The organism is Halobaculum saliterrae, assembly GCF_009831625.1.
Taxonomy (GTDB): Archaea; Halobacteriota; Halobacteria; order Halobacteriales; family Haloferacaceae; genus Halobaculum; species Halobaculum saliterrae.
The window spans coordinates 115344-230134 of sequence record NZ_WUUS01000003.1 but is presented as its reverse complement, the minus strand read 5'-3'; the positions used below and the strand labels follow the sequence as shown (position 1 = coordinate 230134).

Below are 114791 nucleotides of genomic sequence, written 5' to 3'. Positions count from 1 at the left end.
ACCGGGAGGCGCTCGCGCAGGCGGCCCAGCAGTTGCTCAACCTCGAGGGGATCACCACCTCCGCCGTCTTCGGTATCGTCGACGACACCATCACCCTGGCGGCGCGCTCGAAGGACATCCGGATCAACATCGGAAACGTCCTTCGCGACGGCTTCTCCGACGTCGGCGAGGCGGTCGGCCACGCGAAACAGGGCACCGCCGAGATCCCCCTCGGACTGTTCACGGGGATCGAGACGACCGAGTCGAACCGCGACACGCTGCTCGCGCTCTCGGAGGAGGCAGTCCGGAAGAAGCTGTTCGACGCGATGGGGGTCGAGAGCGGGTCCGGATCGAGCGAGTCGTCCAACGGCACGTAGCGACCCGACCCGACCGCAGACAGTTCGAGCCGCCACCGTTCTCGCCGTCCCCGCCGTCCCTCGGACATCGTTCAGTCGATCGACTACACGCCAGTGGTCCATCGACGGTCCGTCGGCGATCGATCCCGCCGTCGCCGGTGGCGGCAGAAGTGATTTATACGGTGTGTCACATAGTACCACATGAGAGGTGGTCGCCATCGAACGAGGACACACGAACGGTTCGAGCGTGACGGCGACGACCGGCCGAAAACCGGACCCGCGGGTCCGACCCCGCAGCACAGCCCGCCCGGCGAACAGGTAGCCGGGTCGGAACCACCGCACAGCCGATCGATCACAGTACGGGCGACTCACCGGTATCGTGGACCCGACCACCGCGGCACCGTGTCGCGGTCCCCCGCGTTCTCGACGGACCCTGCCGACAGCGCCGTCGCCGTGGCGAGCGAGCGCGGTCGATCACCGCTCAGGCGATGTCCCTGCTCGTGTCGACGGAGACGCCGTCGGTGAGTTTCAGCTTCAGGGGTTCATCGAGCGCGGTGCCTCCGCGGACCTTCGTGACGTACAGTCGGTTCTCGATCGACAGCGTGGTCGTCCGCACGTCCAGCACCCAGACGCCGTCGACCCGAGCGAGCGCTCGCGTCCGGCCGGCCGGGTCGGTCGCCGGCTCCGGACAGTGGAGGAAGCCCGCGGCGTCGGCGTCGCCGACGGCGGTCTCGGCCGCCTCGAGTATCCGACGGAGGTCGTCCGGCGCCAACTCCTCGAGCCCGAGCGTCGGGGTCACGACGAGCGTCCCGCCGTCCGGCAGCGCGGCGAACGTCTCCGCGGGAGCCGCCGCCAGCGACGCCGGGTCGCGCTCGACCACTGCCGCCCCGTCGGGATAGCGCTCGGCGACCGCCGAGGCTGGACGGTTCAGCGAGACGACGAGGGTGTCGCTCGGATCGGCGGCCGCCTCGAGGAGGAGCTCGGCGCTCGATCCCACCGGGGCGACCAACGCGGTCAGCGACCCGACGGGGACCCCGCCGCCGAGGCGTCGGTCGAGCGCGTCGATCCCGGTGGCGTGCACCTACGCGACCGCCTCCTCGCTCGTCTCGTCCTTGAGGCGCTCGATGGTGTCGTTGATGAGGATCACGTCGCCGACGGCGCGCACCCAGCGATACGGGATCATCACGCCCTTCCCGGACTCGACCCGGCTCGCGAACAGTTCGTCGCTGAGCTGTACCAGCGCGAGTCCGGTGACCGCCTGCGCGTCCAGGTCGAGGCGGACGTCCTCGACTTCCCCCACGAACACGCCGTTGTTGGAGTAGACCTCCCTCCCCACGAGAGACGTGATCTCCTGCGGCGCCGCGTCTGCGTTCATGTCCCGGGAATCGGTGGGGCGGGTCTTAAAATCGTTCCTCGCGGGGTTACACACGTCAGACACAGGGCGGACGCCTCCGACGGGAGAGAACTCACGCCCGGTGGACGGTGGGGCTGAGGCCCCGTGGATGGCGAGAACTGGCCCCCATGGACGGTGGGACGGACGTCGCCCGCGATACCGGCCCGACCCGGTCCGACGACTACCCGTCGGCGGGCGCGATCGCCTCGATCGGGTGCTCGGCGGGCGACCCGAGCAGGGCGTCCAGTTGTTCGCCGCAGGAGGTGCCGGAGGCGAGCACGCGGTCGGCGTCGCCGAACTGCTCGACGAGCGGCTCGCCCACGTCCATCGACAGCTCGTAGTACTGGGACTTGTAGCCGAAGCTCCCCGCCATGCCGCAACACTCCGTCTCTGAGGTCGTCACCTCGTAGCCGAGCCGCTCCAGCACGGCGACCGTGTGTGCCTCCAGATCCAGCGTCCGCTGCTGGCAGTGAGCGTGGTACGCCACGGGCTCGCCGTCGCCCGCCGCCAGCCCCCCGGGGTCCGCGCCGTTCTCCAGCAGGCCGAACACGTACTCCAGCACCTCGTAGCACCCGTCGGCGACCCGTTCGGCGTCGTCAGCGGGGAGGAGGCGCTCGTACTCGCGCTCGAACGCCGCCAGGTCGCTTGGTTCGATCACGACCACGTCGCGGCCGGCGTCGATCTCCGGCAGGAGCGCGTCGCGACAGCGCTCGGCCTTCTCGCGGGCCGTCTCGACCATCCCCTGCGACAGCGGCGCGCGCCCGCTCGCGGCCGCCGCGGACTCGGGAACGCGTACCCGAACGCCGAGCGCTTCGAGCGTTCTGACGGCGGCCCTCCCGCGGTCGACGGCGACGTGGTTCGTGTACACGTCGGGGTAGACGACGGCCTCCCGGCGCGCCATCGACTCGCTCACGCGGGGGCCGCCCCGCGCCGCGAACCAGTCGACGAGCGTCTCGCGCTCGAACGTCGGCAGGTCGCGCTCGGGGGCGATCCCGAGCCAGCGATCCATCGCCGCGCGGACCGGGCCGAGGCCCGCCCCCCAGTTCGACAGCGGCGCCGTCGCGCTCCCCAGCCTCGCCAGCGTCTCGAAGTTCCCGAACAGGCGCTTCGTGGGGTCGAGTCCCGCGGGCTCCTCGTCGGGCGTCAACCCGTCGACGAGGAAGTCGAGGTCTCCCGGGTCGCCGGAGCGGTTGATGCGGTCGCGGACGACGGTGTTGATCCACGGGATGTCGATCTCCACGGGACATGCCGGAACACAGCGCGAACAGCCCGTGCAGAGGTCGTTGAACTCGGCGGCCGTGTCGAGTCCCTCGATGCCGGCCTCCCAGCCGGTCGCGATGCCGCCGGAGTACGTCTCCCCGCCGAAGGCGTGGCCGCCGACGGACTGGAAGTTGCCGCAGGAGTTCGAACACGCGCCACAGCGGATGCAGTACAGCGTCTCGCGGAGGTCGTCGTCCTCGCGCATGTCGAGCCGGCCGTTGTCGACGAGCACGAGGTGGAACTCCCGGTCCGGGTGGGGCTCGGTCGCGCCGTCGCCGGCGACCCTTCCGGGATCGGCCACCGCGGAGTCCGGATCCGAGAAGTCGACCGGCGGCGACGCCACCGGCGGCGTGAACAGCGACACGTACGAGGTGATGTCCTGCCCCGTCCCGGATCGGGCGATCAGCTCGACGAACGGCGCGAGGTCCTCGATCGTCGGGATCACCTTCTCCACGCCGGAGACGGCGACGTGGGTGTCGGGGACGACCGCGGTTTTGCGGGCGTTGCCCTCGCTGGTCACGAGCGCCATCGTCCCGGAGTCGGCGGTCAGGAAGTTCGCGCCCGTGACGCCCACGTCCGCCTCGCGAACGTCTTCGAGCAGTTTCTCGCGGGCGAACGCGGTGAGCTCCTCGGCCGTCTCGAGCGGTTCCTCGGGGTCGAACCGCTCGTTGAACAGCTCCGCGATCCCCTCGCGGGACTTGTGGATCGCGGGGCCGATGATGTGGCTCGGGTCCTCCTCCGCCAACTGGATCACCCACTCCCCGAGGTCCGTCTCGGTGACGCGGGCGCCGTCGGCCTCCAGCGCCTCGTTCAGGTCCAGCTCCTCGGTCGTCATCGACTTGCTCTTGACGACGTTGCCGCCGTCGACCACCTCCCGGACGTACTCGTTGGCGTCCGCGGCGTCGTCGGCGACGTACAGGTGACCGCCGCGCGCCTCTACCGACTCGCGGAGGTCGTCGATCAGCTCGGGGAGCCGCTCGATGGCGTCCTCCTTGATCGCCCGGGCCTCCGACTTCAGCGACTCGTAGTCCCCGAGCTCCCCGGTCGACTCGTACCGCCCGCGGTTGAACCCGCGGGTGTTCTCGGCGACGGCGTCGCCCTCGGTGTCGAGCAGGTGGCGGATCCGTGCGGCCGTCTCGGCGCGGGAGTCGGACTTACTCATCGGTCGCACCCCCCGTCGCGGGGTCGCCGTCGCCGGCGACGGACTCGCCACCCCCCGCCGACTCCACCAGAACGACGTCCACCTCGCGCGGGCCGTGCGCGCCGATCACCAGTTCGCCCATGTCGGCGGTCGCGGAGGGGCCGGTCGCGAGCACCGCGCTCGCACCGTCGCGCAGGCGGTCCCCCAGCCGGCCGATCGCCTCGCGCATCCCGGGCACCACGTCCTCGGTACGCACCACCACGACGTGGCGCTCGGGGAACAGCGAGACCGCCTCGCTTCCCGCGGCGTCCGACTCCAGCACGACGGTCCCGTAGTCGGCGACGGCGAGCGATCCCGCCGTGACGCCCGTCGCCGCCGCGTCGAGATCGGCCGGAGTCGGGTCCGTGCCGACCGTGTCGGGGAGGTCGATCCCCCACGCGTCCGGGAGCGGAACGCCCACGGCGGGCGCGTCGACGAGATCTGCGATCGTCGACGTGGCCTCGTCGGGCGCGACGCGGTGGACGCTCGCGTGGTGGCGCTCGACGGCGTCGACGAACGTCGAGAGTGTGTCTGCGGTCATAGCAGGGCGTTGTGAACGCCGGTGCTTGTGTGTTGCGTTGGCACGGACCGAGCGAGCGAGATCGAACTGTCCGCGGTCGAACTGTCCGCGGACGGACGGTCGCCGCCGCGACCACCGCGCCGCGCGCCGATCGCTTCCCCGCGGGCTTATGTGACTCCCACGCACACCTTCGTCCATCCGATGTCTTCCGATCTCCCGTCCCCGCCCGACGGCGGGCCGGACCTGAGCGACGCGGACTACGACTACGCCTCCGAGGACGTGGCCCGACCCGGGCTCGTCGCCGACCTGGAGGGCCTCGTCGAGGGCGACGTTCGCTTCGACACCTACTCCCGACAGCTGTACGCGACCGACGCGTCGGCGTATCAACAGACGCCCATCGGCGTGGTCCTTCCGCGCTCCACCGACGACGTCGCCGCGGTGATGGAGTACTGCGCGGAGCGGGAGATCCCCGTGCTCCCGCGCGGGGGCGGCACGTCGCTGGCGGGGCAGACAGTGAACGAGGCGGTCGTCCTCGACTTCACGCGGTACATGGACGGGATCCGCGACCTCGACCCCGGCGCGCGCGAGGCGACCGTCGACGCCGGCTGCATCGTCGAGGAGCTCAACGAGGCCGCGGGCCCCCACGGTCTGAAGTTCGCGCCGGACCCGGCGTGGCGCGACAAGTCCGCGATCGGCGGGGCGATCGGCAACAACTCCACCGGGTCGCACTCGCTGAAGTACGGCAAGGCCGACGCGTACGTCGAGTCCTGCGAGGTCGTCCTCGCGGACGGGTCCGTCGAGACGTTCGGCGAGGTCGAGGTGGCGACGATGCGCGAGGAGGCCGACCCCGAGGGGGAACTGCTCGAACGGATCTACGCGGAACTCGTCCGGGTCATCGACGAGGAGGGCGACGAGGTGACCGCGCGCTACCCGGACATGAAGCGCAACGTCTCCGGGTACAACCTCGACGTGCTCGTCGAGGAGGCGCGGGGCGAGTGGGCCGGCGACGCGCCGGAGGCCGGCGGCGGCACCGGCGAGGCGGGGACGGTGAACCTCGCGCGGCTCATGTGTGGGAGCGAGGGGACGCTCGGGATCGTCACCGAGGCGACCGTCTCGCTGGTCGACGTGCCCGAGACGAAGGCGGTCGCGATGCTCACCTACGACTCGCTGCTCGACGCGATGGCGGACGTGGCCCGGATCCTCGAACACGACCCCGCCGCCGTCGAGGTGATGGACGACACCTTCCTCGACCTCGCCCGCGAGACGGCGGAGTTCGGCGACGTGGTCGGGCTGTTGCCCGAGGGTACCGACTCGACGCTGCTCGTGGAGTTCTACGCCGAGAGCGACGAAGAGGGGCGACAGAAGGTCGCCGATCTGGTCGCCGATCGCTGTCCCGGAAGCGACACCGAAGTCGCCGCAACTGCCGACGGCGTCGACGCGGGCGACGAGGTGTTCGCCACGCACGCGCTGGAGGCGCACGACCCCGAGCGGCGCGCGACGTTCTGGAAGATGCGCAAGGCGGGGATGCCGATCCTCCTCAGCCGGACCTCCGACGCCAAGCACATCTCGTTCATCGAGGACTGCGCGGTGCCGCCGGAGCACCTCGCGGAGTACGCCGCCGACTTCCAGGCGCTGCTGGAGGAGGTCGGGACGTTCGCGTCCTTCTACGCCCACGCCGGTCCCGGGGTGCTCCACATCCGACCGCTCGTCGACACGAAGACCGTCGACGGCCTCGACCAGTTCGAGCGCATCGCCGACGGCGCCTCGGATCTCGTCGTGAAGTACGGCGGCAGCGTCTCCGGGGAGCACGGGGACGGCCGCGCCAGAACTCAGTGGAACCGGAAGCTGTACGGCGACGACCTCTGGTCGACCTTCCGGGACCTCAAGACCGCGTTCGACCCCGACTGGCTGTTGAACCCCGGAAACGTCTGCGGCGACCACAGCCTCACCGAGCACCTCCGGTTCGACCCGGAGTACGCCTTCGACGCCGGCTTCGAGCCGGAATTGAACTGGGACAACGAGAACGGCTTCCAGGGGATGGCGGAGCTGTGTCACGGCTGCGGCGGCTGTCGCGGCGAGCAGTCGACGACCGGCGGCGTGATGTGTCCCACCTTCCGCGCGGCCGACGAGGAGATCCAGAGCACTCGCGGCCGGGCGAACCTCCTCAGGGGGGCGATGTCGGGCGACCTGCCCGCGGACCCGTTCTCCGAGGAGTTCACGAGCGAGGTGATGGACCTGTGCGTCGGCTGCAAGGGCTGCAAGCGGAACTGCCCCAGCGGCGTCGACATGGCGAAGCTGAAGGCGGAGGTCGTGCACGAGCGTCACGAGCGCGAGGGAGCGAGCCTCCGCGACCGGCTGTTCGCGAACGTCAACCTCGTCTCGCGGGTCGGCTCGGCGCTCGCGCCCGTGTCGAACTGGGCGACGAGGCTCCCCGGTTCGGGGTTCCTCGGGGAGAAACTGCTCGGCATCGCCGCCGAGCGCGACCTCCCACGGTTCCATCGGACGACGCTGCGCGAGTGGTACGACGACCGCGGCGGTCCCGCGGTCGCCGAGGCCGAGGCAGAGCGCGTCGCCGTGCTCGTTCCCGACACGTACACCAACTACAACCACCCCGACGCCGGGAAGGCGGCGGTCCGGATGTTGGAGGCGGCGGGCGTGCGCGTCGAACTCGCGGACGTGGAGGACACCGGCCGGCCGGCACACAGCATGGGCTTCCTCGACGCGGCCCGAGAGCGAACCGCCGCGGCGGTCGAGGACCTCGCGCCCCGCATCGCGGACGGGCGCGACGTGGTCGTCGTCGAACCAAGCGAGGCGGTGATGCTCCAGTCGGATCTGCTCGACCTCCACGACTCGGCGGCCGCCGAGACGGTCGCCGCCAACAGCTACGGCGTGCTGGAGTACGTCGACGCCTTCCGTCTCGACGAGGGGATGGAGCTCGACGGCTCCGGGTCGCTCACGTACCACGGGCACTGCCATCAGAAGGCGACGAAGAAGGACCACCACGCGGTCGGCGTGCTCCGTCGCGCCGGCTACGAGGTCGACCCGCTGGACTCCACGTGTTGCGGGATGGCCGGCAGCTTCGGCTACGAGGCGGAACACCACTCGATGAGCGAATCGATCGCGTCGATCCTGTTCGACCAGGTCGACGACAGCCCCGGCGAGACGGTCACCGCGCCGGGCGCCTCGTGCCGGACGCAACTCGCGGAGCGCGACGGCGCCGACGGCGATCCGCCGCACCCCGTCGAGAAGGTGGCCGAGGCGCTCCGCTGAGTCCCGGCCGGGGTGACGCGCCCGAGTCGGGCCGTCGCCGCGATACCGTTATCAGGGGTCGACCCAAGCCGACGGTATGAACCGACGCATCGCCCTCCCGCTGTTCGGCTTTCTCACCGTCCTCGCCGCGCTGTACGTCACGGGGGCGCTCGACGGCGTCCCGTTCGCGGACCGCGCCGTGGGGTTCCTCCTCGGGCTGTTCGCGGTGCTCGCGATGGTCGCGGGTTACTCGTTCGGGCGCGAATACCGCGGCGACGACGAGGAAACGGCGGAGTGAGAGGGGATCCCCCACGGAGTACGGCGGCTCACGGCGTCGACGGGACACCGCGACTCGCTCAGAATCGGTTCGGGAAGACGCGGCCGTCGACGACGACCGTGCCGTCGCCCTCGACTGCGACCTCGTGGTCGCCGACGGGGAACTCCAGCCGCCAGTCGGTCCCGTCGTGGCGCGCGAGCGACGCGAGCGCGTCGGCGTCGACAGCCCGCTGAAGGGTCGCGTTCAGTTTCAGCGGGTCGACGTCGTCCACCGCCGCGACTGCACCGACGACCGCCGAGATGGGGGAGTCGTCCACGATCGCGTCGGCAGAGGGTTCGTCGGCGGGCGTCGGGTCGGTCGCCCCGGTGGCATCGGTTCGCGCGTCCTCGAGCAGTGGTGTCCGTCTCATTGTGGGGTCGTGGTCGGGATCGCCTGCGAGGGATGCGTGGCGGGTGGACTGTCCACCGTGCCCCGGATCCGCCCCGGACGATCCCGTTGAGACAATTCGTTGACTTGTGTGTACAAAAACATGCGTCAGACGTTCGCATGACGATGCGGAAGGGAAGCCGAGGAGCCGACCCTCACACCGGTCGTCGTCGCGGGCTACAACCCGTCGAGCACCCGTCCGAACGCCTCGAGCGCCGCCTCGCAGTCGTCGGGCGCCCGGCCCAGCGAGACGCGGACCCCCTCGCGCATCCCGAAGAACCGGCCGGGGACGACGAGGACGCCGGCGTCCCACGCGGCCTCGCTCACCGCGTCGCCGTCGGCGCGTTCGTGTTCCAGATACGCGAAGGGCGACCCGGGCTCGACGGACCCGCCGAGGTCGTCGCGGTCCGCGAGGAACCCGGCGAGCAGCTCGTGGTTCCGGCGGCAGTGGTCGCGGGCGTCGGCGACGAGGTCGTCGAGGTCGGCGAACAGGCGCCGCGCGAGCGCGACGCTCGGCGCGGCGAGCGCGGGAACGTGGTGCTCCACCAGCCGCGCGCGCTCGATGAACGCCTCGGGGCCGGTTATCCAGCCGACGCGGAGCCCGCCCAGTCCGTGGAACTTCGTGAGCGACCCGACGGTGACTGTCGCCGGCAACCCGGCGCCCGTCGGCCCGCCGAAGGCGTCGCCGGGGGCGTCGTCACTGCCGCGTACGTCGCCGCCAACGATCGCATCGTTGCCGCCAGTCCCGCCCGTGTACGGCGCGTACACCTCGTCGACGAGCAGGTAACCGCCGTGGTCGGCCGCGACCTCGGCCGTCGCCGCGAGGGTCGCGCGGTCGACCAGGGCGCCCGTCGGGTTGTGCCGATTCGTCACCGTGACGTGTGCGAGCGGTCCCGCGAGGTCGCGAGCGGCCGTCGCGACACGTTCGGGGTCGAGGCCGTGTTCGGGACCGGGCCGGCGGAAGCGCGCGACTCGGGTGCCGACGCCGCGCGGCGTCTCGACCAACGGCTCGTAGCCGGGCATCTCGACCAGCGCACACGGCCGTGGTCCGTTGCCCCCGACGGCGTCGGCGGGGGTCTGGCCGTCGTCGCGGGGCGCATCGTCGTGGTGCTCCCGGGCGAGTGCCGCGGCCGCGGCGCACGCGAGGAAGCCGCCGTGGGTCGCGCCGGCGGTGAGCAGCACGTTGGCCTCGCCGACGCCGTACTCGTCGGCGACGTCCTCGCGCAGCGATCGGCCGTCGCTCGGCGCGGAGCGCCCGCGGAGTCGGGGCGGTACGGGGTCGTCGGGGTCGCCGTCGGGCGGCCGCCGGAGATCGCTGGAGCCGAGGTCGTGCTCGGCGGCGGCCGGACGCCCCTCGATCCACTGCAGGTACGCGAGCGGCGGGAACATACCGCCGGGTTCGGGGCCGCGCCCAAAAGCGCTCCGTCAGCGCGCGTTCGGTTCGCACGACTCCCGAGCCCCGTCGTCCCCTCGGATCTCGTCGTACGCCGTCGACACCGCCGCCTCCGCGGCGGCGACCCCGTCGAACCGCGCGAGGTGGGACGTGCAGTCGCAGTCGGAGGCGCCGAATCCGTCGACCGGGTCGCCGTCGGCGGCCGCCGCCGCGAGCGTCCGCGCGATGCGGCACTCCTCGTCGCGGCCGCCGCCGAGGCGCTCGACGGTCGACAGCGACACGTCTCGGTGGCCGCCCAGGTAGTCGACGTGCCAGTGACGGACGTCGTGCTCGCCGGCGGCGACCCGACGGTGGCGATCGATCCGCGAGAACCCGCCGGAGCCGAGCGCGCTGCCTGTGTAGGCGTACCCGCCCGCCGGGACCTTGTGGACGTCGAGCGCGCCCACCTCGACGACGATCGGCTCCGGAACCGCGAACACCAGCGTGTAGGTGCCCGCGTCGCTCATCGGTTCTCTCCGCAGTCCTCGTCGGGACCGCTGCCCTCGGTCCCGTCGCGGTCGCCGCCGGCCTCGTCGAGCGTGACCTGCACGGAGTCGCTGCGCTCGTGTTCGAGCAGCCGTCGCTTGAGTTCGGGCCCGCCCTCCGCCGAGAAGCCGCCGAGCCCCTCGGCGGCGACGACGCGGTGACACGGGACGATCAGTGGGACCGGGTTGCGGCCGCAGGCGGCGCCGACCGACTGGGGCGCGCTGTCGAGGTCCTCGGCGATGTCGCCGTAGGTCCGCGTCTCGCCGTACGGGATCGTCGCCATCGCGCCCATCACCCGGCCGGTGAAGCCGTCGGGATATCGGACGGAGAGATCGAAGGCGGTCCGGCTTCCTTCGCGGTACTCGCGCGCCTGCCGCCGGATCTCGTCGGCCGCGGCGTCGACGGACGACGCGTCGAGCGTGAGCCGCCCGCCGGGAACCGCGAGCGTCACCGGGTCGTCGTAGGCCGCTCGCTTCGCCGTCGGGTCCATACCGGCCGTGACGGGGGAGCCGTATTCAACCCGGCGGCGATCGGGCACGACCACCGGCGGATCGTCGGCGTCGGACGGGACCGATGCGGTTTTTGACCGAGGCGGTCGTACCGCGACGTATGCGCCATCCGGCCGACAGGCTCGCCGCGCTTCCGGACGGGAAGTTCGCCGCCTTTGCCGAGCGGTTGGGAGGGATCTGGCCGGAGTTCGAGGCGGCCGCCTCCCCCGCGACCCCCGACGGAACCGTCGAGGTGTCGCTCACCCGCGACCGGCCGGAGGGCCCGCCCGAACGGGCCGTCGTCAGCCTCCGCCGCGAGCCCGTGACCGCCGCCGACGTGGACGAGTTCGCGGCGTTCGCGGACGAGCGGGACCTCACCTTTGCGGTGCTCGCGACGGTCGACGAGGTCGACCCGGACGCGACCCGACGCGCTCGCGCCGGGCCGGTCGACGTGTACGACGGCGTCGGGCTCGTCTCGCTGGCCCGCGACGCCGACGTCACGCTTCCGGCGGCGGACGGCGACGACCGCGAGCACGAGTGACCCGAGCGACCGCTGCCGAACCGCGGATCGACCGCAACCGGTAAGCACGCCAGTCCCCACGCACGATCACCGTGGACGACACCGTCGAGTGGCTCCGCTCTCGGCCCTACTACGAGGGACAGATCGCCGACCGGCGGACCCTTCCCGGTCGCGAGGCGTCCCTCGCCGACGTGGACCTGGAGCCGCGGCTCGCGAGCGCGCTCGCCGACGAGGGGATCGAGTCGCTGTACGAGCATCAGGCGCGCGCCGTCGAGGCGGTTCGCGACGGCGACGACGTGGTGCTCGCGACGCGCACCGCCAGCGGCAAGTCGCTCGCGTACACCGTCCCCGCCTTCGAGCGCGCGATGGACCACGGCGGCCGGACGCTGTATCTCGCGCCGCAGAACGCGCTCATCGCCGATCAGGCGGAGACCCTCTCGGATCTGGCACACGGACTCGGCTTCGGCTCCCGCGTCTCCGTCGACCAGTACACCGGCCGCCTGTCGAAGTCGGAGAAGCGCGACGTGCGTGACCGCCAGCCGACCGTGCTCCTCTCGAACCCCGACATGCTCCACTACGGGCTGCTCCCGTGGGCGTACAAGCACTGGGAGTGGTTCTTCGGGTCGCTGGAGACGGTCGTCATCGACGAGGTGCACGGCTATCGCGGCGTCTTCGGGAGCCACGTTTCGCTCGTGCTGCGCCGGCTGAACCGGATCTGCGAGCGGTACGGAGCCGACCCGCAGTTCGTCTGCTGTTCGGCGACCATCGGCAACCCCGTCGAGCACGCCGCGCGCGTGACGGCCCGGCCCGAGTCGACCTTCACGCTCGTCGACGAGGACGCCTCCGCTCGCGGGCCGCGCCACTGGCTGCTGTGGAACCCGCCGGAGTACGAGGGCCGGCAGGCCGACCAGCAGTCCGGGCGGCGACGGTCGAGCCACACCGAGACGAAGCGGATCTTCTGTGACCTCGTACAGGAGGGGTACCAGACGCTCGTGTTCACGCGGGCGCGCCAGACCGCCGAGCGGTACGCGAGCGACTCCGCGAAGGAACTTCGACAGCGCGGTGAACACGGGATCGCGGGACGGATCGAGGCGTACCAGGCGAGCCTGACGGACGATCGCCGCCGAGAGATCGAGGCCGGACTCCACTCGGGGGACGTGGCCGGCGTGTGGTCGACCAACGCGCTCGAACTCGGCGTCGACGTGGGCGGCCTCGACGCGGTGATCCTCGACGGCTACCCCGGCACCCGGATGTCGGCGTTCCAGCAGGCGGGTCGCGCCGGCCGGGGCACCGACGACGCGCTCGTCGTCATGGTCGGCGGCGAGGACCAACTCGATCAGTACCTCATGGCGAACCCGGACGACCTGTTCGAGGGCGACCCCGAGCGCGCGATGGTGGACCCCGAGAACGGCGAGTTGCAGCCGGGGCACGTCGCCAGCGCGGCCGACGAGAACTGGCTCCGCCCCGAGGACGAGTCCCACTTCGGCGACGGCTTCGCCTCGGTGGTCGAGTCGCTGGAGGAGGACGGCACGCTCGAACGGATGGACACCTCCCGCGGCGTTCGCTGGACGTACGACGGCCCGGGGAGCGCCCAGCACTCGATGAGCCTCCGGACGATCGACGACCGCGAGGTCGACCTCATGGACGCTCGCAACGACGACGTGATCGCGTCGCTGTCGTTCGCGGACGCCCTGCGCGACGCGCATCCGGGCGCGGTCTACCACCACCAGGGCCAGACGTACGAGGTGGACGAGCTGGACCTCGACCGCGACGTGGCCCGCCTGCGACCGACGTGGGCGGACTACTACACCCGGGTGCTGACCGACAAGGACGTGACCGTCAACGAAGACCTGCGGTCGCGACCGCTCGACGCGCGCGATGACACCGAGATCCGGTTCGCCGACGTGACCGTCACCGAGCAGATCACGGGGTTCGAGCGCAAGGACGGCACCACGGGCGAGACGATCGGATCGGAGGCGCTGGACCTCCCGGAGACGACGCTGCGGACGCGGGCGCTGTACTACACGGTCCCGGCGGACGTGGAGGGGGAGATGCGGAAGCTGGCGGCCGAGGCCGGACGGGGCGACGCGGGCTTCAACGGCGGCATCCACGCCGCCGAGCACGGCTCCATCTCGCTCATGCCGCTCGACCTCCTGTGTGACCGCGCGGACATCGGCGGCGTCTCGACCCCGTTTCACCCGCACACCGAGCAGTCGACCGTGTTCATCTACGACGGTCACCCCGGCGGCGTGGGCCTGACGCGCGAGTCGTACCGCGACGCCGACCGCCTGCTCGCGCGCACGGCCCGGCTGATCGCCGGCTGCGACTGCGCCGACGGCTGTCCCGCGTGCGTCCAGTCGCCCCACTGCGGCAACGCGAACGAACCGCTCTCGAAGCCGGAGGCGGTCGTCCTGCTGAACGCCCTCGCCGGAACCGACGAGCCGGTCCCCGGTTCGGCCGTCGAGGCGAGGGCGGACGAGGGAGCCACCGAGGGGGGCTGACGCCGCCTCGCGGGCGACCCCCGTTCGGCCCGAATCGCCGGGGTTCAGACTGTACAACGACAGTTGTACCAGACGTTCATTCATAGCGGAGTAAATATCGACAAGTCTTAAGTACTCGCTATGGGTATCGTGAGGTGACTCCACGCACGGAGGAACGATGATGAAGGACACGGAACTCAACCGACGAGACGTACTGAAGAGCGCGGGCGCCCTCGGGGCGGCCGGCATGGCCGGACTGGCGGGCTGTTCCGGTATGGGCGGCGGCGGCGGGGGCGGCGGCCCCGTCGAGGTGCTCCACGGGTGGACCGGCGGCGACGGCGCGACGGCCGCCGAGGCGCTCGAGGAGGCGTTCAACGAGGAGTATCCGGACACGGAACTGGACATGAACCCCATCGGCGGGGGCGGCAACCAGAACCTCGACGCGGTCGTCGCCAACCGGCTGCAGAACGACAACCCGCCGAGCTCGTTCGCGAACTGGCCGGGCCCCAACCTCGCCCGCTACGAGGGCGTGCTCGGCGACATCTCCGACCTCTGGGAGGAGACGGGCTTCACCGACAGTCACGTGCAGGAGGCCGTCGACCTGCACCAGTACAACGGCGCGTTCCGCGCCGTCCCGCTGGGCTCGCACCGCCTGAACTGCCTGTTCTACAACACCTCGGTCGTCGAGGAGGCGGGCGTCGACCCCGACTCGCTGAACAGCGTCTCGGCGCTCGTCGACGCGCTGGAGACGGTCGCCAGCGAGACGGACAAGATCCCGATGACCCACGGCGCGAGCGGCACGTGGACGACGACGCAGCTGTTCGGCGTCACGCTGCTGGGCTCGGCCGGCTACGACGAGTACATGAACTTCGTCGAGGGCAACCCCTCGGAGGACGCCGTCCGGAGCGCCTTCGAGTCGCTCGCGACGATCCTCGAGAACTACATCAACGACGACGCCGCCTCGATCGGGCTGACGGAGTCGAACCAGAACATCATCGAGGGCGAGGCCGCGTTCATCCACCAGGGTAACTGGGCGGCGGGCGCGTACCGAAACGCGGAGGACTTCGAGTACGGGGAGGACTGGGGCTTCAAGACGTTCCCCGGCACCGAGGGCATGTACACCCTCCACTTCGACTCGTTCCTCTACCCGTCGAACAACCCGAGTCCCGAGAGCACGCGAACGTGGCTGGAGTTCGTCGGCGGCGAGGCCGCGCAGGTCGCGTTCAACCAGTACAAGGGCTCGATCCCGACCCGGACGGACGTCGACATGTCCGAGTTCGGGCCGTACCTGCAGGAGACCGCAGAGGACTTCGCGGACGCGGACGAGCGCCCGCCGAACATCCAGCACGGTCTGGGCATCACGGCCGACCAGCGGTCCTCGCTGAACGACGTGATCTCCAGCGAGTTCTCCGGGCCGTACAACGTCGACGCCGCCACGCAGGGCTTCGTCGACGCCGTCTCCAACTGACCGCGTCCCCATGCGCGACATTCTTTCGAGCGTTCGACAACGACTCCGGCGCGTCGCCCGCGCGACCCGGACGAGTGGCGACGCGGGCCACGGCGGCGAGGACGGCACCGAGGCGAACGGCGACGACCCCGCCCTCGACGACGGCGCGGTCGTGACTGACGGCGGGACCACCGCCGGCAGCGACGGGTTCGTCGACCGACTCAACGACCGCTTCGGCGACGACTTCACCGAGTCGGCACCGTTCTGGCTGCCGCCGTTCCTGCTCGTCGGGCTGTTCGTCTACGGCGCCATCGCGTGGAACTTCGTCATCTCGCTGACCGACTATCAGGGGTTCATCGGCCCGGACTACTCGGACCTCGACTTCGAGATGTACGTCCGGGCGATCAACGACTCGGCGGTCATCGACGCGACGGTCAACACGTTCCTGTTGGTCGTCGCCTTCACCGCCGTCGCCCTGGGCTTCGGGCTGTTGCTCGCCATCCTCATCGACCGGAACATCCGGTTCGAGAACACGTTCCGGACGATCTATCTGCTGCCGATGAGCCTCTCGTTCGTCGTGACCGCGCAGTTCTGGCTGTGGATGTACAACTACAACAACGGCGTCGTCAACATCGTCCTCGGCACGGTCGGGATCGGCCCGATCAGCTGGATCGGGAACTCCTCGATCGTCCTGTGGGCCGTGGTGTTCGCGCTCGTGTGGCAGTTCTCCGGGTACACGATGGTCGTGTACCTCGCGGGACTGCGGGCCATCCCGACCGAGCACTACGAGGCCGCCCGCGTCGACGGCGCGTCGACGCTGAAGATGTACTGGCGGGTCATCCTCCCGCAGCTCAAGGGGTCGACGATCAGCGCCGCCATCGTCCTGATGGTGTTCGCGCTGAAGGCGTTCGACTTCCTGTACTCGCTGGTCAGCGGCTACCGACCGCCCAACGGGGCGGACATCCTCGCGACCAAGATGGTGCGTGAGGCGTACAGCACGAACAACTGGGCGTACGCGTCGGCGATCGCGATCATCCTGTTCCTGATGGCGCTGTCGATCATCGGCCCGTACCTCTACTACGAGTACAAGCAGGGGAACCTATGAGCGACGCACGACACGACGAATCCGATCCGACGGACTCGGCCGGCGGAACCGACGGCCTCGCCGATCGGCTCCGTGACGACCTCGCGGGGCTCGACGGCTACCGCGTCGCGCTGTACGCCACGATCCTGACGATGACCGTCTTCTTCCTGACGCCCATCGAGTCGGGACTGGTCACCGCGTTCAAGACGAACCCCGAGGGGATCAGCTCGACGCTCCCGTTCGCGCCGCCGCCGCCGCAGTTCTTCACGCTGGAGAAGTGGCAGACCGCGATGGCGGCACTGGGACGCGGCATGGTCAACAGCGCGCTGTACGCGGTGCCCGCGACCATCCTCTCGGCCCTGCTCGGGAGCTTCGCCGCCTACGGCCTGACGCAGGCCGACTGGCGAGCTCGGTACAAGGCGCCGGTGTTGACCATGCTCGTCGCCGGGATCTTCATCCCGTATCAGGCGGTGCTCGTGCCCCTCTCGCAGTTCTGGGGCGCGATGCCGCTGCAGGAACTGCTCACGCCGCTGTGGGTGCTGGGCGTGCCGGAGGCGTACACCGGGCTGGTCGAGCTGACGATCACCCACGTCGCGTACGGCATCCCGATCTGCATGGTGCTGTTCCGGTCGTACTACCGGAACGTGAGCGAGGAGATGATCGAGGCGGCACGACTCGACGGCGCGACGTTCCGCCGGGTGTACCGCCGGATCGTCTTCCCGATCTCGACGCCGATGTTCGCGGTCGTGCTCATCTACCAGTTCACGCAGATCTGGAACGACCTCCTGTTCGCGCTCATCCTCGTGTCCACCGAGTCGAGCCCGGCCGCCCCGGTCGTGCTCATCCTCGCCGGCCTCGGGGAGTCGATGGAGGGACAGGACTTCGCGCTCCGGATGGCCGGGGCGTTCATCGCCGCGCTGCCGACGCTCATCGTGTACATCATGTTCGGCGAGGAGTTCGCCGAGGGGGTGGCCACGTGAAGTGCGAGGCCGACCGCAGGGAGGCCTCGGATACGCGACCGGCGCGAGTCGCGAGCGCACACGGCGAGCCGACCGCAACACCGACGGCGTGTGCCGTCGGATCGACCGATCACGACCGATCACGACCGACCCGCGCCCGCGGGTCACACGGGGGACTCTGACCATGGCACGACTCGAACTCGACGACGTACGGAAGGTGTTCACTGACGACGACGGCTCCGACATCGTCGCCGTCGACGACGTGACGGTCGACATCGAGGACGGGGACTTCCTCGTCCTCGTCGGGCCGTCGGGCTGCGGGAAGTCGACGACGCTGCGGATGGTCGCCGGGCTGGAGACGGTCACCGACGGGGACATCCGCCTCGGCGGCCGGTCCATCGTGGGCCAGAAGCCGCAGGACCGGGACATCGCGATGGTGTTCCAGTCGTACGCGCTGTACCCGCACATGACCACCCGGGAGAACATGTCCTTCGGGCTGGAGGAGTCCACGGACATGGCGGACGCCGAGATCGACGAGCGCGTCGAGAACGCGGCCGACCTGCTCGACATCCCGGAACTGCTCGACCGCAAGCCGTCGGAGCTGTCCGGCGGGCAACAGCAGCGCGTGGCGCTCGGGCGGGCGATCGTTCGCGAGCCCGAGGTGTTCCTGATGGACGAGCCGCTGTCGAACCTCGACGCCAAGCTCCGCTCGCAGATGCGCACGGAGCTGCAGCGCATCCAGGAGGACCTCGGCACGACGACCGTCTACGTCACGCACGACCAGACGGAGGCGATGACGATGGGCGACCGGATCGCGATCCTCGACGGCGGCGAGCTCCAGCAGGTCGGGACGCCGCTGGAGTGTTACCACCGTCCGGCGAACCACTTCGTCGCGGGGTTCATCGGCGAGCCGGCGATGAACTTCTTCGATGCGACCGTGGAGGGCGACCGGCTGGTCACGGACCGCTTCGAGTACCCGCTGACGGCCGACATGCGCGAGGCTGTCGAGGGCGCCGACGGCGTGACCCTCGGCGTCCGTCCGGAGGACATCGAGGTCACCGCCGACGGCCCCGCGAGCGACGACGACGAGTTCGACACGGTGGTCGACGTCGTCGAGCCGATGGGCAACGAGAACGCCGTCTATCTGGGCTTCGAGGCCGACTCGAGGGACACGTTCGTCGCGACAGTCGGCGGCATGCGCCGCATCGACGCCGGCGAGTCCGTCGTCGCGCGGTTCCCGTCGGACGCGGTCCACCTGTTCGACGCCGCCAGCGGCGACGCCTTGCACAACCGCTCGCTGGAGGACGCCGCCGACACTGAGCCGCGGATCTGACGGTCGGCCGCCGCTCGTTCTCACCGCGTCCGTCGGCGCCGGTCGGCGGCGAGCTTCCGGCGACGCGGGCGTTATCCCCGTCGGTCGACTCGGTGTCGCCATGGAGGCGACAAGTCGATGACCGACTCCGACGGATCCAACCGCGCCGGGCCGATCGCCGGCGGACAGGTTCGCCACGGAACGGGCGTGAACTCGACGCGCGCGTTCCCCACGGAGACACACCCGTCCCACCGCGACCCGTTCGTCCTGTTCGAGCGGTTCTACATCGACCCCGACACGGGGTTCCCCATGCATCCCCACCGCGGGTTCGAGATCGTCTCGTACATGCTCGACGGGGGGATGGAACACGAGGACTCCCTAGGCGTGTCACACACCGCCCGGGAGGGCGACGCGATGCGGATCACGACCGGCGGCGGCATCCGCCACTCGGAGTTCCCCGCCGACGGGGCCGCCTGCAACGGGCTCCAGCTGTGGGTGAACCTCCCACGCGATCGCAAGGAGGTCGAGGCCGACTACGCGGACGCCGCGGCCGCGGACCTCCCGACCGCGACCGAGGACGGCGCGACCGTGACGACCGTCGTCGGCGACGGCTCCCCGCTGGAACTCCACACGTCGATGGAGTATCTCGACGCCCGGATCGACGACTCGTGGACGTGGACGGTCCCCGACGGCTGGGCCGGCTTCGCCTTCGGCGTCGCGGGCGCCGGAACCGCCGACGGAGACCGGATTGGGGCGGGCGACGTACTCCCGGTCGAGGGCGGCCGATCGGTCGAGTTCGCTCCCGACGACGATCCGGATTCCGGGAGGGACAGCGACGGCGGCCGGTTCCGCGTGGTCTGTGTCGCCGGCGAGCCCCACGACGAGCCGATCCGCCAGCGCGGCCCGTACGTGCTATAGGCGGCTCGCGCGTCCTGTCGGTATGGCTACGTAAAGCGGATTCAGGGAACGCTCTTTTGCCGGAGGGCCGTACGGTGGAACGCACATGAGCGACTACGAACTCGATCCGCTGCCGTACGACTACGACGCACTCGAACCGCACATTTCCGAGCAGGTGCTGACGTGGCATCACGACACCCATCACCAGGGCTACGTCAACGGCTGGAACTCGGCTGAGGAGACCCTCGAAGAGAATCGCGAGAACGGCGAGTTCGGCTCCTCGCCGGGCGCGATTCGCAATGTCACGCACAACTCGTCGGGACACATCCTGCACGACCTGTTCTGGCAGAACATGAGCCCCGAGGGCGGCGACGAGCCGTCGGGCGCGCTCGCCGACCGCATCGCCGAGGACTTCGGCTCCTACGAGGCGTGGAAGGGCGAGTTCGAGGCGGCCGCCGGCAACGCCAGCGGCTGGGCGCTGCTCGTGTACGACACGTTCTCGAACCAACTCCGCAACGTCGTGGTCGACAAGCACGACCAGGGCGCGATCTGGGGCGGCCACCCGATCCTCGCGCTGGACGTGTGGGAGCACTCCTACTACTACGACTACGGCCCCGCCCGCGGCGACTTCGTCAGCGCGTTCTTCGAAGTCGTCGACTGGGACGAGCCCTCGACGCGCTACGAACAGGCCGTCGAACTCTTCGAGTAAGCCGGCGCCGACGAACGGGTCCGGAGGGACCCGAGCGTAACACCCGATTTCTTTCGACGCCCCGTCCGACAGCCGCGGCGCCGGGCGACCCGTCACGCCGGTCCAGAACGCACGCGACGTTCGCGGACGGGGTTCCCCGACACCCACAGTTAGGGCGCTCGCGACCCACACGGACCCCATGGAACTCGCAGATGGCGTGTACGCGCTGGAGTTGACGATGGAGCGGGAGGAGGGAACGGCCGCGTTCCACCCCGTGGCCGTCGAGACGCCGCGGGGGCCGCTGCTCGTCGACGTCGGGCTTCCGGGGCAGACCGACCAGTTGGCGTCGGCGCTGGCGGAGCACGGCCTCGACCTGGCGGACGTTCGTGCGGTCGTCCTCACGCACCACGACGGCGACCACGCAGGCTGTCTCGCGTCGGCGTGTGAGCGCGCGGACGACCCCGTCGTGTACGCACACGAGGCGGCGGCGCCGTACGTCGACGGCCGGGAGTTCCCGATCAAGAGCGACCCCGACGGCGACCGCTACGAGCCGGTTCCGATCGACGTGGAGCTACAGGACGGCGTGACGTTCCGGACGAAGGCCGGGCCGATGCGGGCGGTGTTCACGCCCGGCCACGCGCCCGGTCATCTGGCGTTCCACCTCCCCGAGGCCGAAGTGCTGCTCGCGGCCGACGCGCTCCGCGGCGAGAACGGCGAGTTGGTCGGTCCCGCGGAGCACTTCACGCCCGACATGGCCGAGGCGACCCGGTCGGTCGGACGGCTCGCGGAGTTGGAGACGGCGGTGCGAACGACCCACTGCTATCACGGCGGCACCGTCGACGCCGGGACCCCGGAGATCGAATCGATACACGAGTCGTTGGCGGCCGAGCACTCGAGGTAGCGCCGCGGTCGCGAACGGACCGCACCGCGGGGGTTCCGCCACCAGACGATTCATGTCGCCACCGACCGAGGCGCCGATCGATGGAACACATCGACATCGACGAGGTCGAGACCGGCGGCTTCGGCAGGGACGTGGAGATGCGGCCCCTCACCGACGCGCTCGGCACCGAGGACATGGCGATCAACCACTACCGGCTCGATCCGGGCGAGGGGTTCTCCGGCGGGCTGCACGCCCATCTCGACCAGGAGGAGGTGTTCGTGATCCTCTCGGGGACCGCGACGTTCGAGACCGAGGACGACGCCGTCGAGGTCGGCGCGGGCGAGGCGATCCGGTTCGCGCCCGGCGAGTACCAGACCGGAAGCAACGATGGCGAGGAGCCCGTCGAGGCGCTCGCGCTCGGCGCGCCGGCCGACTCGACGGAGGTGCGCGTCCCGACCGAGTGCCGCGACTGTGGACACGACGCGCTCGCGGCGGTTCCGGGGGACGACGGCATGGAGTTCGTCTGCCCCGAGTGCGGAACCGAGGCGGACCTCCCGACGTAACCGCAGACGATCGCCACCGTTCGCGACCGTTCGCCATCGTGGCCGTTGGCGGCCGTTCCGGACCCGTCGCGCTTTACCGAGGCCGCGAACTACGGACCCGTATGCCGATCGAGAAATCGGAGTTCCCCGGACTGTACCCGTGTGACTTCTACACCCCCGCGGAGCTGTTCGAGCCGGACCGGATGTACACCGTCTACGAGACCGCGCGGCTCCTGCAGGGGCTGGAGCCGGACGCCGAGATCGACGAGGGAACGGAGGGAGTGTTGCTCGACTGGGCGATCCCGTGGATCATGATGAACTCGGAGGAGCTCGTGGTCGCGGAGCCGCGCGGGGACGACGAGCCCGGCTACTACGGCCTGCGACGCCCGGAGGACCTCGACGGCGCCGGCGACTCGGCCGACAGCGACTCGGCCGACGCTGACGGCCCCGGGCACCCGGACGACGCGCCCGCGGACGGAGCGTGAAGCTCCTCGTCGCCGGGGGCGACCCTGTCGATGCGGGGAAGACGACGTTCGCGGTCGGGCTGGCCGCGCGACTCCGCGCCGACGGCTCGCGACCCACCGTGTTCAAGCCCCGCGCCGGCAACGACCGCTGGTTCGACCACGACGACGTGCGCCGAGCGGCGGGCGACGGCCGGCTCTACGGGAAGGACATCGACCGACTGCTCCGGGCGGCCGGCGGCGACGCGACCCACGAGCGACGGAACCCGATCCACCGCCTCTGGGGGCCGACGCCGGGCGAGACCGGGCTGCTCGGCGAGTCCGACCGGACGTTTCTCGTCGACCGCGTCCGGACGACCGACGGCGACGAGTGGGTGGTGAACGGAACGACCGAGATCCCCGACGCGCTCCGCGACGACCTCCCGCTGGTGGAGGCCCGCCGCGTCGACTCGGTGCGGGCGTTCAACGAAGCGATGCGCGAGCTCCACCTGCCCGCGCTCGATCGTCTCGCGGAGGACGTTCGGGCTGCCGGGGGGTCTGGGGTGGCGCTCGTGGAGTCGTACGGCGACGTGGCGATGCCGCTTCGCGAGGTCGGGTTCGACGCGGTCGCGGTCGTCGACCCCGGCCGATGTCGCGTGTACGACGGCGACCGTTGGGCGCTCGCGCGCGAGACCGCGACCGGCGACCGCGACGAGGGGACGCTGGAGGTCCACGTCGACCGCGTGACCGGGATGCTCGATCCGCTCTCGACACGCGACCTTCGCCCGCTGACCGGCGAGGAACGGGACGACCCCGACGTCGTCGCGTCGGCGTACTCGGCGGCGTACGACGAGTTGCTGGCGGCGGCGCAGGATCGGTAGCGCGCGACGTACCAGTCGGCGGCGCGGGCCGGCGACGGCTGCGCTATGCCGGACCTTTCCGTCGCTGTCGCCGCCCCGCTACCGCGTTCGCGCCGCTCGCCCGGCGAGTTCCACGTGATCGAACGGCGAGTCAAGCACGCTCGGCCCGTGGCCGACGTGGAGCTCCCGGAGGCCGTCGCCGTCGACGCGGTCGCGAACGCGGTCGATACTGCGGACCAACGCGTCGCGGTCGCCCTCCTCCAGGTCCGTCCGCCCGAAGCCGCCGTTCTGGAAGATCAGGTCGCCCGCGAACAGTACGCCCGCGTCCTCCTCGTACAGGCAGAGGTGGTCGTTCTTGTGGCCGGGCGTGTGCAGCGCCTCGTAGCTGCCGAGGCCCAGTTCGACCGTCTCGCCGTCGGAGATCTCGTTGTCGACCGAGGCCTGACTCGTGTCGAAGCCCCACGTCTCGACGCCGAAGGCGTCGCACACGGCCTCGACGTTGCCGACGTGGTCGTGGTGGGTGTGGGTGAGGACGACCGCGTCGAGGTCGTCGACGCGCTCGCGAACGAGCGGGATGACGTCGAAGTTCGAGCCGGTGTCGACGAGGACGCGGCGGCCCGCGTCGTCGTCGGCTCGCGCGGGCGTGTCAGCGCTCGCGGGACCGGAGACGAGGAACGCGTTGCTCGTGAACGCCTCCACGCCGGCGGCGAGGTTGTGGATCATGGAGTCGGATTGGGAGCCACGGGCCTTGGGGGTTCCCGTCGCGGCCGACCGGTCGGGTCCGGGTTCGGTAGGTCTATGACGGACGCCCCGCCCTTCTCGCGTATGCAGCAGTACCTCTCGACCGTGGAGGACGTGCTCCGGGACGGCGCCTACAAGCCGAACCGGACCGGCGTCGACACGCTCTCGTCCTTCTCGGCGCACTACGAGGCCGACCTCGCGGACGGCTTCCCCCTGCTCACGACGAAGGACCTGTCGGGCTTCCGTTGGAACTCGCTGATCCACGAACTGCTCTGGTATCTCTCGGGCGAGGAGCACGTTCGCGACCTCAGCGAGAAGACCGGGATCTGGGACGCGTGGGCCGACGAGGAGGGGCGCCTCGACACCGCCTACGGTCGGTTCTGGCGACGCTACCCCGTTCCCGAGGAGGGGCTGGAGGGCGAGACGTGGCCCGACGAGACCCACCGGTGGATGAACGACGACGAGCGAACCTTCGACCAGCTCGCGTACGTCCTCGACACCCTCCGGGAGAACCCGAACTCCCGGCGGATCGTCGTGAACGCGTGGCACCCCGCGAACGCGACCGTCTCGACGCTCCCGCCGTGTCACTACACGTTCGTGTTCAACGTCCAGGGGGACCGGCTGAACCTCCATCTCACGCAGCGCTCGGGCGATCTGGCGCTCGGGATCCCGTTCAACATCGCCGCCTACTCGATCCTGCTGACCGCCGTCGCCCAGCGCACGGGCTTCGAGCCCGGAACGTTCGCCCACAGCGTCGTCGACGCCCACGTCTACTGCGGCACCGGCGAGCGCGGCGACTGGTACGGACAGAACCGGGAGGAGTTCGCGGAGCGCGTCGCCGCCGCTGAGTCGAGCGATGAGTATCGCGAACTGGCCGACTGGGTCGAGGACGCCGCGCCGGCGGAGGCCGACGGCGACGAGAAGAAGGACCACGTGCCGGGCCTGCTGCGGCAGTTGGGCCGCGAACCGCGCGAGAAGCCGACGCTGCGCGTCGCGGACAAGCCCCTCGACGAGCTGACGTTCGACGACATCGAACTCCTCGACTACGATCCCGCGCCGGGCATCGAGTTCGCGGTCGCCGAGTGATGCACGACGGCGACACGTCCCCGCGGAGCGACGGCGACGCTGACGGCGATAGCGACGGGAACACGAGAGCCCGCGTCTCGCTCGTCGCCGCCGTCGCCGCCAACGGCGTCATCGGCGCCGACGGCGGGATGCCGTGGCACTTCCCGGCCGACATGCGTCACTTCAAGGAGACCACGACCGGCCACCCGGTGATCATGGGACGCCGGACGTACGAGTCGATCGCGAGCGACATCGGCGGGCCGCTCCCGAACAGAACGAACGTCGTTCTCTCGCGGTCGAGCCCGGACCTCCCCGACGAGGTGATCGTCGCCGAGTCCATCGAGGAGGCGCTCGCGGCCGCCCGCGGCGACGCCGCCGAGCGGGGCGTCGACACGGTCTACGTCGCCGGGGGCGGCGCCGTCTACGAGCAGTTCCTCTCGCTGGCGGACGAACTGGTGTTGACGGAGGTCCACGGCGCGTACGAGGGCGACACCACGTTTCCCGAGTTCGACCCCGACGAGTGGCGCGAGGTCGAGCGCGACGGGCGCGACGACTTCGACTTCGTCGTCTACGAGCGCGCTCGGTAGGCCGGTACGCGGCCGGTTCGCGCTCATCCCGCCGGATCCTCTCGGCCGCTCCAGAACGCCTTTCGACGTGCCACCCCACGTGTCGGGTATGCCCACCCGCGGTCTCGCCGCGCTCGCGTGTTGCATCCTGCTCGTGGTCGCGGGCTGTGCCGCCGAGCCGGCCGGCCCGTCGACGGCCGCGACCGCCGACGCCACGGAGACGGCTCCCCCCGGTTCGGGCGGAACGCCGGTAACCGCCGCCCCGCCGGCTGACGGACCTCGCGTGACGGTCGTCGAGATCGTCGACGGCGACACGTTCCGGTTCGAGTACGAGAACGGGACGACGGACACCGCCCGCCTCCTCGGCGTCGACACGCCGGAGGTGTACGGCGAGAACTCCCCGGACGAGTTCGAGGGCGTTCCGGACACGGACGCCGGCCGGTCGTGTCTGCGCGAGTACGGCGACCGCGCCAGCGCGTACGCGAGGAACCGACTCCTCGGCCAGGAGGTGACGCTCGCGTTCGACGCGAACGAGCCCCGCCGCGGGTACTACGACCGACTGCTCGTGTACGTTCACGACGACGGCGGCTCGTTCAACTACGCGCTGATCGACCGGGGCCTCGCCCGCGTGTACGACTCCTCGTTCGAGCGCGGCGACACGTTCTACGCCGCGGAGGAGCGAGCGATGCAGGCGGGACGAGGACTGTGGTCCTGCCGCGACGGCACGCCGGCGCCGCCGGGCGAGGACGAGACGACCGCCACCGCGACGGTGACCGCCACGCGGACCGGCGACGGCGTCGTCGTCTCGCGGATCCACGCCGACGCCGAGGGCGCCGACGGAGAGAACCTCAACGACGAGTACGTCGTGCTCACGAACCGCGGCGACGAGGCGGTCGACCTCGCGGGATGGACGCTGTCGGACGAGGCGGGCTTCACCTACGAGTTCCCGGAGGGGACGACGATCGCGGCGGGCGCCACCCTCACGCTCCACGTGGGCAGCGGTGAGGACACCGAGACCGACCTGTACTGGGGGCGGAGTCGACCGACGCTGAACAACGACGGCGAGACGGTGACCCTGCGCGACGCGAGCGGGGCCCTCGTCGCGGAGCGGTCGACCTGAGGCGTATAGCCGACCCGAGGCGGACGCGACAGACCTGAAGCGACCGCGCACGCCGACACGGTTATCAGACGGACGGGGATCGTTCACTCGTGCCACACCTTCGATTCGATCTCTCCGTCGCCGTCACCGACGACGAGCGCGCGTCGTTTGCCGACTGGGTCGCCGAGACGTACGCCGAGGTCATGGACACCGGAACCGACCACGTGGGCGTGTCGGTCGTCGAGAGCGACCCGCAGTTGGCCGGTGCCGACCCCGGCGACCCGATCGCGCTCGTGAACGCTGACGTGCGGGTCGGGCGGACCGTGGAGCAGCGTCACGCGCTCGCCCGCCGTCTCACCGACGAACTCGGCGACCGGTTCGGCGTCCCGGAACGAACGGTGTACGTCGTCTTCACGGAACACGAGGGAGTCGACTTCGTCCTCGGCGGGGAGCCGCTCGACGACTGGGACGCCGGCGAGGGCGACGGCGGGGACTGAGCGATACCGGGGAGTCAGGGCTTCCGCAACACCGCCTCGTAGTGGTGGTCGTTCGTGTACCGCACCTCGGCGACCGACCACTCCGAGCCCACGCACGCCTCCCGGAGCACGTCGGGCGCGAACGGTCGGAAGAGCAGCGTGTCGCCCACGTCGCCCTCGTACTCGAAGTGCATCACGCGGTAGCCCAAGCCCGGCGTGGGGTCGGGCCGCCATCCGAGGAGGTCGCGGACGCCGTCTGCGTCGGGGTCGTAGTTGTCGAGCACGGCGACGGCGTCGTCGGTCGTGACGTGGGCAAGGTCGGACAGGAACTCGCGCAGTCGGTGTGGCGGTCGCGCCAGTCCGAGTTGGGTGCCGTGGGCGTACACCGCCCGGAAGCGGTCCCGTTGGAACGACTCGCGCAGGGCGAACATGTCGCCCCGAACCGCCGACGCGACGCCGCGCTCGCGCATCGTCGCGACGAGGTGGTCGGACGGTTCCATCCCCACCACCTCGCCGTCGTACCGCTCCTGAAACCGGAGCGCGTCGCGTCCGGCTCCCGCGCCGAGGTCGAGCAGCGGCGCCGTCAGCCCGTCGGTGTCGAGCGTCTCGTACGCCGACTCGTCGCGCTCGGCGAAGTAGAACCGCTCGATCGGATGTTCGAGGCGCTCGTCGCCGTCGACACACCACAATGGCTCCGTCCGCTCGTCGTTCGCGAAGTCGCGGATCGCCCGGCCGAAGGGATCCGGTCCGTCGGTGGGGGCGTCGTCTGCCTCGGAGTCGGCGGTCGACATATCGGTCCCGACGAGAGTCATCAGGAAAACGATGTGTGAGATCCGGTACCGCGATCCACATCGGGTGGCCATCCGGGGTGCGTGATCAGGGGTGGAGGAACCGGCAAGGATGGCGGCTACCACACCGACTACCGACGCGGCCGGCAGTCGGGAGGTATGTCACAACTGCTCCCCGACGAGGCCGCGGACCGACTCGTCTCGACGTGCCGGACCACCGTCGGCGACAACGCGCGCTCGGTGACGTACTTCTCGCGCACCGACCACGAGCAGCTGTACCTGCGCGACGACCTCGAACAGGACGCCGACCTGATGGCGTTCATCGGCACCGAACGGCAGGACTTCTCGATGGCCAGCGACGGCTACTCCGGCACGGAGTTGGGCGGGTACCGCTACACACTGCGGGTGTTCGAGAACGGCTACGCCGTCCGCATCGACGGGCGCGACAAGGGCGTGCTCGTCACCAGCGACGGGATGGAACTGCGGGACTTCAACCACCTCGCCAGCGCCGTCTCCGCGACCCTCGAGGAGTGGCAGGGCGAGGACTGATCGACGGTCCGAAGACGTTTCCGAAGCGGGTCCCTGCAGCGGGTATGGTCCTCCCGCTGGAGATGGGCTGGCGACACCTCCTGTTCGAGAACTGGCCGGTCGATCCGGACGTGATGGACGCGCACCTGCCGGACGGGCTGCGACCGGACACCTACGACGGCTCCGCGTGGCTGTCCGTCGTTCCGTTCACGAACGTCGCCGTCCGGCCGAGGGGGGCGCCGGAGGCGTTCGGTATCCGGCTCCCGGAGTTGAACGTCCGGACGTACGTCACCCGCGACGGCGTCCCGAGCGTCTACTTCTTCAGCCTCGACGCACAGGGCGTCGCGAGCGTCGTCGGCGCACGCGTGTTCCACCACCTCCCGTACTACTACGCCCGCATCTCTCTGCAGTCGGACGGGCGCGGCGGCGTCCGCTTCCGAAGCCGCCGACTCCACCCCGGTTCGCGCCCGGCGCGCTACGAGGCGACGTACCGACCGACGGGCGAGCCGTTTCGCGCCCCCGAGGACCCCATGGCCGAGTTCCTCGTCGAGCGCTATCGGTTCTACACGGAGGCGCAGGACGGGTCGATCCGCTACACGGACGTGGAGCACGAGCCGTGGACGCTGTCCCCCGCCGAGGTCGAGGTGCAGACGAACACCCTCCTGAAGTCGCACGGTTTCGCCGAACCGGACGCCGACCCGGTGTACCACTACAGCCCCGGGCTCGACGTGGTCGCCTCGCGGAGCAAGCGGTTATAGGCCGGGGGCGGCGGGCGAGGGCGATCCCCGGCGACCGCGCTACTCCCAGAAGCTCTTGGTCCGCGCGTACTGGCGCTCCTGCTTGAGGATGTCGCGGTAGAAGTCGTCCTCGTCCTCCCGAAGCTTCCCGATGATCCGCGCGGCGTTGTGCGGCCCCACCCCCCGAGCAGCCAGCGCGATCACCGCCTGTTTGCCGTGCGCCTGGACGAGGTTCGCCGAGCGGTTCGCCTTCCGGGTGAGCTCACGCTGTTCCTCGTCCTTCTCGCTCGCCTGCACGGCCTGGACGACCTCGTCGGCCCACGGGTTCAGCGCCGCGATGCGGGTGGATCCGCACTCCGGACACTCCGGGCTGTCGCGGACGCGCCGCACCTTCGTCCGCTGGTTCCACTCGCCGCAGTGGACGCACAGCTGGATCACGTGGTCGTCCATGATCCGGTCGCGGATCGTCTCGATCACGGAGGCGTCGGCGTTCTCGGGGACGAGGAACTCCCGGCCCGACGAGCGCCCGGCGGTCCCCAGCGGCGTGCGCTCGCGGGCGGCGACGACCTCGACCTCGCCGGCGTGGATCGCGTCCAGCAGCTCGGCCGTCTCCTCGACGGCGAGTTCCGTGTGGAACACCTCCCGCACCGCCTCGTCGAACACCGGCGTGTCCTCCAGCGCCGTCATGAGCCGGTCGCCGCCGAAGCGCTCGTTCCCCTGATAGCGCTTCAGGGCGCCGAACTTCGCGGCGACGTGCGCGAGGGTGAACTTCAGCGTGTCCGAGTGCTTGAGCGCCAGTTCCAGCAGCGCCTCGACGTGTCCGGGGTCGGTCTCCTCCAGCACCTCGATGACGGTGCCGGGAGTGACCCCGTTGGGCACCTCCAGTTCGACGCGATATGGATCGGCCTCCATTCCGACCGAGGAACCGGTTCGTTGGCCGATGAGCGCGGAGAGCAGTCGCCCGAGCGTGCGGTTCACCTCGTGCCCGAAGGCGGCGTTGACGGCGATTGAACGGCCCCTTCCCTCGACGACGATCCGGTCGTCCGTCGGCATCGGGTGGCCCGCCTCGACGTGTCCTCCGACCGTGTCGAGGCCCACCTGTATCGTTTCGGCCTCCGCGGGGTACCGCCCGGCGAACTCGCGGGCGACCGCGTCCGCGTCGGCGCCGCCGGCGAACTGTGGCTCGGCGACGCCGCGCATCTCTCCCACCTCCGCGGCGACGGCGCGGGGGACCGGGATCTCCTGCCCGGTCCAGGAGGGCACCTCGCCGGCGGGGTCCTCGATGGGCGTGACGTTCACCTCCGACTCCTCCTCGTCGATGTCGTTGATGCGCCACAGCTCCCCGCGCTGGATGAACGCCTCGCCCGGTTGGGCGAAGTTGACGACGAACCGCTCGTCGAGGGTGCCGATCTGTCGCCGAGAGGAGATGTCGTACACGTCGTACGTCTCCTCGTCGGGGATCATCGAGAGGTTCCGGTAGTAGTACTGCCACGTGCCGCCCGACGTCTCCAGCACGTCGCGCTCCTCGTCGATCCACAGCAGGCGGTTGCCCGACAGCTCCCGGGCGACCTCGCGGAACGTCTCCTCGGGGAGGTCGCGGAAGGGGTACGCCCGCGTGATCAGCTCGTACGCCTCGCGGGCGTCGACCTCGCCCATGTCCATCAGGAGGCCGACGATCTGGTTGGCGAGCGTGTCGAGGCTGCCGTGGTGGATGCCCGACTCCTCCACGTCGCCCTCGACGGCCCGCCGGGCGATCGCCAGCGCCTCCATCGTGTCGTCGGGGCTGTCCGTGACGACGGTGCCGTGGCTCACCTCGTCGCGTCGGTGACCCGCGCGGCCGACGCGCTGGAGCAGGCGCGCGACCTCGCGGGGGGAGTTGTACTGGACGACGTGATCCACCCGCCCCACGTCGATCCCTAGCTCCATCGAGGAGGTGCAGACGAGCCCCGCGATCTCGCCTGACTTGAACCCGTCCTCGACCTCGATGCGGGCGTCCTTCGAGAGCGACCCGTGGTGGACGCCGATCGGCTCGCCGAGCGTCTTGAAGCGCGACCCCAGCGCCTCCGCTGTCTGCCGGGTGTTGACGAAGATCAGGACCGACTCGTTCCCGCGTACGATGTCGCGGATCAGTCGGACGTGGCTGGCGATGTCGGGGTCGGTCGCCAGTTTCCCGGCGAGGCGTTCGTCCTCCGCGGTCACCTCGGGGGAGACGACGTCGAACTCGACCTCGCTCCCCACGTCCACCTCGACTATCTCACAGCCCCTGTCGCCGGTGAGGAACTTCCCCACCTCCTCGGGGTCGCCGACAGTCGCGGAGAGGCCGACGCGCTGGAAGTCGCCGGCGAGGCGCCGGACGCGCTCCAGTCCGACGGTCAGCTGGGCGCCGCGTTTCGAGGCCGCCAACTCGTGGACCTCGTCGACGACGACGTGGTTCACGTCCGAGAGGGCCGCCCGGAGCTTCTCGCCGGTCAGCATCGCCTGCAGCGTCTCCGGCGTCGTCACCAGCACGTCCGGCGGGTCGTTCGCCTGCTTGCTTCGCTGGTAGTCGCTGGTGTCGCCGTGGCGGACCTGCACGTCGAGGTCGAGGTACTCGCCCCACCACTCCAGCCGCTCGCGCATGTCGCGATTGAGCGCCCGCAGCGGCGTCACGTACAGCGCACCCAGTCCCTCCGGACGGGTCTCCGCGAGCGCCGAGAACACCGGCAACATCGCCGTCTCCGTCTTCCCGGTCCCCGTGGGGGCGATGACGAGCGCGTCGTCGCCGTCGGCTATCGGCGGGATCGCCCGTCGCTGGGGCGCCGTCGGCGTGGTGAAGCCGCGCTCGGAGAGGGCCGCCCGAACCTCGCCGCCGAGCGACGCGAAGGCGTCCATCCCCGTCGCCCCCGACGTTTCACTCATCGACGCGGATAGCGCCGCGAGCCGGTTAAGCGTCGCGCTCCCGGCGTTCGGGGGCCGCCTCGGTGCCGCTCCCGTCGACCCGATTCACTCCCGGCTGATGGCGATGTTCCGGACGGTGCCGTCGCACTCCGGACACGTCCCCGGGTGACTCTCCGCTCGGGTCCGCGTGCCGCAGCCGAGGCACTCGAACACGCCCTCCGACGCGTCGTACGGGTCGATGTCTATCGTCGGCATATGCTAACTGTTGACACGAGTCGAGATAAGCCTTATCTGCATATTCAGTCCATCGATCCTAGGTATACAAGGACAGCCGGTGAACGATCGTCGAAGTGATAGCTACAGAAGTTCCTCTTCGACAAGCTCGACGGCGTTGCGCACGGCGCCGACGGACGTGAGATAGCCGGCGCCGACCCCCGCCTTCGACGCCCTCGCGGCCGCGCCGGTGATCACGGTCGGCCCCAACTGGGCCACGGCGCCGTCGCCGATGGAGACGAGCCAGCCGGGCACCTCGAAGCGGTACGTCGTCAGCCGCGGCGAGAACTCGTCGGGATCGGCCGAGCGTTCGTAGTCGACCAGCCGGCCGACGTTCTCGGCGACGGTCTTCGCCTCCCGGACGGCCGCGGATGCGGAGGCCGGGACCGGCTCGCCGTCGGCGTCGACGGCGCGGGCGGCGTCGCCCAGCGCGAACGTGCGGTCGGTCAGGCGGAGGTCGGCGCGGACGACCGGACGGTCGCCGTCGACCGCCTCGTCGCCGGCGATGCCGCCGGTCCAGACGAGCTGGTCGTAGCGGAGGTCCCCGGCGTCGGTGGCGATCCGGTCCTCGGACACCCGCCCGACGGAGGTTCCCGTCTCGATGTCGACGCCGCGGTCCTCCAGCTGCTCGCGGACTGCCCGGCTGAAGTTCGGGGGGAAGTTCGGGGCGACCTCGTCCAACTGCTCGACCAGCGCGATCTCCACGTCCCCGGGCACCTCGGCGCCCTCCTCGCGAGCCAGCGCGGCGAGTTCGCCGGCGACCTGCACGCCCGACAGGCCGGCGCCGCCGACCACGACGCGGCCGCCGTCGTCGACGACCTCGAGGAACCGCTCCCGGATCGACGCGGCGTCGTCGAGCGACTTCAACGGCGTCGCGTGCTCACGCAGTCCCTCGATCCCGTAGTACGCGGTCTCCGAGCCGAGACACACCGCGCCGTAGTCCCACTCGATCACGTCGCCGTCGGCCAACTCGGCGCGGCCGGCTTCGGCGTCGACATCGACCACACTGTCGACGACCAGCTCCGCCCGGTCGAGCAGATCCTCGAGGGGAACCGTGATCGCTTCCGCGACCGCCGGCCTGCGGATCGCGCGGTGGGTCTCGTGGACGAGCACGTGGTCCGCGCTCTCGTTGACGAGCGTGATGTCGACCTCGCGCGGGAGTCGGGATTCGAGTCTTCGGGTCAGGGCGACGCCGGCGTAGCCGGCGCCGAGAACGACGACATGCATTCGAGTGGGCTACGGCCGCCGCGGGTAAGGGCGTGACGGCGCCGTAGCCCGTCGAGCCGTCCGAACGTTCAAGTACTGAACCGGGACCAGCACTCCCGTGACGTGACGACGATCCGCGAGCGTCGAGCGGGTGTGCGGCGCACTGCTCGCGGGATCCGGAGCGTTCGGGCGGTCGGTGACGCTCCGGGACGCAGCCGCGCCGCCTGTCAGCCACGGGCGTAGTCACGGCTCCGCGTCAGTCAGACCCGCGCCCGCTCGTGCGTCCCGACGCGACGTTTCCGATCGGAACGGCGTTCCCGAATCAGAACAGCGCCTTCGACTCGCCGAGCACGCGTGCCGGACCGCCGACCTCCCAGACGTCGGTCTCGACGCCGACCTCGGCGATCCGCTCCTCGACGCGCTCGGCGTGTTCGGCGGGCGTGTTGACGTAGACGCTCGCGCCGGTGTCCGTCGAGAAGTACACCGGGACGCCCTCCTCCTCGCGGAGCTCTCGGACGGTGTTGAACACGGCGATCGTCTCGGGCTGCCAGTACACCCAGCCCGCGGGGCCGGTCATCGTCGTCGCCGTCAGCGACAGCGAGTCGTGCTCGGCGATCTCGAAGATCCCCGAGAACTCCCCCGCGCGGAGCCGGTCGCGCATCTGTTGCAGCTGCTCGTGGACGTGGGCCATCCGCGCGTCGAACATGTGGCTCGCCTCGGCCTCGCGGTGGGCCTCCTCGGTCTCCTTGTACGAGGGAACGAGCGCCGTCACCACGCGCAGGTCCTCCTCGGGGTCGAAGCCGTCCGGACCGACGCCCACGTCGAGGCGCTCGGCGCGACAGTCCTCGTCGTTCATCCCGGCGTACAGCACGGAGTAGGCGCCGGTGACCGCGCGGGCGGCGGACGAGGAGCCGCGGCGCGCGACCGTCGATATCTCGGGGCGGGTCATGTCGAGGCCGGCGGCCTCCACGAGCGACGTCGCCAGCGCCGCGAATCCCGAGGAGGAGGAGCCGAACCCGACGTTCGACGGGAAGGAGTTCTCCGATTCGACGCGGACGCCCGCGTCGAGGTCGGCCAGTTCGCGGACGTGATCGGCGACCATCTCGATCCGCTCGGCGCCGCGGCCGTCGACGATCTCGCCGTCGATCCGGTACTCGTCGTCGTCCGGCGACGCGTCCGGCTCCCACTCGACGGTCGTCGTCGTCCGGGACGGGGCCGTACAGAGGCTGATCGAGTCGTGGTACGGGAGGCGACGCTCGGCGTCGCGCATCCCGTGGTACTTCACGAGGCCCTGAATGGGGTGGGCGGTCGCGGTGGCCTTCATACCCGCCGAACGGGCGGGGTGGTGGTTAGTCGTTCCGAATAGTCGTGTCCGCCGGCTCATCGGCGTCGGCCCGAGCAGCGTCGCCGAACGTGTCGTCGCGACCCGTCTCCACCCCACGAACGACGAACCGGGCGCCGGCCGCGTCGCCGTCGATCGTCACCGTCCAGCCGTGGGCCTCCGCGACCGAGCGAACGATGGCGAGCCCCAGTCCCGTACCGTCGGCGCCGCTCGTGCCGGGTTCGAACGCGCCGGCGGCGATGTCGTCGGGCACCCCGGGGCCGTCGTCGGCGATCGCGAACCGGCCGTCGCCGGCGTCGACGGTGACCGTCACCGTCGACCCGCCGTGTTCGATCGCGTTTCGAAAGAGGTTCTCGAACAGCCTCGCGAGCCGGCCACGGTCGGCCACGACGGCGTGGCCGTCCGGAACCGAGACGCGAAGCGTCGCGTCGGCGGTGTCCACGTGCTCCCAGGCCGTTCGAGCGGCCTCGGCGAGCGGGACGCGCACGGGGTCCACGTCGTCCTCGGTGCGCGCCAGCGCGAGCAGGTCGTCGATGATCGCGTCCATTCGGTCGTGGGCCCGCTCGACCCGGTCGAACTGCTCGGGTTCGCCCGACTCGCGAGCCAGGTCCAGAAACCCCCCCGCCACGTTCAGCGGGTTTCTGAGGTCGTGGCTCACGACGCCGGCGAACCGGTCGAGCTCCTCGTTGCGTCGGCGAAGCGCCTCCTCCCGCCGGCGTCGTTCCGTCACGTCCCTGAAGAGGTAGACGAACGCGATCGCGTCCCCCGCGGTGTCCGTCAGCGTCGACCGACGGACGTCGAAGGTCCGCGTCTCACCGTCGCGGTCGACATCGACCGTCCCACAGTCGTGTTCGTCGTCCGTCGACTCGCGGTTCTCGCGGTCGAGATGGTCGGCGATGGCCGCCGGAACGACGGCGTCCAGCGGTCGGCCGACCGCGGGCGTCTCCCGGAAGAACGGCGCCATCGTGGCGTTGTGGTCGATGACGCGATCGTCCTCGTCGAGAACGAGTACGCCGTCGTCGAGGTGGTCCAGCACCTCCCCGCGGACTACGGGTGCGGCGTCGAGCACCCGGGATCGGTACAGGCCGACGGCGCCGAGTGCCCCCGCCGGAGCGGTCACGAGCACGGTCGGGTCGATCGGAGTGGTCACGATCCCCGCCACCGCGACGGCGTTGGCCGCCCAGGGGACGATCGCGAACCCGACCAGCAGCAGCGCCTGCCGCCGGAACAGCCGTCGCGTCCGCAACGCCTGTCGGATCACGAGCGCCGTCCCGGTCCCCATGAGCACGTACGCGTACGAGATGGTCGCCCAGTACAGGGGCCCGGTCCCCACGTTGGTGCTCGGAACGCCGCCGCTCACGGCGTAGGACCCGCCGACGTAGAACAGGTCGTGTAGCGGGATCGTCGCGACGGTGATCAACACCGTGCCGGCGACGGTCGCGAGCCCGACCCGGAGGCGCCGACTGCTGAACCGTTCCAGGCCCGCGTACTCGAGCGCGAACAGCAGCCAGGCGGGCGGGATCGCGACGTACCCGACGTAGCGGATCTGTTGCCACCGCAGCAACTCCGTGAACCCGTCCGCGGTGAGGGCGCCGAGAGTGGTGAGCGCCAACCACGACGACGCGAGCATGAGCAGCGTCAACGGGCGACCGCCGCGGGCGTCGCGATGGCGCCACGCGACTCCGGCCGTCCACAGCGAGAGGGCCGCGGCCGACAGGAGCGCGACAGCCAACGCCGCGGGCGGCGTCATAGTTCAGTCCGTATCGAGACGATATCGACTAAAACGTATCGCACGGAGGCGTCCCGACGTCAGTCGTACTCGTAGAAGCCCTTCCCGGTCTTCTTGCCCAGGTCGCCGGCGGCGACCTTCCGCTTGAGGAGGTACGCCGGCTTGTAGCGATCGCCCAGCTCCTCGTGGAGCGTCTCGCTGGCGTCGAGGCAGATGTCGAGGCCGATATGGTCGGCCAGTTCGAGCGGGCCCATCGGGACGTTCGTGCCGAGCTTCATCCCCTTGTCCATGTCCTCCTTGGAGGCGACACCCTCGTCGTACGCGCGGATCCCCTCGTTGATCCACGGCATCAGCACCCGGTTGGTGACGAAGCCGGGCTTGTCGTCGCTCTCCCACGTCTCCTTGCCGAGGTCCTCGGCGAACGCGTGTGCGAGGTCCGTCACATCCGGGGCAGTCTTCTCGCCAGTGACGACCTCGACGCCGGTCATGATCGGGACGGGGTTCATGAAGTGGAGGCCGACGACGAGCTCCTCGCGGTCGATCGCGGAGGCGATCGTCGTGATCGACAGCGTCGAGGTGTTCGTCGCGAGCACGACATCGTCGTCGGTCACGTCCTCCAGGTCCTCGAAGACGTCCTGCTTCACCTCCATGTCCTCCAGGGCCGCCTCGACGACGAGGTCGGCGTCCGCGAGGTCGCCGATGTCGGTCGTTCCCGTGATACGGTCCTCGATAGCGTCGGGCGACTCGTCGAGGTCGTCCTTCGCGTCGAGCCGGGACAGCGAGGAGTCGATCGCCTCCAGTCCGTTGTCGACGAACCGTCGTTCGATGTCCCGCATCACCACGTCGTAGCCGGCGGTCGCGGCGACCTGTGCGATGCCGTTGCCCATCGTGCCCGCGCCGACGACGCCCACCGTCCGGATGTCGGAGAGTCCGCGCATGGACGGAGGTGTCCCGCCGGCGACCGTAAGCCTAGCGGAGCGGCAGCGATCGGTGCGGGGCGGAGCGACGCCGGAGTTATCCGCCCGTGAGAACCCGCGCAGAAGGATTAAACCGTCCGGGTCCGACGCACCCCACAGGTGAACAGGAGTGGGGGATGAGAACGTCAGGGAGCTGAAGTTTGTGGGGCCGGCGACGGCGGCCGTCCTCGCGGACGCGTCGTTCGGGGCGGCCGACGTTCGAGACAAGGCCGTGTCCTACCGGATGCTGGTCGACGCCGGGGTGAACCCGGGCGTCGCCGCACGCATCCGGCGCGAGCACTCGCTGGCCTGGTCGTTCGAGTCGGAGGGGGATGACCTCGCCCGCCGGTCGAGTCAGATCCGCGGGCTCGGCGACGCGGAGCGTGCGTGGGTCGCCGCGTCCTCTGGCGACTGGCAGGCCGACGACGCCGACCGACCGGACGGGGACGAGGAACGAGACGGCGCCGATCGGGACGGGTCCGACGGCACCGGTGACGAAGTCGCGGAGGAGGGCGGCGACGACGCGGCCGCCGAACGAGCGTGGGTCGCCGCGTCCGCCGGCGGCGACACCTCGGGGACGAAGACCGACGGCTCGGGCGACCCCGTCGCCGCGGAGTCCGCGTGGCGCGAGCGCTCCCCTCCGACCCCGGTCGGGGACGTGGAGGGAGTGAGCGAGGAGGACGCCGCCGACCTCGCGGAGGCGGGCATCACCTCCGCCCGAACGCTCGCGGTCGCCGACCCCGAGGAGATCGCCGAGGCGCTCGGCCGCGACGCCGCGCGGGTGGCCGAACTCCGCGACGCTGCCGACGAACACGTCGACTGACCGATCGAAGGCGCTACTCGCGGTCGAGTAAATATCATTCCACCGACACCATTCGATTTATGCGCGATGGCGTTGCCACAATAGACATATGATCCCCGACGCGGACGAGGCGATCACCCGGGACGGCAAGGCGCTCATTCTCGCGTACGACCACGGCATCGAGCACGGGCCCGTGGACTTCGAGCCGAATCCGGAGACGGCCGACCCGGAGCGGGTGTTCGATCTCGCGACCCACGACGCGGTGACCGCCCTTGCGGTCGGAAAGGGCGTCGCGGAGGCGTACTACCCGAGCTACGACGACGACGTGTCGCTGTTGGCGAAGCTCAACGGCACGTCCAACCTCTGGATGGGCGAGCCCGACTCGGCGGTGAACTGGTCGGTCGAGTACGCCGCCGAGCTGGGCGCGGACGCGATCGGGTTCACGCTGTACGGCGGCTCGAACAACGAGGTGGAGATGGCGGAGGAGTTCCGCGACGCACAGGAGGCGGCCCGCGAGCACGACATGGGTGTCGTCATGTGGTCGTACCCGCGCGGGCAGGGACTGAAGAACGACACCAGCCCGGGAACGATCGCGTACGCGACGCGCCTCGGCCTCGAACTCGGCGCCGACATCGCGAAGGTGAAGTACCCCGGTTCGCCCGAGGCGATGGCCGAGGCCGCGCGGATGGCCGGCCCGGCGAAGGTGGTGATGTCCGGCGGATCCAAGGCCGACGACCGCGCGTTCCTCGAGACGGTCGCCAGCGCGATCGAGGGCGGTGCGAACGGGCTGGCCGTCGGCCGCAACGTCTTCCAGCGGGAGAACCCCGTGGAGATCCTCGACGCGCTGGAGGCGGTCATCTTCGAGGAGGCGTCGGTCGAGGAGGCGCTCGAACACACCTCGACCCCGGCCGTCGCCGACGACTGATGGACGACCCCGACAGCGGGAGCGGTCACGGTTCCGGGGCCGACTCGGACACCGGCGTCGGCGCCGCCGACGAGCCCGTCGCCGTCGCGGAGGCGGTGCTGGACGCCGCCGCCGCCGCGGCTCCGGAGATCCGCGCTGGACTCCCGGGACGGCGCCGCTACCTCGACGACGAGAACCCCTCCGGCGAGGACGTGCTGGCGGCCGACGTGTACGCCGACGAGCTGCTGGAGGAACGGTTGGGCGACGTCGACGGCGTCGGCACCTACGCCAGCGAGGAGCGCGAGGCGACCGTCGACACCGGCGACGGCGCCGTGTCCGTCGCGGTGGACCCGCTCGACGGCTCCTCGAACCTGGAGTCGAACAACCCGATGGGCACCATCGTCGCGGCGTACGACGCTCCGCTCCCCGCCTCGGGACGGGACCTCGTCGCCGCGGGGTTCGTCCTGTACGGGCCGGTCACGACGATGGTCGCGGGCGTCGGCGCCCCCGACGGGACGGCCATCCACGAATACCTCGTCACCGAGGGGGGCGACCGCGAGGACCTGGGTCGGATCGCGCTCCCGGACGACCCGACGGTGTACGGCTTCGGCGGACGGGTCCCCGACTGGCCCGACGACTTCGCCGCGTACGTCGACGAGATCGAGGACGAACTGAAGCTGCGCTACGGCGGCGCGATGATCGCGGACGTGAGTCAGGTGCTCTCCTACGGCGGCGTGTTCGCCTACCCCGCCCTCGAGTCGGCGCCCGACGGGAAGCTCCGCCTCCAGTTCGAGGGGAACCCCGTCGCGTACCTCGTTGAGGGCGCGGGCGGGCGTTCCTCCGACGGCGCGCGGTCGCTGCTGGACGTCGAGGCGATCGGGATCCACCAGCGCGTGCCCGTCCACGTGGGGAGCCCCGAGCTGATCGATCGCCTCGAAGCGGCGCTCGACGGCGTTCGGAACCGATAGACCCACACGTCGTGCGCCCGGAAGCCGGACAATGAGAGATCGCTACAAGGCGCTCATGTTGCGCAGCTTCAAGGACGCGATGGACATCGTCGACGAGTACAACGGCTGGGCCGACGAGGCGTTCGACGACTCCTCGCCGGTGCCGCCGCAGGCGGTGCCGCAGGTGGCGATGATGCTGTATCAGAGCCGGGTGATGGACGGGTGGGGCGGCGAGGGCGGGTTCGACGTGCCGGAGTTCGACGACAAGATGTTCGACTAGCGAGGCCGACCGAAGGGAGGCCTCGGCTCACGGCGGAGAGGTCTGTGGGCCGAGCCGCCCGGTAGAGTAGCGATGCGCGGGGGAGCGAACGAAGTGGGCGAGTGAGGCGACGATACCACGGCGGCGAGCTTGCGGGCGAGCCGCCCGGCACGTGTTACTGCCGACCGGGGCATCGATCTATCGCGTTCGGAGTCGACCCGGCCGAGTCGCTCGATTAATGCGGCTTAATTCGGTCCCAGCGCCACCAATCCGCGTTGAGCGCTGTCCCCGTTGAAGGGGACGAGGCCGTTCGCGACGACCACGATGAACCTCGAACGAGTCGGCCTGATCGCGACCGTCGCGAGCCTGCTCGCGGCGGCCGCCGCGCTGGCGTTTCCCGGCGTGGTGGGACTGCCGGTCGACGCACGGTCGCTGCTGGCGGCGACACTGTGGGGAACAACCATCCTGTTCGCCGGGACGGCGCTCCTGTGGGTCGTCCTGACGTACGCCGTCGGCGCGGGGTACGAGGAGCCGGACCCGGTGCACGGCGGAGACGACGTACAGGTTCGGATCATGACCATCGACGCGGCGGAGGTGGTCCGTCGGACGGTCGAGTCGCTCCCCGACGAACTGGACGACGTGCGCGTCATCGCGGAGGCGGACATCGACGTGCCGGGCGCGACGGTCCACGTCGTACCCGACGAGTTCGAGGCCGAGGCCGTCCGGAAGGGCCGCGCGCTGGAGTGGGCGCGGAGACACGTCGACTGCGACCGCGAGTTCGTCCTCTATCTCGACGAGGACAGTCACATGGCGGAGTTCGAGGGACTCCCGGACGCCGACGTGGTCCAGCTTCGCGAGGAGCCGCGTCGCACCGGCTCGGTCCTCTCGTACCTCGCGGACGTGTACCGGATGGGCGTCCAGGTCGAGCAGCGGGCGTTCGCGCGGCTCTCGATCCCGCTGTTCGCGTGGGGCGGGGGCATCGCCGTCCGACGGGAGGTCGAGGACGCGGTGACGTGGAACCGCGAGACGCTCGTCGAGGACACCGCGTTCGTCTGGCGAGCGGCCGAGCGGTTCGACCTCGACTTCGAACTGTCGGAGGTGGTCGTGCGCAACGAGGCGCCGCCGTCGCTGTACGAGATCACCCAGCAGCGCCGCCGGTGGACCGCGGGGAACCTCCGGGCGGCGAAGATGCTGCCCGCCCGCTACCGACTGCTCACTCGTCTGCGAAACTACGCGTGGGCGCTGTCGCCGGTGGTGACGCTGGTGGCGATCCCGCTGTCGATCGTCGGCGTCTCGGTGGTGTTCGGCGGCCTGTTCCTCGCCGCGTCGCTGACGCTGGCGGCGTTCACGGCGTTCTGGTTCCTCCGCGGGGTCGCGCACTACGGTCGCGAGACGGCGGGGTGGGCCCTCGCGGTGCCGCTCGCACCCGTCGTCACCGTGGTGCATTCGCTGGGGACGGTCGCCGGCGTGCTCAACCCGCCCGAGGAGTTCCGCGTGACCGAAAAGAGCGGGAAGTGATCAGCGTCGGCCCGATCACCCCCCGCTCGGTGGCGACGCCGCCCGGTCGTCGCTAGTCGTCGCTCGCGGCCACGTCGGCCTCGACGGTGCCGACGCGTCGCTCGAAGAAGTCGTCGAGCAGTTCGAGGCTCCTGAGCTTGTCGTCGATGTCCGAGGAGCCGTGTCCCTCCTCGCCGAGTTCCTCGTACTCGTAGCCGTCGCCCTCATCGTAGCCCGCGTCGTCGAGCGCGTCCCGGAAGATCCGCGCCTGCGAGACGGGCACCCGACGGTCGTTGACGCCGTGAACGATGAGCAGTGGGGCGTCGAGGTTGTCGGCGTAGGTGACTGGAGAGCGCTCCTCGTACAGCGCCTCGTTCTCGTCGGGTTCGCCGAGGTACTTCACCATCAGCTCCGAGCGGAAGTGCGGCATGGTGTTCTCGGCCATGTCGAACAGGTCCGAGACGCCGACCCACGCGACCCCGGCGTCGTAGAGGTCGGGGAACTGGACGAGCTGCCAGTAGGCGGAGTAGCCGCCGTAGGAGCCGCCGAAGACGACGACGCGGTCGTCGTCGAGCCAGTCGTACTCCGCGAGGACGTGCTCGGCCGCGGTGGCGACGTCGCCCTGTTCGGCGCCGCCCCAGTCGTCGTACAGCTCCTCGACGAACTCGCGACCGCGCCCGGTGGAGCCGCGGTAGTTCACCTGCAGGACCGAGAAGCCGCGCGAGAGCAGGAACTGCGTGCGGTAACTGAACGAGAGGGTGTCGCGGGCGCGCGGGCCGCCGTGGGGATTGACGACCAACGGCGACGGTCGCTCGCCGGAGTCGTAGAGGATCGCGCCGATCTCCAACTCCTCGTAGGGGTCGTGGTCGACGGCACGCTGGGGCGTTTCGGGCACGCCGTCCGACTCGAACGTGAAGTACTCCGCGTCGGCGAAGTCGTCGTGTGAAAACGGCCCGTACTCCGCATTCAGAACGGTCTCGTACTCGTCGCTCGCGAGGTCGTAGGCGAGCAGTTCGGGGCGGCGCGTCGGCGTCGTGTGCTGGACGAGCACGCGGCCGTCGTCCAGGGGAGTGTCGTCCGCCAGCGACGCGACGCCGCCGGGGAGGTCGAGTTCGCGACCCTCGCCGGTCTCGGCGTCGTAGACGACGGGAACGGCCTCGGCGTCACGCGAGCGCGTCGCGAGGAACCGGTCGCCGTCCGGGAGGAAGAACGCGGGCGTCTCCTCGTACTCGCCGTCGCCGTACCACGTCACGTCGTCGGCCTGGAGGTCGTAGACGCCACAGCGCCCCTTGTCCGGCGTGTTGTCCGAGACGAGCAGCGCGTCGCCGTCTGGGTGCCAGTCCGCGGGGGCGGATTCCGCGCCGGTCTCGCCGACCTCGATGTTCCGGGCGTTCGAGCCGTCGATATCGGCGACGAACACGTCCGCGTTGTCGTAGTCCTCGGAGGTGTTGGTCATGAACGCGAACCGGTCACCCTCGGGCGACAGTTCCGCCGTCCAGACGGCGCGATCGTAGTCGGTGAGCTTCGTCGTCTCGCCCGAAGGGAGGTCGTGACGGTAGACGTTCATCTGGCCGTCGGCGTTCGAGCCGACCAGCAGCGTCTCGCCGTCGTCGCCGACCGACTGGAGCGCAACCTGCCCGTCCATCTCGACGACCGGCTCGGCGTTCCCGTCGCGGTCGATGGCGTGGACGTCGTTTTGCTCGTTGCCGGCCTCGTCGAGGTGGAAGAAGACGCGCTCGCCGGCGGCGTCCCACGCGAAGCCGTGGCGGGCGTCCTTCGGGACCTGCCCGTCGGACCACTGCTCGAGGTCGCCGGTGTCGGGATCGAGGAGGTACAGTTGGTTGCGGCCGTCGATGTCGTAGTACAGCGCCACCTCGTCGCCGTCGGGGGCCGGCGCGGGGTGGGCCATCGTCGGCAGCTCTGCGAGGGACCGGAGGGTATCGTCGTGATCGTCGCTCACGCCTGATCGTTCGGCGCGGTCGACTTGAGTCTATCCAGATCGACCGTGTGGAAAGACGGTTGACAGGCGATCGCGGACGGCCGACTCGCGCCGCCGTCCATGGAAAACTCTTTCCGCAATTCTTGCGCACACCACCGTATGAAAGTCCACGTGGGCGCGGCTGCAACCGAGGAGGAGGCCGGCGCCATCGCCTCGGCGCTGGCCGAGCACTTCGGCGTCGACATCGAGGTGTACGCCGGCGACGACGCCGACGAGCCGATCGCGGTCGCCGAGCCCCCCGAGATCGAGTACCCGCTGGACGACGATCTGGGACCGACCGACCGCGAGGCCGCCCTCCGCGCCGAGATCGACGACATCCTGCAGGGGGGACCGGAGAAGTACAAGCAACGTCTCCCCGACCAGGGGAAGCTGTTCGTCCGCGACCGCCTCGACCTGTGGTTCGGGGAGAGCGGGGAGGGCGGCGTCGGCGACGCCGACCGCGAGGACGCCGCCGACGGCGTGAAGTTCGAGGACGGCAAGTTCGCCCACTTCGACGCGTGGCACGGGAACTCCCCCGACGTCGAGGAGTCCGACGAGGGGAATCGCCTCCCCGCCGACGGGCTCCTCACCGGCGCCGCGACCTTCGAGGGCCGCGACCTCCACTTCATGGCGAACGACTTCACGGTGAAGGCGGGGTCGATGGCCGGAAAGGGCGTCGAGAAGTTCCTGCGGATGCAACAGCGCGCGCTGAAGAACGGCAAGCCCGTCCTCTACCTGATGGACTCCTCGGGCGGCCGGATCGACCAGCAGACGGGCTTCTTCGCCAACCGCGAGGGGATCGGGAAGTACTACTACAACCACTCGATGCTCTCCGGGCGGGTCCCGCAGATCTGCGTGCTCTACGGCCCCTGTATCGCCGGCGCCGCCTACACCCCCGTCTTCGCCGACTTCACCGTCATGGTCGAGGGGATGTCCGCGATGGCGATCGCGTCGCCGCGGATGGTGAAGATGGTCACCGGCGAGGAGATCGAGATGGACGACCTCGGCGGCCCCGACGTGCACGCGAAGTACTCCGGCAGCGCGGACCTCGTCGCCGAGGACGAACAGCACGCCCGCGAACTGGTCGCGGATCTCGTCACGTACCTCCCGGACAAGGCCGGCGAGAAGCCCCCGCGAAGCGATCCGAAGCCGCCGACGTACTCCCCCGAGGGCATCGACGAGCTGATCCCCGAGGCGCCCAACCGCCCGTACGACGTGCACGACCTGCTCGACCGGATCTGCGACGCGGAGTCCGTCTTCGAGCTGAAGCCCGAGTACGGGAAGGAGATCGTCACCGCGTTCGCCCGCATCGACGGCAAGCCCGTCGGTGTCGTCGCGAATCAACCGACCGAGCGCTCGGGCGCCATCTTCCCCGGCGCCGCCGAGAAGGCCGCCGAGTTCATCTGGACGTGCGACGCCTACGAGATCCCCCTGCTGTACCTCTGTGACACGCCCGGGTTCATGGCGGGATCGCAGGTGGAGAAGGACGCCATCCTCGAGAAGGGGAAGAAGTTCATCTACGCGACCTCCTCGGCGACGGTGCCCAAGCAGACCGTCGTCGTCCGCAAGGCGTACGGCGCGGGCATCTACGCGATGGGGGGCCCGGCCTACGAACCGGAGTCCGTCATCGGGCTCCCGTCCGGCGAGATCGGGATCATGGGCCCCGAAGCGGCGATCAACGCCGTCTACGCGAATAAACTCGCGGAGATCGACGACCCCGAGGAGCGTGCGGAACGCGAGGACGAACTCCGCGAGGAGTACCGCCGCGACATCGACATCCATCGGATGGCCAGCGAGGTCGTCATCGACGAGATCGTTCCTCCGTCGGATCTGCGCGAGGAACTCGTCCAACGGTTCGACTTCTACGAGGACATCGAGAAGTCGATCCCGGACAAGAAGCACGGCACGGTGCTCTGATCGGGTTTATACGAGATGACGGGACCAGCCCGCCCGTGACCTGACGACCGACCGGACGACGGCCAGCGGGTGCGCGATGCCCCGTCGTCCGACGCCGCCGCATCGCCTGTTCGCCCCACGCCCTCTCGGACTTCGTCACGACGTAGTGCCACGGATCGTCACCGAAGCGACGAGGATCACCGGTCGAGCGCCGCGTGGAGCAGCCGAAGCTCCTCGCGGACCGCCCGCCACGAGTCGATCGACCCCGGGATCGACTCGCCGTCGTCGCCGCCGGCGTCCCGGGCCTCCCGGGCGTCGCGGGCGTGCTCGTCGACGAGCGACCGTACCGCCTGCGGGTCGTCGACGCGGCGGAAGGAGACGCCGTCGGCCGCCGTCTCCAGCGTCACGGTGCCGTAGCCGAACAGCGAGCCCGTGACGGACTGCTCGTACGCGGAGTTCTCGACCGTCGAGAGCCGCGCACGTCGCACCCGCCGCCCGACGACGCCGGTCCTGACCGACGCCGCGCGATCGGTGAGCACGTACCGCGTGTTCAGCAGCGACAGCACCGCCGCCCCGGGGATGGCGAGGCCGACGAGGACGGCGACCGCCGCGATAGCGACCCCGAATCGGCTCGTCGCCGCCGGCCCGACGGCGACGGCTAGCCCCACGGCAGCCACGAGCACACCGACGAACGCCGCGGGGAACGCCGCCGAGAGCCGCGGCCGACCGGTCCAAAGCACGGACTCGTCGTCGTCGACCGGCACGGCGTCCGGGACGTCGGCGGAACCGGCGTCGGACATCACTCCTCGTCGGCGGCGGACGAGCCGGTCTCCGTCGTCGCGTCGTGGGCGATCCCGTCGTCGCGGGTCGCGGGAGCGGCGTCGCCCTCGACGGCGGCGCGGATCGCGCGCAGTTCCGCGAGAACGTCGTCGAGCACGTCGGCCTTCGACTCGCCGTCGCCGGCGTCGCCGCGGGGGTCGCGGGCGCGGATGCGCTCGTTGACGAGTTCCTGGATCCGCTTGGGATCCGCGACGCTGTCGAAGCTGAGCTCGACGCCGGATCCCCCGGCCGTCGAGATGTCGACGCTCCCGTAACCGAACTGCGTGCCGAAGAAGTCCTGCGAGTAGGAGGTGTCCTGTACCTTCTCGAAGCCGACGCGCTTCACGTCGCGGGAGACGACGCCGCGCTTCTTGTACAGCGCCTCGGTCGTGATCACGTACTCGGTGTTCTCCCGCGAGAGGTACGCCGAGGCGATGATCGCGAGCCCGATGAGGACCAACGAGAGGGGAACCCCGACCACGAGCGCGGGGACGAGACTCATCGAGTGCGGCTTCCCGATCCAGATGACCTCCTCCTCGGGGTCGAGCGAGAGCCAGTCGAAGCCGTCGGGGAGCTCCCCGTCGGCGGAGGGTGACGACATGGCCGGGGATATCGTGCAGGACTGATAAAGCCGCCGGCGTCGACGCGCCGTCGGTCAGTCGCCCCGGTGTGCTCGGATGATCCCCCGGTAGTATGGTTCCATCACTCGGATCGCCTCCTCCCAGCGCTCGCCGGTATGGAGGTCGTGGAGTTCCACCCCGAGGAGGTACCGGACCGGCGCGGCGCCGAACCCCTCCCGGCCGTCGCTCGGCTTGTCCGGGTACCCCTCGTCGCCGACGGCGACACGGTACTCGAGCAGCTGCGCGCGCAACATCGGCGTCCAGTAGTCGCCGTTCGCCTTGTGGTTGCGCCACGCCCGGGTCGTCGCACTCGCGTACTCGCGGTCGATGTTGAGCACGGCGGCACGCTCGACCAGCGCGTCGCGGACGCGTCCCCAGTCGCCGTCGCGGATCGACTCGGGATCGATCCGGTCGCCGTCGACGTGGTCCGCCTCAAGTTCGTCTTTCGCCCACAGCGCGTCGACGTACGCTTGGGCCGCCCGTCGCGCCGCCTCGCCGTCGACGTGGGCGAACTGACGGCGATCGACCTCGGTGAACGACTCGACGGCCGCATCCCGTTCGCCTCGATCGTGGTATCTGAACCCCGCACACAGTTCGCGCGCCATGTGGCGAGCGACGCGTTCGACCGTCCCCGCGTCCTCGTCGGCGCGTTCGCGCTCAGACACGTCCGAACCGATCCCGCTCCCTGCTCCGACACCGCTGGGTGTCTCCCCGGTCATGGCTCGCGACTCACGTTCCGTTCGAGCGATCATAACAGTGGTTCGCGATATCGAGCGCGAAATTTGATTCGGGGAGGAGGAGAATAGACCGCCTGGGCGCCGTCGACGACTACTCGGCGTGTTCGCGCTTCAGCGACAGCACCGTTCGCTCGAACGTGCACACGAGGGTCTCGCCGCCGTCGGCTTTCCCCTCGGCGGCCGCATCATCCTCCCCGTCGAGCTTGTACGCGTCCACCCGCATGGTCACGACGCCGCGCTCGCCGTCGCTGGTCTCGCGCTTGTCGAGCACCGTCGACTCCGCGCGGATCGTGTCGCCGTGGAACACCGGGTTGGGGTGTTCCACGTCGTCGTACGAGAGGTTCGCGACGATGGTGCCGTCGGTGGTGTCGGGGATCGACAGGCCCGTCGCCAACGCCATCGTGTAGATGCCGTTCACAAGGCGCTCGCCGAACTGCGTCTCGGCGGCGAACTCGGCGTCGAGGTGGAGCGGCTGCTGGTTCATCGTCATGTCGCAGAACGTCTGGTTGTCCCGCTCGGAGACGGTTCGGCGCTTCTCGTGGACGATCGTCTCGCCGACCTCGAACTCCTCGTAATACTTGCCGGCCATGGAGGAGGCGACGGATGGGCGGGTGAAAACCGTGCGGGAATTCGTCGTCCGGCTCACGACGACCGGGGCCCGCTCGCCCGCGTTCCGGTCGGCGGGATTGATACGCCGGTCCGACGAACGCCGATGCATGCCACGACGCAGCGTCATGTTCTCTCCGGGCGATCGTCCCGAACTGATGCGGAAGGCGCCCGCCGCGGGCGCGGACACGATCGTGTTCGACCTGGAGGACGCGGTCGCACCCGGCCGCAAGGAGGAGGCGCGGGCGGCCGTTCGCGACGTGCTCACCGACCCCGACTTCGATCCGGACGCCGAGGTGTGCGTCCGCGTCACCGGAACCGAGACGTACCGCGACCTGGAGGCCCTCGTCGACGACGGCGACGCCGCGTTCGACGCGGTGATGCTCCCCAAGGCGGAGTCGGCGGACGCGGTCGAACAGCTCGGGGACCAGCTCCGGGAGCACGACCGCTCGGTCCCCGTGATCGCGCTGATAGAGACCGCCCGCGGCGTCCTCCGGGCGGAGTCCATCGCGGACGCGGAACCGACCGACGCCGTCGCCTTCGGCGCCGAGGACCTCTCCGCGGACCTGGGGGCGACGCGAACAGACGAGGGGACGGAGGTGCTGTACGCCCGCGAGAAGACCGTCGCGGCGGCCGCGGCCGCCGGCGTCGACGCCATCGACACGGTCTACACCGACTTCGGCGACGAGGCGGGGCTCGCCGAGGAGACGCGGTTCGCGGCGACGCTCGGCTACGACGGGAAGATGGCGATCCACCCCTCGCAGGTGCCCGTCATCAACGACGCGTTCACCCCCGAGGACGACGAGATCGCGTGGGCCGAGCGCGTGCTCTCGGCCCGCGACGCCGCGGCCGCCGACGACCGCGGCGTGTTCGAGGTCGACGGCGAGATGATCGACGCGCCGTTGATCGCGCAGGCCGAACGGGTCCGCGAGTACGCGCGGCTGGCGGGCGAGTGGGACGGCGACCGGGACGACGAATAGCGGTCGAGACGCGGAACGGTCGGAGGCCCGTTCTACCGCGTCAGGGCCACAGGCCGCGGACGCTCTTGGCCTCCGCGATGCGGTCGAGCGCGACGACGTAGGCGGCGTCGCGCCAGGTGACGTCCCTCGCCTCGACCTCCTCGCGGACGGCGTTCCACGCCGAGAGCATCTCGGACTCCAGTTCCTCCTGTACCTGTTCGAGCGTCCACGTGCGACGGTTGATGTCCTGCAGCCACTCGAAGTAGCTGACGGTGACGCCGCCGGCGTTCGCGAGGATGTCCGGGACGACGTGGATCCCGCGCTCGGCGAGGATCTCGTCGGCCGGGAACGTCGTCGGGCCGTTCGCGCCCTCGACGACGATGTCCGCGCGGATCGCGTTCGCGTTGTCGACGGTGATGACGTTGCCGACGGCCGCCGGGATCAGCACGTCCACGTCGAGTTCGAGGATGTCGTTCCCGCCGTCGAGCAGGTCGGCGCCCTCGGTCTCGTCGGCGTAGTCGGTGACGGCGTTCGGCTGCTCTGCGAAGCTCGGGATCGCGTGGGTGTCGAGCCCGGTCGGGTCGTGGACGGCGCCCCCGGAGTCGGAGACTGCGACCACGTCCGCGCCCCAGTCGTCGAGCAGTCGGGCGGCGTTCGCGCCAACCGAGCCGTACCCCTGCACGGCGACGGTGAGGCCGTCGAGGCCGTAGTCGTAGTACTGCGCCGCCTCGCGGGTGACGATCGCGACCGAGCGGCCGGGCGCCTCCTCGCGCCCCTCCGAGCCGCCGACGACGGGCGGCTTGCCCGTGACGACGCCGGGGATCGTCTCGCCCTCCTGCATGGAGTACGCGTCCATGAACCACGCCATCGTCTGCGCGTCGGTGCCCATGTCGGGCGCCGGGATGTCCTTCTTCGGCCCGACGAACTTGCGCAGTTCCTCGGCGAACCGGCGGGTCAGCCGCTCGTGCTCGCCCTCGGAGAGGTCCTTCGGGTCGACGACGACGCCGCCCTTGCCGCCGCCGAACGGGAGGTCCATCACCGCGCACTTCCAGGTCATCCACATGGAGAGGCCGACGCACTCCTCCTCGCTCACCTCCGGGTGGAAGCGCAGGCCGCCCTTGTACGGGCCGCGCACGTCGTCGTGCTGGGCGCGGTAACCGGTGAACACCTCGACGGAGCCGTCGTCACGCTCCAGCGGCACCGCGACCCGGTGGACGGTCGTCGGATGCTTCAGCCGCTCGATGACGCCGGGGTCGACGTCGAGGTGCGCCGCGGCGTGTTCCAGTTGCCGCCGAGCCGTCTCCAGCGCCGAGTCCGGCTCGCTCTGTTCGTCGGTGGCGACGCGCTTCTCGCCGGTGCCTGCTGTTCCGGTTGACATGGTGGGTTCGGCCGCCGCGTGGACGCGACGGCACGGGTACTGCCCGCTCGGCTGGAGGTGGATAAAATATTGATGATATTGATTCATGGAAGGGATATATACACAATGATATGATACCTACTGTCATCGATCGTCATTACTATACATGGGATCGAGATCGGCAGACTGCGGGGGGATCGCGGCGTCGAAGCCGTCGACAGGACTAACAAGTGATGGACGAAACCGGAACCCCATGGCCGAGCAGGCGAACCCCTTCGAGAGTCTCCAGGAGCAGATCGACGACGCGTCGGCGCACCTCGACGTCGCCGACGACGTGCGCGAACGACTGAAACACCCCGAGCGGGTGCTGGAGCTGAACCTCTCCGTGGAACTGGACGACGGGTCGCTGGAGCGGTTTCGGGCGTTCCGTTCGGAGTTCAACGGCGACCGCGGCCCGTACAAGGGCGGCATCCGCTATCATCCGGGCGTCACCCGCGACGAGGTGAAGGCCCTGTCGGGGTGGATGGTGTACAAGTGCGCCGTCGTCGACATCCCCTACGGCGGCGGCAAGGGCGGCATCGTCGTCGACCCGTCCGACTACTCCGCCGCGGAGGTCGAGCGACTCACCCGCTCGTTCGCGGAGGAGCTTCGCCCGTTCATCGGCGAGGACAAGGACATCCCGGCGCCCGACGTGAACACGGGCCAGCGGGAGATGAACTGGATCAAGGACACCTACGAGACGCTCGAGAACACGACCGAGCCGGGCGTCGTCACGGGCAAGTCGCTCGAGTCCGGCGGCTCGGAGGGCCGCGTCGAGGCGACGGGCCGGTCGACGATGCTCACCGCCCGCGAGGCGTTCGAGTACCTCGACAGGGACATCGAGGGCGCGAGCGTCGCCGTCCAGGGGTATGGCAACGCCGGGCACATCGCCGCCTACCTCATCGAGGACCTCGGCGCGAACGTCGTCGCCGTGTCCGACTCCTCGGGCGCCGTGTACGCCGAGGACGGCCTCGACGCCCGCGAGGTGAAGGAACACAAGAACGAGACCGGCTCCGTCACCGGGTACGACGGCGCCGACGAGGAGTTCTCCAACGAGGACCTGCTCACGCTCGACGTGGACCTGCTCGTCCCCGCCGCCCTGGAGAACGCCATCGACGGCGACCTCGCCCGCGACGTGCGGGCCGACGTGATCGTCGAGGCCGCCAACGGCCCGCTCACGCCCGAAGCCGACGACGTGCTCACCGAGGCCGACGTGCACGTGTTCCCCGACATCCTCGCGAACGCCGGCGGCGTCACCGTCAGTTACTTCGAGTGGGTCCAGAACCGCCAGCGCTTCTACTGGACCGAGGAACGCGTCAACGAGGAGCTCGAGCGCCACATCGTCTCGGCGTTCGACGACCTCACCGAGTGTTACGAGTCGCTCGACCTGCCCAACTTCCGGACCGCGGCGTACGTCGTCGCGATCCAGCGGGTCATCGACGCGTTCACCGACGGCGGCACCTGGCCGTAACCGGTCGCGTTCGTTCGTCCTCCACACGACGGACCCTTCTCTATCACACACGAGTCACCGTCTCCGCCATCGTCGCTACCCCGGCACGTTTTGTCGGTTCGCCCCGTTAGCGGTCTATGGCGCGACACGGGTCCGAAGACTCCGCCGGGAACGTCGACGCCGTGACGCGTGGGTTCGATGCGTCCGGCGGTCCGACCGCGGCGAGCACCGACGCCGTCGACGAGGCGCTGAAGACGCGGACGATGGACGAGGCGCCCGTCGGCATCACCATCGCGGACGCGACGGAGCCGGACATGCCGCTCGTCTACGCGAACGCCGCATTCGAGCGGATAACCGGCTATCCGCCGTCGTACGCGGTCGGACGGAACTGCCGGTTCCTGCAGGGCGAACAGACGACCGAGGAGCCGGTGGCGCGGATGCGGGAGGCGATCGAACGCGGCGAGGCGACGACCGTCGAGCTCCGCAACTACCGGCGCGGCGGCGAACTGTTCTGGAACGAGGTCACGATCGCTCCCCTGCGGGACGAGGCGGGCACGATCACCCACTACGTCGGCTTCCAGCAGGACGTGACGCGGCGCAAACGCGCCGAGCGCGCCGCCGAACACCGGGCCGCGCGCATCGAGCGCGAGCGGGTCGCGCAGCGTCGCCTCCTCCAGCGGCTCGACGGCGTCGTCGTCGACGTGACCGAGGCGGTGACCCGCGCGACCTCGCGTGACGACCTCGAACGCGATATCGTTGACAGCATCGATCGGACGTACGCCGGCGCGTGGATCGGTCGGTACGACCCGCGGGCCGACGACATCGAGGTCACGGCAGTGGCGGGCTCGACCAGCACCGACGAGGTCGGGAGCCGTCTCCCCCTCGGCGACGCGACGGGAGACGGTTCCGCCGTCGACGACGGGGTCGGCGACACCCCGATCGGGACGGCCGTCGCGGAGGCGATGTCCGAACGGTTCGTCCGGACCGTGTCGATCGACGGCGCGGCGGCGGACGGCGTGACCGCCGTCGCGGCGATCCCGATCCACTACGGCGACGCGACGTACGGTGCCGTCGGGGTGTACACCCGCGCCGACGGCGGGTTCGCGAGCAACGAGCGGGCCGTGTTGACGGCGCTCGGGCGCGCCGTCGCGACGGGGGTCAACGCGATCGAGAGCCAGCGAACGCTCCGCGAGGAGGGAGCCTTCGAGATCGAGTTCGGGATCGTCGACCACCCGCTGTCCGCGGTCGCCGGCGCCGCCGGGTGCACGCTGCGCCACCGCGGCGCGGTCGGGGATCGGGACCGACCCTCGATGCTGTTCGAGGTGTCGGCCGACGGCTCCGGCGTCGACGCCGACGCGCTCCGGGCGGCCGCGGGCGAGTCGGTCACCGTTCACTCCGTGTTCGCGGAGACCGCTGACGCGTCGGTGGCCGAACTGTCGGTGTCGGAGTCCCGACTTCGACCCCTCCTGGCGGAGTACGGCGCCGATCTCGAGGCGGTGGTCGCCGACGCCGACGGCGCCCGTGTCTCGGTGTCGGTCGCACGCGAATCGCTCGCGCAGTCGTTGGTCGAGGCTGTCACCGACAGCCACGAACACGTGGAACTCCTCGGCTACCGCCGACGGACCGAACGGGCCCGAACTCGACCCGAGTTCGTCGCCGCCGTGGAGCGGGAGCTGACCGAGCGACAACACGCCGCGCTCGTCCGCGCGTTCACGACGGGGTACTTCGAGTGGCCGCGCGACGTGGACGGCGACGAGCTCGCCGAGTCGATGGGAGTGAGTCGATCGACGTTCCACCAGCATCTCCGCGCGGCACAGCGGAAGCTCGTCGCCGCTTTTGTCGGAGCGGGCGAGGAGGAACGGGCGACGGCCCCCGTCGACCCCAACTAGTTGCATATCCCCCTTACCTGTGTACCACTCCTACGTTCGTATGCATCATGCCACAACCCGGCAGTGAAGGAATCTGGCTGTGGATCGGCACGCTCGGAATGCTCCTGGGGATGTTGTACTTCATCGCCAGGGGCTGGGGCGAAACGGACCGGCGGCGACAGGAGTTCTACATCGTCACGATATTCATCACCGCCATCGCGTTCGTAAACTATCTCGCGATGGCGCTCGGGTTCGGCATAACCATCGTCGAACTCGGTGGCGAGGAGGTCCCGATATACTGGGCCCGATACACGGACTGGCTGTTCACCACACCGTTGCTGCTCGTCGACCTGGCGCTGCTCGCGGGCGCCAACCGCAACGAGATCGCCTCGCTCGTCGGCCTCGACGTGCTGATGATCGGAACCGGCGCGGTCGCGACGCTGAGCCAGGGCGCGGGCGTCCTCTCGGTCGGGGCACGCCGCCTCGTCTGGTGGGGCGTCTCGACGGGCTTCCTGCTCGTGCTCCTGTACATGCTGTACGGCTCGCTCGCCGACAAGGCCAGCAAGCTCTCGGGCGACGCCGCGTCGACGTTCAGCACCCTGCGGAACCTGATCGTCGTCGTCTGGCTGATCTACCCGGTCTGGTGGATCGTCGGCACTGAGGGCCTCGGCCTCATCTCGCTGAACATCGAGACGGCCGGCTTCATGGTCCTCGACCTGGTCGCGAAGGTCGGCTTCGGGATCATCCTGCTGTCGAGCCGCGAGGTGCTCGACGCGGCCGGCTCGTCGACGACCGACGCCACCGCGGCCGACTGAACGGCCCGGAACGGCGTCACTGTCGTCGACCGTTCGCCGTCGGCCGAACCGACTTCGACTGACCGCCGTTGACCGACCCGGCTCCGTGGGGTCGCCGCCGGAGTACCCCGGCGGCGACGCGAACCGACGACCCACGGTGCCGACATCGCGCCGACGGAACCCACATCGATGACACTCGATCCATCATGACGACCGCGCTCACGTACCTCCAGTTCCACCTCGCGTTCCTCGTGCCGGCGGTGCTGGCGCTGATCGCGACCGGGTTCGTGAGCCGGTCGCGGATCGACGCGACACGAGCCGTCGGGGACCACGCGGCCGCGCGAACGGGCTACGGACGGCGCTACTGGACCGGCGTCGCGGTCGTCACGCTCGTGGCGCTCGTGTACACCGTTCCGTGGGACAACTACCTCATCGCCGTCGGGGTGTGGGGGTACGGCGAGGGCGCGACCCTCGCGACCCTCGGCCACGCCCCCGTGGGCGAGTACCTGTTCATCCTCGTCCAGCCGTGGATCACGGCGCTGTGGCTCTCGCACCTCTCGATCCCGTCGACGTGGCCGGCGGTCGACCGCCCGGTCGCCACCCGAGTCGCCGGCGTCGGACTGGCGGCCGCGATCGGGATCGGCGGGTGGGTGATGCTCGGCACCGACGCGACGCTGTACCTCGGTGCGATCGCGGCGTGGGCGGCGCCGGTGTTGGCCCTGCAGTGGGCCGTCGGCGCCCCGCAACTGTGGGCGCGGCGGCGCCTCGTCGCGCTCGCGACGCTCGTGCCGACGCTGTACCTGTGTGTCGTCGACCGCGTCGCGATCGCCCTGGACATCTGGATCCTCTCGGAGCGGTTCACGACCGGGATCGAGATCGCCGGGCTCCCCGTCGAGGAGGCGACGTTCTTCCTCGTCACGAACCTGTTCGTCGTGCAGGGGCTCGTGCTGTTCCGCTGGGTCGTCGACCGGTGGATCGACGACGGTCCGACCGGCGCCGAGCCGGTCGGCGATGGCCCCACCGGCGACGGGCCGATCGACACCGCTCGGTGACGCGCCGAGGCCGACGTTCGCGCTCGGTCCCGGCACAGCGTTCATTTCTGCTCGCGACGACGCGTACCCATGCCCGCCAGCGTCGAGGCCCTGTACACGGCCCCCGGGGAGGGAGATCCGATGGTCGAACACGACCGCGTCACGCTCGTCTCCGGCGGCGTCGAGGGCGACCGCTACCTCCGCGGCACCGGGTACTACTCTCCGTTCGACGTCTGTGCGGTCACGCTCGTCGACGCCGCGGCGCTTGAGTCGATCCGCGACGACCGCGAGATCGACCTCACCGACGGCCGCCACCGCCGCAACGTGGTCGTCCGCGGCGTCGACCTCGAGGACCTCCTCGGGGCGACGTTCCGGATCGGCGGGACGGACGCCGCGAGGAGTACTGGGGGCGGAGCGGAGACCGGATCCGGCGCCGTGCTCCGCGGCACCCGGCCGCGACCTCCCTGCGCGCACCTCGAGGACGTCGCCGACGAGGAGGGAGTCGCACGGGCGTTGACGGGACGCCGCGGCGGCATCTGTGCGGAGGTCGTCGAGCCCGGCCAGATCGCCGTCGGCGACGCGATCGAGGTCGTCGAGGCTGACCCGCGATCGGAGGGACGGCGGATCGCGGAGCGACTCAGGGAGTCACACGGCGAGTGACGCGTCGCGCCCGCGACGACCGCGAGCGACGCCGAAGGGCTCCGACCGATACCGTGCGACCGTGACGCACGACCGGATCACGTCTAATGGCGGGGGGACCGTCCACGGTATCATGTCACAGGGCCCCACGAGGAGACGCCTGCTCGGGTCCATCGGGCTCGCGGGGGCCGCGGCCGTCGCCGGGTGTCTCGACGGGCTCCCCGGACGCGAGGTCGTTCCCGCGGGGACTGCCGACGCCTCGGGACCACCGTCGCGCGACGGCGCGTTGCATCAGCCATGGCCCCGCGAACGGCTCCGGGAGGAGACGGTGGGGGGCGGGCCGGACAAGGACGGGATCCCGTCAGTCGACGAGCCCTCGTTCGCGTCCCCTGGGGAGGTCACCCTCGCGGACGACGAGGTGGTGTTCGGCTACGCCGGCGAGACGGACGTGAAGGCGTACACCCAGCGCGTGCTCGTCTGGCACGAGATAACGAACGACTCGCTCGATGGAACGCCCGTCGCCGTCACGTACTGTCCGCTCACGGGGACCGCGATGGGGTTCGAGCGCGGCGACACCACCCTCGGCGTCTCCGGAAAGCTGGTGAACAACAACCTCGTGATGTACGACCGCGCGACGGACTCCCGGTGGCCGCAGGTGCTCGCCACCGCCGTCGACGGGCCCCGGGAGGGCGACCAGCTCCGGGAGTTCGGGTTGACGTGGACGACGTGGGGCCGGTGGCGCGAGGCCCACCCGGACACCGAGGTGCTCACCGAGGACACCGGCTACGCCAAGCGCTACGGCTCGGACCCCTACGGCAACTACAATCCCACGAGCGGCTACTACGGCGGCGGAGGTCCGCTGTTTCCGCCGCTCGATGAGGGCTGGGCCGAAACGCTGGACGAGCCGAAGCGCGTCGTGATCGGGACGCGGACGGCCGACCGCGCCGTCGCGTTCGACAAGCCCGCGCTCCGCGAGAGGCGGCTACTGGAGACCGCCGGCAGCGGAAGCAACGACGACGGAGGCGGCGACGACGAGGCCGACGGCGGCAACGGCGACGCCGACGCGTTCCTCGCGGCGTACGATCCGGGTCTCGACACGGGCTGGGTGTACCGGTCCCGCGGGGCGAGCGTCGAACCGGACGACGACAGCGAGGGGCTGTTCGCCGTCGAGGGCGAGACGTACCGCGCGGGCGACCTGCCGCTGGAGCGGGCGTACGCCTTCGACGCCATGTGGCACGCCTGGGGCGGCTTCTACCCGGAGACCGCGTATGTCGCGTGAGCACGAGGCCGAGGGACCGCGCGGCCCCGCCGCAGTCGCCGCGACCGCGCTGATGCGGACCCGCCGGGCCCTCACCGCCTCGCTGGCCGACCGCGTCGCGGCCGCGGTACTGGTCGCGTCCACGGTCGGCTACGCGCTGGTGTACGCCGTCGCCGTCCGCGACCTCGGTGTCGCTTCGCGAGCGACCGTCGCGAGCGGGGACGGCCTCGGGTCCGTGACCGTCGTCGAGGCGCCGCTGAGGCGCGCGCTCTCGGGGGAGGGGGTCGCGCTCGTCGCGCTCGGGCCCGTCGAGTACCTGTTCGTGCCCGCGACGCTCGCGGTCGCCGTCGGCATCGGCCTGCTCGTCGGTGCGAACCTCGCGCTGTCGGCGCTGGCGTGGCGCCAGCCCGCAGTCTGTGACATCTCCCCCGCATCGGGATTGGCAGCCGGGCTCCCGGCGCTGCTATCGGGGACGGCCTGCTGCGGCCCGCTGGTGTTCATCGTGCTCGGGCTACAGGCGACGAGCGCCGCGTTGACCGCGATCGCGTGGCTGCGGCCCGCGGCGGTCCTCCTGCTCGTCGCCTCGCTGCTGTGGGCGGGCTGGCGCCTCGACGTTCAGTCCTCCGCCTCGTCGGGGAAGATGCTCTCGGGGATGTAGGCCGTCACCGTCCAGTTGGGCGCGTCGACCACCTCGCTGACCTTCAGGTCCATCGCCGCCGAGCACAGCAGGTACGCCTCGCCGCGGGTGAGCCCGCGGTGTTCCGAGAGGTGAGTGATCATGTGTCGGGTCGCCTTCTTCGTCGCCTCCATCAGGTCCGAGTCGATCCCGGTCGTCGCGTACATCGGCTCGTCGACGCCGGTCGCGGTGAACGGTCCCGAGGTGGCGAGCTCGGGCTGTTCGATGTCGAGGTCCTTCCGGACGTTGAACCGCGCGGTGACGAACATCGGCGCCTCGACGCCCGTGACGCACACCTCGCCGTCGCCCTGCGCGGCGTGGCAGTCGCCCGTCGAGAACAGCGCGCCGTCCACCTCGACCGGGAGGTAGACGGTCGAGCCGGCGGTCATGTGCTTCACGTCCATGTTGCCACCGACGTTTCGCGGCGGGAGCGTGTCGTGTTCGCCGTCCTCGGCGGGTGCGTTGCCGATGGTTCCCGGGAACGGATCCAGCGGCACCTCGATCCCGTTCACGAACTTCCCAACGTCGCCCTCGAGGTCCCAGATGTGGATACCCGGCTCGTCGAAGTCCTCCGGGAGCAGGCCCAGCCCCATGTCGCCGGGGAAGTAGAGGTTGTACCCCCAACCCTTGTGCTGGAGGTCCAGCAGTTCCACCTCGAGGACGTCGCCCGGCTCGGCGCCCTCGACGTACACCGGACCCGTCAGCGGGTGGACCGGGTCGAAGCTCACGTCCATCACGTCCTCGGCGGTGGTCTCCACGTCGACCTGCCGGTCCACCGCGTCGCGGCACTCGAAGCGGACGACGTCGCCGTCCTCGACGGTCAGCGCCGGCTCGAGGGAGTTGTCCCACGCCGAGTGGATGTTCCGGTCGGCGTCCGAGAGTCGGTGGTCGACGGTGTACTCCTCGCGGTCTGTGTCGTGCCCCTGATGCGGCATGGGAACATGTTGCAATCGAAGTCGCAAAAACGCGATCCATCCGGCAGGGAGCCGGGGAGACTTCCGTAACGATGTGGTGGTTGTGACGACGTAGCGTTATCGTCGGTACGGTCGAGGGGCGCATCAACTGGCGACCGATCCCGACGAGTCGCGCCGAAGTACACACCGGAATCAGCGATCTTCGAGTTCGCCTACAACTGACCCCTCGTCGAACGGGCCGTGACTTCGTCCCGCCGGCTCGACGAAGCTACGCTTCGTCGAACAGCGTCTCGCCGTCGACCATGTGCTCCTCGACGGTGTCCATGTCGAGCGTGACGCCGATCCCGGGCTCCTCGGGGATCGTGATGTAGCCGTCCTCGATCACGTCCTCCTCGACCAGGTCCTCCCACCAGCCGAGCTCGTAGGAGTGGTACTCGACCGCAAGCGAGTTCGGGATCGCCGCGCCGACGTGCGCGCTCGCCATCGTCGCCACCGGCGAGGAGACGTTGTGCATCGCGACCAGGACGTAGTACTGGTTGGCCACGTCCGCGATCTTGCGGGTCTCGCGCATCCCGCCGACCTTGGGCATGTCGGGGGCGACGATGTCGACCGCCTGGTTCTCGATGAGTCGGCGCTCCTCGGTCACGCGGTAGCGGTTCTCGCCGACGGCGATCGGCGTCACGGTGGACTTGGTGACCTCCTCCTGCACCTCGAGGTTCTCCGGCGGGACGGGGTCCTCCAGCCACCACACGTCGTACTCCTCGATGGCGTCCGCGAGGCGCTTGGCCGAGCCGCCCGAGAACGTCCAGTGGCAGTCGAACGCGACGTCGGCCTCGTCCTTCACGCGCTCGGTGACGGCCTCGACGATCTCGACCTTGTGGCGGATCTCCCCGGGGCGGAGGTGACGGTTCGCGCGGTCCTTCTCGAGGCCCGACGGCACGTCGAGGTCGAACTTCAGCGCGTCGTAGCCCAACTCGTCGACGACGCGCTCGGCCTCGTCGGCACAGGCCTCGGGGTCGGCCTCCGCCTCGGTGTGGCAGTCGCAGTAGACGCGCATCTCGTCGCGGTACTTCCCGCCGAGCAGCTGGTAGGCCGGGACCTCGAGGATCTTGCCCGCGAGGTCGTGCAGCGCGACCTCGATGCCCGAGATGGCCGTGACGGTGACTCCCTCGACGCTGCCCTCGCCGCTCATCTTCTGGATGAGGTGCTCGTACAGGCGGTCGATGTCGAGGGGGTTCTCCCCGACGAGGAACGGCGTCATGCGCTCGATGAGTTCGGGAACGCCCGCACCCCAGTACGCCTCCCCGGTGCCGACGATGCCGGCGTCCGTGTACACGCGCACGAGCGTCCACGGGAAGTTCCCGTCGACCATCGTGCACTGCACGTCGGTGATCTCCACGTCGCGGCCGCCGCCTCGCTTCGCCGTCACGCCCATCGTCCCGGAGGACAGCTCCCGCATCGTGTACTCCGCGTTCGGGTCGTGGAGCGAGTCGTAGTTCCGGCTCATGTGCGATGAGTTTACTCGCTATAGTGTAAAGGTTGGCAGTCGCGCGGCGACAACGTCGTCCGTCCACGCCGGATCACGATCCGGGTGGCCAGCGTCCGCCCGTCGAACGGACCAGTTCCACCGCGCGATAGGAGCCGTACGAGAACAGGACGAACCCGACGACGAAGGCGACGGCGCCGGCCGCGATTCCTTCGGGACCGGACCATGCCGGTCACCGGATCGCCGAGTCGTTCACTTCAGCCGAAGAACTCTCGACTGCAGTCGACGATGCACTCAGGCTTGGTGCGACTCCGCCGGATCGACCTCGACGCCCGAACCACGGGTGGCGAGGCCCTTGGCCTTCCCGACCACCGTCGCGCCGGTGAGTCCGACGACGTAGGCGACTAACAGAACGCCGATGACCCCGAGTTCACGCACGTGACCGAGCACCGCTCGTACACCAGTCATATCGCGAAAGAACCGAATTCACACACATAAAATCGACTCGCGAAATATCAATACCGATATCTAGCGGAGCCACGACGCGAGTGACGAAGGCTTTTTGTCCGACTGCGCCGGGGTAGTCACCGATACGTGTCGGTCGCAGAAAACGAGCGCGTCGCCGCGGTCCAGCGGGGCGGACACGTCGGATGAGCTACCGACGGGTGTTGCTCGGGCGATGGTCCCGCCGGGACCGGCTCACGGTGGTCGTCGTGGCGCTCGGCGTCGCGTTCGTCTGCGGGACCGCGCTCGTCGTCGTCGTCGCCGGCGCACAGACGACGGCGCTGGCGGCCGAGTACGGCGCGACCGCGACCGTCACCACACACGACAGCGTCGGGGCGGCGACCGCCGCCGCGCCGCCCGGCGCGACGGTCCTGCCGTACGCCCTCGTCGGCGGCCCGGATGGACGCCAACGGTACGTGCTCGCCAGGCCCGCCGATCCCGGGGGCGGAGCGCCCGACGCCGTCGCGGCCGTCGCGGAGGGCACGGGAACGACGCTGGGGTCGCTCGGCGGATCGACCGAACACACGCTGCGTGGCGAGGCCGGGACGGTCACCGTGTCGGTCACGCCGCGGGGGAGCCAGCTGCTTCCGGCGCAGTGGTACGTGGCCGAGCGGGGAACCGTCGAGGAGCTGGGGACGACGGGGGCGTTCGTCGTCCGGGCGGTCCCGGAGGGGACCGTCCCCCGAACCGGAGTCCCGCTGCGGACCGCGCTGGTCTTCTTCTCGCTGGGCACGCGGCAGGCGCTCGCGGCGCTGTCGACGGTCGTCGCCGGCGCGGGCCTGCTCCTCGGCGTCGTCGTCTACAGCGTGACCCGGATGACCGTCCGCGACCGCGAGCGGACCGTCCGGGTGGTCCGCGCGACCGGCGGCACCGGCCGGACGGTGCTCGCGCTGTTCGCGGCCCGGGCCGGGGGCCTCGCGGCGACCGGGTCGGCGCTCGGCTACGCGATCGGCGTCATCGGCGTCCACGCCGCCGTCAACGCCGCCGTCTTCGCCGGACTCCCGACCTCGCTGTCGCCGCGGGTGACCGCCGACGCCGCCGCGATCATCGCGCCGGTGCTCGTCGGGACGACCCTGGTCGGCGCGCTCGCCGGCGCGCTCGCCGCGTGGCCGGTCGCCCGACGCCCGCCGTTCGCGACCTCCTCGGACGCCCGGACGCGTCGCTCAACCGCGGGCGACGCCGAAGGGAACGGAAGCCCCTTCGCCCGAATCCGCGAACTCGCTTCGCCCACGCTCCTCGACCCGCGGACGGTCGTCCCCACGACCGCTACGCTGTCGGTGTTCGTCGCGTTCGCGGTGCTGGTGGCGGCGATGGGGGGCGTGCTCGCGCCGATCTCCGGGACCGAGGGGGCGACGATCACCGAGCCGGGGGCGACCCACCCGATCGCGAGCACGGTGCCGACGACGTACGCCGACGCGTTGCGCGATCGCGGCATCGACGCCAGCGCGGAGTTCCTCCTGTTCGAGGCGGACGACGGTCGCCCGTACACGCTCCGCGGGGCGAACTACACGGCGTTCGCGTCGGTCACGGACGCGACGCTGACTCGGGGGCGACGACCGGCGGACCCGGGGGAGGCGGTCGTCGGCGCCGACCTCGCCTCGACGCTCGGGGTCGGCGTCGGGTCGAACCTCACGCTCGGCGGACTCACCCGCGACGGGCTCTCTCGCGTCCGGATCGTCGGCGTCTTCGACGCGCCGGGACCGTACGACGACCAGCTGATCGTCCCGCTCGCGACCGCCCAGCACCTCACACACCGATCCCCCGGGACCGCGCACTTCGTCCGGGCCGAGCGGCTGCCGACGGACGCGCTCGCGGGGCCGCCGGTGACGGTGCTCGACGTGCGCGTCCCAGAGTCGGTGCCCGCCGACGGGACCGTCACCGTCGCCGCCGTGGTCCGTAACGACCGCGACGAGCGAGTGAACACGACGGTCGAGGCGGAACTGGGTGCGGAGACGGTGGAGCGTCGCGTTCGCCTCGATCCCGGTGCGACCGGGACGGTCCGGTTCACCCTGCCGACCGGTGCGCCCGGTCGGACGACCCTCACCGTGGGCGGGATCACGCGGGAGGTACCCATCGGCGACGCGGGCGGCGGTGGTGCGGGCGGGCTGTCGCTCGGTCCGCTGCCCGAACGGGGTCCCCCGAACGCGACGCTGCTCGTGACCGTTCGCGATCCCGATGGCGGGCCGGTCGCGAACGCGACGGTGACCGCCGGAGGGGCGACGACCACCACGGGGAACGACGGCGTCGCGGCGGTGTCGACGGGTGCTTCGGGCCGGCTGACCGTGGAAGCACGAGCGGGGAACCGCTCGGGGACCGAGTCGCTCGCGATCGAGACCGGCGCCCCGAGGCGGCCGGCGGCGACGCTGTCGGTCGCGCCGGCCGAGCCGGACCTGCTCGCGCGGCCGACGCTCACGGCGCGACTCGCGAACCCGTGGAACCGCACCCTCCGGAACGTCTCCGTCGCCCTCGCAGGCCCCGATCGCTCCGTCCGGCGCGTCGTGACGCTCGGGCCCGGCGAAACGCGGACGGTGTCCGTCCGGCTCCCCCGCCGACCCCCCGGCCGCTACGAGGCGACCGTCGCAGTCGACGGCGAGGAACTCGACGCGACGCGGTATCGCGTCACCGGCGACGAGCGCGTCGCCGCGGCGGTCGCGGCCGGCGGTCGCACCGGCACATCCGGCATCGGGCGCGCCGTCGAGACGGCGTTCGGCAACCTCCGGCTCGTGCTCGGGGTCGTCCTCGGGCTCGCGGCCGCCCTGACCGTCGGCGGGACCACCGCCGCGTTCGCCCGGGCGGTCCACGGGCGACGCGAGACCGTCGGGGTCTACCGGGCCACCGGCGCCTCGCCCCGCAGGGTCGCCCGGGTCGTCCTGAGCGACGCGGTCCGGATCGGAACGGGGGCGACCCTGCTGGCCGTGCCGCTGGGGCTCGCCGGGTTGCGCGTGGCCGCGGCCGCCGGCTACCTCACCGTCTTCGGCGTCCGCCTCCGGCCCGCGGCCTCGCCGGGCCTGCTCGTGGGAGTTTCGCTCGCGGGAGTGGCGCTCGCGACGCTGGGCGCCGGGATCGCGGTCGCGTCGATGCTGGTGGCGTCGCCGGCGACGCTGCTCGGCGGGGAGTCGGTCGGCGCCCCCGATGACGGGGAGGTGGAGGCGTGAGCCGCTCCCGGCCGACAGGTCGGTCGGTCGCGATCCTCGCGTGTCTCGTCGTCGCGGCGGGCGCCAGGCTGTTCCCGCTGTGGTGGAGCCCGCTCCCGGCGACGCTCGACGGGATCGTCTACGCCGCGCAGGCCCGGGACGCGCTCGCGAACGGGGAGATCCTGCTCGCGGGGTTCCGGGCGGACGCGCTCGTCTCGACGGCGTGGCTCTCGATGGGGAGCGCGGTGACCGCCATCGCACCGCTGCGGCTCGCACAGCCGCTGTACGCGAGCATCGGCGCCGCGTCGGTCCTTCTGGGCGCGGTGTTCGCCCGCCGCCTCGGTCGGAGCCTCGGATGGGACGCCGGGCGGGTCGGGCGGGCGAGCGTGCTCGCGGCGTTCGCGCTCGCGGTCGACGGCGTGTTCGTCCGGCGGACGGGCGTGCCGGACGACGACGCGCTCACGCTGCTCGTGATCCCGGTCGTCGCGCTCGCGGCCCACGCGTACGTCCGCACCGAGCGCCGGGCGTGGCTCGCCGTCCTCGCGCTGCTGCTCGTCGCGCTCCCGTTCACGCACACGTTCAGCACGCTCGTCGCGGCGGTCGTCCTGCTGGGGTTGCTCGCGGGCCACCTCGTCGGCCGGCCGCTGACGCGCGGCCGGGTCGTGCTCGCCGGGGGATTCGTCGGCTTCTGTGCGTACTTCGGCGGCTACTACACGCTGGCCGGGTCGACCGGACTCGTCGTCCCGTACGTCGACCGGATCGAGGGGACGCCCGGCCTGTTCCTCGCGTGGCTGGTCGTGCTGGTCGTCGGGGTACCGTGGCTCCGCGGCACCACGTCCGCGGTCAGGCGGGCGGCCGCCGGGTTCCCGCTCGCGGTGGTGTTCGCGGCGATCGCCGTCAACGCCCGGATCGCCGTGTTCCCCGGCACCTCGATGACGCCGCCGGTCGTGCTCGCGACGGTCGCGCCGTTCGCCGTGCCGGCGGTGCTCGCCGTCGCGGCGGCCCACCGGTTCGGCCGCGACGGCGCGGCCGAGCCGCCCCTGTTGGCGCTGTTCGCGGGGCCGGTCGTCCTGATCGGCTACTCCTTCACTGCGGGGCTGACCCCGGAGTACTTCGCGACCGCGCTGCGCGCACAGACGCACCTCCACCTGCCGGCGCTCGTGGCGGCCGCTGCGGTCGCGTCGCGCCTCTCGCCGGGTTCACTCGGCGGCGGAGGTCTCCCCGTCGGGGGACTCGGTCGGCTCGCGCGTCCGGCGCTTGCGGCGGTCCTCGTCGTCGCGCTCGTCGCCACGCTCCCGGTCGCGTACGTCGATCTCGATACGGGGAAGGTGCCGAGCACGACCACCCGCTCGGAGTTCGCGGGCGGCACCTTCGCCGCGGACCACGTTCGCGGACGGTGGACGAGTTCCCACACGCAGACGCGGGTCGCCGCGAACTATTACCCCGACGTGAACGCGTCCGTCTCGCCAACGGCCGTCTGGCTTCGTGGAGGCCCCTCGCCGGCCTGTCCGGTCGTCTCGCTTCGCTCGTGGACGACCACCGGCGCGCACCTGTTCCCCGGGGCGCCGGCGACGGTCCCCCCCGAACGGTACGACGGGTGGCTCCGGGATCGTGCGGTCGTCTACGCGGCGAACGGGTACGACCCCCTCGTCGTCTCCCTGCCCGCGGAGCGGAACGCGTCCGGCTGTTGAGGCAGGCATTCCGTCGCGGCAGCGAACCCAGTCCTGGAGGCGAGTCGATCGCGTGACTGAGTGAGGTGGTCCACCGACGAGCCCGAGCTGACGGCCCCCGACTCACCCGAACACCAACCACAGATTGATCGCCGTCGCGACCCCCCGAAGCCCGTTATCGCGACCGGCGGGAGGTAGTAGTAGGCGGCGTCCTCGTCGTCGAGCCCCCGTCGGCTGACGAACAGTCCGAGCGCGAACACGCCCCCCTTCACGACGACCAAACCGGCGACCCCGAACGTCTCCAGCAGTCCGGCGACCAGCGGGTTCCCCTCCCCCAGCCCGGGCACGAGGTACACGAGGATCACCGTCGAGACGATGTCGCCGACGACGTAGGTGAGAAACGCCACCGCCCACAGGAGCCGGAACTCGACGCCGGCGCGGCGCTTCCACCGGTACCACTCGCGTGCCCTGCTCATCCGATTGCCGATCGTAGGGACTGGACGGACAGGAGTCCTCCGGTCGGACGGGGAGCGGGAACGAGCACGGAGACTCGGGGGCCAGTATGTTTCACGCCCGACATCTGGGAACTGTTCACAAGACATTTGTCAGCACGGTCGTACGGTGGAAACGGTATGACGGAGTATCGATGTGCGACCTACGTCGAGGTTCGCGAGGGCGTCCGTGACGTGACCGAGCGTGCGGTCGGTCTCGGTCGACCGTCCGAGACCTGACTCGGGGATCGACCGGCGACCGAGGGGACTCGACTTCTCGCCCTCGGTCAGTGGATCTCCGGTAATAACTCGTCGAGCGCGGCTCTCGAGTGTCGAAGGTACTCGACCGACTCGGTGGCGACTTCGAGCGACAGCGTCCCGCTCCAGTCGTCGTCGAACGCGCCGAGGATCGTCGCGAAGTCGACGTTGCCGGCGCCGAACGGGAGGTGTTCGTCCCTCGGAACGCGGGTGTCGTTGAGGTGGACGTGCGCGATCCGGTCCCCGTGCTCGGCGACGAACTCGGCCGTGTCGGCGGCGTCGGAGCCGCTGACACGCGCGTGGCCGGTGTCGAGCGTCATCGAGACGTCGGTTGCCGCGAGCAGTCCGTCGATCGTGTCGATGGTGTACGCGCCACCGAAGAGGTTCTCCGCACAGATCTCGACCCCGCGCTCGGCGCCGTACGCGTCCAGTTCCCTCACGGACTCGTCGATATGCCGACGGAGGTCCTCGTGGTCCCAGGCAACCTCCCACGCCGAACTCTCCGGGTGAAGCACGGCCTTCTCGGCGCCGAGGTCGCTCGCAACGTCGAGACACCGTCGCTGTGTCGCGACGGCCCCGTCCCTGACGCCGGCGTACGGCGAGCCGATGTCGGTCGGGAACGGCAGGTGGACGACCAAATCGAGGTCACCCTCAGCAAGGTGTCTTCCGACCGTCTCCTCGCGTTCGGCCAGCGCTCCTCGGTCGACGGGTCCGTCCATCAGGATCTCGACGTAGTCGAACCCGGCCTCCCCGGCGAACGCGAGTTGCTCGTCGAGCCCCATCGTCACCTGCGTGACGAATCCGACGCGCGGGTTCACGCGCGCTCACCCCGCGATGAGAACGCCGTGTCCAGCCCCGATACCCTGTCGGTGCGGTCGATATCGGCACGAGCGGAACACGTGGATTCAGTCATCGGCTCCCCCCTGGCGCGCCACGGCGGCGTCGCGACGACCGTCACCGTCGACGCCGATCGCCTCGCGGGAGTCCGCCGAGTGGTACACTGCCGCCCCCGATTCCGGGTCGAACAGATGCAGTCGATCCGGGTCGACACCCAACGTGATCTGGTCCCCCACTTCGACCAAGGATCGCGGTTGGATGCTGACCTCCATCTCGTGACCCCCGACCGTCCCACGGACGAGCAGTGTGCTTCCGAGCGGCTCGGTCACGGTGACCTCCATCCGAACGTCGCCGTCCGTGTCGGCCGAGAGGTCCTCCGGCCGGACACCGAACACGACGCGGTCTCCCGACGTCAGCCCGAGCGATTCGGGCGAGGCGTCCAGCGGAACCGTGTTGTCCCCCCAGACGATCTCGGACACGGTCCCACGCCGCCGCAGGGTCGCATCGACGGTGTTCATCCCCGGACTGCCGATGAACTCCGCGACGAACCGGGTGTCGGGCGCGTCGTACAGGTCCTGCGGCGGCGCGACCTGTTCGATGCGGCCGTCGTTCATCACGGCGACCCGGTCGCCGAGGGTCATCGCCTCGACCTGGTCGTGTGTGACGTACACCGTCGTCGTCTGCAGCTCCGCGTGCAACTCCGCGAGTTCGGCACGCATCTGGACGCGCAGCTTGGCGTCTAGGTTCGACAGCGGTTCGTCCATCAGGAACACCTCCGGGTCCCGGACGAGCGCACGGCCGATCGCTACGCGTTGTTGCTCGCCCCCGGACAGCGCCGACGGCTTCCGGTCCAGCAGATCCTCGATGTCGAGGATCGCGGCGGCTTCCTCGACACGCTCGGTCGCCTCGGTACCCGAGAAGCCGGCGGCTGCGTCCAGCCCGAAGGTCATGTTCTCGCGGGCGGTCATGTGCGGGTACAGCGCGTAGTTCTGGAACACCATCGCGACGTCCCGCTCGCTCGCGGGCTCGGCCGTCACGTTCCGGTCGGAGATGCTGACGGTCCCCTCCGTGGTCGACTCCAACCCGGCACACAGGCGCAGCGTCGTCGACTTCCCGCAGCCGGACGGACCGACGAGGACGAGGAACTCCCCCTCGGTGACGTCGAGGGACACGCTGTCGACAGCCGTTACGTCGTCGAACTGCTTGGTCAGGTTGTGAAGGCTGATTCCGGTCATTCTGCGAGTCCAAACGTTTCCAGCAGCGGGTTCCGGAACGCGATCAGGACCGCCAGCGGCGGCAACAGCGTCAGGACGGCACCCGCCATGATGAGCCCCCAATCGGTCTGCCCGGCGTTGCCGACCGACTGGAGGTACTTCATCCCGACCTGCACGACCTGCTTGTTCTGGTCGGAGACGACGATCAACGGCCACAGATACTGGTTCCACGAGTAGATGAACGTGATCACGCCGAGCCCGGTGATCATCCCGCGCGACATGGGCACGAGCACACGCCAGAGGAACTCCAGCGGACCGACGCCGTCGACCCTCGCCGCCTCGACGAGCGACTCCGGGATCGACATGAAGTGCTGTCGCAGCAGGAACACCGCCGTCGCGCTCGCCAGGTACGGGCCGGTGAGCGCCAGCAGGGTGTTGGACCAGCCGAGCGTCGCCATGAGCTCGTACAGCGGAACGATCCGGACCGGGACCGGGAACATCAGCGTGAACAGGATCAGGAAGAAGACCCCGTTCTTAAACCGGAAGTCGTAGAAGACGAGCGCGACCGCCGCGAGGAGGCTCACTGCGATCTTTCCGACGGTCACGAGGACGGACATGATCAACGAGTTGGCCATGTACGTCAGCATGTTGTAGGTCGTCAACACCGAGACGTAGTTGGCGAGCCCGTCGCTCCCGGGGGTGATGTCGCCGATGTCGTAGATCTCCGGGACGGTCTGCGTGCTCATCACGATCGCCAGCAGCAGCGGCGAGGCCATGAGCAGGATCGACACCACCAGCCCGACGTGGACGGGAAGCTGCCCCGGGACGAGTCGCGTGGGGGACGACGCCTCGGAGACGGCCTCTCGTCGTGTTTCTGCTGCCATCAGTAGTGTGCGTAGCGGTCGGATACTCGCAACTGGACATAGGTGAGCCCCGCCACGATGACGAACAGGATCACCGACTCGGCCGATGCGAGTCCGAGGTTGTTGAACTGGAACGCGTCACGGTACAGCTGGTAGATGAGCAGGTTCGTCGCGTTCGTCGGGCCGCCCTGCGTCATCAGGTCGATCAGCGCGAAGCTCCCGAAGAACGCGTAGATGGTGTTCATGACGACGAGGAACACCAGCGTCGGCGACATCAGAGGGACGTAGACACGCAACAGTCGCCGCCACGTCCCCACGCCGTCCAGATCACACGCCTCGTTCAGCGACTCCGGGACGTTGTTCAGCGCGGCCAACATGAAGATCACGTTGTAGCCGACCTGCTTCCAGACGGCCGCGATCGCGACGACGAGGAACGCCTGCCAGCCGACGGTGAACCAATCAACCTCCACGCCGAACCACGACTCCAGATAGAACGTGTAGATGCCGACGCTCGGGTGTGCCAGGAACAACAGGACGGTTCCGGCGACGGCAGTCGGCAGCGCGTACGGCCAGATGGCGGCGATCAGGTAGGCGGCCTTCCCGTTCGTCACCTCGTACAGCAGGAAGGCGACGAGCAGCCCGACGGCGAGGGTACTCACGACCACGAACGCGGCGAATCCGAACGTCAGTCCGACGCTCGCCAGGTACGTGTTCGACGTCAGCAGGGACGCGAAGTTTCCGAGTCCGACGAACCGGGTGTTCTGTCCGAACAGGAACGTCTCGTAGAGGCTCAGCCGGAGCGTCTGCAGGGACGGGTAGTACAGGAACGCCCCGATCGCGGCCAGCGTCGGCAGCAACAGGAGGTACGCCCCCAGCGAGCTGTCGAACGCTGTCTCGTGGGCGCTCATCCGTCACCCCTTGCTGTCGATGTACTCCCGCAGCACGGTGTCGGCCTCCGACTTCATGCTCGAGAGCTTCTCCTCGATGGTGACGTCGGAGTTGATCATGCTGACGTAGCCGTCCTGGATGAGCGTCCGAACCTCCGTCGCCGGACCGGCCTGCCAGCCCTGCGTCGCCACCGACGACTCGGTCTCGCTGAGCTGATCGAACGCGGTCTGGAAGTTCGGATTCTCGTCGAACCACCCCTCGTCCTCGAGGAGTTGAACCGCGCTGTTGCTGATCGGGAAGTACCCCGTGTTCCGGTGCCAGAACGCCTGCTGTTCGGCCTCCGAGAGCCACAGGAGGAAGTCAGTCAGCCCTTGCTTCTTCGCCTCGGAGAGGCCGCGAGTCATCCACAGGGACGCGCCGCCGATGACGACCCCCGTCCGGGTCTGCCCCGGCGTCGGGTAGTAGCCGGTCCCGAGCTCGAAGCCCTTCTCCTCGGCTCCGGCCGTCGCCGACGCGACGCCGGCGGTGGACGAGATCCACATCGCTGTCTTCCCGTTCAGGAACGCCTGTTCGGCGGCGCCCCACGCGCCGACGCCGGCGTGGTTGTACAGCCCCTCGTCGTACATGTCCGACCACCACGAGAAGATCTGGCTCGCCACGTCCGTGTCGAGGTTGATCTCGGTCGGGTCCCCCGCTCGGCCGTTCTGCTCGTTCACCAACGGTTCACCGGCCTCGGCGAACCACTGCTCCGGGAACCACGACACGTTCGCGAACGTGATCCCCTGCTCGGCGACGCCCTTCGAGACGACGGTCTCGCTTGCGGCCCGGATCTCCTCGAACGTCGCGGGCGGGGACTCGGGATCGAGGCCGGCCTCCTCGAACATGTCCTTGTTGTAGTAGAATATCGGGTTCGAGGAGTTGAACGGGAGCGAGTGGACCGTGTCGTCGAACGAGTAGTAGTCGATGACCGGGTCCTGGAAGTCCGACCAGTCGATCCGGTCGCTCGGCAGCGCCTCCTCCATTGGGACGAAGGCCCCGCTGTCGATGGCGAGGCGGCTCCCCAAGTCGACGATCTGCGCCAGCTCCGGCGCCTCGCCGGCGCCGATCGCCGAGGTGACCGCGTTGAGCGTCTCGGTGTAGCTTCCCTTGTAGCTCGTCTCGACGGTGACGGAGTCCGACTGCTCGTTGAAGTCCGACGCCAGTGCCTCGACCGTTTCTCCGAGGTTGCCGCCCATGGCGTGCCACCACCGAATGGTGGTCTGGCCGGACGTCCCCGCCTGATTGTTGGCGGAGTCCGACCCGGTTCCGAGACAGCCCGCCGTCGTGAGTCCGGCTGCCGCCAAGCCGGTCGTTTTCAACACCCGTCGCCTGTCCGTCAGCGGTTGGTCAGGAACCACAGGTGACGGTTGCCGTATCACGACTTGACTCATTATAATTCATTGATATATCGATGGGTGGAGGGCCGGGATGGTCCGTGCGTCTCAATACCGGCGGGGAGCTCACACGAGTCCACGGAGGGCTACCGAGATCATCGCCCCGTTGCGGCGGCGGTCGTGTGCCAGTCTCGGTGACCGACGGTGACGGCACTCACGGCGCCGCGGTCGATGTGGAGACATTGAGGACGGCCGTTCACGGCGTGATACGTGGGGTTGTGAGGTTCACCGGCTCAAAGAGGGTTCCTCGCCATGCAGACGGATTCCCGTTCAGGACAGTCTCTCACCCCTCAAGTTGTGATACTCCGTCCACACCGGAACCGCCCCGTACAGCCCTCGGAACCGAGAGCCGGTTCGGAGGAGTCGTGGTAACTTGACTCTCGGAAGGGTTATGCCTCACTCGGTCGTGTATATGGATGTAATGGCTAACGGTACGGTTGAATTCTTCAACGACACGGGCGGCTACGGTTTCATTTCGACTGACGACGGCGACCTCGACGACGACGAGGACGTGTTCTTCCACATGGAGGACGTCGGTGGCGAGGATCTCACGGAGGGCACGGAGGTCGAGTTCGACATCGAGTCCTCACCCAAGGGCCCGCGCGCGGCGAACGTCGTCCGGCAGTAACACCGAGACACACCCGTCCGAGCGACGGACGACACTCTCGATTTTGCAGACACCCATACCACGGTCGAGCGACGGCCACAGGGTTCCACGTCGACCGACGACGTCGATCGGATCCGCGGCCGACCGTGGTCCGGATCCCCCATCGAACGGAACCACCCGTGCCGTAGCGAGACGTCGAATCCACGATCCGTCGGGAGACGTTTCATCGCTCACATTCCGGTTCGATCGCGTTCGGTATCTGGGGGACCGACCTCTGAGAGAGGGCGATCGGTTCCGATGCCGGTCAGACCGGAGTTCGAGGACCCCAGAGTGACCGAGCCTCGGCATCGCTCACGGGAGCCACTGCCGACGCCTCCGCTGTGCTCCCCTCGACGATCACTCCCTCCGCCGTCGCCGAGAAGGGAGCCCGCTCGACACTCACCTCGAACCCGTCCCCGCGAACCTGCGCGCTCAGGTTGAACGTCGCCGCGAAGGTGCCATCACTGCTGACGGTGACCGTCCGACTCTCGAGAAACGACGACTGCGCCCCCTCCGTCAAGCGAACGACGACGGTTACCTCCGTCCCCGGCGCGACGTTCGTCGTTCCGGTGACCGTCGCGTTCTCCTCGGCCGTCGTCGTCACGAGGTCGTCCTCGTTCAGATCGAAGCCTCCCTCGGCCGCTTCGAGCGTGACGTTCGCCGAGGCGGTCCGATTCCGGGACGCACCCTCCGCAGCGTCCGGTTCGTTCGGGTCGACGGCGAGCAGGCGCGGATCCTGTAGGGAGCTGTTGACGGCGATCTCGTCGCCGTCATCGAAGGCGGTGTCCGATCCGTTGAACACGGTGGCGGCCACGGTGTCGTAGTCCACGAACACGTAGTACGTGTCCCCGTCCGCGTGGATGACCGTGAGCGCCTCCTCGATTCCGGTCCCCGTGGAGAGCGCCTGGCCGAGGTCGAGCGAGACGGGGGCTCGATTCTGTTCGGGGTTCCGCTCATCGAGGACGACACGGAGCGGCGCCTCGGAGCTGTTGTTCGACCGGAGGGCCGCACTGAACTCGTCCGTGACCTCACCACCCCCGACAGTGCCGATCACTCCGGAGAGCCCCGGCGCGGTGAGTTGGACGACGAGCACGTCGCTGTTCGAGTTGTCGGGTGTGTACGCCAGCGTGTCGGTCCGCGTCAGTCGCTCGTCCACGATGGCGTCGCCGATGGCCGTCACGGCGGAGCGACTCTCGTTGGCCGCCGCCTCTCGGACCACCGACTGCGTGTCCTGCGCCGTCCGCCAGAGCGCCTGTGACGGGGCCGAACGCTCGATCACGAAGAGCGCCCCGACGAAGTCGGGGGTTTCGAGAACGGTCGCCGGGTCGTCGCTCGTTCCGACCGAGACGAGGTAGTCGCCGGGATCGAGGAGGGAGTCCAACTGGGTCTGGCTCTTCGTGTCGTCGAAGGTGATCCGGTCGGACTCGCTGTCGCCGACCAACTGGACGACGGTTTCGGCCGAGGTGTCGCCCGCCGCGTAGGTGTTGAACGCGAAGGTAACGACGCCGTCGCCGTTGGCGTCCGTGAGCGAGACGTTGGCCTGATAGCCGTCCTCGCTCTCGTTGCCGATGACCACGGTGGCGGAGCTACCGGAGTCGTTGAGGCGCACCGTGAAGGTCGCGATCCCACCTCGAGGAACCTCGGTAACGTTCTCCGAGAGGTTCACCGCACTGTCCCCACCGGGTTGCACGAGGCCGGAGGCGTCAGTCGGGACGCTCGGATCAGGAGTTGCGCCTGTGGGGGCGGTCGCCGGAGCGACGTCTTCAGTCGGGGGCGCGTCGCCGGCCGTGCCGGCTGCGGTCGCGGGTGTCGCGGCGGTCGTTCCTGCGAACGCGACAGTGCCGGCGATGACGCCGAACACCATCACTGCAGTCAGGACCAGCGCACGTGTCGTGAGAGTTGAGTCTGTCATGAGATACTGGGATCGCACTGTACAGTGGTCTCGATAGGATCCGATCGACCGCCGAGAGCGGCGCAGAGGCACTCTCGGCGGGATCCGTGCGAGCGTCACCGGACAGGAGTATCGGACACGACGCTCGGATCGGGGGAAGGTCTTCGTACGCAAAGGGGAGCGAATATCTCCGATTACGGGCACGGAAACTCCCGATAGTGCTCGGTTGAATCGGCTTTGTTGAGGTCGTTCGCTACTACCAGGATTGGCAGGTCTACTCGTGGTAGATGGATATTGGGACAACAGGAACAGTGTATCGTTGAATGCACGGCCGGCTGCAAGTACGGGGATCCGGTGAATACGTCGCGGGCCACCGTGGATCGACACGGGTGCCGAAGGTCGGGACGAACTCCGGAGCCGATTACTGTGCGGCGCCCCGGATGCAACCCATGGACGGGGACACGGTCGCCGAGTATCTCGATCGCTACGACGAGACACAGGGACTCCTGCCCACCGAACTGGAGTCGTTCGGCGAGCAGTACCGCGAACAGGGCCATCTCACCCGCGATCAACTGTACGAGATCGCGTATCTGTCGTCGACGCGCAGCGCGTATCACGTCGAATCCAATCCCGAGGAACGGTGTCGCGAGGTGACGCGAAACGTCCGTCGTGTCTCCGGCGACTTCTCGAAGATACGGCTGATAACGGGCCTCAGTGGGTTCCAAGCGCCGACGGCGTCGTGTGTCCTCGCCGCGTTGGATCCGGACCGGCACGCCGTCGTGGACACGCGGGTGTGGGCGACGTTGGACCGGTTCGACCGCCTCGACGGCCGGAAGGAGTCGTTCGACGCCGACGACTACGTCGCGATGATCGAGCCGATCCGAGCAATCGCCACCGAGACGGGGTACACGCCCGCCGAGGTCGGCTACGCGCTGTTCGCGTACGACGCCGTCCACCGAGCGGGAACGCTTCACTGACCGACGCGCTCGATACGACGCTCACCGCCGAACGCCCTGGGAGGGTTGGCGATCCCGAGTGAGGTCGTCATCGCGCCGTGAACCTTCACAACGGTCGCGCTCGGATCAGTTTCCATGGCCCCGAACCGGACGGTGGAGGACCTGCCGATCGACCACGAGTTCCGCGACGCGAGCGGCGTGCGGCTCCACGTCGTCGCCGCCGGCAACCCCGCGGACCCGCTGGTGGTGTTGTTACACGGGTTCCCCGAGTTCTGGTACGGCTGGCACCGATACATCGAGCCGCTCGTCGAGGCGGGCTACCGGGTACTCGTCCCGGACCAACGGGGGTACAACCGCAGCGGGAAGCCCGCGGGCGTCCGCCCGTACCGGATCACGGAGCTCACTCGCGACATCGTGGCGTTGATCCGGTCGGACGGGTACGAATCCGCCCATGTCGTCGGCCACGACTGGGGCGCGATGGTCGCGTGGAACCTCGCACTCCGGGAGCCCCAGCGGGTCGACCGCCTCGGCGTCGTCAACGTTCCCCACCCCACCGCGTTCCGCCGGACGCTGCTCGGGAACCGCGAGCAACTGCGGCGAAGCTGGTACGCGTTCGCGTTCCAGATCCCGCTGCTGCCGGAGTGGACCGCCGCGCGCAACGACTTCGCGCTGTGGACTCGGGTGTTGACTGAGAGTGTTCCAGCGGGGACGTTCGACGAGGCGGACCTCGATCGGTATCGCACCGCGTGGGGCCGGCCCCGTGCCGCGCGGTCGATGGTGAACTGGTACCGAGCGGTTCCGCGGTACCCACGGCTACCGCCGCGTGAGTCGGTCGAGGCGCCGACGCTGATCGTGTGGGGCGAGCGTGACGAGGCGCTCGTCCCCGAGTTGGCGCCGCGGAGTCTGTCCTACTGTGAGAACGGCCGGCTCGAACGGTTCCCGGACGCCGGCCATTTCGTCACTCACGAACGGCCGGACAACGTCGCGGAACTGTTGGTCGATCACCTCGGAGGGTAGCACACAGGCTGGCGGTGGAGGATACGGGAGTCAGGTGTTGGCCCCGGAGTTGGCTCACCACTCGCCGTCGACGGGCGTTCGGTAGCCAGTGGGTCGGCGGCGTCAGGTTCGCTCGGAGACTAATCGAGAGAGCCCTTCCTCCAGCGAGACTGTCGGCTCGTACCCCAGTTCAGAGTAAGCTTTCGAGATATCCGCTTGGCTGTGTTCGATGTCGCCTTGACGTGTCTCGTCGTGGACGATCTCGACGTCAGAATCGGTTACCTGCTTACAGATCTTCGCCAACTCGTTGATCGTGGTCGGGCTTCCGGTTCCAATGTTGTACGCCTCGCCGACGGCGGCCGTCTCCGCGGCCAGCAGGTTCGCATCGACGACGTCGTCGACGTGAACGAAATCACGGATCTGCGTACCGTCGCCGTGGATCGTGATCGGGTCGCCGTCGCGGATCTGGTCAAGGAAGGCCGCGATCACGCTTGCATAATCGCCAGCAACTCCCTGACGTCCGTATACGTTGAAATAGCGGAGCGCGACCACATCCTGATCGTAGATGGAGGCGTAGGTTCGCGCGTAGTGATCCACGCTGAGTTTCTCGATTCCGTAGGGGGATGTCGGCGACAACTGGTCGCTCTCCCGGATCGGAATCCGTTCCGGCGGGCCATACGCCGCCGCGCTTGAGGCGACGACCGATCGAGCGTCTTCCTCCCGTGCCGCATCGAGAACAGCGAGCGTCCCGTCAACGTTCGTCGCATGGGACCGTCTGGGCTCCTCCATGGATCGAGCGAAATTCGTCTGTGCCGCCTTGTGGAACACGACGTCGACCCCGTCGATGGCGCGCTCGAGCGTGTGATCGTCAGTGATACTCCCCTCGATCACCGTCGCGACATCTGGAACGTCCTCGGGGTCTCCCGTTACGAAATGGTCGAGCACGCGGACGTCGGCCGTGTCGACCAGTCGATCGACGATGTGGCTGCCGATGAACCCGGCTCCTCCTGTGACCAAGACGGTTGCACCGTCAAGATCGACCATTGATCGACTATTGACAGACAGGACTGTATACTCTCCGGCAACTCCGGGCGACGGAACGCTGTGTGAACTGATTCATTCGAGAATCTTTGACTACCATGACCCATCGACGGCCGCCCGGTACGCCTCCAACACGTCGTCGGCCACGACGTCCCAGTCATAGCGTTGTGCACGCTCGACTGGGTTGGTCTGTGGTCGGCCGCCATGAGAACACGACTCAGTGTCTCGGCCAGATGTCGACGATTGCATCAGTGAGGAAGCTGGCGTTGCCGATGACCTCATCGGCCGCGGAGTCGGAGTGTTCTACCGCTATCACGGGTCAGTCGGCGATCAGCCTCTCGGTACAAACTCCGACATGGATAGGGAACCCCAGTTCGAACCTGTACCAGTGACCGGCGTCACGATCGCCACCGATCAACATTCACACCCATGCTGGACGTGCATGGAAACTGTCGACTTCTCTGCGACTTCGTCGGTCGGGTGCCGCTTGACGACGATCGAATCGGATGGTCACTCCATCGAACGGACGGTCTCACCCGCGAGGTGGACGCCCTTATGTACGTATTGATGGCCGGTATGGGCTCAAAGAAGCTCAGTATCGCTTGAGACACTGGAAGGATCCCCTCCGCATCCCCGTCGGCAAGACTACCAAGCGTTCAATCGTTGTCCTGCGCACTGCGAGCCTCAGGATCAACAGTACCTGCTCAGTAGAATGAGCGCAAGCCCGTCGACTGCGAGTACCACCGACAGTGCGAGCGTCCCGAGGAGATTCGTGGATACCGAACCCAGGAGCAACCCGACACCGACGATCGCACCGAGCAGAAGCGAAAGCGCTCCGAACACCATCAGCATGATGCTCCCCGTATCGAGAAGGAGGAGGTCGCTTCGATTGTGGAAACCAGCCATAGCGAAAAGGGTATCGTATTCGTACAAGTATCCGTTCCTCAAATTCTCAGTATTGGTATCTCTATGGCGTCCTCCGGGGGTAGTCTCGTTGTGAATCCCTCCCTATGTGGCTCCCTTCCCAGCACCGGATCTATTGCTTGGCCGTTGTCGACCTGCGGACTGACGCGCAGGAAGTAAGTGCAGACATGCTTGTGGCAGGAGGATGTACCGTGGAGACGTCAGCGCACAGTTAGGCTGATTCGGGGGACTCCAAAGGTGTGGACGACTGGAGCTGCAAAAGAACTGCCCGCAGAACCGCGAATGTCCCTCGCCCCCGCGTTCGACCGCTGAAGGATCCGGACGAACAGCCTCCTACGGTTGACTCGTGAGATATGACCGTAAGCACTGCTTAGTTCCCTACCGACCCGGTGCCCTACTCGTCCTTCTCGCTACCGGACGCCGATTCCGCTTCGTCTCGCTGTTCACTAAGTTTCTCCCAGATCTCCGTGCAGCCCGCGCCGTCCTCGAGGTCGTGGAGATGGTCATCGTCTCGCGTTGAGTTACTCATGTTGTGAGTAACTACAGGCGCATTCAATATGAAGCTATCGGATAGCGGACCACTCGTCGATTCGGCAGCAACCGCCGTGGCTTTTCAACCAGACGCCCATATGCCCGGTATGAGCACCCCCGACACGGAATCTCTTCTCGATCCACTTGCGCTGACTGAGTACGAGGAGCAGGCACTCGAGCGCCTGATCGAGTTGGGGCGAACGACGGCGCCCGATCTTTCGGAGGCCACAGGCATTCCGAAGGCGCGTATCTACGGTGTCCTCGACGAGCTAGCCGATCTGGGGTATCTCAAGGTCATCCCCGGTCGGCCGAAACAGTATCAATCGAAATCGCCCGAGGAGATCCTCGATAGGGCGATCGAGAACCGTCGACAGACCTACGAGACCGACCGAGCTCGGATCGAGGACACTCGCGAGGAGTTCGTCGCGGCGTTTGGGCCGCTGTACGAACAGGCTAGCGAGGACATCTCTCCGACGGAGGAGCTGTTTCACGTCGTCGACGTCGGTGACCCGAGCGAGCGCGAGACCAGGACCCTGTACGCGGACGCGCAACGCGAGATCCGGATCATCACGAAGAGCTTCGAGTACTTCGAGGCGATCGAACCCGCGTTCGCGGACGCGCACGAGCGAGATTGTGCGCTCCGGGTTCTGTTTCTCGACCCTGACCTCTTGGAACCGGAGAACAGGTCGGTCCAGCGGGACATGGTGGAGTACCTCCGCACGGAGTACCCCGCAGTCGAGTACCGCTTCAGCGCGACACGGCTCCCCTGGCGGGGAACGCTCATCGATCCCAGTTTGGACTACGACTCCGGTGACGCCGTCCTTCTCGTCGAGGAAGAGGACGTTCCGCTACACAAGCGGCAGGCTGCGGTGACCGAGAACCACTCGTTCGTCGCCGGATTGAGCCGCTACTTCGATCTCACGTGGAACCACGACACGCTCGACGCGGACCCGCACAGCGACTCCTGACGGTTACTCAGCCCGCGCCTTCGCCTCGAGGAGGTCCCGAATCGATCCCTCTACCGTCTCCTGGGGAGTCCATCCGAGCGTCTCCTCGGCCGCCGAGATGTCCACCTCAAAGGACTCGACCATCGTCTCCCCGCTGCGCGGGTTCTCGACGACCCCGATGTCGACCTCGGAGTTGAGGATCTCCGCGGCGTGTTGCTGGACGAGTTCGGCGACGTCCATCACGCCGGGGTCCTCACGGGAGGCGATCTCGTACTGTTCGACTCCGGTCTCGCCGGCGGCGAGTTGCTCGCGGAGCCGTTCAGCGCTGTGGACGTACGCACGAGCCACGTCCTTCACGTGGATGAAGTTGCGCGCCTGTGTCCCCGGTTCATACACAGTGAGGGTCTCCCCAGCGGCGGCACGGTTCGCGAAGAAGTTGATCACGGTCCCCTTCGAGACGCGGGTGTCGCCGATCGTGTGTTCGCCGTAGAGATTGGACTTCAGGAACAGGTGCGCCGGGAACGCGCCGTCGGCGAACGACTCGATAGCACGCTCGTTGAGCACCTTCGTCCGCCCGTACCAGTTCAGCGGATCGCGCGGGTCGTCGACGGAGATCGGGAACGATTCCGGATCGCCGAGGACGGCCATACTGAACGGGAAGACTAACCCGGCGCCGGTCTTGCGACAGAACCACGCGACGTTGTTCGTGCCCGTGACGTTCACGTCGTACGCGAGGTCACGGTTGGTGTCGCAGTCGTCGACGCCGCTGATCGCCGCGAGATGCATGACGATATCGGCACCCGCGAGCGCGTCCTCGAGGTAGTCCCGATCGCGGATGTCCATGTGTTCGACCTCGACGTCGTCGATCTGTCGGACGGTCCCGAGGTAGAAGTTGTCGAGGGCGGTGATCTCCCACTCCGGATGGTCGCGCTGGAGTATCTTGACGACGCGACTGCCGATGTATCCGGCCGCACCGGTGACCGCAACGTGAACGTCGTCTGTCGTGCTCATGGTCGTTCACCACTGGCGTCAGTCAAAATACCTCGCGATCCAGCTCCGGGACGGCTGGATGCACCATTCACCGGTGTTCCCCTCCAGTACCGTTCTGGAATCGCTCGGCCAGGCCAGCGATCCCCTCGTGAAGGTCGTGTTCGGGCTCAAACCCCGTCTCGGCGACGCGGTCGAAGTTCACGTGATACGAGGGCCCCGGGTGCTCGTCCTCCAGATATGTGATGTCGAGGTCGCGGTCGAGTTCGTCGCGGACGGCCTCGGCGATCTCCTCGACGCGGTAGTTGCTGTCGTTGGCCCCGACGTTGTAGACCTGTTCGGGCCAGTTCCCCGGTTCGAGTGCGGCCTGGGCGTATGCCCGGGCGGCGTCCCTCACGTGGATGAACGGCCGCCAGTTCGAGCCGTCGCCGTACACCGTGAGCGGTCGGTCGGTGATCGCCCGGAACACGAAGTGGTTGACGACGAGGTTGAACCGCATCCCCGGCGAGTAGCCGTAGTTCGTGCTCATCCGGAGTGCAGTGCCGTCGATGCCGTATTCCTCGATCGCGTTCGCGAGGAGGGTTTCCGCCTCGTGTTTCGATTCCGCGTAGGGGTTCAGCGGGTCCGGGTCGACCGTCTCGTCGATATCGCGAGAGGCCGCACGACCGTAGATGTTACACGAGGAAGCGAACACGACGTTCGAGACGTCGAGCTTCCCTGCCGCGCGGAGGATGTTGCGCGTCGCGTCGTAGTTGACGGTGAAGGTCTCCTCGCGTCGGTCGTGTGTGCTGTCGGCGCCCGTGATCGCCGCGAGATGGATGACGGTATCACACCCGCGCATCGCTGACTCCACGTCGCCGTACTCAGTGATGTCGCCCCGTCGGAAGCGCAGTCGGTCGTCGCTGCCGAGCCCGCTGCCCATGAGGTTGCGGGGCGAGGACATCGACAGGTTGTCCAGAATGGTGATGCGATCGACGCGGTCGTCGTCCCGGAGGATCGGAACGAGCGCGCTGCCGATGTAGCCACAGCCGCCGGTAACGAGAACGTGCATGGGTGATGAAATTGGGTGTGTCGGGTAGGTTAGTCGTCTCCGGCCGCGGGCGCCTCCTCCTCGTCGAGGCGGTCCTCGAGGACGCCGGGGAGGAAGCGGTCCTCGTAGGCGCCGATGCGGTCGGCGTGGTCCTCGAGTCGCTCGAAGACGCCGCGGATGCCCTCCTCGAAGGTGACCTGCTGGTCGCCGATGAGGTCCATGTAGCGGTCGTTCTCCATCTCCATCTTGTGGGTCTCGTCCTCGTCGCGGGGGTTCTCGAAGTGCTCGACCGCCGTGTCGAAGCCGAACTCCGTGGCGACCTCGGCGATGGTCGTCCCCATCTCGACGATGGAGATCGGGCGCGTAACCTGATTGTAGACGACGTGGTCGTCCGGGCGGTCGTCGGGGTCGTTCAACGCGAGTCGCGCGAGCCCCTCGACGGCGTCCTCGAGGGAGACGAACGGCTTGCGCTGTTCGCCCTTGCCGTACACGGTGATCGGGTAGCCCGCGATCGCCTGCGCGGCGAAGCGGTGGGCGACGACGCCGAAGTAGTAGTCGAAGTCGAAGCGCGTCGCGAGGCGGTCGTCTGCTGCGGTTTCCTCGGTCGCAGCGCCGTAGGTGATCGCCGTTCGGACGTCCGAGACGGGGATGCCGAACTGTTTGTTGGCGAGCCGGAGGTTCGCCGCGTCGTGGGACTTGGTGAGGTGATACCAGCTGCCCGCCATCGCCGGGAACGGGACCTCATCCTGTTTGCCTTGGTTCTCCATCGTCGCGCCGCCCTCGGGGATGGGGAACTCCGGCGCGCCGTACACGCCCGTGGTGGTCGTCTCGATGAGGTGGGTGTCGCTGAGATCGTTCTCGTGCAGCCCCCACGCGAGGTTGCGCGTGGACTGCATGTTGTTGTGCTGCGTGAAGTTGGCGCGCTCGCCGTTGATCTGGGAGTAGGGGGCGGAGGGTTGGGCAGCGGTATGGACGATCGTGTCCGGTTCATGGACCTGCAGGAGTTCGTCGACGAACGACCGGTCCGTGAGGTCACCCTCGACGAACGAGAGGTTGGTGAGGCCGTGGACTTCTTCGGCAGCTTCGAGGCGCGTCTCGATGTCCGCGACGGGGCTTGCCGAGACGGAGCCGACCTCCGAGACCCACTCGCGCCGGCCGAAGTTGTCGACGAGCACGACGCGGTCGTCGGTTCGCGAGGCGATGCGCAGTGACGTGGGCCAGCCAATGTAGCCATCGGCGCCGGTGATGAGGATCGTCATTAGTTACTCAGTTCGTGAGTCACTCTACTCTCATATGATTCTGTTGGTTGGGTGGTGATCTGGTAGAATTAATTCAAGATCGCCGTTACGGATCTCGGTAGTGCTAACTTTGTGTAGTTGGTCAGGATGGCCGGGCTAACAGCTCGTACCACCCTCTGTTCTGTTATACCACCCGGTAAACGCCTCGACACCCTCGCGGATAGCGTAGATACGTTCGTACCCGACCAGTACTGTGTCTTCGAGACGTCATCGCTCCCGGAGTCAGGATGATCGGCCGCGATCACGGTGCAGTCGGCGTCTATCTCATCGCCACAAATCCCTCAGCCGTCAATATAGATATCTACCACTTGGCACCGCCAACACTTGTTCGATCAACCTCTGGACGTTTCCCACTGATCGAACAGGGTTGTCCTCATCGAGAGGCGTATCCCGTGTCAAATCTATACGTACTCCGCCAAAGAACAGCGACGTGATTGTGTTCCGGGCAGGTTCATATGTTCCGTTCAACCGCGGTCGTGCCCGGTAGCCTGTCTGTTCGGTGTCGCTGCCGACGTACACCTCAGGCTTCGGCTTCCGGCTCCATCTCGTCCCCCAACCGGCGATCCGCCTCGTCGCGATCCTCGGGGTAGCCGATGTCCATCCGCCACCCATCCAGCGGGATCGCGTCGATCGTCCGGCCGCTCTCCAAGAGCAATCCCACCGCGTCGCTGATCTCGTACTCACCGCGATTACTGGGCTGGACGAGGTGGCAGGCGTGGAAGATCGCGGGCGTGAACGTGTAAAAGCCGGTCATCACGAGGTTGGACGGCGGGTCATCGGGCTTCTCAACTACGTCGATGATCTCGCCGTACTTGTTGGTGTCACAGACACCATAGCGTGAGGCTTCCTCCATCGGAACCTCCTCGACGAGGAACGCGGCGTCAGCGCGGTCCTCGGCCTGTCGGCGAACCACGTCCTGGAGGTTCGCCTCGAAGACGTTGTCGCCGAGGATGAGCATGAAGTCGTCGTCGATGTGCTCCTCGACAGTAAGGAGTGCGTGCGCGAGGCCGTTCTGCTCGCGCTGGTGGGCGTACGTGATGGGGACGCCCTCGTACTCGTCGCCGTAGTGCTGGATGATCTTCTCTTTCATATACCCCACGACGACGATGAGCTCGCTCGCACCGAGGTCGACGAGGTTGTCGAAACAGTGCGTGAGGATCGGCGCTCCGTCGACCTCGACCATTCCCTTGGGCTTGTCCTCAGTCAGCGGTCGGAGTCGGGTTCCCTCGCCCGCTGCGAGAACGACTGCTTGCATGGGTGAGAAGTTCGGTCGGTACCGTATATATCTCTCGGCTCATTGACGCGTAGGTTTCTGTGACTGGACGGGAACGCTGATGTGAATCGGTCCACATCCCGTCGATATGCGAATCAACGTCGTCGGTTCCGGGTATGTCGGCACGACGCTGGCTGCCTCGCTGGCCGATCTCGGCCACGAGGTGACCGCGATCGACATCGACGAGGAGATCGTCGCGGCGCTTAATGACGGCCGTGCTCCCATTCACGAGCCTGAACTCGATGACCTCGTCGCCGAGCACGCCGGCGACCGGCTGCGAGCCACGACGTCCTACGACGACGTTCCGGAAGCGGACGTAACGTTCCTCGCGATCCAGACGCCCTCACGCGAAGACGGGAGCATCGACACGGGAGCGTTGTGTGCCGCCGCCGAGATGACGGGTGAGGCACTGGCAGAGGGCAGCGATCGGCATCTCGTCGTGGTCAAGAGCACGGTCGCACCGCCGTCACTGCCCGAGGTCGCCGATGCGCTCGAGAAAGGGCTAGGAGAGGCCCTCGCCGGCGACGGGGGTAATCGCGTTGCCTTCGGTGCGAACCCGGAGTTCCTTCGGGAGGGGACGGCCGTGTCCGATTTCCGCGAGCCCGACAAGCTCGTGTTCGGGACGACTGTTGAGTGGGCCGCCGAGTTGCTTGATGACGTGTACGCGCCGCTTCTGGCCGAGCACGATGCGCCGATCGTCCGCACCGATCCGGCGACCGCGATGATGATCAAGTACGCCAACAACGCCTTCCTCGCGGCGAAAGTGAGCCTGATCAACGACCTCGGGAACGTCTGCAAGGAGTTCGGCGTCGATACTTACGAGGTTGCCGAGGCAATCGGTCTCGACGACAGGATCGGTGAGCGCTTCCTTCGAAGCGGATTGGGGTGGGGTGGGTCGTGTTTTCCGAAGGATACGAACGCGCTCATCACTGCAGCCGAGGCTACCGGATATGTGCCGGCGATACTGAACGCTGCCGTCGAAGTGAACGACCGACAGCCTGAGCGACTCGTCGACTTGTTGCAAGACGAGGTAGATCTCGCTGGCGCCCGGATCGCGGTGTTGGGCTTGGCGTTCAAGCCGGGAACTGACGACGTTCGTAACTCTCGGGCGATCCCTGTGATCGAGGCGTTGCAGAAGCGGGGCGCGGCCGTCGTCGCCTATGACCCCGTCGCGACCGAGAACATGCGTGAGCACTTCCCCGACTTGGAGTATGCCGATTCGGCCACGGATGCGCTCACCGGCGCTGATGGTGCCGCTGTGGTTACTGACTGGGACGAATTTGCCGCGCTCGATTCGGAGTTCGATGCGATGGCGGATCCTGTGGTGGTCGACGGTCGTCGCGTGATCGAGCGTCGAGAGGGACTGACGTATGAGGGGTTGACGTGGTGACCTAACGTGTCGTGTGCAATACCCCGGCTCAACTGATAGCGGCGCGGAACGATATCAGGTGACTTGTTGAGTACAATCTGGTGGCGAGGATAGCTTTCAGAGACACCAATCTTTCTTCGAACGGTCCACTTCGGTAATGAAGTCGCCAACTGCACATTTTAGCAAAGTGATACTATTTGAGTATTCAATTACGATGACCGAACCAACGGCTCGTACTAGTCGCGGTTCTGTTCGTGCCGGTCAATGAACTACTTAATACCCTCGCGGATGTCGTAGGTCGGCTCGTAGCCGATCAGTTCCCGCGCCTTCGAGACGTCACCCTGGGTGTGGTCCGCGTCGGCCTCACGGGCAGGTTCATAGACAAGTTCCAAATCGGGGGCGAGTTGATCGCGGATCTTCTCGGCGAGGTGGATGCTCGTGATGTTATCCGTACTTCCGATGTTCAGAACCTCTCGCGCGACGGCATCGCTCCCCAATATCGTCCGATTCGCTTCCACCACATCGCTAACGTAGGTGAAGCCGCGCGTCTGCTCGCCGTCGCCGTAGATCACCGGGGGTTCATCGATCAGACATCGAGAAACGAAGTTCGAGATGGCCATGTCCGGTCGCATTCGGGGCCATATCCGGTGAAGTATCGCAGACACACCGTAGGGAGATCGTGTAGCTCGTTGAACACGCCTGCGTAGTGTTCCTACACCAGTTTCGAGACGCTGTAGGGGCTCACCGGTTCGTTCGGGTGGTCCTCACCACACGGGAGATACTCGGGTTTTCCATATACTGACGAGGAACTCGCGACGATCACGCGCTCACGTCGGCGGCCGTCGCATCCCCGAAAGTGAACCAGAAACCATTGCCGAACAGGTCACTGGATTGCAGTGCTAGAAGACGTCACCATGGTCTCCTGTCCGATAGGGCAGCAACTGATTCAGCAGACTCCTTCGTGAGACTCCAATCGAAGCAAGGGGTCGCTGAATACCCTTCTACAACGGTTTCTATGAGTCTATCCCGTATACCCTCGGTAGAACCGGTCTCGTAACGGATTGCGAGATATTCAATGACGTGACCCGATGAGCACTGTGCTATACGGTCGGTGAACTCCGCTAAACATGCGGATTCAACGGCACTACCGTCGAACGCTGTCGATCACGGGTCCAACGAGACGGCTGTGCGATCGACCTGAGCCGAAAACTGCACACAGCCACCGGAACGCGGCAGGTTCGAAGCGACCATCCCCGATCGCGACCGCACGAAATCGGGGCCACCTTGTCCGGAGATCGCGTATATCGTCTGATTTTGGTTGCCTCACACGCTCTTCCCTGCCACCGCGGCGCGATCTTCAACCACAGTTCAGCACTCACAGATCGGTCGAACGAACCCCGAATACGGGCTTCTCTCGGGTGATATCCCGAGTATCTGATCGGTGCAGCAGATCTCGATCCGTCGAACGTTGATTCGATATCCGGACTGTCACACCGGATAGACACCCACAATCAATCGGAACCGACGCGCGATCGCCGATGGATAGACTCCCGAATACAGGAGGAAGCGACACTCTCGGATGGGAATCGTCGCAGCAAGACATCGACACCGGCGCTGCCGGCGAACGACACTGGCGCTCCGACAGCGTATCTTCGACTATTCACACATGCTACCGGGGGATTCCCGTGGTATAGACGGCCACTCCGGGTCGAGGCCCGGCCGAGACGTCGAGCATCCCACCGCGAGTGGTGGCGCCACTGACTCATACGTGCTTGCAGATCCCGCCGTCTCCAGCGGACCGCCGAACCCCTATTTCACGTCCGTCGCGATCACCCATCGGTCGAGGCATGATCGAGATCGCGGAGCAACGTGACCGCCGTTTCCAACTCAGTGAACCCGGGCGTGTCGATCCGCCACTTGCTCGGCGGCGAGTTCTCGCTGTAGCTCTTCTCAACACGGGGGTGGTCGTCGGCAGGGCGGTTGAGCGCCTGCAACACGTCGTGGCCCGCGGCGCCGTTCTTCGTCACCCAGACCGCGGCCTCGGGATCGGGCGCCGCGAGCTTGTCGTAATCGTCGGGGACCGCGGTGTAGCGGTCATGGTTGACCCGCTCGGCCTCCAACGTGACGACCACCTCGCCGTCGGCATCGAGGCCGACCGCGTCGTACCGACCCTCACCGTCGGCCATATCGTAGTAGCTCACCGCCTCGACAGCCTGCGACCCCTCGTCGTCGACGTACTCCTGTCGAATGTACCGGCGGCCCAGCTCGACAAGCAGCGTGTGGAGGCTCGACTCCGCGAGGTCTCCCGCGCCGTGACCGTGGGCGTCACCCTCGCGGTGTGGTTCCCGTAAGCGGTTGCGGCCCTCGGGGGTCACCGTGTACAGCGTGTGTGGCGTGTCCCCGTCGTGTCTGAGCAGGCCGGCGCCGAGCAACTCCTCGACGGCGTCACTATCGAGGCCACAGTCTCGTCGGAGCGTGTCCATCCCGTCCCGGAGGAGATCGTAGGCGAGCGGTTCGAATCGACCCTGTTGGGCCATGTACACCGCCTGGAGGAACAACAACTGTTCGTGGCTGTGGTCGGCCGCGTTGCGCTCGCGTTCCGAAAGCGTGAGCGGAACCGCACAGATCGGCACGTCATCGCGGTCGATATCCGCACGGGATCCACAGCAGCCGACGCCGCGACGGATCCCCTCGACCGTCGGCTCATACCGCCCGTCACACGTCTCGCAGACGATCGCATGCGGCGCCTCTTCGTACCGGACGCACTCCGGCAGCCGGTCAGTCATCGGCAGCGCCGAGTCGAGGTCGTTCCCGGGGCGGTCAGCTCCGGGAGAACGGGTGCCGCCGGCCGCCACCGCGTTCGCAGATCCCGGGTCCGCGAGCGTGAGTCCCGCCTCCGCGCGGGTTCGACGGACCAGCATCTCGACCTCCGCCCGAAACGCTGCCTGGCGCGCATCGGAGAGGCCGTCGTCGGTCTCCGGGTGCCCCGCCGGCAACGGGAGCGACTCGACGACGAACGGCTGCGGCTCGGGGTCGTCGAACGGCGCCGGTAACGTGGTGAGCCACTCGCCACGGGAGAGCGCTCGAAGCCGGGTACCGACCGCCTCGGCATCCATCTCGTCGGTCGCGAGCCGCTGCTGGAGGCGGGTGTCCAAGGCGACGTTACCCGTGACGAGTGTCGAGACGTTGTTCATCAGCTCGCTGTACGTCTCCGGGTCCGTCTCGCGGAGCTGGCCCGGGAACTGCATCGCCAGCGTCACGCTCAGTCCGAACGCCCGCGACTGCGCGAGCAGGTCGCTCAAGACGTCCGACACCGCGAGATCCGCCGCCTCCTCGAGATAGAGGTTGACCAGCGGGAGGTCGTCCTCCTCTCGGCGTCGATGCCGCTGCCGCAGGGCGCTCCAGAGGTTCGACAGCACGACGAGCGCCAGCGACTGCTGGCTCTTCGCTCGCACCCCGCCCGTGTCAATGACGACGAGCGCGTCCTCGTCGAGCACGGTCGCGAGGTCGAACGTCGGCGTGTCGTCGCCGGCGACGTGGTTGAACACGCGGGCGAGCCGGTCGTCCAGGGGCACTTTTTCGACGCGGTTCGCGACGCCCTGCATGATCCGAGCGAACGCCTGCGGGTCGTTCTCGGCGACGCCCGCCAGCATCGCCCGGAGGTCATCATCGCTCACCAGCGGCGGCTCCCCCTCCCGGCGAAAGCGGTGGACCGCCCGCTCCAGGTCGCGGTGGGCGAACGCATCGGCGCCGTACTCGGGGTCGAACAGCGCCTTCACGAGATACCGGATCACGTCCGGCGAGCGGACGGCGCTGTCGAACGCCTCGGCGCCCGTGATCGCCCGGAGCAGTTCGAGGTAGTGGTCGGTGACGTCCTGGACCGCCGTCGTTCGGGAGACCCCCGCCGCCAGATCGTCGCGGATGTCGAACAGCGACAGCGCCGGGACCGTCTCGCTGCAGTCGAAGTAGTAGACATCGTCGAGGTCGCCGTGTGCGGCGTAGTGGGTGCGCAACAGGGTCGTCGCCATCTCGTCGCCCTTCGGGAGGATACAGACGTCTGCCCCGTCAGTCACTGCGTGGTCCTCGGTGATAGCGCGAACCAAGGCTGTGGATTTCCCGGAGCCAGTCTTCCCGAACCACGCGACGTGCAACGGTTGGAGGGATGGCGGGAGCGCGACCGTCGTGTCCGTCGCGGTGCCGTCTCTGGTGCGTGGTCGCCCGATCGCGAGCCCACGGTCGTACCGGGCGAGCGCGTCCGCCGGCGGCGGCGCGAGTCCCGTTCGCTCCGCGGGGAGGGCGCCGAGTGCGCGACGGGCCGTCTCGGTGAGCGCTGCGCCGTCCAGGAGGGCGACGTGCGGGACGGTCGTCGAGTCGGCGACGATCCGCGGCGACTGGTTGCTCGCGAGCGGGAGGCAGCGGGCCAGCCGACGCGTGGCCGGCGGGTCGCGAAGCGTCCGCGTGCGGATCGCCTCGCGAAGCGCGTCCCCCGGGTCGTCGTGGGTGACCGGCCGCAGGTCATAGAAGTCGCCCCCGACGGCGGTGAACGTCGCCGCCAGATCGCGGGCGCGGCGGGCGGCGTTCGGGCCGGCCGCGAGCACTCGAGCGTTCACGTCGTAGCAATTGCGGGCGGACTTCGCGAGGATCGCGTCGATCCGGGTGCCCGGGACGCTACCGGTGTCGCCGCGGCGGTGGGCCGACCGGCGCGGGGCGTGGCGATCGTCGTCGCCCGGGTCGTGGTCGTCATCGATCGGGAGGAGGGCACCGGTGAGGCGCTGGCCGACGGTGTCGCGCTCGCGGTCGAGGCGCCGAACGCGAGCCTCCGCTTCGCCGCTCCAGTCAGGCTTGGGGTGGAGCAGCGCCTGGTAGGCGGTCGGAAAGTCGGCGGCAGCCAGCCCCTCCACGACGGAGGTGAGCGGAAGCGTGGGGGCGTCCTCGACGCGGGCGGTGTCGTGTTGCTCCGGCGCGTCGGAGAGTGCCGGCGGACGGAGACGCGTCTGCCAGTCGTCGCGACGCTCGCCGACGCCGTGGAGCTCCGCGATCGCGGCCGCCTCCGTCGGGAGATCGGCGAGGGGGTCGGCTTTGTGGGTTGCGAGCGCGTACCTGTCGGGGAGCAGCCGGCTCGCGACGCGACGCAGCGCGTCAAAGCCCGTCGCCGCCGTCCCGAGGTAGTAGTCGATATCGTCGCCGTCGGTCGTGAGGAGGACTTCGATCGTGTAGTCGTCGAGGGTGTGGTGGAGCTGCTCAAACTGGTCGGTGATTCGCTCGGCCGGCAGCGGGTCCGGGCTGGGCGTGATCTCGAGGTAGACGCGGGCAGCCATCGGTCAACTGTCGGCCGGACTTGTTGTTGGCGTCCGGTGCGGGGCATTCGTGCTGTGAGCGATGTGCATCGTACGTGTCGCTCTCGGTGACCGGCGAAGTACTCACGGCGGGACACAGTGTTCGGTGGGGTGAAACGGAGTGCCCGCCCCCGACCGCTCGCCCGGCCGGGCCTCGCTGCGCGCCGTGGGTGCTTGCCTCGGCCGGGCCGGAGCGACCGGTCGGCCCCGGGCGGTCCCGCCCGCGTGGTTGTTTGTCGGCGCCGCGACGGGTGCGGCGCGCGTTGTGGCGTGTCGCATTGTTATGACTGACTTTGACCACTTCGAGGACGCACGGACAGACCGCGACCGCTTCGAACGTGAACAGCTCGCCCGGGACCGGGATGCCGACCGGGTCGAGACGGCCGACGTGACCGCGGCGTTTGCTCGGGAGCTCGTCGACGATCTCATCGCCGCCGACGTCGTCACGGCACGTTCCGACCCGCGGGTATTCGTCCACAATCTGTCGGGCGTTGCGTTCCGGTCGCGGCGCCAGTTGGCAGCGTTTCACCGTGGCTGGGCGACGGCACGAACCGGCGGCGGGGTGGACGAATGAGACGCACCGTGACCGGCTGTGCCTTCTGTGACGCCGGGCCCGGGGTTGATGTCGGGGACGCCCACACGTGGGGCGTCGACGACCTCGTGACGCATCCGATCTGCGTCGACTGTGCGGTCCGCGAGCGGACGGCACAACGGGCCGACCTGGTCGCATGTGACGGCTGTGGGCTCGGCCTCGATACCGCGGCGGCCCTCACCTCGTTCCGCGTTGAGGTCGGCCGTCTGGACGGCGTGATCCAACTGTGTGGCGAGTGTAGCCCGGACGGGCCGGCGACCCACTGGACGCGCGACCCCGAGGATCATGCTGTTCAGTTCGCGGACAGCTCGACCGCGAACGGCTCTGACCGGCGATAAACTATCCGCATCGGTCGCCCTCGCGTGTCGGTCGGGAGCGACTCGGTGTTCGGGAGCGTTTGAATTTCATCAGGACCGGCGCGGGCTGTTAGCGCCAGTCCGAGAGCGTCGATTAGGTCGTCGGTCCCGATACCAGGGTTCCCATCGAGCTGGCGGGCTAAGTCCCGCCAACTACCTGGTTCGTACTCGGTACTCGCCGCCATCGCATCCAATCGCGTAACCATTCCTTGGACGGTCGACTTGTTGAACTGGAGGTCCTCGTCGGCGAACGCTCTGAAGCAGACTTCTGGATGCCCCTCGACGACCGTCTCGTCTGCGGCCGTCGTCTCCAGCAACGCATCGACCTGACGGATTCCATCCGCAATGCTTGCAGCCTGTTGCGTGAGGCCCTTTCCCGTGTGCTCTCGGTTCGTCTCGTTGATCTCGCTGTAGGTTGCCGCGTTATTGCTCGCTGCGTTGACGGCCGCGCTGCAGGGGGCCGGGAACACCGACGACGAGCGGGGACCGATCACCTTGCGAGCGAGGCGATCACACCGTCGGGAGAGAGTCTCGTCATGTTTGAGACAGTCGCCTGGGTCGTCAAGTGACCCGCACAGACCGATCGGGATGTCGACGACGATCCGGTTGGCGCTATCGCCGTGTTCCTGCCACAGCTCGTCGATCGTATCGAAGATCTCGATGGCGGGCTCTCCATCCGTCGGATAGCCGACTGCGACCCACGCTCCAGAGTCCCAGTCCACGCCGATGTACCGCCATGGTGCCGTCGACATGCGTTGGTCTGCCGACGGCCGACGCAAAGCGGTTCGGTTTGTGACCAATGACACGTTTTCGGCTCGCCCCGCTCGCCGCTGCCGCCCTCCGCGTCGCTCGCGACCGACCATTCCGGGCGTGTGGCGCTCCCTGAAGTCGCGCCATTCCGGGCTGAAGTGCATGTGCCCTCGGCGCCAGCGGGTATCCGCCGGGGGCTCGCTGTCGCTCACCCCCGACGCATACTCCGCTGGGCGCTCGCACCGGGCGGCTGTTCGGGACACTCACTCCGTTCGTGTCCCGACTCTCACCTCGCTTCGCTCGGTGAGACGCCGCGCGGCGCTGGTTGGGGTCACCGTCGCGGGCGCGCTCTCGCTCGCGCCCACAGGGCGCTCGCGAAGGCGCGAGCGAGAGCGCGCAGTCGTGACTGGTCGGCGTGGTCCGTGAGGAAATCCCGCGTTGGGGCGCGGGATGTCGGGCGCGTCGCGAGCGCCTTCGAGGTCTGCAATGGAACGTAATCGTGTCTTCGATGAAAAGGATTCGGCAGTATCGAGCGGTAACCAAGATGTCGCGGACGACGAGCCGGAGCTGCGGGCGACAGTCGAGTTGCGGACGCAGGCGAAGGTCGATTCGGAGGCGATCGAGAAGGTCGCCGACACGGACGAGCTGGATCACCCGTACGGGATGACGCTGGAAGCCCAGGAGAAGTGGGAGGCCCGTGAGGCGGAGAAGGAGCGAACGCGCGAGCGGCGGCGGACGCAGTCCTCGCTGCGCGAGCAGGGCAGTCGGGTGTGTACACGTGAGCGGGCGGCAGAGTCGGCCCGTGAGTTCCGGGAGCGAGCGGCGAGCGTGGAGCCGGCGTTCGAGCCGGGACGCGACCCACGGGAAACGCTGGGTCGTGAGGAGCTGGCGGCAGTGAACGAGCAAGCCAAGCGGATCGCCCGAGACGTGCGCGAGAGCGGGACACGGGCGGCCGTGAGTCGGCGACTGGCTGAGAAGGTTCAACAAGGAAAGGGCGTCCTCAGCGCGAGCGTAGCCGTGACAGAGGCCGAGCGACGGCGGCCAGGAACGGTCATCCCGATCGACGAACTGGAGGAGGTGTCACGACACGAAGTGAGCATTGCAGGCCGTGTCGAGACGCTGTGGGAGCCGTCGCATCCGAGTATCGCGCAGGTCGGACTCGTCGCCGACGAGAGCGGGACAACCCGGGTGACGGTCTGGAAGAAGTCGAACGCTCCGTGGATGCACGAGGGCGAACGGGTGTGTCTCCGCGGTGCGGCGCGGAACTGGTACGAGGGACGCGTCTCGCTGGCTGTGACGCGGTCGACGTCGGTCCACTTTCCCGAGCGCGGCCGTTGGTGGAAGTAACTGGGGCGGCGCCTCCTCTTTTTTTATTTTGTGCCAGACCGCCCAAACCCCGCCGCCCCACCCACCGCTCCGTGCTCGCTCCCTGCGGTCGCTGTGCGCGCAGCCACGACCCTCTCAGGCCGATGGTCGAGTGAGAGTCTCCGACTAAACCACGGGAAGCATCGAGGCTCGATCCTGACGTCCAACACGCGGCGGTAGGCTGAACTGTCAACGGCGTCAACGAGTCTGTATGGGAACGAAACAAATCCGGATCAGCGAGGACCTCTAAGCACGGGTGCAGAGCGAGAATAAGGACGGAGAAACGCTCTCAGAGACATTGGATCGGCTCGTCGGCGGCTACTCTCTTACGGACTTTGCTGATGACGCTGCCGAACTTGATTTGGATTTCAGCGTCGAAGAAGCGACAGATGGGGCCGTGGGCGCGACGCCGCCCACGCACGAATGATTCTCGATACACAGTCTCTCGGAGCGCTCGTCGATCGGGACGAAGATGCGAGAGCGAAGGCAGCAGAGCTTGAAGAAGACGGAATCCCGATCCGAATCCCGACTGCTGTCGTCTGGGAGGCGTATACTGGAATCGGGAACGCAGCTGATACCGACACGGCCGAGCAGCTGCGGATGCTCTACGAGCGACTTAGTACGAGTCGATCAACGTTGGAGTTGACATCTCAGGTAGCTCGGCGAGCGGGCGAGCTGAATGGACATCACATCACGTCCGATTCAGCAGCACAGCTCGACGGGGCGGATTCCGTCGTCGCTGCTCATGGACTCCTCCTCGATGAACCGGTCATTTCGAATGATTCCGATTTCCAAGGGGTCGACGGATTAGGGGTTGTCACATACTGACTCAGCGACACGGTTGAAATTCTCTTTTTACTACTTCTACTCCAAGGGTACTGATGGGATGCTGTTGCGAATTGCTCACTCCAATCCTTTTGATGTCGGAGGAACGACAGTATCCTCGTTTCCCTCTCTGTTCGTCTGTGAGGGATGAGACGACCCCCACAACAACGATCGAACTTCGAAACGAGCTCGATAGGCTGGTGCAGATGACGTATGAGAACAGGGCAGATCGGAGATTCTGTATCCCGCGTCCGAAGCCGGGACGCTCACGTCGTCGGAGACGGCCGTCGTCGCCTGTGTAGCACTCGGTGACAGACCAGTCGGTTTCGCTCGGCTCTTGTTCGAGGTGCTCGGCCATCAGCGAGTTTGTTTGCGCCCTGGCGGGCGGGGCGCGTCCCGACGAATCTCGACGGGTCCCGGATTCGATGATGGCTTCGAGTGATCCCACGGTCTCCTTCGACGAGACCGACTCCAGACGCGACGAGATGCACAGCGCGATCGACCAGTGGATCGACGACCTCGTGACCGCGACCGAGGACGCACGGGCGAGTGAGGCGTTCCAGGCGTGGCTCGACGTCCAGAGTCGGTTCCACGACTACTCGGCACGAAACACGATGCTGATCACGCAACAACAGCCCGACGCGAGGCGGGTTGCGGGGTATCGGGCGTGGCAGGAGGAGTTCGACCGGCAGGTGCAGGAGGGAGCATCGGCGATCTGGATCTGGGCGCCGATCATCACGACGCGGTGTCCCGAATGTGAGAACGCGCCGTCGTACCACGCAGACAGCGACTGCGAGTACGACGCGACGCCGCCCGAGGAGTGGGACGAGGGGGTGGTCGGGTTCCGGCCGGTGCCCGTGTTCGACATCTCACAGACGGAGGGCGAGCCGCTGCCGGAGCTGGATCACGAAGCGACCGGTGAGGCGGGCGACCTCGTCGAGCGCCTAATCGACGCCGCCTCACAACTCGGGGCGTCGGTCGAGATCGTCGCCGACGGTGCGTGGGAGCACGGGGACGCGAACGGGATCTGTCGGCCGGCGCGTGGACCCGGTGAGACGCCGGTGATCGAGGTGCGAGACCGATCGAACCGGGCGGACCTCGCGCGAACACTCGTCCACGAGTACGCACACGCCCAGTTGCATGTCGGCGTCGACGACGAGACCGAACGGGCGAAGCGGGAGGTGGAGGCCGAGGCGGTCGCGTACGTGGTCGCACGAGCGTGCGGGGTGGATGCGAGCGGGTCGGCGTTCTATCTGGCCTCGTGGGCCGGCGACGACACGACGGTGATCCGCGAGCGGTTGGAACGGATCAGCTCAACCGCGGAAACGATTCACACCGCAATCGATGAGGCGTACCCCTGTCGCGACAGCCCTCACGATACGTGATCGCTCGGTGCCGACCGGTGACCGACTGTCAGCCGGGGGCGCCACACCTGGTATGGAATTTCAGGCTATCCATGATGAAAGGTAGGTATCGATACCGATCCGTACCGCGAGATCTGCGGGTTTGTGTGCCCCGTGACGGGCGAGGGGCGTACCAGTCGTCCCTCGGATTCCATGGGACACCGAGCACTCGTTGCGTACGAACGGGCGGATAGCACGTACAACATCCACTACTCGCACTGGGGTGCGAACGGCCTTCGTCTGAAACACGCCCTCACCCCGCGGACACCGTACGGAGCCGACGACTCGTCGGGTCGAGCACGCCGGATGCACGAAGCGCTCACCGACGGCGTCGATCCGGAGACGGTCGCCGACGAGTACGGCCGCGGTCAGGACACGCAGGTTGATGTTCTGCCGCTGGAGACGGGCGTCACCCTCGCAACCGTCTTGACTGATCTCCTCGATTACCTCCACCACGAGGCGCTGTACGTCGTCGACTCGAGGTTCGAGGTGACGGCGTACCGCACGCTGTGGTTCGGGCTGCAGTACGAGAGCGACCGTATCGACGACGCCCCGACGCTGGGCTACGGCGCCGTTCGGACCGTTCGCTGGTGTGACGGCGAGCCAGCCGGTGACGACTATCTTTGCGGGCAGTTCGCAGGCCTGAAGCGAGCGCTGGGAGCGATGATCGACCGAGAGCGGATCGGCGAGGCGATGGCGAACCAGTTCCTCCACAGCGAACTGGTCGAGATAACCGACGGCAGGCACGACCTGCGATTCGGCGATATCGGGTGATCGGGGTCTGCTGACGGCTCCGGAGGTCTCGGTCGGCTGACGTGCGACGTGCAGTCCATGGAGGCCGGTCCCACCCTCGGGCTAGTCGGATAGACTCGATGCCGTGCACAGGGAAGTAAACAGCTGGTGACGGTCCTCCGAGGGGGTCGTCGCCACAACGCCTAACAGCTGACCGCGCGTCGCCGCAGTATGCGCGTTTTCGACGGCCACAACGATACGCTTCTGGAGTTACACGTCGACGAGCGTGGTGGCGGGCAGTCGTTCTTCGAGCGAAGCGACGCCGGCCACATTGATCTGCCGCGGGCACACGCCGCCGAGTACGGCGGCAGCCTGTTCGCCGTCTTCGTCCCCAACGAAGGGGCGTCCGACGGCGCGTACGATCGGCGGCAAACGGCTGACGGCTACGAGATCCCTCTCGCCGACCCGGTTGACCACACCCGGGCGAAACGCGTCACCTACGAGATGCTCGAACGACTGTATCGTCTCGAACGACAGGCGCGAGAGCGGGCCGACGGGGGCTTTCGAGTGGCACGCTCCGTCACCGACATTCAGGACTGTCTCGACAGCGGGGCAGTGGCTGCAGTGCCACACTTGGAGGGTGCTGCGGCCGTCGCACCGGATCTGTCGAACCTCGAGTTCCTCTATGCTGCGGGCGTCCGGTCGATCGGCCTCGTCTGGTCGCGGCCGAACGCCTTCGGTGAGGGCGTCCCGTTTCGCTACCCCGCCACGCCCGACATCGGCGACGGGCTCACCGACGCAGGGCGGGCCCTCGTGCGCGCCTGCGAGAACCGGGGCATCGTCGTCGACTGTGCGCACCTGAACCAGGCGGGATTCGAGGACGTGCACGCACTCACTGATGCCCCGTTGGTCGTGAGCCACGCCGCCGCTCACGCGGTCTGTCCGTCCGCACGTACCCTCACCGACGACCAGTTGCGGGCGATCGCCGACTCGAACGGGGTCGTCGGGCTCTCGTTTGCTACGAGTACGCTCCGCCCGGACGGTGAGGACGACCCTGAAACGCCGCTATCGACGCTGGTTGCCCATATCGACCACATCGTCGATGTGGCGGGTATCGACCACGTCGCCCTCGGGTCGGATTTCGACGGCGCCGGCGTTCCGAACTCCATCGGCGACGTGACCGGCGTGCCCCCGCTTCTGGACGCGCTCCGCGAGCGGGGGTATAGTGAAAACGACGTCCGAGCGATCGCCCGCGAGAACTGGCTTCGCGTCTTGGCAGCGTGGTGGTCGTAGCGGCGGCCACAGTACCCTCCCGGCGCGAGCGACGACTGGGTTTTCCCTCTCGGTCCGACTCGGATGACGCCGGCGAGTCACGGGTCCGACTGGCCCCACCGCAGGTAGCATGTGGCCAACAGTATCGTGTCGATCTGTGCTCGCGGGTGTAGCCGCCTTCAGCTGTTACCACGCCAAACCGGGCTCGCCTCCCCGACCCGGGATTGCCACTACTGCGGCTCGCTCGTTGGAGCCGCCATTTCCATCTATATGACCGTCGGCGTGGTCCCCGTGACTCGCAGAGTAGTTTGTGTGCGCCGCCACGGGTGGCGCGCACTCGCGTGCCTGCCCACCATGGATTCGAGCCACGTTCTCGACCGACTCGACGTCTCGACCGGCGCCCGCCGTCGCGCCGAAACGGAACCGTTCACGTTCTCGCTCACTCCGGATGGCGTTCGCGTGACGAATCACAGCTATGCGGAGCCGAGCGAGCATAGCTACGTCGTCACGATAGACGGTGACCTCCCGATTGCGTGTGAGTGCCCTGCGGACGAGCACTACAACCCGGCGTGCAAACACCGACTCGCAGTCGCCATCCACACGCCGGTCCGTGAGGCGGCGGCAGCACACCCCGTCGTCGACGGTGGTGTGCAGGATGCTTCGGAGTCGGAGTCAACGGAGTCGCTGGGTCAAGAGACGGAAACCAGCGAGTCGGCCGACGGGCCTGACTGGTGTGACTGCGCGGACCTAGGGGACCTGCCCTGTTTCGAGTGCGTTCGCCGCGGTCGCAAGCCCCTATCGGGAAACGGGTGAGCGCAGCCGGGGGTGTTTCTGGGCCCCGGGACGGGCGAGGGGCGCCGGAAGGCGTGCCTCGTGACCGACGATGCACGGAGACGCTGTGTACGACCGACGGTTCGACGAATCGACCCGACAGACGACCGCGAATACCTGTCCCGACTGTGGCGGGCGGGTAACGATGAACCTCGCGGAGGTGGTATGTGACGACTGTGGGCTCGTACTTGCCGACGAACAGGTCGATCCCGGAGCGGAGTGGCGAACGTTCAACGATGACGACGCCGAGACCGCGCGAGCTCGGACCGGCGCCCCGCGGACGCCGGCGCGACACGATCGTGGCCTTTCGACGGAGATCGGCCGGAAGCGTGACGCCCACGGCCGGCCGCTCGACGGGGAGACGCGACGCCGATTTGCCCGACTCCGACGCGAGCATCGTCGAGCGAACACGGCGTCGAAAGCCGAGCGAAACCAGGCGTACGGCCTCTCACAGATCCGTCGGATGGTCGGCGCGCTCGGACTCGGGAGATCGATCCGGGATCAGGCGTGTCGGCTGTTCAGCTCCGCCCAGGAGGACGGTCTCCTCGTGGGTCGATCGATCGAGGCGATGAGCGCCGCGGCCCTGTACGCGGCGTGCCGGTGCAACGGCCGCCCCGAGACACGGGGCGACGTGAACCGCGTCGCGCAGGGGGACGCTCGCGGGTGAGCAACGCCTACACCGTTCTCAACCGGGAACTGGGGTTGCCGGTGCCGCCGCGTGAGCCGGCGACGTTCCTCCCGAAGCTCGTGTCGGCGCTGGACCTCCCACGAGCGGTTGAACGCCGAGCCCGTGACATCCTCCACGCGTCCCCGTCTGTGGTCGAGACCAGCGCGAACCCGTCGGGGATCGCCGGCGGGGCGATCCTCGTCGCAGCGCGAGAGTTGAATGTCCGCGATCGGTTCAGTCAAGCGGAGTTGGCGACGGCTGCGGACGTGACACCCGTGACGCTCCGCAAGCACCGGAACGCCCTCGAGTGATCGGTTTCACAACACTGTCGGAGTAATTCCTGAGTTAGTTTATTCCGCGGAAGCCGACCAGTGTTCCCGTTCACACCTATAGAACGTTCAGGAGTGATGGACGTGAGTTGATCCCCAATTTTTATGATTCAATACTGGTACGATCGGTTGGATTCCATTTATGAGCGATATGTCTTCACCGATCGACCGAAGAACATTGCTCACCGCGTTGGGAACGGCGGCCGGGGCTGCAACGATCCCCGACCTGACGACGGGCCAGCAGGCCGGTTCTGACCTCTCCCCCCGTGACGGAGGCACGTTCACGATCGGTTGGGGCGGGACCACAGCCGGCGTGTCACCGTTCAACGAGAACACCGCGCTCAACGGCCTCCTCGTTCGGCAAGTGTACGACCAGGGTGTCGTACTCGATCCCGATTCGAGTGCGGTTCAACCGTGGCTGTTCACGGACTGGGAACTCGTCGACGAGGGGGAGGCGCCGGCGATCGAAGTGACGGTCCGTGACGACGTAACGTGGCACGATGGGGAGGCGTTCACCGCGGCCGACCCTGTGTTCACCTACGAGTACCTGCAAACGACCGACACCCAAAATGTCATCTCTCGCGGAAACAGCAAGTATATCGACGGTGTCGAGCAGACGGGGACCTACGAGTTCCGGATCGAGTTGACCGAGCCGATCGCGACGTGGCGGCAGTCGCTCCTCCGTGTCGCGGTCCTGCCCGAGCATATCTGGAGCGGCGTCGCTGACCCGGCACAACGGGACCCATTGGCGGAGGGCGGCCCCATCGGAACGGGTGCGTTCACTGTCGCATCGTTCGACGCAGACGCGAAGACGTGGGTCCGACTGGAACCGCGAGCGGATGCCGACGAGACGTATCCGATGCCGGCCGATGTGGATTTCCTCGCCGACAATCCGCCCTACGTCGACGCGTTGGAGATCCGCCAGTACGACTCGAAATCCGCGGTCAAAACCGCCCTACTCGAGGGAGAGGTCGACGCGATAAACACATCGTTGAGCTACGACGAGGCCGACAGGTACCGGTCGAACAACTGTGAGGTGAACGTCGTCGAAAGCGAGGAGGACGGGTTCCAGCTGGCCGGGTTCAACACGCGGCGGGTCCCGTTCGACGATAAAGTGTTCAGACAGTTCCTACACAAACTGTGGGACGACGAGTACTACATCAACGAGGTCCACAGCGGCACGGACGCAGTCGCCGGGGACTACCTCGCACCGTTGCCGTTCTCGGAGTATCGGCCGGCCGAACCCGATGCCTCCGCCGCCGAGCAGTTCACGCTGTTCAGGGATTCACAGGGGGACTTCGATGTCGAGGCCGCGCGGGCGTTCCTCACCGACAACGCTGCGGCGCAGCACGACTACTCGTTCGAGGAGACCGCCGACGGGATGCGTCTGCGCGTGAACGGGGAGCCGTTTGGCGCCGCACACACGGACAATGACGGCACGGGCGACCAGGGTGCGCTCACCGTTCTCACGACGTTACCCCGGTTCAACCCGAAGCAGGCCGAAGGGATCGATCGCTGGATCCGGAACATGGAGTTGGTGGGGGTTCCAGCTGAGGTTTCCGAACGGGGGTTCGGACAGCTGATTGATCAGGTCTTTTCTGAGCAAGCGTTCGATACGTACACGATCGGATGGACAAACCTTGAGCCAACACTTGGCTACCTCAATCAAATCGCCGGGGATGGGTATGGGAACCCAACCGGATACCGCGGCGCGGACGACCTCATTCGCGACGCCGAGACGACACTCGACCAGTCCGAGCGCACGGAGGCTGTGAAGGCCGCACTGAGCCGGATCTATGAGGACAGTCCGTATATGGTGTTTGAGTACGAGCGCCTCTATCAGCCGCTGCTTGAGGATTGGGCCGGTTGGGTGAACAATCAGGGTGGCATCTACAACCAATTCACCTATCTCAATATCCACCGCCCACCGGAGTTCGAGTTCCAGATTCGCGGAGCGAACAAGGGTTCGAAAGCACCGACGATCAACAGCGGGTCCAACGGTCGGATCCCCGTCCGGATTCCGGCCACCGAATCGATCGACCCGGCCACAGACATCGACGTGGACACGCTTCGGTTCGGCTCGAGAGCGACCGTGAACGGCTGTGGCGGGGCGACCCCGGTCAAGAGCACGGTCGTGAACGGCTCCGGCGATGGGGGCGGCGACCTCCTCGTCCACTTCGAGACAGACGCGACCGGCTTCGAACCGGGCGATACGGTCGCGAAGCTCGCCGGGCGAACGACGGGTGGAACGCCGATCACGGCGACCAGCTCGGTCGATGTGAAGTAACAGCGCGATCCACCAACCGATACTCTGGGCGGAGAATCGTCAGCTACCTCCGTCAGTCGAGGAGCCACTGCTTTTTATCGCCTCCAGTCGTATGAAATTGTATCTCATGGCACCGACGCTCCGACTGGTGGGGGAGGACGTGCTCTTCGCGAGTTGGCCGGTCCCAACGACCCGACTCGAAGCGACCGTCCCGGACCCACTCACGATCGACACGTACGACGGCACGGGCTGGGTCACGATCCTCGCCCACGAAGTGACCGACGCGGGACTCGACGCCGTCCCGATGTCGCAGTTCCCTGAGTTCGGCGAGGTCGACCTGCGAACCTACGTGCGGTACGACGACGATCCGGGGGTACACTTCTTCTCGTGTAACACGAGCCAGCGGCTCGGCACGCTGGTCGGGGATCGCTCGTTCGGCCTTCCGTTCACGCACGCCTCGATCGACTTCGACCGCCGCGGCGACCGGACCGTCCTCCGATGTGCGCGGTCGAAGTCAGCGGGTCGCGGTCGCTATGACGTGATCTACCGGCCGACCGGTCAGCCAGCTCCCGCGGACGCCGGCTCGCTCGCCGAGTTCCTCGTCGAGCGGCATACGTACTTCACACCGGACGAGGACGCGGGAGCGATGGTGATCGGAAGCGTCGAGCGGGATCCGTGGCAACTCGCCCCCGTCGACGCAACCGTGCGGACCAATTCGCTGTTCGAGACGGTCGGACTTGACGCCCCCGACGGTGACCCGGTGTTCCACTACAGCCCGCGGTTCGAGTCCCGCTTCGTCGACCGTGAACGCGTCGTGGATGAGGACCTGTCGCGCTGATTTTCGCGATTCAACCGATTGAACGGACAGTTGACACTACCCGAGGGGAGACGACACTGCTCGGTCGAGCCACCCGCGGATCCGTCCGGCGGGTCGCTGGCTGTCCGCCCAAATGTTCTCGAACGTCGTGTCCGCCCACCGCCGAAGCGCTGCCCCCGCTCCAACTACCGCCGCGTCCGTGGTGTGGCGCGTCGACCCGCCGACCATCACCGTCTCCCGATTGTAGATCGCGAGTCCGGTGTACAGCGGTTCCGGATGGATCCGCACCTCAACGTTCGGTGCCAACACCGCGCCAGCGAGGTAGTGGATCCGACCCGGCCGTGTGAGTTGGCGGTACGTTCGCCTGTCGAAGACGATCTGTTGGGTGGTGTCTCGGTCGATATAGTTCCCGAACAGGTCGAGCATGACAGGATCGAACACCGGGGTGATCGACCGGACGTGGCTGAGGCCCTCTGTCCGGAGGTCGGCCGCATCGACCGCGGCGCTCAACAGCGCGTTGGGGTCTGTGGGCGTTTCGACGACGAGATCGCCACCGGCAAGCGCGTGCAACGGCGGATCGACCCAGTAGCTCATTCGTCGGAGTGCCGGCGCCTTCGCGATCGCCTGCCGGATCGCCTCCACGAGCCAGTCGATCCGCTCCAAGTCCACGACGGCTCGGGAGGTTGCGGTGAACCGGCCGTCGGTCGTTCGGTCAACCCACTCAAGATCGTCCAGCCGATCGAGTGTCCGATGCACGGTGGAGCGCGAGGGGAGCTGCTCATCGGCGGCTAATTCCGCCTTGTCGGCCGACGTGGCCACAAGGGTGCGCAGGAGGTCCCGTCTGGACTCTGAGTTCGTGAGATACGCGATCGCCGCCGGGTCCGTCTGTGCCGCGACACACCGGTATGCTCCGATCGCTTTCACCGCGGAGCGAGTCATTCGAACTTCGCCGTCGGAGCCATCGATCGCGAACCCGATCTCTCGGAACTCCCTGATCCGTCGGTAGATCGCCTTCCGGCTCACGTCACATCCCTCCGCCAATTCAGTCGGGGTTGCGCCACCACCCATTGACTCGAGGACCGACAGTACGTCGACTCGATCCGGGTCCGTTTGGGAGACGGACAGCTCTCGAACGACCCCCCAGGGTTCGTTCATAGGCTGATCGATTGTTTTCACCGTCGGATCGGATAAATATCTTCGGAAGAGAACGTTCACAGATCTCCACAGTGTGGGACGCCGTGAGTACTTCCTCGTCGCTGGACGAATACGGGCAATGCCACGTCGACGTGAATGGGGTCCGTTCGGCGGGATGAGTGCCGCCAATAACGGGCCCAACGGGGATGGTCGGGTCGTGACCGACGGCGGAAGCCCGGATCGACGGATCGTGACACCAGCCTTCGGCGCGGTGTGTCGAGTGAGCCTCTGTCTCGTGCTCCTCGTGGCGGCAGCCACTGGGACGGTCGCCGCACAGGACGACACGACGAACCCCGTGTGTACGAACGAATCGGACACGCTCGCCAACATGATCGAGGGATTCGTGCAGATCACCACCGGGCTGGGGATCATGGGGCTGCTCGTGGTCTGGCAGGCGGACGCTCTCATGGAGATGTTCACCCTCGGTCGCGAGCAGAAAGCGAAGATCAAACAGCACAAGCGCGGCGCCGGCCGGTCGGCGCTTACGCTGGTCGTGCTCGGGCCGCTGTTCACCGTCGCCGGCACCGCGATGGAGCTCCCGATCGCCGAGTGCGTCGATCTCATCCCCTTCTGACCGATGCGACGACGAACCTCGCTGTCGGTTGCGGCCCTCATCGTCATGCTCGTCGGGAGCCTCGTCGCCGTCGCCGCCGGGCGCCCACCGTCTCCCCAGGAGGAGACACACGGGCTGACGGAGGCGGAGGCGGCGTCGCTGTGGAGCCGAGACAACGACTCCGGCTACGTCACGAACGCCGCCTTCGAGCGGCGCTCCAACGACTCGCGCTCTGCCGGCGAACAACTCGCCAACGCCAGCGACATTACGTTCCGCCGCCCGCCCGATACCGCGGCTCGCTGGACACGGGCTGACCATCGCGACGCCACGCCGGGCGACGTGAACGTATCAGTGTACCCACCCCACGCGACCCTCACCGATGGCCGGTACATTCGGGACGCCCATGCGACGCTGTTCGCGATCACCCCGTCCACGACTGCCCACCGGACTCCGGGCGAGACGACCGAGTACGTCGCCCCGAACGGGACGGTGCGGGGACTAGTGGATTATCGGATTGTCGTTCCCAGCGCGGAGTCGGCGAATAACACGACGGTCGATTACACGCTGGCCAGCAGTCGGATCGAGTCGGTTCGCCTGGAGACGGGCGACGGAACCACGCTCGCGCGGACGGATGGGACCGCGCTGCCGGCGATCAACTACACGCTCATTGACGATGTCGACTCCCTTGTCCTCGTCGCGACGATCCGTGCGGAGTTTCGGGTCGACCAGCCGCGGACGGACAGGAACGGACGACACCCCTCGAACGAGACTGCCGAGGATCCGACGATAGCGACGACGCCCGAGACGCGCACCGTTTCGGAGACGGTAACGGTTCGCGACCGACGGGCGATCGAACCGTACACCCCTGAGGTCGCTCTCGTCCGCGGCCGAAGGCCCGAGGGGGACCGCCTCCTCGCAGCGTTCCACTCAGCGCCGTGGCTCGGCCTCCGGTTCGGCACCGAGGGTGACCGGCAGGTACGCGGCGTCTGGCGCTTCTACACCGCCCGCGACGTCCGGTGGGACACGCTCGAACGGTCGAATCGGACCGGCACTCGGGAGATCGAATCCCCGGCCCTGCCGGTCGCGGTCCACGCGTATCCGTCCCGGCTCGGCCCTCGGAGCGAGCCGACCGGCCGCACTCCTCGGATCACCGCTGTCTGGGGGCGCGATCGCCGGTCGCCGGCGGCGTCGCTTCCCGATACCGTCTCCGTCGACGTGGTCGAACGCGAGTACACGGCGTCGTACGGCTTGGCCGTCCGCACCGTGCTGGCCCATGACGAGGCTGTCGAGGCGGTCGGGATCGTTCGCGGCGTCGACGTGCCGATCGACGAAACCGGCCCGACGCGACAGCTCCGCCGCAGCGATTTGACCGTGGAGGTCGTCGACCAGGATGATACCGGAGCGACGCTGCGCATCGCGTTGACCGACGCCCCCACCGGCGAGCCGATCGCCCTCCGCCGGTCCGAGGCACCGTTCGAGATCCCGTCGACCGCCACCCGTGAGGGCTACGTCGCCGTGGCGGGCGAGCGGGTGCGGACGAACGTCTCTGGCGTCGCCACGGTGACCGTCTCCGAGCCCGGTGTGTACACGGTGGAGTATGTGCCCGGCTCGTGGGTGGCACACCACCCGGCGTACGTCGGTACGAGTGCGACCGCTCGCTGGCATCCGCTGGCGACGCCGGCAGGGTGGCTACGGCTCTTCGGACGGACGCTCCAGTGGGCGCTCCCGTTCGCGCTCGCAGTGTATGCGGGGCGGCGACTCGGACGGCTGTTCCGGTTCGGGGAGGTGGGTCCATGACTGACCGAGTGCCGTGACGACGCCTGCTCGCCGTCGCCGGGAGTACGCTCGTCGCCCTCGCGGGGTGTAGTCAACATGAAACTGACTCGTCCTCGGAGACGGGAGCGAATTCGGCCGGCGAGGCGACGGATCCTGACGACCCGTTCGAGCAACTCGCGATGCGCGGCACGGAACTCGTAATCGAACTCCGGGAGGACAGCGAGGTGGAGCAGGTGAACGTGATCGCGCCGGACGGCTCCCGCGTGCGGTCGCTGTCGGTTGTCACGGGGGAAACACGGCTTACCGTCGAACTGGGTGTCCGGTACGTGCCCGGGACCTACGAGGTGACGACCGAGGGAGGTTCAGGCGCGTCGATCACGCTGGAGCCGGATCTCGTCATCGAGGAACTGGGCGTCGGCGCGAACAATCCTGACGTGATGCCCGATTCCTTAGGTAACTTCGAACCGTTTGCGGCTACAGTACTTGTTCGGAACATCGGATCAGGCCCTACAGCTGTCCAGAACCTCGCCTTCCTCGGCGACATCCCAAATGAAACCGAAGAGGTTCTTGAATCAGCAGAAACGAGCGGGATCTTCGATACCGGAACGGGTGCCGGTGAAGTTGAACAGGTACTGATTGAGCCAAACGCTACTGCCCGTCTATTCTCGAGTACTCTACCCTTCTCGTTCGCAGGTGAGCAAGAAACCTGTTCTTCGATGCCCGGTGATAGCGTGGCAACGGTTAAAATCGAAGATACTGCACGTAGCGTCATTTTCGAAACGAGATACGAACTGTCGTATCGTCCGACATCTGACGACGACTGCGAGATCACCGTTGAGGGGGAGGTGAATTGAGCATGGCGAATCTCCCCCTTTCTGATTATGGAGTTGAGTGGTTCAAAGATATTCTTGGCCAAATCATCGCATGGTTTCGAGAACAACTGTTGCGCGGTTATCAAACAATAACGACAGACCTGTTCGCAACTCCACTTCCTGATGGGACCGGTCTGAACGTTGTTCTTTGTTCACCCGATACTGGAGAAGCCCCTTGGTACAGTATTTACCAAACCGTCGTTACTGGAGAAGTTCTGATCGTGTCTCTTGTCATACTATTCCTCTCGATTCAGGGTCGCCACTTCGCACGAATATTCAATCTCGGCTCTCCCAAAACGGATCGCCGAACTCGGAGAAGCGCATGGACAGGGGGTATCTTGATCGTTTCTTGGTATTGGATCGCCGTTTTGGCTCTCTACATGGTACAGGCGCTCACAATCGGGTTGATTCCAGACATCAGCCAAGTCGGTACTGCAGTAGCGAAACTTCTACCTGATGCTGCACTCAATCCGGTGATGACGCTCGTACTCACCACCGTCGCCGCTATCTCCTTGTCCACTCTGAAATCGATCTTCTTCCTCCGGGAGGTTCTCCTGTACGTCTACCTGTACGGGATGCCGATCGGTCTCGCGTTCGCGTTTGGGAACCTCCCGGTCGTCTCGAGGATCGCCGCCCGCTTCTGCCGACAGTTCATCCCGCTTGTGGTTCTGCCGATCCCGGCCGCCGTCCTGTTCCGTGGCTACGGACTGTTGTTCGGCGGCGAGCCCGTCGTCTCTCCGACCCGGCCGCTGTTCGGCTATGTCGTCGCGATCTCGTTGCCCGTGGTGGGGCTGTACGTCACGTGGAAGACGTTCCGATACGCCGCGCCGCTCGTCACGGGTGCGCTCGCACGGACCAGTCGGACCGCCGCGACGCTCGGGGCGGTCGCCGGGATGGGTGCGGCCGTCGGGGGCGGGGCCGCGGCGACGACCGCCCGCTACGGGCCGCGTGCCGGCATGATGTACGCGGCCGTGCAGCGCGTCATGGACGGCGGATCATCACAGCACGGTGCATCGACGACAACCCAGGACAACGTCACGACCGACCGGTCCGGCGACGGTGGGATCCCGGCCTACCGTCGTCGAGAAAACGATCCGGGACACGAGTGATCGATGAGTTCCGACTCCACCGCAGCCGACCGTCGTATCATGACCCAACTGGGGGAAGCACACCGGATCCCGCTGGTGAACCTTCGTGAGGGCGATTTCGGCGTTCTCGTCGGCTTTCCCGTCGCGGGATTGTTGACTGGAAGCGTGCTGTTCGACCCGCTGGTCGTCCCGCTCGCGCTGGTCGGCCTCGTGGTCGGTGTCGCGGCGGTGTACGCCGCCCCGCGTCATCTGACCGCCTCGGCGTGGCTTCGGGACGTGGGTCGGTATCTCCTGTGCCGCCCGCGGTACACGCTCTCGCAGCCGGCCGGGGCCGACCACTCCGGTACGGACGGTGAATCGGTCCCGTACACGCCGTTCATCCCCGACGAGCGGACGCAGGACCTCACGACCGTCGCGCGAGCGTGGCCCGGGACGGGCGTCATCGAACGGGAGGACGGCGCCCTCGAAGCGTTCATCGCGGTCACACCGGGCAACATGGACTTCGCGATGTCGGGCGACTGGGAACGCCTCCAGACGACTGCCGCGCGGTTCGCGAACAACGACCTCGAGTTCCCGCTGACGGTCCATACGACGACCCGCGCGTTCCCGGCGGACCGTCTCGTCGACCGCCTCGCCGACCGGCAGGCGGATCCCGATGTGACGAGCAATGACGCCTTCGCCGCGCTCCTGCGGGAGTACCGCGACCGGCGACCGGCGGAGTTGGCGGACACGACCCGGCACCGCTACTACCTCGGCGTCACCGTCACTCCGTCCGACGTCGCGAGTCGCCGCCCCGGCGAATCCTCCGTCCGCGACCGGCTCACCGCCATTCCGATCGCGGGCGTGGTCGTCGCCGCCTTCCTCTCGCGGCCGACGGGGAATGAACCGGCCTCCCGTCGGCAGGCGATGTACGACCGCCTCTGTGACCGCCTGCACACGCTGGAGCAGGACCTCGTCGAGCCGATGGCCGACTGGGAGCATCGCCGGCTCTCGACGCTGGAATTGTTCGTCCTCGCGGCGGAGTTCTGGAACGGGCGCGAGTACGACGACGCCGAGCGGTTGCTCGCGACGGCCCCGGCGCCGGGCCGCGCCCGCCGGCGGGAGGACGACTGATGCAGTCTGCGATCGCCGACTTCGTGGCGGCGCTGCGGACCCTTCCACGGCCACTTTCTCCCGCGGGGCTGTTCGTCTACGGCGTCGGAGGCGTCGCCGTTCTCGTCGTCCTCGCTCGGTTCCGACAGTGGCTGGCCGGCCGGGACGACGAACCGACGTTCGGCGATCTCCTCGCCGAGGAGACTGTCGATGCGGGTCGCGAGGAGGCGGTCGCGTTCGACACGCTGGCGGACCGACATCGAACGGCGCTCGCGCCCGAGGCCGTCGCGTGGGAGCCGCGTGCGGCACGGGTCGGCAACCAGTGGACGACCACGCTCACCGTCGCGGCGTACCCCGACCATCCAACCGACGGCTACCTCAGCGGCCTGTTCGAGCTGACCGACATCGAGTTCGATCTGACGGTCCACGTGGACCCGCTTCCCCAAGAGCGGGCCCGGGACCGCCTTCAGGCGGCCGCCGACGACCTGCAAGCCGACGCGGATCTGGAGCGCAGCGTTCGGGAGTCGTACCTGCAGGACCGTGCGGCGGCGGCGACGGCCACGTACAAGGCCGTCGAGAACGGCCAGCGGGTGTTCTCTCAGGCGCTGTTCATTACGGTCCGGGCGGACACTCGCGATGAACTCACGGACGCCGTCGCCGCGGTTCGTACCGCGGTGCGTGACCCGCCGGCACGCCTGGAGCCGGCGACGGCGGTGTGTCTTCAGGACCGGGCGCTGCAGGCGGCCGCACCCATCGGCGGCGACCCGCTCGATCGCGGCTCCATCGCCCTCGGCGGCGCCGTCGGCGCGCTCCTCGCGTCGCCACACTCCCCGACGATCCTCGAGGAGGGGGGCGTCGAGTTCGGCGTGCACAAGGACACGCGGAGTCCGCTCGTGGTCGACCCCTTCGCCCGCGAGGACGGCTACGCGATGTTCACGGTCGGTGATCCCGGATCGGGGAAGTCCTACAGCGCGAAACAGAACCTCATCCGGAGTCTGTCGCAGTCCGTCGACCGGATCGGGATCGTCCTCGAACCGCTCACTAACTGGGCCGGCGTCTGTGAGGCACTCGGCGGCCGGCGGATCACCGTCGGCGGCACGCTCGGTCTCAACCCCCTCGAGATCAAGCCGACGCCCGAGCACGTGCTGGCAGCGCGGGGCGACGACGCCAGCCCGCTGAAAGAGCGCCAGGAACGGGCGCTGGCGTTCTTCACCAACGTGTTCGCCACACGGGGCGTCGAGTTGGGCGACCGCCGCACGACGCTGGAGACGGCGCTCACGGCGGCGTACGAGCGAAAGGACATTACCGAGGACGTCTCCACCCACGACCGAGAGAGTCCGACCGTCCGCGACATGCTCGATATCCTCGCGGAGATGGCCGAGTCACCCGGCGAGTACGTGATCCGAACCGACGACGAGGCCGAGAAGATCGCCGACGACGCGGTGTGGCTACTCGACCAACTGCGGCCGTTCGCCGAGGGTGGCCAGTTCGAACAGCTCGGCCGCCACAGCGAGTTCGACATCCGCGACGAGTCGCTGGTGTATCTCGATCTGGCCGAGCAGGGTGGGCAGGTGGGCGGACACACGAGCTTGCTGATGGAGCTGCTCATCACGCTCGTGTACGAACGAGCCAAGGAGACGGACCAGGAGGTCGTCTTTGTCATCGACGAGGCACGGTATCTGATGAAGGACGCGGCGACACTGTCGTATCTGGAGACGATCTTCCGGCACCACCGCCACCACGACCTGTCGATCCGGCTGGTGACCCAGACCGTCGACGAGTTCTTCGAGCACGACACGGCGGAGATGATCCTCGACCAGTGTGCGATCAAGCAGTTCCACAAGCTCGACGGGATGGACGCCGAGTGGGCCGACGAGTTCGGGTTGAACCATCCACAGATGCGGTTCGTGCAGACGGCGACACCCGGCAACGAGGAGGCCGGGTACTCGCAGGCGTTGCTGGGTGTCGACGGCGAGTGGCGCGGCATGGAGGTGCGCGCGTTGCCACGGGAACACGAGGTGATCACCCACGACCCGCAGCAGGCGGACGAGCCGCTGGCCGGCGATCGCGGAGAGGTAGCCGGCGATGACTGACCCGCCGGTTCCGACTGCCGACCCCCTGCCGGAGTCGATGATCGACCGCGATCAGTGGGTGTGTTGGCGCAGCGAACAGCGGGACGGCAAAGCGACGAAAGTCCCAGTTGAGCCGGGCGGCGGGTACGCATCGGCGACGGATCCGGACACGTTGCGGTCGTTCTCGGCGGCACGCACTCACGCCGTCGATGCTGGCGACACAGGGCTCGGCTTGGTGTTCACCGACGACGACCCGCTCGTCGGTGTTGATCTCGATGATTGCCGCGATCCGGACACGGGTGCCCGCTTCGAGTCTGCCGACGACATCGTCGAGCGGCTCGACTCGTTCACCGAAGTAAGTCCCTCCGGGATCGGCCTCCACGTGATCGTCGCCGGCGACCTGCCCGCAGGGCGGAACCGACGCGGCGACGTGGAACTATACGACTCGGCGCGGTTCTTCACCGTCGCCGGCCATCATGTCGATGGAACGCCCGATCACATTCCCCAGCGTCCTGAAGCCCTCGCCGCCGTCCACTCCGAGTACGTGGCACCGGAGACGAGCGCTGCGAGCACGTCGGGATCCAACGCCGCCTCCCAGTCGACCTCCCGATCGGCGAAGCAAGGGCCGGAGAACAGGCTCTCGGATGGAGACCTCATTGATTGCGCGAGGAACGCAGCCAATGGGGAGAAGTTCCGGCGCCTCTGGCGTGGCTCCACAGTGGGCTACCCGAGTCACTCAGAAGCGGACATGGCGCTGTGTTCGCTGCTGGCATTCTGGACCGGGGGCGACGCAGACCAGATGGATCGGTTGTTCCGCGAGTCGGGGTTGTATCGCGAGAAGTGGGACGAGGTCCACTTCAGCGACGGCGCGACGTACGGCGGACGGACGATCGAGCGGGCGATCGCGGGGACCGACGAATTCTACGATGGGGGCGGCGACGATGACTGGGACCCGCTCGGAGACGGCGACAGCGTGAATAGCCGAACACCGTCGATGTCGGGTGATGACGGTGGCCGGTCGGTGGGAAATTCGGAGGGAGACGCCTTGACGACGCTTCGAGAGGAACTCAACGAGTTGGAGCGGGAGAACGAGCGCTTACGCGAGGAACTGGCGGCCGAGCGTGCTCAGCGAGCGGATCTCGAACGACAACTCGCCGACCGAGAGTCTGCGGGGCTCGCTCGATACCTCCCGTGGCGGTGACGATCGCGGGGGTGTTTGTAGGCACCCCGACGGGTGCAGTGCGCTGGAGTACACTCATCGACAGACCTAGGCGTATCGGTTCTCGGAGCGATCCGAACCGGGACCCGCTCGTGATCGGTCGCCTTTGCACGTGCGACCGCCCATGTGAGTCGGTTCAGATCTGCGACGCACTGGATCACGAGTCCCGTATCGAACTGTGTCCAGCATGCGAGGCCATTCTGAACCGCTCCCAGCGGCGTGACCCCTGATCATGTCCCCCGAGATCGAGTTCCAGTTCGAACTCGAAGGCGGGCGACACCGTCTGATCGTGTTCGCCCCTGATCCCGAACGGAGCTGTTGGACTCGTCAGGAACTGCGCCGCGATCACGAGGCAGAGCCGTGGAAGACGGTCGGCGTCGAGATCGTTCGGGATGTCTCGCTTCGATGTACTTCCGGAGAATTACCAGATACGATGCTGCCGTCGTCGTTCTGCGGGGTCGGGACGCGATCGGGATTGATGGGTTGTGGATCGACGTTGGGTATCTGGAAGATCGGGACAAGGCGGAAGAGTTGTTGCAGGAGAAAGAGATCGAAGCGTAGCGCGCGAGGTTTCTAAGGCGAAGAGGGTGTTACTCTCCCATGGATTTCGTCCAGTAACCGTTGCTGCCAATAGTATATCTTAGCTCTTGTCGAGTATGCTAGTGCTTCGGTTTTTGATCCTTCACCTTATCATCGCTTCGACCGTCGCCGCTGGTTAGCATACCGGCTCAATATTAGCGTGCGTCCAGATACCGTCGGACGTACGGGTGGACCCCCTCGAACGGGGGACGGAACACCGTGATGTCGCTGTGTTGGTCATCGCCAACGACGGTCGGTTCGTCGCGCTTGAAGCGACAACGATACGCTGTCGCAACGTAGTGCTTCGAGTCGACGCCGTCGACCTCCGATGCGTCGTAGAAGTGCTCGAAGGTGCCGAGAGACTCCTCGACGACGACGGGCTCGCCCAGCTCCTCGGCGGCGACGCGGTCGACGGCCTCGCGCCGAGACTCGTTCTTCAGTACGGTTCCGCCGGGGACGAACCACTCTCCTTTGGCGGGTTCGTTCTCACGCTTTCCGAGGAGTACGCCGCCGTCGTGCTCGACGACGAGATCGACCGAGACGAGCGGGA

105 protein-coding genes and 1 pseudogene (2 of these 106 cut by a window edge) are annotated in these 114791 nt (G+C 68.1%); 62 read left to right on the top strand and 44 right to left on the bottom strand.

All coding sequences use genetic code 11. The features are described 5' to 3' along the window. Nucleotides 1–356 carry the end of a DHH family phosphoesterase gene (locus GRX01_RS05950; protein WP_159664480.1) on the top strand. The gene continues 1111 nt to the left of window position 1, outside the view, so the window shows 356 of its 1467 coding nt (coding positions 1112–1467); its start codon lies beyond the left edge, outside the window; the stop codon is at nt 354–356. 460 nt (nt 357–816) lie between these two features. Here GRX01_RS05950 and GRX01_RS05945 read toward each other — a convergent pair whose 3' ends face one another. The 4 genes from GRX01_RS05945 to GRX01_RS05930 form a co-directional block, all read right to left on the bottom strand. Next, entirely contained in the window at nt 817–1416 is a 600-nt protein-coding gene (locus GRX01_RS05945; protein ID WP_159664478.1) for a DUF7125 family protein, read from the bottom strand. Beyond that, nucleotides 1417–1710, bottom strand: coding sequence for a PRC-barrel domain-containing protein (locus GRX01_RS05940; protein WP_159664458.1), 294 nt, complete (start codon nt 1708–1710; stop codon nt 1417–1419). Nucleotides 1711–1909: 199 nt separating this feature from the next. Further along, the gene (locus GRX01_RS05935) at nt 1910–4150 is read right to left on the bottom strand and encodes an LUD domain-containing protein (RefSeq protein WP_159664456.1); all 2241 of its coding nucleotides are present in this window, start codon (nt 4148–4150) and stop codon (nt 1910–1912) included. After that, nucleotides 4143–4709 (bottom strand): LUD domain-containing protein, encoded by a 567-nt coding sequence (locus tag GRX01_RS05930; protein ID WP_159664454.1) that lies wholly within the window; start codon nt 4707–4709, stop codon nt 4143–4145. The genes GRX01_RS05935 and GRX01_RS05930 overlap by 8 nt, the downstream gene beginning before the upstream one ends. Before the next feature lie 180 nt (nt 4710–4889). On the opposite strand from GRX01_RS05930, the gene GRX01_RS05925 reads away from it, so the two are divergent. Beyond that, nucleotides 4890–7958: an FAD-binding and (Fe-S)-binding domain-containing protein gene (locus GRX01_RS05925; RefSeq protein ID WP_159664452.1), complete on the top strand. Its 3069-nt coding sequence runs from the start codon at nt 4890–4892 to the stop codon at nt 7956–7958. 76 nt (nt 7959–8034) lie between these two features. Beyond that, complete coding sequence (locus GRX01_RS05920) at nt 8035–8235, top strand: hypothetical protein (protein WP_159664450.1); 201 nt, start codon at nt 8035–8037, stop codon at nt 8233–8235. 58 nt (nt 8236–8293) lie between these two features. Here the strand turns inward: GRX01_RS05920 and GRX01_RS05915 are convergent, their stop codons facing one another. From GRX01_RS05915 to GRX01_RS05900, 4 genes are all read right to left on the bottom strand, one after another. Continuing rightward, complete coding sequence (locus GRX01_RS05915) at nt 8294–8623, bottom strand: HalOD1 output domain-containing protein (RefSeq protein WP_159664448.1); 330 nt, start codon at nt 8621–8623, stop codon at nt 8294–8296. Between the two features lie 194 nt (nt 8624–8817). After that, nucleotides 8818–10029 carry a pyridoxal phosphate-dependent aminotransferase gene (locus tag GRX01_RS05910; RefSeq protein WP_159664446.1) on the bottom strand — a complete coding sequence of 404 codons (1212 nt, stop codon included), beginning with the start codon at nt 10027–10029 and terminating at the stop codon, nt 8818–8820. A gap of 36 nt (nt 10030–10065) precedes the next feature. Beyond that, a complete protein-coding gene (locus GRX01_RS05905; protein WP_159664444.1) occupies nt 10066–10539 on the bottom strand; it encodes a GIY-YIG nuclease family protein in 474 nt (157 codons plus the stop codon). Next, a complete protein-coding gene (locus tag GRX01_RS05900; protein ID WP_159664442.1) occupies nt 10536–11048 on the bottom strand; it encodes a methylated-DNA--[protein]-cysteine S-methyltransferase in 513 nt (170 codons plus the stop codon). Before GRX01_RS05900 ends, GRX01_RS05905 begins: the two co-directional genes overlap by 4 nt. 119 nt (nt 11049–11167) lie before the next feature. Between GRX01_RS05900 and GRX01_RS05895 the strand changes: the two genes are divergently transcribed. The 12 genes from GRX01_RS05895 to GRX01_RS05840 all read left to right on the top strand — a co-directional run bounded on the left by GRX01_RS05895 (nt 11168) and on the right by GRX01_RS05840 (nt 23176). Next, complete coding sequence (locus GRX01_RS05895; RefSeq protein ID WP_159664440.1) at nt 11168–11587, top strand: restriction endonuclease; 420 nt, start codon at nt 11168–11170, stop codon at nt 11585–11587. A gap of 71 nt (nt 11588–11658) precedes the next feature. Further along, a complete protein-coding gene (locus GRX01_RS05890; RefSeq protein WP_321167929.1) occupies nt 11659–14067 on the top strand; it encodes a DEAD/DEAH box helicase in 2409 nt (802 codons plus the stop codon). Between the two features lie 157 nt (nt 14068–14224). Continuing rightward, nucleotides 14225–15514 (top strand): ABC transporter substrate-binding protein, encoded by a 1290-nt coding sequence (locus tag GRX01_RS05885; protein WP_159664438.1) that lies wholly within the window; start codon nt 14225–14227, stop codon nt 15512–15514. A 10-nt stretch (nt 15515–15524) separates the two neighbouring features. After that, nucleotides 15525–16598 (top strand): carbohydrate ABC transporter permease, encoded by a 1074-nt coding sequence (locus GRX01_RS05880; protein ID WP_159664436.1) that lies wholly within the window; start codon nt 15525–15527, stop codon nt 16596–16598. Continuing rightward, complete coding sequence (locus GRX01_RS05875; protein WP_159664434.1) at nt 16595–17557, top strand: carbohydrate ABC transporter permease; 963 nt, start codon at nt 16595–16597, stop codon at nt 17555–17557. Before GRX01_RS05880 ends, GRX01_RS05875 begins: the two co-directional genes overlap by 4 nt. A gap of 163 nt (nt 17558–17720) precedes the next feature. Beyond that, nucleotides 17721–18869 carry an ABC transporter ATP-binding protein gene (locus tag GRX01_RS05870; protein ID WP_159664432.1) on the top strand — a complete coding sequence of 383 codons (1149 nt, stop codon included), beginning with the start codon at nt 17721–17723 and terminating at the stop codon, nt 18867–18869. A 117-nt stretch (nt 18870–18986) separates the two neighbouring features. Continuing rightward, complete coding sequence (locus GRX01_RS05865) at nt 18987–19766, top strand: pirin family protein (protein ID WP_159664430.1); 780 nt, start codon at nt 18987–18989, stop codon at nt 19764–19766. A gap of 85 nt (nt 19767–19851) precedes the next feature. Further along, nucleotides 19852–20454, top strand: a complete 603-nt coding sequence (gene sod / locus GRX01_RS05860; protein ID WP_159664428.1) for a superoxide dismutase — start codon at nt 19852–19854, stop codon at nt 20452–20454. Between the two features lie 178 nt (nt 20455–20632). Beyond that, a complete protein-coding gene (locus tag GRX01_RS05855; protein ID WP_159664426.1) occupies nt 20633–21334 on the top strand; it encodes an MBL fold metallo-hydrolase in 702 nt (233 codons plus the stop codon). A gap of 80 nt (nt 21335–21414) precedes the next feature. Further along, nucleotides 21415–21876 carry a cupin domain-containing protein gene (locus GRX01_RS05850; protein ID WP_159664424.1) on the top strand — a complete coding sequence of 154 codons (462 nt, stop codon included), beginning with the start codon at nt 21415–21417 and terminating at the stop codon, nt 21874–21876. Between the two features lie 101 nt (nt 21877–21977). After that, a complete protein-coding gene (locus GRX01_RS05845) occupies nt 21978–22340 on the top strand; it encodes a DUF5827 family protein (RefSeq protein WP_201289526.1) in 363 nt (120 codons plus the stop codon). Then, nucleotides 22337–23176 (top strand): ATPase, encoded by an 840-nt coding sequence (locus GRX01_RS05840; RefSeq protein ID WP_321167928.1) that lies wholly within the window; start codon nt 22337–22339, stop codon nt 23174–23176. Before GRX01_RS05845 ends, GRX01_RS05840 begins: the two co-directional genes overlap by 4 nt. A gap of 78 nt (nt 23177–23254) precedes the next feature. Here GRX01_RS05840 and GRX01_RS05835 read toward each other — a convergent pair whose 3' ends face one another. Continuing rightward, on the bottom strand, nt 23255–23878 hold the full coding sequence (locus tag GRX01_RS05835; RefSeq protein ID WP_159664422.1) for an MBL fold metallo-hydrolase: 624 nt from the start codon (nt 23876–23878) through the stop codon (nt 23255–23257). 102 nt (nt 23879–23980) lie between these two features. Here GRX01_RS05835 and thyA point away from each other — a divergent pair, with 102 nt between their 5' ends. From thyA to GRX01_RS05815, 4 genes are all read left to right on the top strand, one after another. Next, nucleotides 23981–24982: a thymidylate synthase gene (gene thyA, locus GRX01_RS05830; RefSeq protein ID WP_159664420.1), complete on the top strand. Its 1002-nt coding sequence runs from the start codon at nt 23981–23983 to the stop codon at nt 24980–24982. Further along, nucleotides 24982–25548, top strand: coding sequence for a dihydrofolate reductase (locus GRX01_RS05825; protein ID WP_159664418.1), 567 nt, complete (start codon nt 24982–24984; stop codon nt 25546–25548). The genes thyA and GRX01_RS05825 overlap by 1 nt, the downstream gene beginning before the upstream one ends. Before the next feature lie 88 nt (nt 25549–25636). Then, nucleotides 25637–26647 carry a lamin tail domain-containing protein gene (locus GRX01_RS05820; protein ID WP_159664416.1) on the top strand — a complete coding sequence of 337 codons (1011 nt, stop codon included), beginning with the start codon at nt 25637–25639 and terminating at the stop codon, nt 26645–26647. An 89-nt stretch (nt 26648–26736) separates the two neighbouring features. Then, on the top strand, nt 26737–27123 hold the full coding sequence (locus GRX01_RS05815) for a tautomerase family protein (RefSeq protein ID WP_159664414.1): 387 nt from the start codon (nt 26737–26739) through the stop codon (nt 27121–27123). Between the two features lie 14 nt (nt 27124–27137). On the opposite strand, the gene GRX01_RS05810 is transcribed toward GRX01_RS05815, so the two are convergent. Beyond that, on the bottom strand, nt 27138–27893 hold the full coding sequence (locus tag GRX01_RS05810; RefSeq protein WP_159664412.1) for a class I SAM-dependent methyltransferase: 756 nt from the start codon (nt 27891–27893) through the stop codon (nt 27138–27140). A 156-nt stretch (nt 27894–28049) separates the two neighbouring features. Between GRX01_RS05810 and GRX01_RS05805 the strand changes: the two genes are divergently transcribed. Continuing rightward, nucleotides 28050–28439, top strand: a complete 390-nt coding sequence (locus GRX01_RS05805) for a DUF7522 family protein (RefSeq protein ID WP_159664410.1) — start codon at nt 28050–28052, stop codon at nt 28437–28439. A gap of 44 nt (nt 28440–28483) precedes the next feature. Beyond that, on the top strand, nt 28484–29176 hold the full coding sequence (locus GRX01_RS05800; RefSeq protein ID WP_159664408.1) for a YqjF family protein: 693 nt from the start codon (nt 28484–28486) through the stop codon (nt 29174–29176). A 39-nt stretch (nt 29177–29215) separates the two neighbouring features. Here the strand turns inward: GRX01_RS05800 and GRX01_RS05795 are convergent, their stop codons facing one another. From GRX01_RS05795 to GRX01_RS05770, 6 genes are all read right to left on the bottom strand, one after another. After that, nucleotides 29216–32053 carry a DEAD/DEAH box helicase gene (locus GRX01_RS05795; RefSeq protein WP_159664406.1) on the bottom strand — a complete coding sequence of 946 codons (2838 nt, stop codon included), beginning with the start codon at nt 32051–32053 and terminating at the stop codon, nt 29216–29218. A gap of 84 nt (nt 32054–32137) precedes the next feature. Next, nucleotides 32138–32287, bottom strand: a complete 150-nt coding sequence (locus GRX01_RS05790; protein WP_159664404.1) for a rubrerythrin-like domain-containing protein — start codon at nt 32285–32287, stop codon at nt 32138–32140. 102 nt (nt 32288–32389) lie between these two features. Further along, a complete protein-coding gene (locus tag GRX01_RS05785) occupies nt 32390–33532 on the bottom strand; it encodes an NAD(P)/FAD-dependent oxidoreductase (RefSeq protein ID WP_159664402.1) in 1143 nt (380 codons plus the stop codon). A gap of 301 nt (nt 33533–33833) precedes the next feature. Then, nucleotides 33834–34835, bottom strand: a complete 1002-nt coding sequence (gene mvaD / locus GRX01_RS05780) for a phosphomevalonate decarboxylase MvaD (protein ID WP_159664400.1) — start codon at nt 34833–34835, stop codon at nt 33834–33836. Between the two features lie 25 nt (nt 34836–34860). Next, nucleotides 34861–36603 carry a sensor histidine kinase gene (locus GRX01_RS05775; RefSeq protein ID WP_159664398.1) on the bottom strand — a complete coding sequence of 581 codons (1743 nt, stop codon included), beginning with the start codon at nt 36601–36603 and terminating at the stop codon, nt 34861–34863. Between the two features lie 59 nt (nt 36604–36662). Next, nucleotides 36663–37520 carry a 3-hydroxyacyl-CoA dehydrogenase family protein gene (locus GRX01_RS05770; RefSeq protein WP_159664395.1) on the bottom strand — a complete coding sequence of 286 codons (858 nt, stop codon included), beginning with the start codon at nt 37518–37520 and terminating at the stop codon, nt 36663–36665. A 181-nt stretch (nt 37521–37701) separates the two neighbouring features. Here GRX01_RS05770 and GRX01_RS05765 point away from each other — a divergent pair, with 181 nt between their 5' ends. From GRX01_RS05765 to GRX01_RS05745, 5 genes are all read left to right on the top strand, one after another. Next, nucleotides 37702–38361 carry a DUF7409 domain-containing protein gene (locus tag GRX01_RS05765; protein WP_159664393.1) on the top strand — a complete coding sequence of 220 codons (660 nt, stop codon included), beginning with the start codon at nt 37702–37704 and terminating at the stop codon, nt 38359–38361. Nucleotides 38362–38449: 88 nt separating this feature from the next. Next, nucleotides 38450–39265, top strand: a complete 816-nt coding sequence (locus GRX01_RS05760; RefSeq protein ID WP_159664391.1) for a class I fructose-bisphosphate aldolase — start codon at nt 38450–38452, stop codon at nt 39263–39265. Further along, the gene (locus GRX01_RS05755; protein WP_159664389.1) at nt 39265–40212 is read left to right on the top strand and encodes a class 1 fructose-bisphosphatase; all 948 of its coding nucleotides are present in this window, start codon (nt 39265–39267) and stop codon (nt 40210–40212) included. The genes GRX01_RS05760 and GRX01_RS05755 overlap by 1 nt, the downstream gene beginning before the upstream one ends. Nucleotides 40213–40243: 31 nt before the next feature. Beyond that, the gene (locus tag GRX01_RS05750) at nt 40244–40471 is read left to right on the top strand and encodes a hypothetical protein (protein ID WP_159664387.1); all 228 of its coding nucleotides are present in this window, start codon (nt 40244–40246) and stop codon (nt 40469–40471) included. A gap of 303 nt (nt 40472–40774) precedes the next feature. After that, entirely contained in the window at nt 40775–41968 is a 1194-nt protein-coding gene (locus GRX01_RS05745) for a glycosyltransferase (protein WP_159664385.1), read from the top strand. A gap of 52 nt (nt 41969–42020) precedes the next feature. Here GRX01_RS05745 and GRX01_RS05740 read toward each other — a convergent pair whose 3' ends face one another. Next, nucleotides 42021–43856, bottom strand: coding sequence for a S9 family peptidase (locus tag GRX01_RS05740; RefSeq protein ID WP_159664772.1), 1836 nt, complete (start codon nt 43854–43856; stop codon nt 42021–42023). A gap of 189 nt (nt 43857–44045) precedes the next feature. On the opposite strand from GRX01_RS05740, the gene GRX01_RS05735 reads away from it, so the two are divergent. Further along, on the top strand, nt 44046–45842 hold the full coding sequence (locus tag GRX01_RS05735) for an acyl-CoA carboxylase subunit beta (RefSeq protein ID WP_159664383.1): 1797 nt from the start codon (nt 44046–44048) through the stop codon (nt 45840–45842). A 176-nt stretch (nt 45843–46018) separates the two neighbouring features. Here the strand turns inward: GRX01_RS05735 and GRX01_RS05730 are convergent, their stop codons facing one another. The 4 genes from GRX01_RS05730 to GRX01_RS05715 form a co-directional block, all read right to left on the bottom strand. Further along, nucleotides 46019–46621 carry a PH domain-containing protein gene (locus tag GRX01_RS05730; RefSeq protein WP_159664381.1) on the bottom strand — a complete coding sequence of 201 codons (603 nt, stop codon included), beginning with the start codon at nt 46619–46621 and terminating at the stop codon, nt 46019–46021. Further along, nucleotides 46621–47241 carry a PH domain-containing protein gene (locus GRX01_RS05725; protein ID WP_159664370.1) on the bottom strand — a complete coding sequence of 207 codons (621 nt, stop codon included), beginning with the start codon at nt 47239–47241 and terminating at the stop codon, nt 46621–46623. Before GRX01_RS05725 ends, GRX01_RS05730 begins: the two co-directional genes overlap by 1 nt. Nucleotides 47242–47295: 54 nt before the next feature. Then, nucleotides 47296–47979, bottom strand: coding sequence for a hypothetical protein (locus GRX01_RS05720; RefSeq protein WP_159664360.1), 684 nt, complete (start codon nt 47977–47979; stop codon nt 47296–47298). A 109-nt stretch (nt 47980–48088) separates the two neighbouring features. Continuing rightward, on the bottom strand, nt 48089–48586 hold the full coding sequence (locus GRX01_RS05715; RefSeq protein ID WP_159664358.1) for a MaoC family dehydratase: 498 nt from the start codon (nt 48584–48586) through the stop codon (nt 48089–48091). Nucleotides 48587–48713: 127 nt separating this feature from the next. On the opposite strand from GRX01_RS05715, the gene GRX01_RS05710 reads away from it, so the two are divergent. Continuing rightward, nucleotides 48714–49583: an HpcH/HpaI aldolase/citrate lyase family protein gene (locus tag GRX01_RS05710; RefSeq protein ID WP_159664356.1), complete on the top strand. Its 870-nt coding sequence runs from the start codon at nt 48714–48716 to the stop codon at nt 49581–49583. A 40-nt stretch (nt 49584–49623) separates the two neighbouring features. On the opposite strand, the gene gdhB is transcribed toward GRX01_RS05710, so the two are convergent. Then, a complete protein-coding gene (gene gdhB, locus GRX01_RS05705; protein ID WP_159664354.1) occupies nt 49624–50940 on the bottom strand; it encodes a glutamate dehydrogenase GdhB in 1317 nt (438 codons plus the stop codon). A gap of 232 nt (nt 50941–51172) precedes the next feature. Here gdhB and GRX01_RS05700 point away from each other — a divergent pair, with 232 nt between their 5' ends. The 7 genes from GRX01_RS05700 (at nt 51173) to GRX01_RS05670 (ending at nt 58656) form a co-directional block, all read left to right on the top strand. Then, a complete protein-coding gene (locus tag GRX01_RS05700) occupies nt 51173–52429 on the top strand; it encodes a Glu/Leu/Phe/Val family dehydrogenase (protein ID WP_159664352.1) in 1257 nt (418 codons plus the stop codon). A gap of 116 nt (nt 52430–52545) precedes the next feature. Continuing rightward, complete coding sequence (locus GRX01_RS05695) at nt 52546–54297, top strand: PAS domain-containing protein (RefSeq protein WP_159664350.1); 1752 nt, start codon at nt 52546–52548, stop codon at nt 54295–54297. A gap of 47 nt (nt 54298–54344) precedes the next feature. After that, nucleotides 54345–55091 carry a bacteriorhodopsin gene (locus GRX01_RS05690; RefSeq protein WP_159664347.1) on the top strand — a complete coding sequence of 249 codons (747 nt, stop codon included), beginning with the start codon at nt 54345–54347 and terminating at the stop codon, nt 55089–55091. A 185-nt stretch (nt 55092–55276) separates the two neighbouring features. Next, complete coding sequence (locus GRX01_RS05685; RefSeq protein WP_159664345.1) at nt 55277–56122, top strand: lycopene cyclase domain-containing protein; 846 nt, start codon at nt 55277–55279, stop codon at nt 56120–56122. Between the two features lie 69 nt (nt 56123–56191). After that, nucleotides 56192–56761 (top strand): MOSC domain-containing protein, encoded by a 570-nt coding sequence (locus GRX01_RS05680; RefSeq protein WP_159664343.1) that lies wholly within the window; start codon nt 56192–56194, stop codon nt 56759–56761. Between the two features lie 112 nt (nt 56762–56873). Further along, nucleotides 56874–58019: a DUF3179 domain-containing protein gene (locus tag GRX01_RS05675; protein WP_159664341.1), complete on the top strand. Its 1146-nt coding sequence runs from the start codon at nt 56874–56876 to the stop codon at nt 58017–58019. Further along, nucleotides 58009–58656 carry a hypothetical protein gene (locus tag GRX01_RS05670; protein ID WP_159664339.1) on the top strand — a complete coding sequence of 216 codons (648 nt, stop codon included), beginning with the start codon at nt 58009–58011 and terminating at the stop codon, nt 58654–58656. The genes GRX01_RS05675 and GRX01_RS05670 overlap by 11 nt, the downstream gene beginning before the upstream one ends. Here the strand turns inward: GRX01_RS05670 and GRX01_RS05665 are convergent. The 3 genes from GRX01_RS05665 to GRX01_RS05655 all read right to left on the bottom strand — a co-directional run bounded on the left by GRX01_RS05665 (nt 58614) and on the right by GRX01_RS05655 (nt 61542). Further along, nucleotides 58614–59609, bottom strand: a complete 996-nt coding sequence (locus GRX01_RS05665) for an acetamidase/formamidase family protein (protein WP_159664337.1) — start codon at nt 59607–59609, stop codon at nt 58614–58616. The genes GRX01_RS05670 and GRX01_RS05665 overlap by 43 nt on opposite strands. Nucleotides 59610–59856: 247 nt before the next feature. Further along, complete coding sequence (locus tag GRX01_RS05660) at nt 59857–61095, bottom strand: mandelate racemase/muconate lactonizing enzyme family protein (protein ID WP_159664335.1); 1239 nt, start codon at nt 61093–61095, stop codon at nt 59857–59859. A 273-nt stretch (nt 61096–61368) separates the two neighbouring features. Then, complete coding sequence (locus GRX01_RS05655; protein ID WP_159664333.1) at nt 61369–61542, bottom strand: hypothetical protein; 174 nt, start codon at nt 61540–61542, stop codon at nt 61369–61371. Nucleotides 61543–61724: 182 nt separating this feature from the next. Here GRX01_RS05655 and GRX01_RS05650 point away from each other — a divergent pair, with 182 nt between their 5' ends. Then, complete coding sequence (locus tag GRX01_RS05650) at nt 61725–64733, top strand: FtsX-like permease family protein (protein ID WP_159664331.1); 3009 nt, start codon at nt 61725–61727, stop codon at nt 64731–64733. Next, the gene (locus GRX01_RS05645) at nt 64730–66403 is read left to right on the top strand and encodes a sodium/phosphate symporter (RefSeq protein ID WP_159664329.1); all 1674 of its coding nucleotides are present in this window, start codon (nt 64730–64732) and stop codon (nt 66401–66403) included. The genes GRX01_RS05650 and GRX01_RS05645 overlap by 4 nt, the downstream gene beginning before the upstream one ends. On the opposite strand, the gene GRX01_RS05640 is transcribed toward GRX01_RS05645, so the two are convergent. The 6 genes from GRX01_RS05640 to GRX01_RS05615 all read right to left on the bottom strand — a co-directional run bounded on the left by GRX01_RS05640 (nt 66334) and on the right by GRX01_RS05615 (nt 72168). Beyond that, complete coding sequence (locus tag GRX01_RS05640) at nt 66334–66858, bottom strand: hypothetical protein (RefSeq protein WP_159664327.1); 525 nt, start codon at nt 66856–66858, stop codon at nt 66334–66336. The two genes, GRX01_RS05645 and GRX01_RS05640, sit on opposite strands and share 70 nt — an antisense overlap. A gap of 302 nt (nt 66859–67160) precedes the next feature. Beyond that, entirely contained in the window at nt 67161–67949 is a 789-nt protein-coding gene (locus tag GRX01_RS05635; RefSeq protein WP_201289525.1) for a TIM barrel protein, read from the bottom strand. An 87-nt stretch (nt 67950–68036) separates the two neighbouring features. Next, complete coding sequence (locus tag GRX01_RS05630) at nt 68037–69203, bottom strand: ABC transporter ATP-binding protein (protein ID WP_159664325.1); 1167 nt, start codon at nt 69201–69203, stop codon at nt 68037–68039. Then, the gene (locus GRX01_RS05625) at nt 69200–70066 is read right to left on the bottom strand and encodes a carbohydrate ABC transporter permease (protein WP_159664323.1); all 867 of its coding nucleotides are present in this window, start codon (nt 70064–70066) and stop codon (nt 69200–69202) included. Before GRX01_RS05625 ends, GRX01_RS05630 begins: the two co-directional genes overlap by 4 nt. Further along, nucleotides 70066–70953 (bottom strand): carbohydrate ABC transporter permease, encoded by an 888-nt coding sequence (locus GRX01_RS05620; RefSeq protein ID WP_159664321.1) that lies wholly within the window; start codon nt 70951–70953, stop codon nt 70066–70068. The genes GRX01_RS05625 and GRX01_RS05620 overlap by 1 nt, the downstream gene beginning before the upstream one ends. Nucleotides 70954–70956: 3 nt before the next feature. Next, nucleotides 70957–72168: an ABC transporter substrate-binding protein gene (locus GRX01_RS05615; protein ID WP_233740892.1), complete on the bottom strand. Its 1212-nt coding sequence runs from the start codon at nt 72166–72168 to the stop codon at nt 70957–70959. A gap of 619 nt (nt 72169–72787) precedes the next feature. Between GRX01_RS05615 and GRX01_RS05610 the strand changes: the two genes are divergently transcribed. After that, nucleotides 72788–72994: a cold-shock protein gene (locus GRX01_RS05610; RefSeq protein ID WP_159664317.1), complete on the top strand. Its 207-nt coding sequence runs from the start codon at nt 72788–72790 to the stop codon at nt 72992–72994. Nucleotides 72995–73277: 283 nt separating this feature from the next. On the opposite strand, the gene GRX01_RS05605 is transcribed toward GRX01_RS05610, so the two are convergent. Continuing rightward, complete coding sequence (locus GRX01_RS05605; protein ID WP_159664315.1) at nt 73278–74924, bottom strand: DUF7827 domain-containing protein; 1647 nt, start codon at nt 74922–74924, stop codon at nt 73278–73280. A 428-nt stretch (nt 74925–75352) separates the two neighbouring features. Between GRX01_RS05605 and GRX01_RS05600 the strand changes: the two genes are divergently transcribed. Both GRX01_RS05600 and GRX01_RS05595 read left to right on the top strand, forming a co-directional pair. Then, the gene (locus GRX01_RS05600) at nt 75353–75880 is read left to right on the top strand and encodes a hypothetical protein (RefSeq protein WP_159664313.1); all 528 of its coding nucleotides are present in this window, start codon (nt 75353–75355) and stop codon (nt 75878–75880) included. Nucleotides 75881–75994: 114 nt separating this feature from the next. Next, nucleotides 75995–76876, top strand: coding sequence for an alpha/beta fold hydrolase (locus GRX01_RS05595; RefSeq protein ID WP_159664311.1), 882 nt, complete (start codon nt 75995–75997; stop codon nt 76874–76876). A 102-nt stretch (nt 76877–76978) separates the two neighbouring features. Here GRX01_RS05595 and GRX01_RS05590 read toward each other — a convergent pair whose 3' ends face one another. From GRX01_RS05590 to GRX01_RS19325, 3 genes are all read right to left on the bottom strand, one after another. Continuing rightward, complete coding sequence (locus tag GRX01_RS05590) at nt 76979–77899, bottom strand: NAD-dependent epimerase/dehydratase family protein (protein WP_159664309.1); 921 nt, start codon at nt 77897–77899, stop codon at nt 76979–76981. A gap of 687 nt (nt 77900–78586) precedes the next feature. Further along, nucleotides 78587–78802, bottom strand: coding sequence for a hypothetical protein (locus tag GRX01_RS05585; protein WP_159664307.1), 216 nt, complete (start codon nt 78800–78802; stop codon nt 78587–78589). 412 nt (nt 78803–79214) lie between these two features. After that, on the bottom strand, nt 79215–79349 hold the full coding sequence (locus GRX01_RS19325; RefSeq protein ID WP_267903186.1) for a hypothetical protein: 135 nt from the start codon (nt 79347–79349) through the stop codon (nt 79215–79217). A gap of 109 nt (nt 79350–79458) precedes the next feature. Here GRX01_RS19325 and GRX01_RS05580 point away from each other — a divergent pair, with 109 nt between their 5' ends. Then, nucleotides 79459–80319: a TrmB family transcriptional regulator gene (locus GRX01_RS05580; protein WP_159664305.1), complete on the top strand. Its 861-nt coding sequence runs from the start codon at nt 79459–79461 to the stop codon at nt 80317–80319. Between the two features lie 3 nt (nt 80320–80322). Here the strand turns inward: GRX01_RS05580 and GRX01_RS05575 are convergent, their stop codons facing one another. The 4 genes from GRX01_RS05575 to aglF form a co-directional block, all read right to left on the bottom strand. Beyond that, nucleotides 80323–81309 carry an NAD-dependent epimerase/dehydratase family protein gene (locus GRX01_RS05575; RefSeq protein ID WP_159664303.1) on the bottom strand — a complete coding sequence of 329 codons (987 nt, stop codon included), beginning with the start codon at nt 81307–81309 and terminating at the stop codon, nt 80323–80325. A 67-nt stretch (nt 81310–81376) separates the two neighbouring features. Beyond that, nucleotides 81377–82336: an NAD-dependent epimerase/dehydratase family protein gene (locus GRX01_RS05570; RefSeq protein WP_159664301.1), complete on the bottom strand. Its 960-nt coding sequence runs from the start codon at nt 82334–82336 to the stop codon at nt 81377–81379. 29 nt (nt 82337–82365) lie between these two features. Continuing rightward, entirely contained in the window at nt 82366–83574 is a 1209-nt protein-coding gene (locus GRX01_RS05565; RefSeq protein ID WP_159664299.1) for an NAD-dependent epimerase/dehydratase family protein, read from the bottom strand. Between the two features lie 559 nt (nt 83575–84133). After that, nucleotides 84134–84868, bottom strand: coding sequence for a UTP--glucose-1-phosphate uridylyltransferase AglF (gene aglF, locus GRX01_RS05560; RefSeq protein ID WP_159664297.1), 735 nt, complete (start codon nt 84866–84868; stop codon nt 84134–84136). Nucleotides 84869–84974: 106 nt separating this feature from the next. Between aglF and aglM the strand changes: the two genes are divergently transcribed. Continuing rightward, nucleotides 84975–86276, top strand: a complete 1302-nt coding sequence (aglM, locus tag GRX01_RS05555) for a UDP-glucose 6-dehydrogenase AglM (RefSeq protein ID WP_159664295.1) — start codon at nt 84975–84977, stop codon at nt 86274–86276. 248 nt (nt 86277–86524) lie between these two features. Here the strand turns inward: aglM and GRX01_RS19605 are convergent. Next, a pseudogene (locus GRX01_RS19605) lies at nt 86525–87084 on the bottom strand (GDP-mannose 4,6-dehydratase); the annotation flags it as partial. A gap of 1000 nt (nt 87085–88084) precedes the next feature. After that, the gene (locus GRX01_RS05545; protein WP_233740890.1) at nt 88085–91573 is read right to left on the bottom strand and encodes a hypothetical protein; all 3489 of its coding nucleotides are present in this window, start codon (nt 91571–91573) and stop codon (nt 88085–88087) included. 139 nt (nt 91574–91712) lie between these two features. Here GRX01_RS05545 and GRX01_RS19465 point away from each other — a divergent pair, with 139 nt between their 5' ends. Then, on the top strand, nt 91713–92165 hold the full coding sequence (locus GRX01_RS19465; RefSeq protein WP_321167924.1) for a hypothetical protein: 453 nt from the start codon (nt 91713–91715) through the stop codon (nt 92163–92165). Further along, nucleotides 92162–92521 carry a DUF7558 family protein gene (locus tag GRX01_RS05535; protein ID WP_159664285.1) on the top strand — a complete coding sequence of 120 codons (360 nt, stop codon included), beginning with the start codon at nt 92162–92164 and terminating at the stop codon, nt 92519–92521. The genes GRX01_RS19465 and GRX01_RS05535 overlap by 4 nt, the downstream gene beginning before the upstream one ends. On the opposite strand, the gene GRX01_RS05530 is transcribed toward GRX01_RS05535, so the two are convergent. Then, on the bottom strand, nt 92476–93291 hold the full coding sequence (locus GRX01_RS05530; protein WP_159664283.1) for a DUF429 domain-containing protein: 816 nt from the start codon (nt 93289–93291) through the stop codon (nt 92476–92478). The two genes, GRX01_RS05535 and GRX01_RS05530, sit on opposite strands and share 46 nt — an antisense overlap. A 484-nt stretch (nt 93292–93775) precedes the next feature. Here GRX01_RS05530 and GRX01_RS05525 point away from each other — a divergent pair, with 484 nt between their 5' ends. From GRX01_RS05525 to GRX01_RS05485, 10 genes are all read left to right on the top strand, one after another. Further along, the gene (locus GRX01_RS05525) at nt 93776–94636 is read left to right on the top strand and encodes a DNA-binding protein (protein WP_159664281.1); all 861 of its coding nucleotides are present in this window, start codon (nt 93776–93778) and stop codon (nt 94634–94636) included. A 441-nt stretch (nt 94637–95077) separates the two neighbouring features. Next, the gene (locus GRX01_RS05520; RefSeq protein WP_159664279.1) at nt 95078–95482 is read left to right on the top strand and encodes a PIN domain-containing protein; all 405 of its coding nucleotides are present in this window, start codon (nt 95078–95080) and stop codon (nt 95480–95482) included. A gap of 422 nt (nt 95483–95904) precedes the next feature. After that, complete coding sequence (locus tag GRX01_RS05515; protein ID WP_159664277.1) at nt 95905–96864, top strand: DUF955 domain-containing protein; 960 nt, start codon at nt 95905–95907, stop codon at nt 96862–96864. 171 nt (nt 96865–97035) lie between these two features. Next, complete coding sequence (locus GRX01_RS05510; RefSeq protein WP_321167923.1) at nt 97036–97656, top strand: DUF6735 family protein; 621 nt, start codon at nt 97036–97038, stop codon at nt 97654–97656. Between the two features lie 189 nt (nt 97657–97845). Next, nucleotides 97846–98907: a dipeptidase gene (locus GRX01_RS05505; protein ID WP_159664273.1), complete on the top strand. Its 1062-nt coding sequence runs from the start codon at nt 97846–97848 to the stop codon at nt 98905–98907. Between the two features lie 333 nt (nt 98908–99240). Further along, the gene (locus tag GRX01_RS05500) at nt 99241–99699 is read left to right on the top strand and encodes an SWIM zinc finger family protein (protein WP_159664271.1); all 459 of its coding nucleotides are present in this window, start codon (nt 99241–99243) and stop codon (nt 99697–99699) included. A gap of 163 nt (nt 99700–99862) precedes the next feature. Beyond that, nucleotides 99863–100384, top strand: coding sequence for a TFIIB-type zinc ribbon-containing protein (locus tag GRX01_RS19460; RefSeq protein WP_321167922.1), 522 nt, complete (start codon nt 99863–99865; stop codon nt 100382–100384). After that, nucleotides 100381–100695, top strand: coding sequence for a hypothetical protein (locus tag GRX01_RS19455; RefSeq protein WP_321167921.1), 315 nt, complete (start codon nt 100381–100383; stop codon nt 100693–100695). Before GRX01_RS19460 ends, GRX01_RS19455 begins: the two co-directional genes overlap by 4 nt. Before the next feature lie 160 nt (nt 100696–100855). After that, entirely contained in the window at nt 100856–103000 is a 2145-nt protein-coding gene (locus tag GRX01_RS05490; protein ID WP_321167920.1) for an ABC transporter substrate-binding protein, read from the top strand. 106 nt (nt 103001–103106) lie between these two features. Beyond that, nucleotides 103107–103817, top strand: a complete 711-nt coding sequence (locus GRX01_RS05485; RefSeq protein ID WP_159664267.1) for a YqjF family protein — start codon at nt 103107–103109, stop codon at nt 103815–103817. Nucleotides 103818–103853: 36 nt separating this feature from the next. Here the strand turns inward: GRX01_RS05485 and GRX01_RS05480 are convergent, their stop codons facing one another. Then, nucleotides 103854–104819: a transcriptional regulator FilR1 domain-containing protein gene (locus tag GRX01_RS05480; RefSeq protein WP_394351370.1), complete on the bottom strand. Its 966-nt coding sequence runs from the start codon at nt 104817–104819 to the stop codon at nt 103854–103856. 391 nt (nt 104820–105210) lie between these two features. Here GRX01_RS05480 and GRX01_RS05475 point away from each other — a divergent pair, with 391 nt between their 5' ends. The 8 genes from GRX01_RS05475 (at nt 105211) to GRX01_RS18765 (ending at nt 114223) form a co-directional block, all read left to right on the top strand. Further along, the gene (locus GRX01_RS05475) at nt 105211–105564 is read left to right on the top strand and encodes a hypothetical protein (RefSeq protein WP_201289522.1); all 354 of its coding nucleotides are present in this window, start codon (nt 105211–105213) and stop codon (nt 105562–105564) included. Between the two features lie 3 nt (nt 105565–105567). Beyond that, nucleotides 105568–107340 (top strand): hypothetical protein, encoded by a 1773-nt coding sequence (locus tag GRX01_RS05470; protein ID WP_159664263.1) that lies wholly within the window; start codon nt 105568–105570, stop codon nt 107338–107340. Nucleotides 107341–107498: 158 nt separating this feature from the next. Then, nucleotides 107499–108173, top strand: a complete 675-nt coding sequence (locus GRX01_RS05465; protein ID WP_159664261.1) for a hypothetical protein — start codon at nt 107499–107501, stop codon at nt 108171–108173. A 2-nt stretch (nt 108174–108175) separates the two neighbouring features. Then, entirely contained in the window at nt 108176–109300 is a 1125-nt protein-coding gene (locus tag GRX01_RS05460; RefSeq protein WP_159664259.1) for a hypothetical protein, read from the top strand. Between the two features lie 3 nt (nt 109301–109303). Next, entirely contained in the window at nt 109304–110392 is a 1089-nt protein-coding gene (locus GRX01_RS05455; protein ID WP_201289521.1) for a hypothetical protein, read from the top strand. Next, nucleotides 110392–112464, top strand: coding sequence for a VirB4 family type IV secretion system protein (locus GRX01_RS05450; protein ID WP_159664257.1), 2073 nt, complete (start codon nt 110392–110394; stop codon nt 112462–112464). The genes GRX01_RS05455 and GRX01_RS05450 overlap by 1 nt, the downstream gene beginning before the upstream one ends. Beyond that, nucleotides 112457–113644, top strand: a complete 1188-nt coding sequence (locus tag GRX01_RS05445) for a phage NrS-1 polymerase family protein (protein WP_159664255.1) — start codon at nt 112457–112459, stop codon at nt 113642–113644. The genes GRX01_RS05450 and GRX01_RS05445 overlap by 8 nt, the downstream gene beginning before the upstream one ends. A 423-nt stretch (nt 113645–114067) precedes the next feature. Continuing rightward, nucleotides 114068–114223, top strand: a complete 156-nt coding sequence (locus GRX01_RS18765) for a hypothetical protein (protein WP_201289520.1) — start codon at nt 114068–114070, stop codon at nt 114221–114223. Nucleotides 114224–114396: 173 nt separating this feature from the next. Here GRX01_RS18765 and GRX01_RS05435 read toward each other — a convergent pair whose 3' ends face one another. Beyond that, nucleotides 114397–114791, bottom strand: the 3' portion of a protein-coding gene (locus tag GRX01_RS05435) for a GDP-mannose mannosyl hydrolase (RefSeq protein WP_159664764.1). Its footprint extends 58 nt past the window's final position; 395 of the gene's 453 nt are visible here — the last part of the coding sequence; the start codon falls outside the window, past its right edge — the gene reads right to left on this strand; it ends in the stop codon at nt 114397–114399.

Bases quoted from the DNA above. Each gene is read 5' to 3' on its own strand.
- GRX01_RS05620 (WP_159664321.1), bottom strand. From the start codon at position 70,953: ATGAGCGCCCACGAGACAGCGTTCGACAGCTCGCTGGGGGCGTACCTC.
- GRX01_RS05515 (WP_159664277.1), top strand. From the start codon at position 95,905: ATGATGGCTTCGAGTGATCCCACGGTCTCCTTCGACGAGACCGACTCC.
- GRX01_RS05510 (WP_321167923.1), top strand. From the start codon at position 97,036: ATGGGACACCGAGCACTCGTTGCGTACGAACGGGCGGATAGCACGTAC.
- GRX01_RS05845 (WP_201289526.1), top strand. From the start codon at position 21,978: ATGCCGATCGAGAAATCGGAGTTCCCCGGACTGTACCCGTGTGACTTC.
- GRX01_RS18765 (WP_201289520.1), top strand. From the start codon at position 114,068: ATGTACTTCCGGAGAATTACCAGATACGATGCTGCCGTCGTCGTTCTG.
- GRX01_RS05785 (WP_159664402.1), bottom strand. From the start codon at position 33,532: ATGCATGTCGTCGTTCTCGGCGCCGGCTACGCCGGCGTCGCCCTGACC.
- GRX01_RS05580 (WP_159664305.1), top strand. From the start codon at position 79,459: ATGAGCACCCCCGACACGGAATCTCTTCTCGATCCACTTGCGCTGACT.
- GRX01_RS05930 (WP_159664454.1), bottom strand. From the start codon at position 4,709: ATGACCGCAGACACACTCTCGACGTTCGTCGACGCCGTCGAGCGCCAC.
- GRX01_RS05935 (WP_159664456.1), bottom strand. From the start codon at position 4,150: ATGAGTAAGTCCGACTCCCGCGCCGAGACGGCCGCACGGATCCGCCAC.
- GRX01_RS05690 (WP_159664347.1), top strand. From the start codon at position 54,345: ATGCCACAACCCGGCAGTGAAGGAATCTGGCTGTGGATCGGCACGCTC.
- GRX01_RS05915 (WP_159664448.1), bottom strand. From the start codon at position 8,623: ATGAGACGGACACCACTGCTCGAGGACGCGCGAACCGATGCCACCGGG.
- GRX01_RS05900 (WP_159664442.1), bottom strand. From the start codon at position 11,048: ATGGACCCGACGGCGAAGCGAGCGGCCTACGACGACCCGGTGACGCTC.
- GRX01_RS05895 (WP_159664440.1), top strand. From the start codon at position 11,168: ATGCGCCATCCGGCCGACAGGCTCGCCGCGCTTCCGGACGGGAAGTTC.
- GRX01_RS05615 (WP_233740892.1), bottom strand. From the start codon at position 72,168: ATGGGCGGCAACCTCGGAGAAACGGTCGAGGCACTGGCGTCGGACTTC.
- GRX01_RS05500 (WP_159664271.1), top strand. From the start codon at position 99,241: ATGGATTCGAGCCACGTTCTCGACCGACTCGACGTCTCGACCGGCGCC.
- GRX01_RS05810 (WP_159664412.1), bottom strand. From the start codon at position 27,893: ATGTCGACCGCCGACTCCGAGGCAGACGACGCCCCCACCGACGGACCG.
- aglM (WP_159664295.1), top strand. From the start codon at position 84,975: ATGCGAATCAACGTCGTCGGTTCCGGGTATGTCGGCACGACGCTGGCT.
- GRX01_RS05725 (WP_159664370.1), bottom strand. From the start codon at position 47,241: ATGTCGTCACCCTCCGCCGACGGGGAGCTCCCCGACGGCTTCGACTGG.
- GRX01_RS05460 (WP_159664259.1), top strand. From the start codon at position 108,176: ATGGCGAATCTCCCCCTTTCTGATTATGGAGTTGAGTGGTTCAAAGAT.
- GRX01_RS05575 (WP_159664303.1), bottom strand. From the start codon at position 81,309: ATGAGCACGACAGACGACGTTCACGTTGCGGTCACCGGTGCGGCCGGA.
- GRX01_RS05585 (WP_159664307.1), bottom strand. From the start codon at position 78,802: ATGGCTGGTTTCCACAATCGAAGCGACCTCCTCCTTCTCGATACGGGG.
- GRX01_RS05445 (WP_159664255.1), top strand. From the start codon at position 112,457: ATGACTGACCCGCCGGTTCCGACTGCCGACCCCCTGCCGGAGTCGATG.
- GRX01_RS05640 (WP_159664327.1), bottom strand. From the start codon at position 66,858: ATGAGCAGGGCACGCGAGTGGTACCGGTGGAAGCGCCGCGCCGGCGTC.
- GRX01_RS05740 (WP_159664772.1), bottom strand. From the start codon at position 43,856: ATGGCCCACCCCGCGCCGGCCCCCGACGGCGACGAGGTGGCGCTGTAC.
- GRX01_RS05590 (WP_159664309.1), bottom strand. From the start codon at position 77,899: ATGGTCGATCTTGACGGTGCAACCGTCTTGGTCACAGGAGGAGCCGGG.
- GRX01_RS05535 (WP_159664285.1), top strand. From the start codon at position 92,162: ATGAGACGCACCGTGACCGGCTGTGCCTTCTGTGACGCCGGGCCCGGG.
- GRX01_RS05795 (WP_159664406.1), bottom strand. From the start codon at position 32,053: ATGAGTGAAACGTCGGGGGCGACGGGGATGGACGCCTTCGCGTCGCTC.
- GRX01_RS05770 (WP_159664395.1), bottom strand. From the start codon at position 37,520: ATGCGCGGACTCTCCGACATCCGGACGGTGGGCGTCGTCGGCGCGGGC.
- sod (WP_159664428.1), top strand. From the start codon at position 19,852: ATGAGCGACTACGAACTCGATCCGCTGCCGTACGACTACGACGCACTC.
- GRX01_RS05530 (WP_159664283.1), bottom strand. From the start codon at position 93,291: ATGTCGACGGCACCATGGCGGTACATCGGCGTGGACTGGGACTCTGGA.
- aglF (WP_159664297.1), bottom strand. From the start codon at position 84,868: ATGCAAGCAGTCGTTCTCGCAGCGGGCGAGGGAACCCGACTCCGACCG.
- GRX01_RS05720 (WP_159664360.1), bottom strand. From the start codon at position 47,979: ATGACCGGGGAGACACCCAGCGGTGTCGGAGCAGGGAGCGGGATCGGT.
- GRX01_RS05485 (WP_159664267.1), top strand. From the start codon at position 103,107: ATGGCACCGACGCTCCGACTGGTGGGGGAGGACGTGCTCTTCGCGAGT.
- GRX01_RS05835 (WP_159664422.1), bottom strand. From the start codon at position 23,878: ATGATCCACAACCTCGCCGCCGGCGTGGAGGCGTTCACGAGCAACGCG.
- GRX01_RS05755 (WP_159664389.1), top strand. From the start codon at position 39,265: ATGGACGACCCCGACAGCGGGAGCGGTCACGGTTCCGGGGCCGACTCG.
- mvaD (WP_159664400.1), bottom strand. From the start codon at position 34,835: ATGAAGGCCACCGCGACCGCCCACCCCATTCAGGGCCTCGTGAAGTAC.
- GRX01_RS05455 (WP_201289521.1), top strand. From the start codon at position 109,304: ATGAGTTCCGACTCCACCGCAGCCGACCGTCGTATCATGACCCAACTG.
- GRX01_RS05525 (WP_159664281.1), top strand. From the start codon at position 93,776: ATGGAACGTAATCGTGTCTTCGATGAAAAGGATTCGGCAGTATCGAGC.
- GRX01_RS05920 (WP_159664450.1), top strand. From the start codon at position 8,035: ATGAACCGACGCATCGCCCTCCCGCTGTTCGGCTTTCTCACCGTCCTC.
- GRX01_RS05610 (WP_159664317.1), top strand. From the start codon at position 72,788: ATGGCTAACGGTACGGTTGAATTCTTCAACGACACGGGCGGCTACGGT.
- GRX01_RS05850 (WP_159664424.1), top strand. From the start codon at position 21,415: ATGGAACACATCGACATCGACGAGGTCGAGACCGGCGGCTTCGGCAGG.
- GRX01_RS05520 (WP_159664279.1), top strand. From the start codon at position 95,078: ATGATTCTCGATACACAGTCTCTCGGAGCGCTCGTCGATCGGGACGAA.
- GRX01_RS05825 (WP_159664418.1), top strand. From the start codon at position 24,982: ATGCACGACGGCGACACGTCCCCGCGGAGCGACGGCGACGCTGACGGC.
- GRX01_RS05565 (WP_159664299.1), bottom strand. From the start codon at position 83,574: ATGACGATCCTCATCACCGGCGCCGATGGCTACATTGGCTGGCCCACG.
- GRX01_RS05505 (WP_159664273.1), top strand. From the start codon at position 97,846: ATGCGCGTTTTCGACGGCCACAACGATACGCTTCTGGAGTTACACGTC.
- GRX01_RS05650 (WP_159664331.1), top strand. From the start codon at position 61,725: ATGAGCTACCGACGGGTGTTGCTCGGGCGATGGTCCCGCCGGGACCGG.
- GRX01_RS05630 (WP_159664325.1), bottom strand. From the start codon at position 69,203: ATGACCGGAATCAGCCTTCACAACCTGACCAAGCAGTTCGACGACGTA.
- GRX01_RS05675 (WP_159664341.1), top strand. From the start codon at position 56,874: ATGTCACAGGGCCCCACGAGGAGACGCCTGCTCGGGTCCATCGGGCTC.
- thyA (WP_159664420.1), top strand. From the start codon at position 23,981: ATGCAGCAGTACCTCTCGACCGTGGAGGACGTGCTCCGGGACGGCGCC.
- GRX01_RS05450 (WP_159664257.1), top strand. From the start codon at position 110,392: ATGCAGTCTGCGATCGCCGACTTCGTGGCGGCGCTGCGGACCCTTCCA.
- GRX01_RS05710 (WP_159664356.1), top strand. From the start codon at position 48,714: ATGCCACGACGCAGCGTCATGTTCTCTCCGGGCGATCGTCCCGAACTG.
- GRX01_RS05880 (WP_159664436.1), top strand. From the start codon at position 15,525: ATGCGCGACATTCTTTCGAGCGTTCGACAACGACTCCGGCGCGTCGCC.
- GRX01_RS05805 (WP_159664410.1), top strand. From the start codon at position 28,050: ATGTCACAACTGCTCCCCGACGAGGCCGCGGACCGACTCGTCTCGACG.
- GRX01_RS19325 (WP_267903186.1), bottom strand. From the start codon at position 79,349: ATGAGTAACTCAACGCGAGACGATGACCATCTCCACGACCTCGAGGAC.
- GRX01_RS05925 (WP_159664452.1), top strand. From the start codon at position 4,890: ATGTCTTCCGATCTCCCGTCCCCGCCCGACGGCGGGCCGGACCTGAGC.
- GRX01_RS05760 (WP_159664391.1), top strand. From the start codon at position 38,450: ATGATCCCCGACGCGGACGAGGCGATCACCCGGGACGGCAAGGCGCTC.
- GRX01_RS05885 (WP_159664438.1), top strand. From the start codon at position 14,225: ATGATGAAGGACACGGAACTCAACCGACGAGACGTACTGAAGAGCGCG.
- GRX01_RS05545 (WP_233740890.1), bottom strand. From the start codon at position 91,573: ATGGCTGCCCGCGTCTACCTCGAGATCACGCCCAGCCCGGACCCGCTG.
- GRX01_RS05790 (WP_159664404.1), bottom strand. From the start codon at position 32,287: ATGCCGACGATAGACATCGACCCGTACGACGCGTCGGAGGGCGTGTTC.
- GRX01_RS05600 (WP_159664313.1), top strand. From the start codon at position 75,353: ATGGACGGGGACACGGTCGCCGAGTATCTCGATCGCTACGACGAGACA.
- GRX01_RS05855 (WP_159664426.1), top strand. From the start codon at position 20,633: ATGGAACTCGCAGATGGCGTGTACGCGCTGGAGTTGACGATGGAGCGG.
- GRX01_RS05820 (WP_159664416.1), top strand. From the start codon at position 25,637: ATGCCCACCCGCGGTCTCGCCGCGCTCGCGTGTTGCATCCTGCTCGTG.
- GRX01_RS05715 (WP_159664358.1), bottom strand. From the start codon at position 48,586: ATGGCCGGCAAGTATTACGAGGAGTTCGAGGTCGGCGAGACGATCGTC.
- GRX01_RS05800 (WP_159664408.1), top strand. From the start codon at position 28,484: ATGGTCCTCCCGCTGGAGATGGGCTGGCGACACCTCCTGTTCGAGAAC.
- GRX01_RS05490 (WP_321167920.1), top strand. From the start codon at position 100,856: ATGAGCGATATGTCTTCACCGATCGACCGAAGAACATTGCTCACCGCG.
- GRX01_RS05775 (WP_159664398.1), bottom strand. From the start codon at position 36,603: ATGACGCCGCCCGCGGCGTTGGCTGTCGCGCTCCTGTCGGCCGCGGCC.
- GRX01_RS05660 (WP_159664335.1), bottom strand. From the start codon at position 61,095: ATGAGCCGGAACTACGACTCGCTCCACGACCCGAACGCGGAGTACACG.
- GRX01_RS05470 (WP_159664263.1), top strand. From the start codon at position 105,568: ATGCGACGACGAACCTCGCTGTCGGTTGCGGCCCTCATCGTCATGCTC.
- GRX01_RS05680 (WP_159664343.1), top strand. From the start codon at position 56,192: ATGCCCGCCAGCGTCGAGGCCCTGTACACGGCCCCCGGGGAGGGAGAT.
- GRX01_RS19460 (WP_321167922.1), top strand. From the start codon at position 99,863: ATGAACCTCGCGGAGGTGGTATGTGACGACTGTGGGCTCGTACTTGCC.
- GRX01_RS05465 (WP_159664261.1), top strand. From the start codon at position 107,499: ATGCGCGGCACGGAACTCGTAATCGAACTCCGGGAGGACAGCGAGGTG.
- GRX01_RS05870 (WP_159664432.1), top strand. From the start codon at position 17,721: ATGGCACGACTCGAACTCGACGACGTACGGAAGGTGTTCACTGACGAC.
- GRX01_RS05595 (WP_159664311.1), top strand. From the start codon at position 75,995: ATGGCCCCGAACCGGACGGTGGAGGACCTGCCGATCGACCACGAGTTC.
- GRX01_RS05940 (WP_159664458.1), bottom strand. From the start codon at position 1,710: ATGAACGCAGACGCGGCGCCGCAGGAGATCACGTCTCTCGTGGGGAGG.
- GRX01_RS05685 (WP_159664345.1), top strand. From the start codon at position 55,277: ATGACGACCGCGCTCACGTACCTCCAGTTCCACCTCGCGTTCCTCGTG.
- gdhB (WP_159664354.1), bottom strand. From the start codon at position 50,940: ATGTCAACCGGAACAGCAGGCACCGGCGAGAAGCGCGTCGCCACCGAC.
- GRX01_RS05700 (WP_159664352.1), top strand. From the start codon at position 51,173: ATGGCCGAGCAGGCGAACCCCTTCGAGAGTCTCCAGGAGCAGATCGAC.
- GRX01_RS05735 (WP_159664383.1), top strand. From the start codon at position 44,046: ATGAAAGTCCACGTGGGCGCGGCTGCAACCGAGGAGGAGGCCGGCGCC.
- GRX01_RS05730 (WP_159664381.1), bottom strand. From the start codon at position 46,621: ATGTCCGACGCCGGTTCCGCCGACGTCCCGGACGCCGTGCCGGTCGAC.
- GRX01_RS05875 (WP_159664434.1), top strand. From the start codon at position 16,595: ATGAGCGACGCACGACACGACGAATCCGATCCGACGGACTCGGCCGGC.
- GRX01_RS05695 (WP_159664350.1), top strand. From the start codon at position 52,546: ATGGCGCGACACGGGTCCGAAGACTCCGCCGGGAACGTCGACGCCGTG.
- GRX01_RS05670 (WP_159664339.1), top strand. From the start codon at position 58,009: ATGTCGCGTGAGCACGAGGCCGAGGGACCGCGCGGCCCCGCCGCAGTC.
- GRX01_RS05570 (WP_159664301.1), bottom strand. From the start codon at position 82,336: ATGCACGTTCTCGTTACCGGCGGCTGTGGCTACATCGGCAGCGCGCTC.
- GRX01_RS05665 (WP_159664337.1), bottom strand. From the start codon at position 59,609: ATGCCGCATCAGGGGCACGACACAGACCGCGAGGAGTACACCGTCGAC.
- GRX01_RS05605 (WP_159664315.1), bottom strand. From the start codon at position 74,924: ATGACAGACTCAACTCTCACGACACGTGCGCTGGTCCTGACTGCAGTG.
- GRX01_RS05750 (WP_159664387.1), top strand. From the start codon at position 40,244: ATGAGAGATCGCTACAAGGCGCTCATGTTGCGCAGCTTCAAGGACGCG.
- GRX01_RS05655 (WP_159664333.1), bottom strand. From the start codon at position 61,542: ATGACTGGTGTACGAGCGGTGCTCGGTCACGTGCGTGAACTCGGGGTC.
- GRX01_RS05865 (WP_159664430.1), top strand. From the start codon at position 18,987: ATGACCGACTCCGACGGATCCAACCGCGCCGGGCCGATCGCCGGCGGA.
- GRX01_RS05910 (WP_159664446.1), bottom strand. From the start codon at position 10,029: ATGTTCCCGCCGCTCGCGTACCTGCAGTGGATCGAGGGGCGTCCGGCC.
- GRX01_RS05745 (WP_159664385.1), top strand. From the start codon at position 40,775: ATGAACCTCGAACGAGTCGGCCTGATCGCGACCGTCGCGAGCCTGCTC.
- GRX01_RS05905 (WP_159664444.1), bottom strand. From the start codon at position 10,539: ATGAGCGACGCGGGCACCTACACGCTGGTGTTCGCGGTTCCGGAGCCG.
- GRX01_RS05625 (WP_159664323.1), bottom strand. From the start codon at position 70,066: ATGGCAGCAGAAACACGACGAGAGGCCGTCTCCGAGGCGTCGTCCCCC.